This is a genomic window from Streptomyces stelliscabiei (assembly GCF_014873495.1).
In the GTDB taxonomy this organism is placed as follows: Bacteria; Actinomycetota; Actinomycetes; order Streptomycetales; family Streptomycetaceae; genus Streptomyces; species Streptomyces bottropensis.
Map to the genome: position 1 here is coordinate 2,695,899 of NZ_JADBGF010000001.1, position 112,929 is coordinate 2,808,827.

General features: G+C 71.7%; 103 protein-coding genes, 1 tRNA gene and 1 pseudogene (1 of these 105 cut by a window edge). 43 read left to right on the plus strand and 62 right to left on the minus strand.

Going from position 1 to position 112,929, the window contains the following annotated elements; genetic code table 11:
• Positions 1 to 1,011, plus strand: the 3' portion of a protein-coding gene (locus tag H4687_RS11825) for a magnesium and cobalt transport protein CorA (protein WP_046918196.1). It extends 117 nt beyond the left edge of the window; 1,011 of the gene's 1,128 nt are visible here — the last part of the coding sequence; the start codon falls outside the window, past its left edge; the stop codon is at positions 1,009 to 1,011.
• Positions 1,012 to 1,119: 108 nt separating this feature from the next.
• On the opposite strand, the gene H4687_RS11830 is transcribed toward H4687_RS11825, so the two are convergent.
• Complete coding sequence (locus H4687_RS11830; RefSeq protein ID WP_046918197.1) at positions 1,120 to 1,548, minus strand: CBS domain-containing protein; 429 nt, start codon at positions 1,546 to 1,548, stop codon at positions 1,120 to 1,122.
• 297 nt (positions 1,549 to 1,845) lie between these two features.
• A complete protein-coding gene (locus tag H4687_RS11835; protein ID WP_050399028.1) occupies positions 1,846 to 2,487 on the minus strand; it encodes a nucleoside/nucleotide kinase family protein in 642 nt (213 codons plus the stop codon).
• 92 nt (positions 2,488 to 2,579) lie between these two features.
• Here H4687_RS11835 and H4687_RS11840 point away from each other — a divergent pair, with 92 nt between their 5' ends.
• The 3 genes from H4687_RS11840 (at position 2,580) to H4687_RS11850 (ending at position 5,671) form a co-directional block, all read left to right on the plus strand.
• Entirely contained in the window at positions 2,580 to 3,263 is a 684-nt protein-coding gene (locus H4687_RS11840) for a DUF2293 domain-containing protein (RefSeq protein WP_078907410.1), read from the plus strand.
• 181 nt (positions 3,264 to 3,444) lie between these two features.
• Complete coding sequence (locus H4687_RS11845; protein WP_050399032.1) at positions 3,445 to 3,924, plus strand: anthrone oxygenase family protein; 480 nt, start codon at positions 3,445 to 3,447, stop codon at positions 3,922 to 3,924.
• Between the two features lie 259 nt (positions 3,925 to 4,183).
• Positions 4,184 to 5,671 carry a glutamate synthase subunit beta gene (locus H4687_RS11850; RefSeq protein WP_046919747.1) on the plus strand — a complete coding sequence of 496 codons (1,488 nt, stop codon included), beginning with the start codon at positions 4,184 to 4,186 and terminating at the stop codon, positions 5,669 to 5,671.
• A 194-nt stretch (positions 5,672 to 5,865) separates the two neighbouring features.
• Here the strand turns inward: H4687_RS11850 and H4687_RS11855 are convergent, their stop codons facing one another.
• Complete coding sequence (locus tag H4687_RS11855) at positions 5,866 to 6,417, minus strand: carboxymuconolactone decarboxylase family protein (protein WP_046919746.1); 552 nt, start codon at positions 6,415 to 6,417, stop codon at positions 5,866 to 5,868.
• A gap of 41 nt (positions 6,418 to 6,458) precedes the next feature.
• Between H4687_RS11855 and pdxR the strand changes: the two genes are divergently transcribed.
• Positions 6,459 to 7,871 carry a MocR-like pyridoxine biosynthesis transcription factor PdxR gene (gene pdxR, locus H4687_RS11860; RefSeq protein WP_046919745.1) on the plus strand — a complete coding sequence of 471 codons (1,413 nt, stop codon included), beginning with the start codon at positions 6,459 to 6,461 and terminating at the stop codon, positions 7,869 to 7,871.
• Between the two features lie 180 nt (positions 7,872 to 8,051).
• Here pdxR and H4687_RS11865 read toward each other — a convergent pair whose 3' ends face one another.
• From H4687_RS11865 to H4687_RS11875, 3 genes are all read right to left on the minus strand, one after another.
• On the minus strand, positions 8,052 to 8,867 hold the full coding sequence (locus tag H4687_RS11865) for an SAM-dependent methyltransferase (RefSeq protein ID WP_078907411.1): 816 nt from the start codon (positions 8,865 to 8,867) through the stop codon (positions 8,052 to 8,054).
• Positions 8,868 to 8,946: 79 nt separating this feature from the next.
• Positions 8,947 to 9,225, minus strand: coding sequence for a DUF397 domain-containing protein (locus H4687_RS11870; protein WP_046919744.1), 279 nt, complete (start codon positions 9,223 to 9,225; stop codon positions 8,947 to 8,949).
• A 9-nt stretch (positions 9,226 to 9,234) separates the two neighbouring features.
• Entirely contained in the window at positions 9,235 to 10,095 is an 861-nt protein-coding gene (locus H4687_RS11875; RefSeq protein ID WP_046919743.1) for a helix-turn-helix domain-containing protein, read from the minus strand.
• A 437-nt stretch (positions 10,096 to 10,532) separates the two neighbouring features.
• On the opposite strand from H4687_RS11875, the gene H4687_RS11880 reads away from it, so the two are divergent.
• The 3 genes from H4687_RS11880 to H4687_RS11890 all read left to right on the plus strand — a co-directional run bounded on the left by H4687_RS11880 (position 10,533) and on the right by H4687_RS11890 (position 14,017).
• Positions 10,533 to 11,216, plus strand: a complete 684-nt coding sequence (locus H4687_RS11880) for an ATP-binding protein (RefSeq protein WP_046919749.1) — start codon at positions 10,533 to 10,535, stop codon at positions 11,214 to 11,216.
• Entirely contained in the window at positions 11,207 to 11,677 is a 471-nt protein-coding gene (locus H4687_RS11885) for a hypothetical protein (protein WP_046919742.1), read from the plus strand. Before H4687_RS11880 ends, H4687_RS11885 begins: the two co-directional genes overlap by 10 nt.
• A 315-nt stretch (positions 11,678 to 11,992) precedes the next feature.
• Positions 11,993 to 14,017, plus strand: a complete 2,025-nt coding sequence (locus H4687_RS11890) for an ABC transporter ATP-binding protein (RefSeq protein WP_046919741.1) — start codon at positions 11,993 to 11,995, stop codon at positions 14,015 to 14,017.
• Between the two features lie 2 nt (positions 14,018 to 14,019).
• Here the strand turns inward: H4687_RS11890 and H4687_RS11895 are convergent, their stop codons facing one another.
• From H4687_RS11895 to H4687_RS11915, 5 genes and pseudogenes are all read right to left on the minus strand, one after another.
• Positions 14,020 to 14,205 (minus strand): hypothetical protein, encoded by a 186-nt coding sequence (locus H4687_RS11895; protein WP_005478010.1) that lies wholly within the window; start codon positions 14,203 to 14,205, stop codon positions 14,020 to 14,022.
• A gap of 203 nt (positions 14,206 to 14,408) precedes the next feature.
• Positions 14,409 to 14,816 (minus strand): annotated as a pseudogene (locus H4687_RS11900) (DUF899 family protein); the annotation flags it as partial.
• A 106-nt stretch (positions 14,817 to 14,922) separates the two neighbouring features.
• Positions 14,923 to 15,108: a hypothetical protein gene (locus tag H4687_RS11905; protein WP_046919740.1), complete on the minus strand. Its 186-nt coding sequence runs from the start codon at positions 15,106 to 15,108 to the stop codon at positions 14,923 to 14,925.
• Between the two features lie 112 nt (positions 15,109 to 15,220).
• Positions 15,221 to 17,314, minus strand: a complete 2,094-nt coding sequence (locus tag H4687_RS11910; RefSeq protein WP_046919739.1) for an FUSC family protein — start codon at positions 17,312 to 17,314, stop codon at positions 15,221 to 15,223.
• 674 nt (positions 17,315 to 17,988) lie between these two features.
• Positions 17,989 to 18,720, minus strand: a complete 732-nt coding sequence (locus tag H4687_RS11915; RefSeq protein ID WP_046919738.1) for a DUF7873 family protein — start codon at positions 18,718 to 18,720, stop codon at positions 17,989 to 17,991.
• A 353-nt stretch (positions 18,721 to 19,073) separates the two neighbouring features.
• Here H4687_RS11915 and H4687_RS11920 point away from each other — a divergent pair, with 353 nt between their 5' ends.
• Positions 19,074 to 19,487, plus strand: coding sequence for a RidA family protein (locus tag H4687_RS11920; protein ID WP_046919737.1), 414 nt, complete (start codon positions 19,074 to 19,076; stop codon positions 19,485 to 19,487).
• Positions 19,488 to 19,524: 37 nt separating this feature from the next.
• Here H4687_RS11920 and H4687_RS11925 read toward each other — a convergent pair whose 3' ends face one another.
• Together H4687_RS11925 and H4687_RS11930 are read right to left on the minus strand one after the other, a co-directional pair.
• Complete coding sequence (locus H4687_RS11925; RefSeq protein ID WP_046919736.1) at positions 19,525 to 20,262, minus strand: aspartate/glutamate racemase family protein; 738 nt, start codon at positions 20,260 to 20,262, stop codon at positions 19,525 to 19,527.
• Between the two features lie 2 nt (positions 20,263 to 20,264).
• Complete coding sequence (locus H4687_RS11930) at positions 20,265 to 21,743, minus strand: NCS1 family nucleobase:cation symporter-1 (RefSeq protein WP_046919735.1); 1,479 nt, start codon at positions 21,741 to 21,743, stop codon at positions 20,265 to 20,267.
• A 194-nt stretch (positions 21,744 to 21,937) separates the two neighbouring features.
• On the opposite strand from H4687_RS11930, the gene H4687_RS11935 reads away from it, so the two are divergent.
• Positions 21,938 to 22,654, plus strand: a complete 717-nt coding sequence (locus H4687_RS11935; protein ID WP_046919734.1) for a GntR family transcriptional regulator — start codon at positions 21,938 to 21,940, stop codon at positions 22,652 to 22,654.
• Between the two features lie 9 nt (positions 22,655 to 22,663).
• Here H4687_RS11935 and pip read toward each other — a convergent pair whose 3' ends face one another.
• On the minus strand, positions 22,664 to 23,623 hold the full coding sequence (pip, locus tag H4687_RS11940; protein WP_046919733.1) for a prolyl aminopeptidase: 960 nt from the start codon (positions 23,621 to 23,623) through the stop codon (positions 22,664 to 22,666).
• Positions 23,624 to 23,689: 66 nt separating this feature from the next.
• Positions 23,690 to 24,427, minus strand: coding sequence for a uracil-DNA glycosylase (locus H4687_RS11945; protein WP_046919732.1), 738 nt, complete (start codon positions 24,425 to 24,427; stop codon positions 23,690 to 23,692).
• A gap of 75 nt (positions 24,428 to 24,502) precedes the next feature.
• Here H4687_RS11945 and H4687_RS11950 point away from each other — a divergent pair, with 75 nt between their 5' ends.
• Positions 24,503 to 25,027 carry an RNA-binding S4 domain-containing protein gene (locus tag H4687_RS11950; protein ID WP_046919731.1) on the plus strand — a complete coding sequence of 175 codons (525 nt, stop codon included), beginning with the start codon at positions 24,503 to 24,505 and terminating at the stop codon, positions 25,025 to 25,027.
• Positions 25,028 to 25,243: 216 nt separating this feature from the next.
• Here H4687_RS11950 and H4687_RS11955 read toward each other — a convergent pair whose 3' ends face one another.
• The 3 genes from H4687_RS11955 to H4687_RS11965 all read right to left on the minus strand — a co-directional run bounded on the left by H4687_RS11955 (position 25,244) and on the right by H4687_RS11965 (position 27,580).
• Entirely contained in the window at positions 25,244 to 25,684 is a 441-nt protein-coding gene (locus H4687_RS11955; RefSeq protein ID WP_046919730.1) for a DoxX family protein, read from the minus strand.
• Between the two features lie 97 nt (positions 25,685 to 25,781).
• Entirely contained in the window at positions 25,782 to 26,471 is a 690-nt protein-coding gene (locus H4687_RS11960; RefSeq protein ID WP_097251439.1) for a class I SAM-dependent methyltransferase, read from the minus strand.
• Between the two features lie 119 nt (positions 26,472 to 26,590).
• Positions 26,591 to 27,580, minus strand: coding sequence for an acyltransferase domain-containing protein (locus H4687_RS11965; RefSeq protein ID WP_046919728.1), 990 nt, complete (start codon positions 27,578 to 27,580; stop codon positions 26,591 to 26,593).
• Positions 27,581 to 27,690: 110 nt separating this feature from the next.
• On the opposite strand from H4687_RS11965, the gene H4687_RS11970 reads away from it, so the two are divergent.
• On the plus strand, positions 27,691 to 27,957 hold the full coding sequence (locus H4687_RS11970; RefSeq protein WP_046919727.1) for a DUF6343 family protein: 267 nt from the start codon (positions 27,691 to 27,693) through the stop codon (positions 27,955 to 27,957).
• A gap of 35 nt (positions 27,958 to 27,992) precedes the next feature.
• Here the strand turns inward: H4687_RS11970 and H4687_RS11975 are convergent, their stop codons facing one another.
• The 4 genes from H4687_RS11975 to rpsA all read right to left on the minus strand — a co-directional run bounded on the left by H4687_RS11975 (position 27,993) and on the right by rpsA (position 31,869).
• A complete protein-coding gene (locus H4687_RS11975) occupies positions 27,993 to 28,373 on the minus strand; it encodes a tetratricopeptide repeat protein (RefSeq protein WP_046919726.1) in 381 nt (126 codons plus the stop codon).
• Positions 28,374 to 28,422: 49 nt separating this feature from the next.
• A complete protein-coding gene (gene coaE, locus H4687_RS11980; protein ID WP_046919725.1) occupies positions 28,423 to 29,052 on the minus strand; it encodes a dephospho-CoA kinase in 630 nt (209 codons plus the stop codon).
• A gap of 44 nt (positions 29,053 to 29,096) precedes the next feature.
• Entirely contained in the window at positions 29,097 to 30,035 is a 939-nt protein-coding gene (locus H4687_RS11985) for a PAC2 family protein (RefSeq protein ID WP_046919724.1), read from the minus strand.
• A gap of 337 nt (positions 30,036 to 30,372) precedes the next feature.
• Positions 30,373 to 31,869, minus strand: a complete 1,497-nt coding sequence (gene rpsA, locus H4687_RS11990; protein ID WP_013004451.1) for a 30S ribosomal protein S1 — start codon at positions 31,867 to 31,869, stop codon at positions 30,373 to 30,375.
• Between the two features lie 315 nt (positions 31,870 to 32,184).
• On the opposite strand from rpsA, the gene H4687_RS11995 reads away from it, so the two are divergent.
• Together H4687_RS11995 and hrpB are read left to right on the plus strand one after the other, a co-directional pair.
• On the plus strand, positions 32,185 to 33,111 hold the full coding sequence (locus H4687_RS11995; protein WP_192781667.1) for a class I SAM-dependent methyltransferase: 927 nt from the start codon (positions 32,185 to 32,187) through the stop codon (positions 33,109 to 33,111).
• Positions 33,112 to 33,217: 106 nt separating this feature from the next.
• Complete coding sequence (hrpB, locus tag H4687_RS12000) at positions 33,218 to 35,746, plus strand: ATP-dependent helicase HrpB (RefSeq protein WP_050399039.1); 2,529 nt, start codon at positions 33,218 to 33,220, stop codon at positions 35,744 to 35,746.
• Here hrpB and H4687_RS12005 read toward each other — a convergent pair.
• The 3 genes from H4687_RS12005 to H4687_RS12015 form a co-directional block, all read right to left on the minus strand.
• Positions 35,736 to 36,728, minus strand: a complete 993-nt coding sequence (locus H4687_RS12005; protein ID WP_046918981.1) for a DUF3068 domain-containing protein — start codon at positions 36,726 to 36,728, stop codon at positions 35,736 to 35,738. The genes hrpB and H4687_RS12005 overlap by 11 nt on opposite strands.
• 56 nt (positions 36,729 to 36,784) lie before the next feature.
• Positions 36,785 to 36,919, minus strand: coding sequence for an SPW_0924 family protein (locus H4687_RS12010; protein ID WP_005478043.1), 135 nt, complete (start codon positions 36,917 to 36,919; stop codon positions 36,785 to 36,787).
• A 165-nt stretch (positions 36,920 to 37,084) separates the two neighbouring features.
• Positions 37,085 to 38,851 carry a lytic transglycosylase domain-containing protein gene (locus H4687_RS12015; RefSeq protein WP_050399040.1) on the minus strand — a complete coding sequence of 589 codons (1,767 nt, stop codon included), beginning with the start codon at positions 38,849 to 38,851 and terminating at the stop codon, positions 37,085 to 37,087.
• Between the two features lie 399 nt (positions 38,852 to 39,250).
• Here H4687_RS12015 and H4687_RS12020 point away from each other — a divergent pair, with 399 nt between their 5' ends.
• Positions 39,251 to 40,111: a DUF4184 family protein gene (locus tag H4687_RS12020; protein ID WP_046919055.1), complete on the plus strand. Its 861-nt coding sequence runs from the start codon at positions 39,251 to 39,253 to the stop codon at positions 40,109 to 40,111.
• A gap of 467 nt (positions 40,112 to 40,578) precedes the next feature.
• On the opposite strand, the gene polA is transcribed toward H4687_RS12020, so the two are convergent.
• Positions 40,579 to 43,305, minus strand: a complete 2,727-nt coding sequence (gene polA, locus H4687_RS12025) for a DNA polymerase I (RefSeq protein ID WP_046919158.1) — start codon at positions 43,303 to 43,305, stop codon at positions 40,579 to 40,581.
• A gap of 654 nt (positions 43,306 to 43,959) precedes the next feature.
• On the opposite strand from polA, the gene H4687_RS12030 reads away from it, so the two are divergent.
• The 9 genes from H4687_RS12030 to H4687_RS12070 all read left to right on the plus strand — a co-directional run bounded on the left by H4687_RS12030 (position 43,960) and on the right by H4687_RS12070 (position 53,923).
• Positions 43,960 to 46,239 (plus strand): FdhF/YdeP family oxidoreductase, encoded by a 2,280-nt coding sequence (locus tag H4687_RS12030; RefSeq protein ID WP_046919159.1) that lies wholly within the window; start codon positions 43,960 to 43,962, stop codon positions 46,237 to 46,239.
• Between the two features lie 62 nt (positions 46,240 to 46,301).
• Positions 46,302 to 46,790: a PaaI family thioesterase gene (locus H4687_RS12035; protein ID WP_046919160.1), complete on the plus strand. Its 489-nt coding sequence runs from the start codon at positions 46,302 to 46,304 to the stop codon at positions 46,788 to 46,790.
• 81 nt (positions 46,791 to 46,871) lie between these two features.
• On the plus strand, positions 46,872 to 47,276 hold the full coding sequence (locus H4687_RS12040; RefSeq protein WP_179860148.1) for a hypothetical protein: 405 nt from the start codon (positions 46,872 to 46,874) through the stop codon (positions 47,274 to 47,276).
• Positions 47,273 to 47,902 (plus strand): hypothetical protein, encoded by a 630-nt coding sequence (locus H4687_RS12045; RefSeq protein ID WP_050399150.1) that lies wholly within the window; start codon positions 47,273 to 47,275, stop codon positions 47,900 to 47,902. Before H4687_RS12040 ends, H4687_RS12045 begins: the two co-directional genes overlap by 4 nt.
• 280 nt (positions 47,903 to 48,182) lie before the next feature.
• Positions 48,183 to 49,412 (plus strand): branched-chain amino acid ABC transporter substrate-binding protein, encoded by a 1,230-nt coding sequence (locus tag H4687_RS12050; protein ID WP_046917441.1) that lies wholly within the window; start codon positions 48,183 to 48,185, stop codon positions 49,410 to 49,412.
• Between the two features lie 113 nt (positions 49,413 to 49,525).
• Positions 49,526 to 50,458, plus strand: a complete 933-nt coding sequence (locus H4687_RS12055) for a branched-chain amino acid ABC transporter permease (RefSeq protein ID WP_046917442.1) — start codon at positions 49,526 to 49,528, stop codon at positions 50,456 to 50,458.
• Positions 50,459 to 50,463: 5 nt separating this feature from the next.
• Complete coding sequence (locus H4687_RS12060; RefSeq protein ID WP_046917443.1) at positions 50,464 to 52,293, plus strand: branched-chain amino acid ABC transporter permease; 1,830 nt, start codon at positions 50,464 to 50,466, stop codon at positions 52,291 to 52,293.
• 5 nt (positions 52,294 to 52,298) lie between these two features.
• Positions 52,299 to 53,210, plus strand: coding sequence for an ABC transporter ATP-binding protein (locus H4687_RS12065; protein WP_046917444.1), 912 nt, complete (start codon positions 52,299 to 52,301; stop codon positions 53,208 to 53,210).
• Positions 53,207 to 53,923, plus strand: a complete 717-nt coding sequence (locus H4687_RS12070) for an ABC transporter ATP-binding protein (RefSeq protein WP_046917445.1) — start codon at positions 53,207 to 53,209, stop codon at positions 53,921 to 53,923. The genes H4687_RS12065 and H4687_RS12070 overlap by 4 nt, the downstream gene beginning before the upstream one ends.
• A gap of 86 nt (positions 53,924 to 54,009) precedes the next feature.
• Here H4687_RS12070 and H4687_RS12075 read toward each other — a convergent pair whose 3' ends face one another.
• On the minus strand, positions 54,010 to 54,663 hold the full coding sequence (locus H4687_RS12075) for an ANTAR domain-containing response regulator (RefSeq protein WP_013004434.1): 654 nt from the start codon (positions 54,661 to 54,663) through the stop codon (positions 54,010 to 54,012).
• A gap of 91 nt (positions 54,664 to 54,754) precedes the next feature.
• Here H4687_RS12075 and H4687_RS12080 point away from each other — a divergent pair.
• Together H4687_RS12080 and H4687_RS12085 are read left to right on the plus strand one after the other, a co-directional pair.
• Positions 54,755 to 54,840 (plus strand) — tRNA-Leu (locus tag H4687_RS12080).
• A gap of 81 nt (positions 54,841 to 54,921) precedes the next feature.
• The gene (locus H4687_RS12085; protein ID WP_046917446.1) at positions 54,922 to 55,710 is read left to right on the plus strand and encodes a hypothetical protein; all 789 of its coding nucleotides are present in this window, start codon (positions 54,922 to 54,924) and stop codon (positions 55,708 to 55,710) included.
• Between the two features lie 7 nt (positions 55,711 to 55,717).
• Here the strand turns inward: H4687_RS12085 and pyk are convergent, their stop codons facing one another.
• Both pyk and H4687_RS12095 read right to left on the minus strand, forming a co-directional pair.
• Positions 55,718 to 57,154 (minus strand): pyruvate kinase, encoded by a 1,437-nt coding sequence (pyk, locus tag H4687_RS12090; RefSeq protein ID WP_046917447.1) that lies wholly within the window; start codon positions 57,152 to 57,154, stop codon positions 55,718 to 55,720.
• A gap of 145 nt (positions 57,155 to 57,299) precedes the next feature.
• Positions 57,300 to 58,019: an SIMPL domain-containing protein gene (locus tag H4687_RS12095; protein ID WP_050399045.1), complete on the minus strand. Its 720-nt coding sequence runs from the start codon at positions 58,017 to 58,019 to the stop codon at positions 57,300 to 57,302.
• Between the two features lie 188 nt (positions 58,020 to 58,207).
• Between H4687_RS12095 and H4687_RS12100 the strand changes: the two genes are divergently transcribed.
• Entirely contained in the window at positions 58,208 to 60,019 is a 1,812-nt protein-coding gene (locus H4687_RS12100) for a 5'-nucleotidase C-terminal domain-containing protein (RefSeq protein ID WP_046918674.1), read from the plus strand.
• 115 nt (positions 60,020 to 60,134) lie between these two features.
• On the opposite strand, the gene H4687_RS12105 is transcribed toward H4687_RS12100, so the two are convergent.
• The 5 genes from H4687_RS12105 to H4687_RS12125 form a co-directional block, all read right to left on the minus strand.
• A complete protein-coding gene (locus H4687_RS12105; protein WP_050399047.1) occupies positions 60,135 to 61,571 on the minus strand; it encodes a lysine N(6)-hydroxylase/L-ornithine N(5)-oxygenase family protein in 1,437 nt (478 codons plus the stop codon).
• Positions 61,568 to 63,004 (minus strand): pyridoxal phosphate-dependent decarboxylase family protein, encoded by a 1,437-nt coding sequence (locus H4687_RS12110; RefSeq protein WP_050399049.1) that lies wholly within the window; start codon positions 63,002 to 63,004, stop codon positions 61,568 to 61,570. Before H4687_RS12110 ends, H4687_RS12105 begins: the two co-directional genes overlap by 4 nt.
• Positions 63,005 to 63,211: 207 nt before the next feature.
• Positions 63,212 to 65,716, minus strand: a complete 2,505-nt coding sequence (gene pepN / locus H4687_RS12115; protein WP_050399051.1) for an aminopeptidase N — start codon at positions 65,714 to 65,716, stop codon at positions 63,212 to 63,214.
• 90 nt (positions 65,717 to 65,806) lie between these two features.
• On the minus strand, positions 65,807 to 66,328 hold the full coding sequence (locus H4687_RS12120) for a response regulator (RefSeq protein WP_050399054.1): 522 nt from the start codon (positions 66,326 to 66,328) through the stop codon (positions 65,807 to 65,809).
• A 72-nt stretch (positions 66,329 to 66,400) separates the two neighbouring features.
• Entirely contained in the window at positions 66,401 to 66,835 is a 435-nt protein-coding gene (locus H4687_RS12125; protein ID WP_050399056.1) for a chorismate mutase, read from the minus strand.
• A gap of 82 nt (positions 66,836 to 66,917) precedes the next feature.
• On the opposite strand from H4687_RS12125, the gene H4687_RS12130 reads away from it, so the two are divergent.
• Positions 66,918 to 67,817: a hypothetical protein gene (locus H4687_RS12130; protein ID WP_050399058.1), complete on the plus strand. Its 900-nt coding sequence runs from the start codon at positions 66,918 to 66,920 to the stop codon at positions 67,815 to 67,817.
• 105 nt (positions 67,818 to 67,922) lie between these two features.
• Here H4687_RS12130 and H4687_RS12135 read toward each other — a convergent pair whose 3' ends face one another.
• Positions 67,923 to 68,849 carry an SDR family oxidoreductase gene (locus H4687_RS12135; RefSeq protein WP_179860146.1) on the minus strand — a complete coding sequence of 309 codons (927 nt, stop codon included), beginning with the start codon at positions 68,847 to 68,849 and terminating at the stop codon, positions 67,923 to 67,925.
• A complete protein-coding gene (locus H4687_RS12140) occupies positions 68,849 to 69,676 on the minus strand; it encodes an SDR family oxidoreductase (protein ID WP_050399062.1) in 828 nt (275 codons plus the stop codon). The genes H4687_RS12135 and H4687_RS12140 overlap by 1 nt, the downstream gene beginning before the upstream one ends.
• A 66-nt stretch (positions 69,677 to 69,742) precedes the next feature.
• On the opposite strand from H4687_RS12140, the gene H4687_RS12145 reads away from it, so the two are divergent.
• Genes H4687_RS12145 through H4687_RS12160 form a run of 4 tightly spaced genes read left to right on the plus strand, consistent with a single transcriptional unit; the run spans position 69,743 to position 73,266 of the window.
• The gene (locus tag H4687_RS12145) at positions 69,743 to 70,621 is read left to right on the plus strand and encodes an enoyl-CoA hydratase family protein (RefSeq protein WP_050399065.1); all 879 of its coding nucleotides are present in this window, start codon (positions 69,743 to 69,745) and stop codon (positions 70,619 to 70,621) included.
• Positions 70,614 to 71,462, plus strand: a complete 849-nt coding sequence (locus H4687_RS12150; RefSeq protein WP_046918328.1) for a CoA transferase subunit A — start codon at positions 70,614 to 70,616, stop codon at positions 71,460 to 71,462. Before H4687_RS12145 ends, H4687_RS12150 begins: the two co-directional genes overlap by 8 nt.
• The gene (locus H4687_RS12155; RefSeq protein WP_046918327.1) at positions 71,459 to 72,205 is read left to right on the plus strand and encodes a CoA-transferase subunit beta; all 747 of its coding nucleotides are present in this window, start codon (positions 71,459 to 71,461) and stop codon (positions 72,203 to 72,205) included. Before H4687_RS12150 ends, H4687_RS12155 begins: the two co-directional genes overlap by 4 nt.
• A complete protein-coding gene (locus H4687_RS12160; protein WP_046918326.1) occupies positions 72,205 to 73,266 on the plus strand; it encodes an NAD(P)H-dependent flavin oxidoreductase in 1,062 nt (353 codons plus the stop codon). Before H4687_RS12155 ends, H4687_RS12160 begins: the two co-directional genes overlap by 1 nt.
• A 69-nt stretch (positions 73,267 to 73,335) precedes the next feature.
• On the opposite strand, the gene H4687_RS12165 is transcribed toward H4687_RS12160, so the two are convergent.
• The 3 genes from H4687_RS12165 to H4687_RS12175 are packed head-to-tail and all read right to left on the minus strand — an operon-like array spanning position 73,336 to position 75,970.
• Positions 73,336 to 74,493: an acetyl-CoA C-acetyltransferase gene (locus H4687_RS12165; protein ID WP_046918325.1), complete on the minus strand. Its 1,158-nt coding sequence runs from the start codon at positions 74,491 to 74,493 to the stop codon at positions 73,336 to 73,338.
• 41 nt (positions 74,494 to 74,534) lie between these two features.
• Complete coding sequence (locus tag H4687_RS12170; protein WP_046918324.1) at positions 74,535 to 75,158, minus strand: TetR/AcrR family transcriptional regulator; 624 nt, start codon at positions 75,156 to 75,158, stop codon at positions 74,535 to 74,537.
• A 14-nt stretch (positions 75,159 to 75,172) separates the two neighbouring features.
• Positions 75,173 to 75,970, minus strand: a complete 798-nt coding sequence (locus H4687_RS12175; RefSeq protein ID WP_046918323.1) for an SDR family oxidoreductase — start codon at positions 75,968 to 75,970, stop codon at positions 75,173 to 75,175.
• A gap of 146 nt (positions 75,971 to 76,116) precedes the next feature.
• Between H4687_RS12175 and H4687_RS12180 the strand changes: the two genes are divergently transcribed.
• Positions 76,117 to 77,256 (plus strand): acyl-CoA dehydrogenase family protein, encoded by a 1,140-nt coding sequence (locus H4687_RS12180; RefSeq protein ID WP_046918322.1) that lies wholly within the window; start codon positions 76,117 to 76,119, stop codon positions 77,254 to 77,256.
• Between the two features lie 31 nt (positions 77,257 to 77,287).
• Positions 77,288 to 78,265 carry an acyl-CoA dehydrogenase family protein gene (locus H4687_RS12185; RefSeq protein ID WP_050399066.1) on the plus strand — a complete coding sequence of 326 codons (978 nt, stop codon included), beginning with the start codon at positions 77,288 to 77,290 and terminating at the stop codon, positions 78,263 to 78,265.
• A gap of 15 nt (positions 78,266 to 78,280) precedes the next feature.
• Here H4687_RS12185 and H4687_RS12190 read toward each other — a convergent pair whose 3' ends face one another.
• Positions 78,281 to 79,000 carry a vWA domain-containing protein gene (locus H4687_RS12190; protein ID WP_046917130.1) on the minus strand — a complete coding sequence of 240 codons (720 nt, stop codon included), beginning with the start codon at positions 78,998 to 79,000 and terminating at the stop codon, positions 78,281 to 78,283.
• 145 nt (positions 79,001 to 79,145) lie between these two features.
• Here H4687_RS12190 and H4687_RS12195 point away from each other — a divergent pair, with 145 nt between their 5' ends.
• Positions 79,146 to 80,075: a rhomboid family intramembrane serine protease gene (locus H4687_RS12195; RefSeq protein WP_046917131.1), complete on the plus strand. Its 930-nt coding sequence runs from the start codon at positions 79,146 to 79,148 to the stop codon at positions 80,073 to 80,075.
• A 185-nt stretch (positions 80,076 to 80,260) separates the two neighbouring features.
• Here the strand turns inward: H4687_RS12195 and H4687_RS12200 are convergent, their stop codons facing one another.
• From H4687_RS12200 to H4687_RS12210, 3 genes are all read right to left on the minus strand, one after another.
• The gene (locus H4687_RS12200; protein WP_046917132.1) at positions 80,261 to 81,721 is read right to left on the minus strand and encodes a glutamate synthase subunit beta; all 1,461 of its coding nucleotides are present in this window, start codon (positions 81,719 to 81,721) and stop codon (positions 80,261 to 80,263) included.
• Positions 81,714 to 86,324 (minus strand): glutamate synthase large subunit, encoded by a 4,611-nt coding sequence (gene gltB / locus H4687_RS12205; protein WP_046917133.1) that lies wholly within the window; start codon positions 86,322 to 86,324, stop codon positions 81,714 to 81,716. The genes H4687_RS12200 and gltB overlap by 8 nt, the downstream gene beginning before the upstream one ends.
• Positions 86,325 to 86,714: 390 nt before the next feature.
• Entirely contained in the window at positions 86,715 to 87,443 is a 729-nt protein-coding gene (locus H4687_RS12210) for a VIT1/CCC1 transporter family protein (RefSeq protein ID WP_046917136.1), read from the minus strand.
• Positions 87,444 to 87,798: 355 nt separating this feature from the next.
• Here H4687_RS12210 and H4687_RS12215 point away from each other — a divergent pair, with 355 nt between their 5' ends.
• From H4687_RS12215 to H4687_RS12240, 6 genes are read left to right on the plus strand one after another with little or no spacing between them, the layout of a single operon-like run.
• The gene (locus tag H4687_RS12215) at positions 87,799 to 88,899 is read left to right on the plus strand and encodes an ADP-ribosylglycohydrolase family protein (protein WP_050399069.1); all 1,101 of its coding nucleotides are present in this window, start codon (positions 87,799 to 87,801) and stop codon (positions 88,897 to 88,899) included.
• Entirely contained in the window at positions 88,896 to 90,365 is a 1,470-nt protein-coding gene (locus H4687_RS12220) for an ADP-ribosylglycohydrolase family protein (protein ID WP_046920218.1), read from the plus strand. The genes H4687_RS12215 and H4687_RS12220 overlap by 4 nt, the downstream gene beginning before the upstream one ends.
• Positions 90,366 to 90,372: 7 nt before the next feature.
• Entirely contained in the window at positions 90,373 to 91,539 is a 1,167-nt protein-coding gene (locus H4687_RS12225) for an ADP-ribosylglycohydrolase family protein (protein WP_046920216.1), read from the plus strand.
• Complete coding sequence (locus H4687_RS12230) at positions 91,536 to 92,942, plus strand: ADP-ribosylglycohydrolase family protein (RefSeq protein WP_050399071.1); 1,407 nt, start codon at positions 91,536 to 91,538, stop codon at positions 92,940 to 92,942. The genes H4687_RS12225 and H4687_RS12230 overlap by 4 nt, the downstream gene beginning before the upstream one ends.
• On the plus strand, positions 92,939 to 94,138 hold the full coding sequence (locus H4687_RS12235; protein ID WP_046915156.1) for a CaiB/BaiF CoA transferase family protein: 1,200 nt from the start codon (positions 92,939 to 92,941) through the stop codon (positions 94,136 to 94,138). The genes H4687_RS12230 and H4687_RS12235 overlap by 4 nt, the downstream gene beginning before the upstream one ends.
• Positions 94,135 to 94,974 (plus strand): HpcH/HpaI aldolase/citrate lyase family protein, encoded by an 840-nt coding sequence (locus H4687_RS12240; RefSeq protein WP_050399072.1) that lies wholly within the window; start codon positions 94,135 to 94,137, stop codon positions 94,972 to 94,974. The genes H4687_RS12235 and H4687_RS12240 overlap by 4 nt, the downstream gene beginning before the upstream one ends.
• A gap of 176 nt (positions 94,975 to 95,150) precedes the next feature.
• Here H4687_RS12240 and lgt read toward each other — a convergent pair whose 3' ends face one another.
• The 11 genes from lgt to hisI form a co-directional block, all read right to left on the minus strand.
• A complete protein-coding gene (lgt, locus tag H4687_RS12245; protein ID WP_046916379.1) occupies positions 95,151 to 96,191 on the minus strand; it encodes a prolipoprotein diacylglyceryl transferase in 1,041 nt (346 codons plus the stop codon).
• A 126-nt stretch (positions 96,192 to 96,317) separates the two neighbouring features.
• Positions 96,318 to 97,091, minus strand: coding sequence for a DsbA family protein (locus tag H4687_RS12250; RefSeq protein ID WP_046916380.1), 774 nt, complete (start codon positions 97,089 to 97,091; stop codon positions 96,318 to 96,320).
• Positions 97,092 to 97,207: 116 nt separating this feature from the next.
• The gene (trpA, locus tag H4687_RS12255) at positions 97,208 to 98,026 is read right to left on the minus strand and encodes a tryptophan synthase subunit alpha (RefSeq protein ID WP_046916381.1); all 819 of its coding nucleotides are present in this window, start codon (positions 98,024 to 98,026) and stop codon (positions 97,208 to 97,210) included.
• Positions 98,023 to 99,306, minus strand: a complete 1,284-nt coding sequence (gene trpB, locus H4687_RS12260) for a tryptophan synthase subunit beta (protein ID WP_046916382.1) — start codon at positions 99,304 to 99,306, stop codon at positions 98,023 to 98,025. Before trpB ends, trpA begins: the two co-directional genes overlap by 4 nt.
• A gap of 235 nt (positions 99,307 to 99,541) precedes the next feature.
• On the minus strand, positions 99,542 to 99,865 hold the full coding sequence (trpM, locus tag H4687_RS48455) for a tryptophan biosynthesis modulator TrpM (RefSeq protein ID WP_404819273.1): 324 nt from the start codon (positions 99,863 to 99,865) through the stop codon (positions 99,542 to 99,544).
• Between the two features lie 7 nt (positions 99,866 to 99,872).
• Positions 99,873 to 100,682 (minus strand): indole-3-glycerol phosphate synthase TrpC, encoded by an 810-nt coding sequence (trpC, locus tag H4687_RS12265; protein WP_020665626.1) that lies wholly within the window; start codon positions 100,680 to 100,682, stop codon positions 99,873 to 99,875.
• A 173-nt stretch (positions 100,683 to 100,855) separates the two neighbouring features.
• Complete coding sequence (locus tag H4687_RS12270; protein ID WP_046916383.1) at positions 100,856 to 101,362, minus strand: DUF2752 domain-containing protein; 507 nt, start codon at positions 101,360 to 101,362, stop codon at positions 100,856 to 100,858.
• 73 nt (positions 101,363 to 101,435) lie between these two features.
• Positions 101,436 to 101,708, minus strand: coding sequence for an HGxxPAAW family protein (locus H4687_RS12275; RefSeq protein ID WP_046916388.1), 273 nt, complete (start codon positions 101,706 to 101,708; stop codon positions 101,436 to 101,438).
• 155 nt (positions 101,709 to 101,863) lie between these two features.
• Positions 101,864 to 102,511 carry a TIGR02234 family membrane protein gene (locus H4687_RS12280; protein ID WP_046916384.1) on the minus strand — a complete coding sequence of 216 codons (648 nt, stop codon included), beginning with the start codon at positions 102,509 to 102,511 and terminating at the stop codon, positions 101,864 to 101,866.
• Between the two features lie 52 nt (positions 102,512 to 102,563).
• Complete coding sequence (locus H4687_RS12285; protein WP_046916385.1) at positions 102,564 to 104,042, minus strand: anthranilate synthase component I; 1,479 nt, start codon at positions 104,040 to 104,042, stop codon at positions 102,564 to 102,566.
• Positions 104,043 to 104,053: 11 nt separating this feature from the next.
• Entirely contained in the window at positions 104,054 to 104,509 is a 456-nt protein-coding gene (gene hisI / locus H4687_RS12290; RefSeq protein WP_097250407.1) for a phosphoribosyl-AMP cyclohydrolase, read from the minus strand.
• 169 nt (positions 104,510 to 104,678) lie between these two features.
• Between hisI and H4687_RS12295 the strand changes: the two genes are divergently transcribed.
• Entirely contained in the window at positions 104,679 to 105,314 is a 636-nt protein-coding gene (locus H4687_RS12295) for a TIGR03085 family metal-binding protein (RefSeq protein WP_020115242.1), read from the plus strand.
• Between the two features lie 72 nt (positions 105,315 to 105,386).
• On the opposite strand, the gene hisF is transcribed toward H4687_RS12295, so the two are convergent.
• The 8 genes from hisF to hisD are packed head-to-tail and all read right to left on the minus strand — an operon-like array spanning position 105,387 to position 111,137.
• Positions 105,387 to 106,142 (minus strand): imidazole glycerol phosphate synthase subunit HisF, encoded by a 756-nt coding sequence (hisF, locus tag H4687_RS12300; RefSeq protein WP_005478147.1) that lies wholly within the window; start codon positions 106,140 to 106,142, stop codon positions 105,387 to 105,389.
• 34 nt (positions 106,143 to 106,176) lie between these two features.
• Complete coding sequence (locus tag H4687_RS12305) at positions 106,177 to 106,569, minus strand: RidA family protein (protein WP_005478148.1); 393 nt, start codon at positions 106,567 to 106,569, stop codon at positions 106,177 to 106,179.
• Positions 106,570 to 106,585: 16 nt separating this feature from the next.
• On the minus strand, positions 106,586 to 107,308 hold the full coding sequence (priA, locus tag H4687_RS12310; protein WP_046916386.1) for a bifunctional 1-(5-phosphoribosyl)-5-((5-phosphoribosylamino)methylideneamino)imidazole-4-carboxamide isomerase/phosphoribosylanthranilate isomerase PriA: 723 nt from the start codon (positions 107,306 to 107,308) through the stop codon (positions 106,586 to 106,588).
• Between the two features lie 2 nt (positions 107,309 to 107,310).
• Positions 107,311 to 107,958: an imidazole glycerol phosphate synthase subunit HisH gene (gene hisH, locus H4687_RS12315; protein WP_097250406.1), complete on the minus strand. Its 648-nt coding sequence runs from the start codon at positions 107,956 to 107,958 to the stop codon at positions 107,311 to 107,313.
• On the minus strand, positions 107,949 to 108,113 hold the full coding sequence (locus H4687_RS12320) for a hypothetical protein (protein ID WP_005478154.1): 165 nt from the start codon (positions 108,111 to 108,113) through the stop codon (positions 107,949 to 107,951). Before H4687_RS12320 ends, hisH begins: the two co-directional genes overlap by 10 nt.
• A complete protein-coding gene (gene hisB / locus H4687_RS12325) occupies positions 108,110 to 108,712 on the minus strand; it encodes an imidazoleglycerol-phosphate dehydratase HisB (protein ID WP_005478155.1) in 603 nt (200 codons plus the stop codon). Before hisB ends, H4687_RS12320 begins: the two co-directional genes overlap by 4 nt.
• The gene (locus tag H4687_RS12330; RefSeq protein WP_050399076.1) at positions 108,709 to 109,818 is read right to left on the minus strand and encodes a histidinol-phosphate transaminase; all 1,110 of its coding nucleotides are present in this window, start codon (positions 109,816 to 109,818) and stop codon (positions 108,709 to 108,711) included. The genes hisB and H4687_RS12330 overlap by 4 nt, the downstream gene beginning before the upstream one ends.
• Positions 109,815 to 111,137, minus strand: coding sequence for a histidinol dehydrogenase (gene hisD, locus H4687_RS12335; protein WP_046912717.1), 1,323 nt, complete (start codon positions 111,135 to 111,137; stop codon positions 109,815 to 109,817). The genes H4687_RS12330 and hisD overlap by 4 nt, the downstream gene beginning before the upstream one ends.
• 204 nt (positions 111,138 to 111,341) lie before the next feature.
• On the opposite strand from hisD, the gene H4687_RS12340 reads away from it, so the two are divergent.
• Positions 111,342 to 112,925: a hypothetical protein gene (locus tag H4687_RS12340; RefSeq protein WP_046912716.1), complete on the plus strand. Its 1,584-nt coding sequence runs from the start codon at positions 111,342 to 111,344 to the stop codon at positions 112,923 to 112,925.
• Positions 112,926 to 112,929: the final 4 nt, after the last annotated feature.

The window sequence follows — 112,929 nt, forward strand, 5'->3', positions numbered from 1 at the left end:
TCCCCGCTGGGCACCTCGGTGGTGAACTGCGTGACGTACCACAAGGGCGTCCGCTCCCCCGGTGGCCGCGATGTCGTCGAGGCCGTCAAGCAGGTCCGCAAGCACGACCACGGCTTCGTCTGGCTGGGGCTGCACGAGCCGACACAGCGGGAGTTCGCCGGCATCGCCGAACTCTTCGACCTTCACCCGCTGGCGGTCGAGGACGCGGTCGAGGCCCATCAGCGCCCCAAGCTGGAGCGTTACGGCGACACGCTGTTCGCGGTGTTCAAGACGGTCTGCTACGTCGAGCACGCCGAACTGACCGCGACGAGCGAGGTGGTGCACACCGGCGAGATCATGGTGTTCGTCGGCGCCGACTTCGTGATCACGGTCCGGCACGGGCGGCACGGCTCGCTCGGTCCACTGCGCGAGGAGCTGGAGGCGAACACGGAGCAGCTGTCCAAGGGACCGGCCGCGGTACTGCACGCGATCGCGGACCACGTGGTCGACGACTATCTGAACGTCACGGACTCGGTGCAGACGGACATCGACCAGGTCGAGACGGATGTGTTCGCCGCGAACGGCGCGCGCGTCGACCCCGGGCGCATCTACCAGCTCAAGCGCGAACTGCTCGAACTCAAGCGGGCGGTGGCCCCGCTCGCCCGCCCCCTCCTGGAACTGACCTCGCGGCCGATCCGGGTGGTCGACCCGGAGATACAGGCCTATTTCCGGGACGTCTCCGACCACCTGCTGCGGGCCACCGAGCAGATCGCCGCGTTCGACGAACTGCTCAACTCGATCCTCCAGGCGCACCTGGCGCAGGTCAGCGTCGCGCAGAACGAGGACATGCGGCGGATCACGGCGTGGGCGGCGCTGATCGCCGTGCCGACCATGGTGTGCGGGGTCTACGGCATGAACTTCGAGCACATGCCCGAGCTGCACTGGAGGTTCGGCTACCCGCTCGTCCTGGGAGTCATAGCCACCGCCTGCGTCACCCTCTACCGGGGCTTCAAGCGCAACGGGTGGCTGTGACTCCCGGAGGAGAAACGGGGACGGGAACGGCGCGGGAGCGGAGTGGTGTGGTCGGTCGGTCGGTCGGTCGGTCGGTCGGTCGGTCGGTCGGTCGGTCGGTCGGTCGGGTCAGTGTGTCGTGCTCTTGGCATAGACGCTTTCGACCCAGGCGGCGATCTGGTCGTCCGACAGGTGATGGGCCAGGTCGGCCTCGCTGATCATGCCGACGAGCCGCTTGTTCTCGATCACCGGGAGACGGCGGATCTGGTGCCCCTTCATCTCCTCCAGTACCTCACCGATGTCCGCGTTCGCGTCGATCCAGCGCGGGGTTCCCCTGGCCATCTCGCCCGCCGTGATCGTCGACGGGTCATGGCCCAGGGCGACACAGCCGACGACGATGTCGCGGTCGGTGAGGATGCCGCAGAGCCGTTCGTTCTGGTCGCTGATGGGGAGTGCCCCGACGTTCAGCTGGCGCATCAGCTGCGCGGCGCGGTCCAGGGTCTCGTGGGCGGGGATCCACTGGGCTCCGCGGTGCATGATGTCTCCGGCGGTGGTCATGTAGTACCTCCCGGTGCCGGACGGCCGGCGCGGCGCAGGACACACCGCTAGTCCCGGCGCCCTACATTCTTGCCGCGATCGGAGTGAAGCGCACTCGGGGGCGTACTCGGGCGGGCCCGCGCCGCCCTCGTGGGATGCGGATGTGACCCCGGACGGCGAAGTGGACGGTACGCCCCCAAGGGCCCGCCGACGAGCCGGATGCTCACGCGGTGCCCACCACTCCGAGGGCAAGGCCGGCGCATGGGACCCACCGGACCGCCGGACGTGGCGGAGCTTCCGGAGTTCGCTGCGTGTCTGTCAGCCGTTCCAGGCCGGGTGTCGGGGGTCGTCGGCGCGCACCAGGACGTCGGCGGTGGCGGCCGGGTCCGTCTCGGCCTCGTAGCGCTCGAAGGCAGGGAGGGTCCAGTGCTCGCCCTCAGGGGTGCGGCGGCGCAGGGCGCCCGGGGAGAGGAGGACATGGACCGTCAGGTCGAAGGGGAACCAGTGCTTGAGGAGGAGGGGGCCGTGCGTCAACAGAAGCGCACCGGGTGGGAGTTGGACGTAGGGGCTGCGGGTCGCGCGGTCGGTGGTGGGGTCCCAGAGGTCGGGCAGGATCCGGCCCGTGCCGCCGGGGTCGAGGGGGCCGAAGACCTCGCGCCACAGGGCGGCGGTGTCGAACCAGCCGTCGTAGTACGCCTCCACGTCCTCGTGGCCGTACTCGAACCGGAGCGACGCGGGCCGGAGGAACCCCTCGGTGCCCACGACGAGCGAGGGCCGGCCGCGCATGCGCAGCGCCTCCGCCACCCGGTCGGCCAGGTCTCCCGGGCGGGCGGTCGGGGCACCGTCGAAGGCGATGCGAGGCCAGGGCGATCCGTCGTCCGGCTTCAGGTCGGCGATGCGGTCGGCGAGGAGGTCGCCGAGCCGTTCCCAGGTGATCGCTTCGAATCGCACACGGCCCATGATGCCGCGCGCGGCCTACCGCGCCGGCGCCGGTCGGGACGCCGGTGCGACGACGACGTGACCACACGGCCACCAGCGGGAAAGTACCGCGTATGGCAGCGCTCGCTACTCCCCCGCCCCGTACCGGGCTTGTCGTCGTGCAGGCGCTCAGGAAGAAGCACTGCGCCGAGTGCCGGAGCGGTCCGGTGGCGCTGTTGGTGCTGGAGGAGGGAGCGCCGCGCTGCCTGGACTGCGCGGATCTCGGGCACCTGGTGTTCCTGCCCCGGGGCGACACCGCGCTCACGCGGCGCGCCCGGGAGGAGAGTGCGCTGTCGGCGGTGGTCGTACGGTTCAACCGGCGCCGAAGTCGTCACGAGCGGCAGGGTGTCCTGGTGGAGGAGGCGGCGCTGGTCCGCGCGGAGGAGCGATGCCTGGCGGACGCCGAGGCGCGACGCCGACGCCGACTGCGGGACGCACGGCGGCGGGCGGTGGAGGACGTCCGTTTCACGGACGCGTTCGCGGCGGAGGTACGACGGCTGTTCCCCGCGTGCCCGGCCGAGCGGGCCCGGGAGATCGCCGCCCACGCGTCGTTGCGCGGCAGCGGCCGCGTGGGCCGCAGCGCGGCCGGACGCGCGCTGACGCAGGTCGCGGTGACCTCCGCCGTCATCGCGTCCGTCCGGCACGTGGACACGCCGTACGACCGATTGCTGATGACCGGCGTGCCCCGGCACGAGGCGAGACGACGGATCGCGGGGGCGGTGGAGGCGAGACTGCGGGAGTGGCGGGGGGTGGGGTGAGGGGAGGGGGGTGGGGGGGGGAGGCCCCCCAAAGGGGTACGTCAGGTTCGAAAGCCCGGACGCTCGCGCATGGGCCGGCGTACGGGCGCGAGGGTGACCCTGGCTGTACAGCTGTTCACTTGTGGTGACGGTGGGTGCGGGGCAGGATCTTGGGGATTCGGGGATCGAGGTGGGAGCGGACATGATCGATGGGCCGTACTTCGTGCTGACGGTGCTGGGGCTGCTCGGGACGGCGATCGTGGCGGGCGTGTTCTGCGGGTTCTCGACGTTCGTGATGAAGGGGCTGGCGTCGTTGCCGCCCGCGCAGGGTGTGGCGGCGATGCAGGCGATCAACGTGAGCGCGTTGACGCCGGCGTTCATGCTCGTGTTCGTGGGTACGGCGGTGTTGTGTGCGGTGCTGGCCGTCGTGACGTTCGTGTTGTGGCCGGACGAGGGCAGGGTGGAACTGCTGCTGGGCAGTGCGCTGTATCTGTTCGGTTCTTTCGGGGTCACGATGGTGGCGAACGTGCCGCGCAACGAGACGCTCGCCAAGCTGGACGCGGGTACGGCGGAGGCCGCCACGTACTGGCGTGAGTACGTGGGCCGGTGGACGGCCTGGAACACCGTCCGGGCTGTCGCGTCGGCCGCGGCCGCCCTGTCGTATCTGCTCCCGCTGGCCTGAGGCGGGGGCGGCGGGCGCGTCGTATCGTGGCGGGAAGAGAGCCGCCCGACGGCGTACAGCCTCGCGCTTCGCGCCCCCGTCCTCATGCCCCTCAGCCCCTCGTGTTTCTCATGCCTCTCGCACCTCTCGTACCTCTCGTACCTCTCGTACCTCTCGTACCTCTCGTACCTCTCATGCCTCTCATGCCGATCCAGTCCGCCGGAGTACGGCCCTGTGCGGCCGTGTCCGTCCGCGTACGCCATACGTGAGGGAGACGGCCATGGCCGATCCCAAAGGTTTTCTGACCACGCCGCGCGAGGAGTGGCGCCGTCGGCCCGTGGAGGAGCGGGTGCGGGACTGGGACGAGGTGTATGTCCCGGGGGCGCTCCTCCCGATCGTCAGCAGACAGGCCGACCGGTGCATGGACTGCGGGGTCCCCTTCTGCCACGACGCCTGTCCGCTGGGCAATCTGATCCCCGAGTGGAACGACCTCGTGTCGCGGGAGGACTGGCGGGCGGCGAGCGACCGGCTGCACGCCACGAACAACTTCCCCGAGTTCACCGGACGGCTGTGTCCCGCGCCCTGCGAGGCGGGGTGCGTGCTGGCGATCAACCAGCCCGCGGTGACCATCAAGAACGTGGAGGTCGCCATCGCGGACCGGGCCTGGGAGGACGGTTTCACACCCCCGCGCCCACCGGACCGGCTGTCCGGGAGGACGGTCGCCGTCGTCGGCTCCGGGCCCACCGGGCTGGCGGCGGCACAGCAGCTGACGCGGGCCGGGCACACGGTAGCCGTGTACGAACGGGCCGACCGGATCGGGGGGTTGCTGCGGTACGGGATCCCGGCGTTCAAGATGGAGAAGCGGCATCTGGACCGGCGGCTGGAGCAGATGCGGGCGGAGGGAACGAAGTTCCGTACGTCGACCGCCGTGGGGAGGGACGTCGGCGCGGCCGAGCTACGGGCCCGGTACGACGCGGTGGTGATCGCCACGGGGGCCACGGCCTGGCGCGAACTGGACGTACCTGGACGGGAGTTGAGTGGGATTCATCAGGCGATGGAGTACCTGCCGCTGGCCGACCGGGTGTGCGAGGGGGACCTGGAGGTGTCGCCGCTGTCCGCGGCCGGGAAGCATGTGGTGATCGTCGGAGGTGGTGACACGGGGGCGGACTGTCTGGGGACGGCGGTGCGGGAAGGGGCCGCGTCCGTGACGCAGCTGGACATCTATCCGCTGCCGGAGGCGGAGCGTGACGAGGACCTCGATCCGTGGCCGACGTATCCGAAGGTCTACCGGCTCTCGGCGGCGCACGAGGAGGCGCGCGAGCTTCGGTCGGCGCCGGCGGCGGACGCGGACGCGCGGCTCTTCGCGGCGTCCACGCTCCGCTTCACCGGAGACGGGGCGGGGCATGTACGGGCCCTGCACCTGGTCGAGGTCGATGGACGGCGGCAGGTCCGGCCCGGAACCGGGCGGTCGCTGCCCGTCGATCTGGTCCTGCTGGCCCTCGGGTTCTCCGGGCCGGACCGTCACGACGGGCTCGTCGAGCAGCTCGGGCTGGCGCTTGATCCGCGTGGGACGATCACGCGGGGACCGGACTTCGCGACCACGGTGCCCGGTGTGTATGCCGCTGGGGACGCCGCGCGCGGGCAGTCCCTCGTCGTCTGGGCGATCGCCGAGGGCCGCGCGGTGGCCGCCGCGGTCGACCGGCGACTGACCGGCACGGGACGCCTGCCGGCACCGATCGGACCGTACGACCGGCCCATGACGGCGTGACCGGCCGGGGGCGGCATCGCAGCGCCGGGCCGCATGGCCAGGCCACGTCGCCAGGCCACGTCGCCAGGCCACGTCGCCAGGCCGCGTCGCCATGCCGCGTCGGCGTCGTCGGCGTGACCTGGCGCGGTGACCCGGCGCAGTGACCTGGCGGGGTGACCTGGCGGGGTGACCTGCCGGGGGCGGACCCGGGTGGGTCAGCGGGTGTCCGTGCCGGCTCGCTTGGCGGTGGAGAGGGCGATGCGGTTCCACGTGTTGATGGCGAAGATCAGGGCGAGGACGTGAGCCAGTTCGGTGTCGTCGAAGTGGGTCGCGGCTTCCGCGTAGACGTCGTCGGGGACGCCGGCGTCGGCGACGAGCGTGACCGCTTCGGTGAGGGCCAGCGCGGCCTGTTCGCGGGGGGTGAAGAAGTGCCGGGCCTCCCGCCAGACCGGGATCATGTGCAGCCGGTCCTCGCTCTCGCCGGCCTTGCGGGCGTCGTTGGTGTGCATGTGGAGGCAGTAGGCGCAGTGGTTGAGGTGGGAGGCGCGGATCTGGATCAGTTCCACCAGGGTCGGGTCGAGGCCCTCGCGAGCCGCCGCGTCGAAGCCGATGAGGGCCCGGAAGACGTTCCGGGCGGACTTCGCGAAATCGAGGCGGGGCGTGTTCACCGCGCCCGTCGCGCCCGTCGCGTGTGTCGCGTCCGTCGCGCCCGTCGAGTTCTGCACCGTGTCCGTAGCGTTCTGCACCGTGTTCGTCGTCATGACCATGAATCTATGACAGAGAAAGACCTGCCATAGGGTGCATTCTCATGGTGGATTCGTGGGTCAATTCCGCGGAGCGGATCGGAGCCGATCTGCATCTCGAACTGTCCGGTCGGGGTGGGCGGCGGGCGGCGCTGATCGGGGCGTTGCGGGAAGCGGTGCGCGGTGGGCGGCTCCCTCCCGGGACCCGGCTGCCCCCGTACCGCTCGCTCGCCGCCGACCTGGGGATCGCCCGGAACACGGTCGCCGACGCGTACGCGGAGTTGGTCGCGGAGGGTTGGCTGACGGCGCGGCAGGGGTCGGGGACGCGGGTCGCCGAGCGGGCCGAGCCGTTGGACGTCCCCGCGCGCAGGTCCCGGGAGGCACATCCACGCGTGCGTGGGCCTCGGCACGATCTGCGGCAGGGCACGCCTGACGCGTCGGCGTTTCCGAGGACGGCCTGGTCGGCGTCGTATCGCAGGGCGCTGGCGCAGGCGCCCAACGAGGTGTTCGGGCCCGGTGATCCGGCCGGCCGGATCGAGCTGAGGGAGGCGCTCACCGAGTACCTGGCACGCGCGCGGGGCGTGCGGGCCGAGCCCTCGCGGATCGTGATCTGCTCCGGCTTCGCGCACGCGCTGCGGCTGCTCTTCCACGGCCGGGTGCTGCGGGGGCCGCTGGCCGTGGAGTCGTACGGGCTGGGTTTCCATCGTGAGCTGCTGTCGGCGGCCTCCGTACGGACGGTTCCGTTGCCGCTCGACGAGGACGGTGCCCGGGTGGACGGGCTGGGCCGGGAGCGGGCCGTGCTGCTCACGCCGGCGCATCAGTTCCCCACCGGCGGTCCGCTGCATCCCGTCCGGCGGGCCGCTGTCGTGGACTGGGCACGCGCGCGTGGGGGGCTGATTCTGGAGGACGACTACGACGGGGAGTTCCGCTACGACCGTAAGCCCGTCGGGGCCCTGCAGGGTCTGGATCCCGAACGGGTCGTGCACATCGGTTCGGTGAGCAAGAGTTTGTCGCCGGCGTTGCGGCTGGGGTGGATGGTGCTGCCGGAGCGGTACGTGGGCGCCGTGCTGGAGGCCAAGGGCGAGCGGGAGGCGTGGGCGAGTGTGCCGGAGCAGCTGGCGCTCGCGGACTTCGTGGTCTCCGGGGCGTACGACCGTCATGTGCGGCGTATGCGGCAGCGGTACCGGGCGCGGCGGGACCGCCTCGTCGCGGCCCTCGCCGCGCACGCGCCGCATGTCGAGGTCACCGGGATCGCCGCCGGACTGCATGCTGTGCTGCGGTTGCCGCCCGGTAGCGAGCGCTCCGCGGTGAAGGCGGCGGTCTGGCGGGGCGTCGCGCTCGACGGTCTGGCGGAGTTCCGGCATCCGGAGGCCGTGGGGGACGCGCCGGACGGGCTCGTCGTGGGGTACGCGACGCCCCCGGAGCACGCGTACGGCGCGGCGGTCGAGGCGCTGTGCGGGGTGCTGCCGCCCGGGTGAGGGGTGCTGCCCTCCGGGTGATCCGCTCCCCCGCACCCGAGTGCGCCCTCACACCCGAGCGCGCCCCCGCGCGCGACCGCATACGTGCGCCGCGACCGCATACGTGCGCCGCGACGACATGCGTGCGCGGCGCGTGCCGGGAGGCTCGCGCCGCGCTCGTGCGTGACCGTCCGCGAAGCCCTACGGCTTGCGCGCCACCGCCCCGTATCCCGGGATGATCCCGTCGTCCTGTCCGGGGACGGGTTCGCCGAGTTCGGGGTGCCAGTGCTGGGGCACCTCGACGCCGGGGTCGACCAGTTCGAGGCCGTCGAAGAAGCGGGTGAACTCCTCGCGGGAGCGCAGGGCCAGGGTGACGCCCGCGGCCTTGAGCTTCTCGGTCGCGGCCCTGGACTCCTCGGGGGTGAAGTCGGCGGTGGCGTGCGAGATGACGAGGTAGCTGCCGGAGGGCAGTTCGGACATCAGCCGCTGGACCAGGGCGTGCGCGCCGTCCTCGTCGGAGACGAAGTGCAGCAGCGCGATCAGCGAGAGCGCCACGGGCCGGTCGAAGTCCAGGATCTTCCTGGCGCCTTCGACGACGGCGTGCGGGTCGCGCACGTCGGCCTGCAGATACTCGGTGCGCCCCTCGGGCGTACCGCGCAGCAGGGCGGCCGCGTGGGCCAGCACGATGGGATCGTTGTCGCAGTAGACGACGTGCGCGTCGGGGGCGACGCGCTGGGCGATCTGGTGCAGGTTCGGCTCGGTGGGGATGCCGGTGCCGATGTCGAGGAACTGCCGTACGCCGTTCTCCGTGAGCCAGCGTGTGGAGCGGTGCATGAAGGCGCGGTTGACCTGTGCCATCACCGGCACCCGGGGATCGAGGGCCAGCATCTGCCTGCCCATGGCCTCGTCGACGGGGTAGTTGTCCTTGCCGCCGAGGTACCAGTCGTACATGCGCGCGGGGTGGGGTCTGCTCGTGTCGATCTCGACGGGGGGACTCCCGTTCATGACGAACTCCATGGGAACGTGCGGCGGCAGGTGATCAACTCAAGGCCAACATAGGGAAAGCGGCTGAACAACAGGGAGGGCGCAACAGGCCTCAGGACAGGAGGAAGTCGGCCACCCCCGCCTTGGCGCCCTGGATGAAGGCGTTCATCTCGTCGGGTGTGTAGATCAGTGCCGGTCCGTCGGGGTCGGTGGACTGCCGTACGGCGATGCGGCCGTCGGCGAGCTTCATGGCCTCCAGGCAGTTGCCGCCGTTGCCTCCGCTCCAGGGCTTGTGCCAGCCCTCGCTGCCGAGTTCCCGGGCGGGCATGCCGTTGTAGACGCGTGTGTGCGGCTGCTTGCGCGTGCGCGACTGCGACTTGACGAGTTCCATTCGGTGTCTTCAGAGCTCCTTGCGGAGATCCCTGAGGATCTCCTTCGTGCGTTGTGCCGTGGCGGCCTGCGCCGCCATGCGGTCCATGACCTCGAGGTGGGTCGCCACCTCGGAGCGGTCGTCCAGATAGACGGCGCCGGTCAGGTACTCGCTGTAGACCATGTCCGGAAGTTCGGGCATGGCGAAACGGAACAGGACGAACGGCCCGTAGGTGCCGGGGTGCGGTCCTGTGGCGAAGGGGGCGACCTGGAGCGTGACATGGGTCAGCTCCATGGCGTCCAGCAGTCGGTCGATCTGGGCGCGCATGACCGCCGGTCCTCCGACGGGGCGGCGCAGGACGGTCTCGTCCATCACGCACCACAGCCGGGGCGCGTCCTCACGGGTGAGCAGTTCCTGCCGTTGCATGCGCAAGGCGACATGGCGCTCGATGTCCTCGGGCTTGGTCTGGCCGATGGCGCCGGAGGTCATGACGCCGCGCGCGTAGTCCTCGGTCTGCAGCAGGCCGGGGACGAAGTGGGGGTCGTAGCCGCGGATCAGGCCGGCCGCGCCCTCCAGGCTGACGTACATGGAGAACCAGCCCGGCAGGATGTCGTGGTAGCGCTGCCACCAGCCGGGCTTGTTGGCGTCCTCGGCGAGCCGGACGAAGGTCTCGGCCTCTTCGTCGCCGACCCCGTACGCCTTCAACAGGAGCTGGAGGTAGGGGATTTTGAGGGCGACCTCGGCGGTCTCCATGCGGCGGACGGTGGCGGCGGCGACGTGCAGGATGCGTCCGGCCTCCTCGCGCCGGATGCCCGCACGCTCGCGCAGGTCCAGCAGCCGCCGGCCCAGCACGACCTGGCCGACCGTCGGCGCGGACCGCGGCTCGCTCATCTCGCCCCTCTCTTCTCTGACTCTGCGCTGACCTGCGTCGATTCCCGGCCTGTCGGGTTGCGGCAGCCGGGCGGCGCTGTTTCGGGCCTTGCGCGCCGCGTGTGGCCGTGTACGCAAACGAACACTGTGCGTGCTTAAGAACGTTGTGCGAGGGATTTCCAACTGGCGCCGCTACACGTGCTGTTGCGTGCAGTGTGCCATGACCGTTCAGAGAGTCATACGGCACTCTGCAATTTTCAGAGTGACACTTGCCAAGTGTTCACGGCGGGGCGATAGTGGCAAGCGTGATTCCGCCCCCTGCGCCGTTAGGAACAGACGCCGCCGGAGACCGTGTCGGTCCCGGTCCGGCCGCCGGGGCGCGCCCCGAGACAATCGCCGAGCGCCGGTTTCGATTCGAGCTGGCCGCGCACCCGGGTGCCGTGGCCCAGGCCCGGCGTGTGACCCGTACCCAGCTCACCGGCTGGGCCGTCTGCGAGGACACCTGCGACACGGCCGCCCTGGTCGTGTCCGAGCTGGTGACCAACGCGATCGTGCACACCGCGAGCACCCAGATCGTCTGCGAGCTGCTGGACGGCGACGAGCTGGTGCGCATAGTGGTACGGGACGAGGGCTGTGCGCCCGGTGAACCGCACCCCTCGCCGCAGCGGCCGGAGGAGGAACACGGCAGAGGGCTGCTCCTCATAGAGTCGCTCTGTCGTTCCTGGGGGGCGCAGCCGGTCGGTCTGGGGCTCCTGGTGTGGGCGGACGTGCCGCGCGGGCTCCTCGCCGACACGGTCTGCCCCGACCTGGGCGCGAGCGCGGTGACCGTCACGAGCCTGACCCCGGCCGCGGACACGGCGGCCCGGTCCGATCTGGGCTGGGGCGCGAAGAAGCCGCCGCCGGAGGGCCGGGAGGCCGAGCCGGAGGCCTTCCGCCTCACGGGCGCCGACGGTCTCGGCGGTGGTGCCGGAGCCCGCAGGGACACCGCGACCCGCCGGAGTGGCGAGACCCGTGGAGGAACCGAGGTCCGCAGGGGCATCGCCGGCCTCGCGGTGGCCGGGGGTCGCCCGGGTACGGAGAGTCGTCGGGAAGTCGAGGTCCGGCCCGAAGTCGGACGCTGGTCGGGGGCCGAATGGGTGTGAGCGCGTCGATCGGTCCCGCTCGGCCCCCCGGTGGGGGCAGAGTGGCTCGCGTGGTGAGCCTCGACACCCTGACCCGTCTGCGCCGCGCCCAGCGCCCCGCCGCGACGCCCCGCCCCGTCCCCCTGCCCGAGGGCATGACCGCGCCCATGGGCTGCGACGCGGTGACCGTACCGGCCCGCTTCGGGCCGCTGGTCCTGCCCCGCCTGCCCCGTGTGGGGTGCGTCTACGCCGACAGGGCGCACTGGTGGTGGATCGTGCCCGCCGACTCCGACTACGCGCTGGAGTGGCCCGCCCCGGTGCGCTACACCACCGGCGCGCTGGTCGCCGACGGTGCGGACGTGCCCGCGCTGATCCTCCGGCCGGAGGGGGCCATCGCCTACACCCCGCCGATACCGCTGTACCTGGCGCTGTGCCGGGTCACGGGGACCACACCGTCCTGGTCCCGGACGATGACCGCGTAGGACTCCGCGGCCCTCTGTTGCCTCCGCGGCGCGCACTGCCTCCGCGTCCTCCGCTGCCTCCGCGTCCTCCGCTGCCTACCGCGTCTTCCGCGGCCTCCGCGCCCTCTGCTGCCTACCGCGTCCCCAGCAACCCCTGCCGCCTCCACCACCCGAGCGGTGTGCGGCCCCTTCACCCGCCTCGCGACGTACTCCTCCCTGCCTCTTCGCGCCCCGGCGTGCTCCGGGCGGACGAGGGTCCGGTCGTCGTGCGCCCTGGTCGGGGGCGGGGTGCGCCGGGATAGTGGCCTGTCGGCGACGACTCGGGGGAGGCCGTGGGTGGGCAAGGCGCGTGACGGGGACAAGCCGGAGACCTCGGAGTCGGAGCTGCTGCTGTTCGGGGGGCCGCTGCGGTACGACATGGGCTGGTCGCAGCATGCGAACGCGTTTCTGGAGCTGAACTTCCGCGCGATGGTGCGACGGCTGCCGTCACTGCTCGCGTCGAGTTTCCGGCTGGCCTGGCAGGCGGACCGCTGGGCGGCCCGGACCGTGCTGGCGTCCGAGACGGGCCGCGGTCTCGCCCAGGCGGTGAGCCTGCTCGCGATGAACTCGATCCTGGCCCGGCTGATCGCGGACGGTACGGTCGAGCAGCGCCTCCGGGGCGCCGCCCCCGCGCTCGTCGCCATCGCCGCCGTGATGCTGGTCTCGACCCTGCTGCGGGCCGCGTCGACGTACGCCACGGGCCGGCTGGAGCCGAAGGTGGAGCGCGTCGCGACCGAGCTGTATCTGGAGCGGGCGGCGGCCGTGGAGCTGTCCGCGATCGAGGACGACGGCTTCCACAAGCTGCTGGACACCGCGAAGTACGGCGCCCAGTCCGCCCGCCGGATGATCAGCTACTCGGCGCACGTGGTGAACGCGTTGATCTCGCTGATCGCGGCGGCCGGTGTGCTGACCGTGCTGCACCCGGCCCTGCTGCCGCTGCTCGTCACGATGACGCTGCCGAGCGCCTGGAGCGCGCTGACGATCGCCCGTCGCCGGTACACGTCCTTCCACGCCTGGGTGCAGCACGCGCGCGCGGGTTATCTGATCGGCTCCCTGCTGATCGAGCCGGAGGCCGCGCCGGAGATCCGGGTGCACGGTGTCGGCCCGTTCCTGCTGCGTCACTTCCGCTCCATGTCGGAGACGGCCGAGGCGGAACAGGCCCGCCTGGCCCGGCTGGCGGCCCGTACGGGCCTGTACGCGGCGCTGTGGACCGGGCTGGCCACCGTGGCGACGTACGCGACGCTGGGCGGTCTGCTGCTCGCCGGCGCGATGGCCCTGTCCGTGGCCGGGACGGCCGTCATCGCGATCCGCACCGGCTCCGCCAGCCTCGACACCCTGGTGCTGGAGGTGAACTCCCTGCACGAGGAGGCCCTCTTCGTGGGCGACATGCAGCGCCTGTACGTGGAGGCCGCCAAGCGCGCGATCCCGGAGGGCGGTGACGCGCTGCCCGAGGACCCGCGGGAGATCCGGCTGGAGAACGTGACCTTCACCTACCCGGGCAAGGCCGCCCGGCCCGCGCTGAGCGATGTCACCCTGACCGTGCCGCTGGGCAAGATCGTGGCGCTCGTCGGGGAGAACGGCTCGGGCAAGACCACCCTGGTCAAGCTGCTCGCCGGGCTGTACGCCCCCGACCAGGGCAAGATCATGTGGGACGGCGTGGACGCGGCGGGCGCCGACCGGCGCCGGCTCGCCGAGCGCATCGCGATGGTCGCGCAGGACTTCAAGCGGTGGCCGTTCACGGCCCGCGTCAATCTGGCGATCGGACGCCCCTCGGCGCCGCTGACCGAGGAGCGGCTCGCCGCGGCCGTCGCCGAGGCCGGGGCACAGGACGTGCTGGAGGATCTGCCGCGCGGCCTGGACACGTTGCTGGGCAGGGGGTTCAGCGGCGGGCACGAACTGTCGGGCGGGCAGTGGCAGCGACTCGGGATCGCACGGGCCGCGTACCGGCGCGGGCGCATCCTGATCGTCGACGAGCCGACGGCGGCCCTGGACGCCCGCGCCGAGCTGGAGGTCTTCGAGAAGATCCGCGCCCTGGCGGGCACCGGTCAGACGGTCGTCCTGATCACGCACCGGCTGGCGTCGGTGCGCCACGCCGACCTCGTGCACGTCCTCGACCAGGGCCGTCTCGTGGAATCCGGCACCCCGGAGGAGCTGCTGGCCACGGGCGGGGTGTACGCGGAGCTGTACTCGTTGCAGGCGGAGCAGTTCGCGGCGAAGGTGCCGGCGCCCGCGCGGGTCCCCACGACGGCGCCGGCCACGGCTCCCGAGCCGGCGCCGACCGGGGCCTCCTCGGCGAAGGCTGCCTCGCCGGAGCCGGGGTGAGGTCAGGCCGACGCGGTCACGGCGGTGTCGGCGCCGCGCACGATGACCAGGAACATGTCGGTCGCGATGTCCATCACGACCTCCGCCTGCAGCCCGTCGAGGCGGGCCGCGTGCGCCAGTTCCTCCGCCGGCCACGAGCCACGCGGCCCGCCGGCGGGAAAGCGCCCCAGCACCGTTCTCCCGTTCATGCTGCACCTCCATGTCGCGCCGTGCCCGTGGCCGGTGATCCGCGGCCGGGCAGCTTGTAGATTTAAACGCCAACCACGGGGTGAACGGCTCGGGAAGTGACGGTACTGAGACGTAGTTGACACGAGGTCAACGGTGGATCGTGAGGTACCTCTCAGAAACCACACATTCCGGTGACGCTACGTGCCGAATCTTGCGCTAATAGTTACTCCTCGTACTCGTCGCACTCGTCGTGGAAGCGGATCCGCTCGTCGCCCACTGCTCCCAGTGCCGTGAGGGCCAGCAGTCCGGCCGTGGAGCCGAGCCCCTCCAGGCCGCGCCCGTACGCCGAGTACGTGTGGAAGACCCGCTCGCGCTCCCGCAGGAAACAGCTCACGCCCGGTCGCTCGACGACGCCGAAATCATGATCGAACGCGTTGCCGAACGACGAGTGCCAGGGCACCGTCCAGCCCATGCGCGCCTTGAACGGGAGGATGCGCGTGTACGGCGCCCGCGACACGACGGCGAACTCGGTGCCCCGCGCGCGCAGATGCGCGAGGTGCCCGATCTGGTCGAGGAAGGCCGAGCAGTCCCGGGAGCCCGCGTCCCACTCCGGGGCGAACACGAAGTGGTGCGTCCGCGGAAGCGCCATGTGTTCCTCCTCCGGTGCGGTACGTCATGTCGGGGTGGACCGGAGGGGGAGGCGGAACTCATCGGTCGGGCGGGACTTTCCGCCGCGTCTACTCGGGCGGCCTCTCGTAGTCCTGGATGCGCCTGCCGTGACCGCGGCCGGTGAGCGCGGTCAGCCGACCCGTCAGTTCCGCCGCGGTCGCGGGCACGTCGACGGTGAGCGGCTCGCGGTCGCGCATCACGACGTGGCCGTCGACGATCGTGGCGCGGGCCTCGGCGGAGCGGGCGCTGTGCACGGGGGCGGGCCGATGGGGCGGACCCGCGGGCGCAGGCTCATGTGCGCCGGCTCACGTGGGCACGCCCACCGGCTCGTGCGCGCGCTCGGACGCGCCGGCCCGTGCCTACCGCTCACGCGCTCAGGCCCTGCCTCCCCGGCGGTGCGTCGACCTCGTCCGCTGCTTCGGTCTCGTCCGGTGCGTCGGTCACGTCCGGTGGCTCGGGGAGGGTGGTGCCGGTGTGCCTCTGGTGGCGGGCGAGTTCGTCGAGGAGTGCGGTGAGGCGGTCGGTGTGGTGGCGGCTGAGCCGTCCGGTGTCGTCGAGGTGCACGGCGCAGGCGGTGGTGGTGTCGACCAGTCGTTCGAGGAGCGCGGCGACCTCGTCGGTGCCCTCGGTGTGCCGGGCCAGGGCGGGCAGTTCGGCCTCGGAGAGGGCGATCGCGGAGCGGGCCTTGGCGAGCGCGCGGTAGGCCTCGCGGCGCAGGGCCCAGCGGGCCGCCCGCGCGTCGGCCGTACCCGGCAGGGCGGACCCGACGGACACGGTGACGCCGTTGGGCGTGGCCGAACCGCCCGGCGACGAGGTCCCGCCGGTCTCACCCGTCCCGCCCGTCGCGTCACTCCCGCCCGCCCCGGAGCGTGCGTCCGGCGTGCGCGGCTCGTCGAGGACGTGCGCGAGGTAGGCGTACGCCGCGGTGCCCGCTTCCGTGAGCCGGGCGCGTACGCCGCCGCCCCGCTGCCCCCTCGGCATCGGCAGATGGCCGACGATCAGGACGATGGCGCAGGCCAGCAGCGTTTCGCCGATACGGCTCCAGGAGGCCTGGGGGTCGCCGCCGACCATGACGAGGGCGAGGACGAGGACGGTGACGACGGCGGTCTGGGCGGCGAAGTGCCGGGTGGCCACGGGTATCAGCGCCCCGCTGACCGCGACGAGCGCGATGAGCCCTTCCGGCCTGGGCAGTACGGCGGCGAAGGCGGCGAAGAGCACCGCGCCGAGCACGGTCCCGGCGGCCCGGCACAGCACGCGGGACACCAGCGGCCCCAGGTCGGGCTTGACGAGGAAGACGGCGGTAGCGGGCAGCCAGTACCAGTGCTCGTGGTGCAGAGCCTGGGCGACGGCCGCGGCGGCCCCGAAGGACAGGGCGACCCGCAGCCCGTACTCGCGTCCGCCGGACCCGAGGCCGAGCCGGAGGAGGGAGCCGAGGGTACGGCGGCGGGTGTGCAGGGCGCGGGCGTCGCCGCCCCGGTCGAAGGTCTCGGCGGCGCGCAGGAGCGCGTCGTCGAGGGCGCGCAGCGCGGGCGCGGAGGCGGTGTCCGCCGCCGTGCGATGCCGGGCGCCGGGGAGGACGGGCGCGGGCAGTGGCCCGGTCGCGGTGTTGCCGCGCACGGCCGCGGCGAGCCGCCGGGGCCCTTCGGAAGCCCGCCCGACGACGGCGTCCCCGTCCCAGGCCAGCGCGGTCGCCGCCTCCGCCAGGGGCAGCGCGGCGGCGTACTGGGCGTGCAGCCGCCGCTCGGCCGACGAGCTGGCGTACCGCCGCAGCCGGGGTCCGGCGAGCGCGTCCTGGGCGTGATCGAGGGCGGCGGTCAGCGCGGAGCGCCGGGCGAGCGCGTCGGGGGTGCCGACGGCGTCCAGCAGCCCGGCGATCGCGTCGTAGACGGCGGCGACGGCGTCCCGTTCCCCGTCGAAGCGGTAGTCACCGGCGGTGAGGACCGCGGGCGTGGGCAGGGCGAGGCGCAGGACGAGCAGCCATCCCGCACCGGCCAGGTAGGCGAGCGCCCGCTCCCAGCCCGGTTCGGGCAAGGGCATGCCGGCTCCGATGGCGGCCGCGACCAGCAGTTGCGTGCCCGCTCCGGACGCCACGAGCCCGACCGCGCTCATTCCGCCGGCGAGCAGTCCGAGTGCGGTGAGCAGCAGGGTGAGGACGACCGCGCCGGTGTACTGCCCCGCGTAGGTGCCGACGAGCAGCCCCACGGCTCCCGCGAGCGCGGGCACTCCGAGCCGCTGTACGGCCACGCGCCTGCTTCCGGGGCGGTCGTTGATCCCGGCGAGCATGGCGCCGAGCGCGGCGAGGACCCCGACCGAGGGCCGCCCGAGCCCGACGGCCACCAGGAGCAACGGCCCACCGGCCAGTGCCCCGCGCACCACCGCGTTCCAGGGCACCGGACCCCTCTGGGCGCGCAGGGCATGGGCGAGCCAGGGCGGCAGGGGCAGGGCGGCGGGGCGGGACACGGGGCTCCTGTCGTCGGGTGAGGGCGGGGTGTGCCTTCGGGCGACGGTGGCCGGGGCGTGGGCGGTCCGGCGACGACAGGTGAGGCGCCGCCGAGGGCTTCGGTGCTCGTGCTCTCCACCGTAGGTGCCCGGCCTGGAGGATATGGAACGCTCGCATTACCGCGATGTGACGATCCCTGTAGATGCCATGTTCTTTATGAACGCAATCAGGGCGTGCACGCGTACGCCGAGACGAAAAGGGGTGTGAGCCGAGGCGGAAAGGGGTGTGGGCCGAGGCGGAACGGTGTCGCGGGTCATGACGGCGAAAAAGGTGGGCCCGAGGGCGTAGCCGGCCCCCGGGCCCTGTGATGCCGCCCATAGGGCACGCCGCCACGGTAAAGAACCCAGGTCAGTCGTCATGTCGCCGCGTCCTGCCTTTGGACCACCACGCATCGAGCTGCGCGGGCTGGACTTGAACCAGCATTTCGACGTCCCGGGGCCTGGGCCCGGTCGTTGCGACGATCGGCGGCGAATACTGAGTCTGGAGCAAGAGTCTGAGATTGATGACGGCCCGCCCCTGAACTCTTCGGCGGGTACGGACCGCTCCTTCACGACAAGCCTCAGCTTCAGCCTGCGCTCCTCGCGCACCCCGTCCGGCCTCGGGGCCGGTCGGGGAATCAATGAGGCTACCCGAACTATCCGAACAGGTAGCCGAACACGGCGTCACCGACGCGCTGGTCGACGACGTCCACGCCGTTCGCTTCCTCCCGTGCGAACTTCACGGCCTGCTGCAGCTTCTCGACGCGGTCGAGGATCTCGTTCACGCGCCGGGCGGGCAGGGCTCCGGAGAACTTCACGGTGGTCCAGTAACCGACCGGGATGTCCTCGTAGTACACCTCCACCTGAGCGGGGTGCTTGTCGGTCGCCTCGGCCTTCACGTGGTTGCGCGGGACCTTCTTCGTCCGCACCGTGCGTACGGGCTCGGTCTTCCAGTCGTCGGTCGACGGATCCTGGGCCCACGCCTCGGAGGCGTCGAGCACGGGCAGCTTCCGCACCAGCGTGTTGATCTCCCCGAGCTGCTTCTCCAGGAAGAGCAGGTAGGCCACGGGAACGTCGGCGACGAGCACGCGCCCCTCGACCTTCACGTCCGCCCGTGCCGTGCAGTTGGCCCAGTCCTTGGTGGCGGTCACATCGAACAGCCGCGTGAGGATCCCCGCGGTCTCCCGCAGCACGTCCTCCGCCCGCACCTGCACCCGGGTCGACTCGGGCGGCAGCTGCTCGCCCTCCTCGTCCTTCGGCTGGTAGGTGCGTGCGATACCGGCCAGCAACGCCGGTTTCTGCAGCCCATGGTGAGAGGCCGTCAGGTCCTGATGCGACTTGGCCTTGACGCCCTTCTCCACTGCGATGATCTGATTGAGTTTCGCCACGCGAGAGACGGTAACAGCGTCAGCGCGCTCCCTTCGAAGGATTATTCGCGGGCGGGAGCCCGGCAGGAGACGCAGGGGCGCCGGACGCGGGAGAAGACCCGGCGTGCGGACGGGGCGACGGTTCGGCGGCACCACGGCGCCGGGCGGACGGCGGGGTGGCCGCGTGCCGTTCACCGCGCCGCGCACGCTCGACGCCGCGGACGCTCGGTCACCGCGCCGCGGACGCACGGCCGCATGCGGCACGTGCGACATTCGTGGCGTCCGCCGAAATGGGGATGCGTCGGCGGCGAGGCGTCCGCATCATCGTCGGATTGTCCACCACACCGACCGGTTGACCACCACGAGGAGCCTTCATGATCCGGCGCACCACCGTCCCCGCCCTCTTCGCACCGCCCATGTACGCGCACGCGTCCGTCGTCGAGGCCGGGACGAAGCTCGCCTTCCTGGCCGGTTCCGTTCCGTTGGACGCCGACGGGAAGCTGGTCGGGGAGGGTGACCCCGTGCGGCAGGCCGAGCAGGTGCTGGCGAACCTCGGGGAGCAACTGCGGGCGGTGGGCAGCGACTTCGCGCATGTCGCCTCCACCGACGTGTACGTCGTCAGCGGCGAGCCCGCGGTCCTCTCGGCGGTCTGGGACGTCGTCGAGGCGTCCGGCCTCAGCACGGGCCCGCACTCCTCGACCCTCCTCGGCGTGGCCTGCCTCGGCTACACGGGCCAGCTGGTGGAGATCACGGCGACGGCGGTGGTCCCGGAGCCCCCGGCCGAGTGAGGGCTCCGGCCGTACGGGGAGGAACCCCGCCGCGCCCTCACCCCCCGCTCCCCGGCGCGGCCGGTCCGGCGGCCCCCCAGCTCCTCCTCTTCGGCAGCGGCTTCGCGTACCCGCCCACACGGCTGGTGGTCAGCCCCAGCTCCACCAGCGACTCGGCGAGCTTGACGGCCGCGCCCACCCCGTCGACGACCGGCACCCCCAGCTTCTCCCCCACCGTCCGCTGCAATCCGGTCATCCCGGCGCACCCGAGGACGAGCACCTCCGCTCCGGCGTCCCGGGCCCGCTGCCCGGCCGCGAGGAAGGCCCGGGTGGTGCGGTCGGCGTCGGCGAGGTCGAGGACGCCCAGCCCGGTGCCGACGATCGCCGCGCAGTTGCGGCCCACGCCGGCGGCGTCGAGGCTGTCCTGGATCTGCCCGCGGGAGCGTTCGAGCGTGGTGACGACGCCGTAGCGACGGCCGAGCAGACAGGCGAGGTGGGCGGCGGCCTCGGTGATGTCGACGACGGGGACGTCCACCAGTTCGCGGGCGCCCTCGCGCCCGTGCTCCCCGAACCCGGCCATCACGACGGCGTCGTACGGCTCCCCGTAGGTGCGCAGGGTGTCGAGGACGGCGGCGGCGGAGAGATAGCTGTCGAGCCAGCCCTCCGCGGACTCGGGACCCCAGGCGGGGGTCAGTCCGGTCACGGTGGTGCCCGGGCCTGCTGCGGCCCGGGCACCTCGCACGATCTCCTCGGTCATCCCCTGCGTCGTGTTGCAGTTCGTGACGACGATGCGCACGCTCAGCCCTCCACGGCTGCCGGTTCGGCGACGGCCGGCTCCGAGGCCCGCTCGTCCCGGCACAGCACCGCGTACAGGCTCGCGGCCAGGGCCGTACCGATGAACCAGGAGTACGGGGCGACCTCGCCGAAGGTCGGCACCAGGGCGAGGACCGCGGAGACGGCCGCGGCCGGCAGGAACGCCCACAGGGCCTTGGGGTTGACGCCCTTGCGGTAGTAGTAGCGCGAACCGGGCTCGGCGTCGAAGAGTGCGTCGACGTCGATGCGGCCGCGCTTGACCCAGAAGTAGTCGAGCATGATCACGCCGAACAGCGGGCCGAGGAAGGCACCCAGGCCGCCGAGGAAGTACTGGACGACGGTGGGGTTGGAGAAGAGGTTCCACGGGGTCACGACCAGGGCCGCGACCGTGCTGATCATGCCGCCGACCTTGAAGGTGATCTTCTGCGGCCAGACGTTGGCGAGGTCGTACGCCGGTGAGACGAAGTTGGCGACGATGTTGACGCCCATGGTGGCGACGGCGAAGGTCAGGGCGCCCAGCACGAGGACCCAGGTGTTGCCGACCTTGGCGACGAGTTCCGCCGGGTCGGTGATGGCCTCGCCGAACACCTCCAGCGAGCCGGCGGTGACGATGACCGACACGACCACGAAGGCGGTCGAGTTGATCGGCAGGCCCCAGAAGTTGCCTCGCTTGACCGTCCGGTAGTCGGGCGCGAACCGGGAGAAGTCGCAGAAGTTGAGCATCAGCGTGCCGTAGGTGGCGAGGACCAGTCCGATCGCGCCGAACCACTGCCGCCACTGCTCGCCCACGGAGACCGGGTGGGGGGTCGAGGTCAGCGAGATGGTCCAGCCGGCCTTGGCGAGGACCCACACGGCCAGCGCGATCATGACGAGCCAGATCGCGGGGCCGCAGAAGTCCTGGAACTTGCGGACCGACTCCATGCCCTGGCTGATGATCAGCGCCTGGATGAGCCAGAGGGCGACGAAGGTGCACCAGCCGAGCTGGTGCAGGCCGAGGAAGGAGTGGTGCGTCCAGGACTCCAGGCCCGGCCAGGCGGCCATCAGCATGATGTTGACCGCGACGGACGCGAGGTAGGTCTGGATGCCGTACCACATGATGGCGATCACGGCCCGGATGAGGGCCGGGATGTTGGCGCCCCAGACGCCGAAACTGATGCGGCTGACCACGGGGAAGGGCACGCCGTGGCGCTGCCCGATCCTCCCCATCCAGTTCATCCCGATGTAGATGATCACGAAGCCGACGAGCAGCGAGGTGAACACCTGCCAGACGTTCATACCGAGGACCAGCAGGCCCGCGGCGAACGTGTAGTTGCCGAGGTTGTGGACGTCGGACATCCACAGGGCGAAGAGGTCGAAGACCTTCCAGTTCCGCTTCTCGGCGGGTGCGAGGTCTTCGTTGGTGAGGCGGGGGTCGGGGACGAACGCGGGGGTGCCGGTGACTTCGGCACGGTCGGCGAGGGACACGGGGCCTCCGGGAGCGAGAGGAGACGGGGTCGGGTGGTGGGGAGGGGCGCGGCACCTGCGTGGGGGACCAGGGGAACACCTCGCGCCGTTTGGTATACCAAACTGCGCTCATCGTCCTCCCGTCAACGGTTCTGACCGATGTCGTTGTCGTTAACGGTCGGTAAAAGCCCCCCGGAGTCGGCGAAGATTGCCCCATGAGCTCCCTGGCTCCGGAAGGAGCGAAGATCGAACCCCTGGGCGCGGTACGGGAACGTGTCCTCGGCACCCTGCGGCAGGACATCATCGCCGGACGCCTCCGTCCGGGCGACCGGCTCGTCGAGCGCGAGCTGGCCGACCGCTTCGGGGTCTCGCGGGTCCCGGTCCGGGAGGCGATCCGCGCGCTGGTCGCCGAGGGCTTCGTCCACTTCGAGACCCCGCGCCGCACGGTCGTCCGCCGCCTCACCCCGGCGGACGTGGCGGAACTCTTCGAACTGCGCGAAGCGCTGGAGGTCTACGCCGCCGGGCTCGCCGCCTCCCGCGCCACCCCGGAGTCCCTCGCGGAGCTGTCGGCGCTGCTGGACCGGGCGGCGGAGGCGACCCGCGCCGACGACGCCGAGACGATCACCGACATCAACACCCTCTTCCACGACCGCGTCCTCGCCATGGCCGGCAACAGTCTGCTCATCTCCGTGATGGAGCCGGTCGACGGCCGCCTGCGCTGGCTGACCAGCCAGAACACCGAGTGGCCCCAACTCCTCACCGAGCACCGGGAGCTGTACGACGCCATCGCCTCCGGTGACCCCGCCCGCGCCCGCGCCCACGCCCTCACCCACGTGCGCACCAACTACCGGTCGACGGTGCGGCATCTGTTCGACGGCGACGGCGACGGCGACGGCGACGAGGTGTGCGGCGGCCCGCACGGCAGCCCCTGAAGCGGAGGCTCAGCCCCTGGCGTACCTGTCCGTCGCCGCCACCAGCGCCTCGGCCACGTCCGGAGCGCCCGCGTCGTGCCCCACGTCGTCGACGAGCACCAGCTCGCTGCCGGGCCAGGCGTGGTGCAGGCGCCAGACGATGCCGAGCAGGTTGCCGGGGTCCAGGCTGCCCTGGACGAGGGTGCCGGGGATGCCCTTGAGCAGCGGCGCGTCCCGCAGGACCACACCGTCGCCGCTCCCGTCGAGGAAGTGGCCGTTGCCCCAGTAGTGGGTGACGGTACGGGCGAAGGCGTAGCGGAAGACCGGGTCCTCGTAGCGCGGCACGGAGCGGGGCGGCTGTCCGGCGATGGCCGTCTCCCAGTCGGTCCAGGCCCGCGCGGCCCGTGCCCGCACCGCCTCGTCGGGCGACTCGATCAGCCGGTTGTACGCGGCCGCGAGATTCCCGCCCCGCTCGTCCACGGGCAGTTCGGCGAGGAACCGTTCGAAGGCCTCCGGGAAGTACTGTCCGAGTCCCCTGGTCAGCAGGGCGACTTCGGCGTCGGAGGCCGAGGTGACCCCGGTCAGCACCAGCTCCGTCACGGCCTGTGGATGCGTCTGCGCGTAGCGCAGGCCGAGCGCCGACCCCCACGACACGCCCCATACCAGCCATCGGCCGATCCCCAGATGCCGCCGCAGCAGTTCCAGGTCGGCGATCAGGTGATCGGTCGTGTTGACGGCCATGTCGGTCTCGTACGCGCTCGCCGGCGGCGTCGAACGCCCGCAGCCGCGCTGGTCCAGCAGCACGATCCGGTACGCCTCGGGGTCGAAGAGCCTCGGGAACCAGGCGTTGGCCCGGGATCCCGGCCCGCCGTGCAGCACGACGGCGGGCCTGCCGCGCGGATTCCCGCAGACCTCCCAGTACACGCGGTTGCCGTCGCCGACATCGAGCAGGCCGTGGTCGTACGGTTCGATCTCAGGGTAGAGGGGCATCGCGCGACCCTAACCGGCCCGGGGCACGGTCGGCAGCCGGTTATCTCCCGGCCCCCGACACCGCCGCTACGCCGTGACGGCCAGCCCCGCGGACCTCGCCCCCGTACGCAGGACCTCGCGCAGCATCGCCGGGGTCAGCCGGCCGGTGAAGGTGTTGCGCTGGCTCACATGGAAGCAGCCGTGGAGGTCGAGCCCGTCGAGCGGTACGTGGGTGCCGTGCCCGAAGACGGGTCGCGGCCGGGGTATGTCCCAGCCGGCCTCGGCGAGCGCGGGCAGCGCGGCCTGCCAGCCGAACGCCCCGAGTACGACCACGGCCCGCAGCGTCGGCCGCAGCAGTTCCAACTCCCGCACCAGCCATGGCCGGCACGTGTTCCGCTCCTCGGGAGTCGGCTTGTTCGCGGGCGGCGCGCAGTGCACGGGCGAGGTGATCCGTACGCCGTACAGCTCCAGACCGTCGTCCGCGCCGACCGCCGTACCGCGCGAGGCGAGGCCGAGGTCGTGCAGGGCCGCGTACAGCACGTCGCCCGAGCGGTCGCCGGTGAACATCCGCCCCGTCCGGTTCGCCCCGTGCGCGGCCGGGGCGAGTCCGACGATCAGCAGCGCGGCGTCGGGCGGCCCGAAGCCCGGCACCGGCCGCCCCCAGTACTCCTGGTCGGCGAACGCGGCCCGCTTGGTGCGCGCCACCTCCTCCCGCCACTCGACCAGCCGGGGACAGGCCCGGCACCCGCTGATCCGTGAGTCCAGCGCGGCCAGCCCCACCGCCCCACCACCACCGCTGCCGCCACTGCCACTGCCGCCGCCCATGTCTCCACGGTACGTCCGGTGATCGCCTCCGCTGTGCGGCCTGATCGGGGAGCCACGGGGAGCTAAGGTCGAGGCATGGCTGCTGAAGGTACGCAGGAGCGGACGAGCGGTCCGGACGCCGCGGACAGGGGTGCCCGCGAGTCGGGGACGGCGTCACCGGCGGTCGAGGCCGCCGAGGCCGCCCGTCCGGCGAGCGGTGAGACCGTGCGCGTGGACAGCTGGATCTGGTCCGTCCGCCTGGTCAAGACCCGCTCGATGGGCGCCACCGCCTGCCGGGGCGGGCACGTCCGTGTCAACGACGAACGCGTCAAGCCCGCCCATGCGCTGCGCGTCGGCGACGAGGTGCGGCTGCGCCAGGCCGGGGGCCACGAGCGGATCGTCGTCGTCAAACGGCTGATCCGCAAGCGGGTCGGGGCGCCCGTCGCCGCCGAGTGTTACGTCGACAACTCCCCGCCGCCCCCGCCCCGCGAGGCCACCGCTCCGGCGGGCATCCGTGACCGAGGCACCGGCCGCCCCACCAAACGCGACCGCCGTGACCTGGAGCGCCTCCGGGGCCTGGCCGAGGCCGCGAACGCCGAGCGCCACCGCCGCCCCACGTAGCGCGGACCGGGCCCCCGCGAGCGGCCGTGCGCGCCAACACACCGACAGCGGCACCTGCACCTGCACCTGCACCGGACTGGCACTGGCACTGGCACTGGCAGCCCACGCCATGATGCCCCGGCGCCCCACCCCTGCCGCGGGCATCGCCGAGGGGCTTCCCGACGACCACCGGGAAGCCCCTCGGCGATGCCCGCCGCACAAGCGGGGCCGCGACGCTCACGCCTCCCGTCGCACCCGGCGCACCCACTGCGCCGGCCCGGCCAGGTCCTGACGGCGCGTCCAGGCGATCAGGCCGAGCGGAACCACCAGGATGAGCGGGGTCGCCGCGTACTCCCCGTCGAAGGCGGTGATCTGAGTGATGAACGCCCCCACCATCAGCGCGCCCAGCGACACCGCCGCGACCGAGGCCAACGCAGGGATCAACAGCCCGATGGCACCCGCCAGTTCGAGCGCGCCGATGGTGTACATCCCCGCGCTGCCCCAGCCGAGCGTGTCGAAGGACTCGACGGCCGACGGGTGCGCGATCAGCTTGGGCAGCGCGCTCGCGAACGCGTAGAACAGCGCGAGCACGATCTGCAGAGCGCGCAGCGAGATCCGTGCGCCCTTGCTGCGTGCGGTGCTGGTCGTGCGGGCGGCGGAAGCGGTGGTCTCGGACATGGGATCTCCTGTGTGAAGCGGTTCCGATCGCTGTCACAGAGGTAGACCGGTCCCCTCCCCCGAACTCATCGCCGTCCGCCGGGATTTCCGGCCCGCCTCATCCCGCGGGCACGGCCGGCACCGCCCTCACCCACATCCGGTCCTCCGTCAGATACCGATCGACCGCGAGCCCCGCCTCCCCCAGCGCCTCCTCGAACTGCTCCCTGGTCAGTGGTCGCGCCCGGAACGTCTGGGTCCACTCGCCGTCCGGGAAGAGATACTCCACGAACACCGAGTCGACGCCGTCCCCGACCGGTTCGGCCGAGACCACGCGGACGGTGAAGCCTCGGGGGTCGACCCGCTCCCGGGGCACGTTCGTGTGGTAGTCCTCCCCCTCGCGCTGGATCAGCACGAAGCCGTCGTCCGCGACATGCCGCAGACAGGTCCGGAGGATCCCGCGCCGCACCTCGGGGTCGCCGGTGTGGACGAGGAACGACGCGAGCAGCACGACGTCGAACCTCTCCCCCAGGTCGAGTTCTTCGATCGGGCCGCATATCGTGCGGGCCCCGCGCACCCGCTCCAGCATCGCCGCCGACTCGTCGACGGCAGTGACGGTGAACCCCCGCTCGATCAGGGGGTGGGTCATGCGGCCCACACCGCTGCCCAGTTCGAGAATGCGCGCGCCCGCGGGCGCGACACCCGCGATCACCTCCGGCTCGTCGCCCACCGGCAGGCGCGTGTACAGCTCGACCGCGCAGCCGTCCGGGGTGATCGCGCCGGGTCCGGTCCCCTCGTGTCCTTCACGCATCTGGATGCTCATAACCGTCCAACGGCCGGGCTGACACGGGCCGTTCCGGTCACTCGTCACCCGATGGGGTGAATGTGGGGCCCCGCGTCGGTCGTCGTGCCCGTCCGGCCGGCCGGGTCTCACCAGGCGAACCAGCCGTGCCCGCTGTACCAGTGCCCGCCCGCGCGCAGGTGATCGGCCACGGCCCGTTCGAGGCGCGTCCGGCGGGGCAGTGTCTCCACCGGCAGGTCCGGGTCCCCGAAGACGAAGCGGACCGGCAGGTCGTCCTCGGGTTCGCCGGTGCCGCAGGAGACCCGGAACCGCTCCTGGAAGCGGACGATGTTGGCGTCCGCCGGCAGGTACCGCTTCAGCTGGGGATCCAGCAGCCAGGAGTGGCAGCAGCCCGCCGTGTAGCGCTCCTGGGGGAAGTGCCGGGCGAAGAAGTCGTGGGCGGACCCCAGCGAGCGGTCGCACGCCTGGGGTGTCAGGGGTCCCGCGTAGTCGGGTATGTGCAGGTCGAGGCAGGGCTCCCCGGGCCCCAGCGGCAGGCCCGCCGCCGCCAGGGCGACACCCTCCCGTCCGCTCACGCGGGAGCGCTGGAACTGCAGCCGGCCGAGCTGGAACAGCTCCCCGTGGAAGTGCAGCGCGTACCAGCCCGGCGCGACGAGCCCGCCCACGCCGTAGCGCCGGCGGTGCAGCACCAGCCCGCGGCCGAGGTCCGCGAGGGTGCGCCGGGAGATGTCGTCGGGGATGCCGCGCTCGCGATGGTGGGCGCGCACGTACGGCAGGGCCGCGACGAAGACGAAGACGTGGAAGTAGCGGCCGAGCGGGCCGGACTCCAGGGGCAGCGGGAGGAGTCTCGGGCCCTTGCCGATCTTCCCCATGTCGCGCACGAGACCATCGGCGCACCGTTCGAGCAGCCAGGCCGCCCCCTCGTCGGCGGCCAGTGCGCGGCGGAGCGCGACGAGCTCGTTGATGTCCTCGTAGGGCACGGCGAGGTCCACCAGCACGTCCGGCAGTTCGTCGGCCTCCGGCAGCCGGGCCCGTGTCGCCGGGGGGCTCCCGTCCTCCTCCAGGTCCTTCAGCCAGTCGGCGAGCCTCTCGTCCGCCCGCACCGCGTCCAGCAACACCGTCGTCTCCCCGTTCGCACCGCATCGGTCTCCTGGAGAACGTACGGGGCGGGGAGTACGTTTCCGAGTAGGACGAGGCAGGAGACGACAGGGAACGGAGGGGCGATCCGATGCGTACCGGCAGTGAACCGACGACCGCGCGCAGTCCCCTGCGGATGCGGCTCTGGCTGAGTGTGTGGGGGCTGATCTGGGCGATCGCCGGGACGATGGCCTTCGCTCTGGCCGGCCGTCCCGGCTGGGCGGCCGCCTGCGGGGTGTTGTGGCTGATCGTCACCGTCGACCTGACCATGGTCCTGCGCCACATCCGCCAGGGCCCGCACTACCAGCCGGGCCGGGACGTCCCGCCGTACGAACCTCCGCGCACGCCCCGCCCGTAGGTGTGCGCCCCGGAGAGCGCGGGCGCGCGCGGCCGTCAGGAGTCGAAGCGTGCCGCTTCCAGGTACTGCGGGTTGGGATCGAGGGCCGCGGCGAGCCGGAAGTGACGCTTGGCCTCGTCGTCGCGGGACTGGCGCTGATAGGTGCGGGCGAGGGCGAAGTGCGCGAACGCGTTGTCCGGCTCGCGCTCCAGGACGATGGTGAACTCCAGCTCGGCGGGCCGCAGTTGGGCCGCCGCGAAGAAGGCGCGGGCGCGCAGCAGCCGGGCCGCCGTGTTCTCGGGGTGCTGGGCTATGACGTTGTCGAGCAGCTTGACCGCACCCCGCGGATCGCGCGCGGCGAGCAGTTGCTCGGCGGCGCGGAAGTCGATGACGTGCGTCTCCGGGGTACGTCCGGTGGAACCGCTGGTCTCGGGCACGGCTGAGTCCTTCCCTTGCTGCACGGGTTCAACGCGCCCCCGGACCCGGCTATTCCTGTGTGTGTTCGGATCGTTGCCGGGCCGCGTGGGCCCGCCGGGTGAGATCCGCCCAGACCTCCCGCACCCGCTGCCGGAGGTCCTCCAGCGGTACGTCGTTGTCGATGACGATGTCCGCGATCTCCAGCCGCTTCTCGCGGGTCGCCTGGGCGGCCATACGCGCGCGTGCGTCCTCCTGCGTCATGCCGCGCAGGCGCAGCAGACGGTCGAGCTGGGTCTCGGGGGCCACGTCCACGACGACGACCAGGTCGTACAGCGGGGCGAGGCCGTTCTCGGTGAGCAGGGGGACGTCGTGGACGACGACGGAGTCCTCGGCGGCGGACTCCTCCAGCTCTCTGGAGCGGGCGCCCACCAGGGGGTGCACGATCGTGTTCAGCGCGGCGAGCTTCTCAGGGTCGGCGAAGACGAGGGAGCCCAGCCTGGGCCGGTCGAGGCCGCCGTCCGGCGCGAGCACGCCCTCGCCGAAGGTCTCGACGACCGCCGCGAGTCCGGCGGTGCCCGGGGCGACGACCTCGCGCGCGATGCGGTCCGCGTCGATCAGCACGGCGCCGTGCTCCACGAGCAGCCGCGACACCTCGCTCTTGCCGGCGCCGATACCGCCGGTGAGACCCACTTTCAGCATGCCCGGCAGCTTAGGCCCTGCCGCGGCGGGCGGGCGGGGCGGGCTCAGCCCTCGCCCTCCCGTTCGGCCAGGAACTTCTCGAACTCGCGCCCGATCTCGTCGGCGGAGGGGATGTCGACGGGCTCGGCGAGCATGTTGCCCCGTGTCTCGGCGCCCGCGGCCGCGTCGTACTGGTGCTCCAGGCCCTGGACGAGGGCGACCAGTTCCTCGTCGCCCTCCCGGATCTGCCGGTCGATCTCCGTCTGGGTGCGGTGGGCCTCCGTGCGCAGGGCGTGGGCGACCGAGGGCAGCACCAGGCCGGTGGCGGCCGTGACGGCCTCCAGGACGGTCAGGGCCGCGTCCGGGTAGGGCGAGCGGGCGATGTAGTGCGGTACGTGCGCGGCGACACCCAGCACGTCGTGTCCGGCCTCCATGAGGCGGTACTCGACGAGGGCCTCGGCGCTGCCGGGCACCTGGGCCTCCTCGAAGGGGCTGCGGTGGCCGGGGACCAGCTCCGCCCGGTTGCCGTGCGGGGTGAGGCCGACCGGGCGGGTGTGCGGCACGCCCATGGGGATGCCGTGGAAGTTCACCGAGAGGCGTACGCCGAGGCGCTCCACGATCTGCCGGACGGCGGCCGCGAAGCGCTCCCACTCCACGTCGGGCTCGGGCCCGGACAGCAGCAGGAAGGGGGCTCCGGTGGCGTCCTGGGCGAGCCGCACCTCCAGCGCCGGCTCCTCGTACTCGGTCCAGCGGTCGCGCTTGAACGTCAGCAGCGGGCGGCGGGCCCGGTAGTCCACGAGCCGGTCGTGGTCGAAGCGCGCCACCACCTGGTGGGGAGCCGAGCCAAGGAGCCGTTCGACGATCTGGTCGCCCGTCTCACCCGCGTCGATATATCCGTCGAAGTGGTAGAGCATGACAAGTCCCGCCGATTCCTGGGCGAGTGCCATGTCGACGACGGCCAGGCCCTTCGGCTCCCATGCGTACAAACCCTGCGGATCAAGCACTGTGACCGCTCCTCCTCGTGTTCCTACTCCACAACGCGGATCGGGGGCGGGGCATTCCCGTCGACCCTTCCACGTGTGCGGGGCGCGCCGCTACGGCCGTGGCACGCGCGCGCCGTGGGGCACGGTCCCGCCCGCGCCCCGGAGTTGAGCACGCGCAAGGCGCGGCCGCGGGGCTCGCTCCCCCGCCGTCGACTCCGCGTCCCGGGCACCCGTCGCGGTGTCCGGGCGGGCAACTCCCGGACGGGGCGGTGCACATACACCCCCGGACGCACTTCGGGCCCGCATCCTGGTGGATGCGGGCCCGAGGTGTTATCGGCTAGTGCTCAGCCGTCCGCGTTCAGCTCTGGCCTCCGGCCAGCTTCTCGCGCAGGGCGGCCAGGGCCTCGTCCGAAGCGAGGGCACCGGAGGTGTCCGCACCCTCGGAGGAGTACGAGCCACCACCCGCGGCCGGAGCCGCACCCGCGGCGTCGCCGCCCTCGGCGGCAGCGGCCTCGTCGGCCTCGCGGGACTTGATGACCTGGGCCTGGTGCTGCTCGAAGCGCTGCTGCGCCTCGGCGTACTGGCCCTCCCACACCTCACGCTGGGACTCGAAGCCCTCGAGCCAGTCGTTGGTCTCGGGGTCGAAGCCCTCGGGGTAGATGTAGTTGCCCTGGTCGTCGTAGGACGCGGCCATGCCGTACAGGGTCGGGTCGAACTCGACCGAGGCCGGGTCGGAACCGAAGGACTCGTTGGCCTGCTTCAGCGAGAGGCTGATGCGACGGCGCTCGAGGTCGATGTCGATGACCTTGACGAAGATCTCGTCGTTGACCTGGACGACCTGCTCCGGGATCTCCACGTGGCGCTCGGCCAGCTCGGAGATGTGGACCAGACCCTCGATGCCCTCGTCCACGCGGACGAACGCACCGAACGGAACCAGCTTCGTGACCTTTCCGGGCACGACCTGGCCGATCTGGTGGGTGCGGGCGAACTGCTGCCACGGGTCTTCCTGGGTCGCCTTCAGCGACAGGGAGACGCGCTCGCGGTCCATGTCGACGTCGAGGACCTCGACCGTGACCTCCTGGCCGACCTCGACGACCTCGGAGGGGTGGTCGATGTGCTTCCAGGACAGCTCGGAGACGTGGACCAGACCGTCGACGCCACCCAGGTCCACGAAGGCACCGAAGTTGACGATCGAGGAGACCACGCCGGAGCGGACCTGACCCTTCTGGAGGGTCGTGAGGAACGTCTGACGGACCTCGGACTGGGTCTGCTCCAGCCAGGCACGGCGGGACAGGACCACGTTGTTGCGGTTCTTGTCCAGCTCGATGATCTTCGCCTCGAGCTCCTTGCCCACGTAGGGCTGGAGGTCGCGGACACGGCGCATCTCGACGAGGGAGGCCGGCAGGAAGCCACGGAGGCCGATGTCGAGGATGAGACCACCCTTGACGACCTCGATGACGGTACCGGTGACGATGCCGTCCTCTTCCTTGATCTTCTCGATGGTGCCCCAGGCGCGCTCGTACTGGGCGCGCTTCTTCGAGAGGATCAGGCGGCCTTCCTTGTCCTCCTTCTGGAGAACAAGGGCTTCGATCTCGTCGCCGACCTTGACGACCTCGTTCGGGTCGACGTCGTGCTTGATCGAGAGCTCGCGGCTCGGGATGACACCTTCGGTCTTGTAACCGATGTCGAGCAGGACCTCGTCCCGGTCGACCTTCACGATGACGCCGTCGACGATGTCGCCGTCGTTGAAGTACTTGATCGTCTCGTCGATCGCGGCGAGGAAGGCTTCCTCGTTACCGATGTCGTTGACCGCTACCTGCGGGGTGGTAGAGGTGGTCTCGGTGCTGCTCGTCATGTGGGAAAGGGCTCCGGTACGGACAGTGAGTCGTAGGTACTGCTACGCCGGGAGCCCGTATCGCTCTGAAGAAGCCGGACAGCCTAGGAAGCGCCACTTGAGAAATCCGGTGGCGCCTCGACAACCGAGGGGACATACGACAGATGCGAGCGCAGCCTGCTACGTCTGAGGTGCGCAGGCCCGCAGCGCAACTTGTAGCATACGGGGGCAGCCAGGCAGGGTCAATGCGCGAAGGCGCACACCCGGGGCGGAACGCCGCATACCCGGCACAAAACCTGTCCCGTGAGGCCACGCAGGCCATGGCAGACCCCATTCGTGACACCACCGCAGGGGGTCGCGCCACGCAGGTTACGGAAGAGTACGACGAGGGAGCCGATCATCCAAGAGCCTGAAGTCCACGAGCCCGACGAGGTACGCGGGGCCCACGGGGCCCCCGGCGCGCCGGAGGCCGACGAAGCGGAGGCCACCCGGCGCGAGGCCGGTGTGACGGAGAGTTCCCGGGCCAACCGGGGCTGGTGGGACCGCAACGCCGACGAGTACCAGATCGAGCACGGCACCTTCCTCGGCGACGACCGTTTCGTGTGGGGTCCGGAAGGGCTCGACGAGGTGGAGGCGGAGCTGCTGGGGCCGTCCGAGGAGCTGAAGGGCAAGGACGTCCTGGAGATCGGGGCCGGCGCCGCGCAGTGCGCGCGCTGGCTGGCCGCCCAGGGCGCCCGTCCGGTGGCCCTGGACCTCTCCCACCGCCAGCTCCAGCACGCCCTGCGCATCGGCGGATCGTTCCCGCTGGTGTGCGCCGACGCCGGCGACCTGCCCTTCGCGGACGGTTCCTTCGACCTGGCGTGCTCGGCGTACGGGGCGCTGCCCTTCGTCGCCGACCCGGTGCGGGTGCTGCGGGAGGTCCGTCGTGTCCTGCGTCCCGGCGGCCGTTTCGTCTTCTCGGTGACCCATCCGATCCGCTGGGCGTTCCCCGACGAGCCCGGCCCGGAGGGCCTGTCCGTCTCCGGCTCCTACTTCGACCGCACTCCGTACGTGGAGCAGGACGAGGAGGGCCGGGCCGTGTACGTCGAGCACCACCGCACGATCGGCGACCGCGTCCGGGACGTCGTGGCGGCGGACTTCCGGCTGGTGGACCTGGTCGAGCCGGAGTGGCCCGCCTGGAACACCTCCGAGTGGGGCGGCTGGTCCCCGCTGCGCGGCAACCTGATCCCGGGGTCGGCGATCTTCGTGTGCGAGCGGGACTGAGCGGGGGCGGGTCCGGCGGGTTCCGCGTACCTCTTCCCGCGCGTGCGAGCGGTAGAGAGGCACGCGCGCGTGGAGGGCGTCTCCGGGGGCGTACGACACTGGGGGCGTGATCCGTTACGACGCCCTGGACGCACTGCCCGTGCGCACCGCCCTGCCCGCGCTGGACGACGCCCTGGAGGGGCACGGCGCGGCCGTCCTCGTCGCGCCGCCCGGGACCGGCAAGACGACGCTGGTGCCCCTGGCGCTGGCGGGGCTGCTGGACGGCGGCCCGGCGCGGCGGGTGGTCGTCGCCGAGCCGCGGCGGATCGCGGCGCGGGCGGCGGCGCGGCGGATGGCGTGGCTGCTCGGCGAGAAGGTCGGCGCGAGCGTCGGCTACACCGTGCGCGGCGAGCGGGTCGTCGGGCCACACGCGCGCGTGGAGGTCGTCACGACGGGTGTCCTGCTGCAACGGCTGCAGCGGGACCAGGAGCTGCCGGGCGTCGACGTCGTGGTGCTCGACGAGTGCCATGAGCGGCATCTGGACGCGGACACGGCGGCGGCGTTCCTGCTCGACGTGCGCGAGGCGCTGCGGCCCGGGCTGCGGCTGGTGGCGGCGTCGGCGACGACGGACGCGCAGGGCTGGGCACGGCTGCTGGGCGGGGCGCCGGTGGTCGCGGCGCAGGGCGTCTCGTACCCGGTCGAGGTGGTGTGGGCGCCGCCGCCGCGTCCGGTGCGGCCGCCGCACGGGATGCGGGTGGACCCGGCGGCGCTGACGCATGTGGCGTCGGTGGTGCGGCGGGCGCTGGCCGAGCGGGCGGGGGACGTGCTCTGTTTCCTGCCGGGGGTGGGTGAGATCGCGCGGGTGGCCGGGCAGTTGGCGGGTCTCGGTGACGTGGAGGTGCTCCAGGTGCACGGGCGGGCGCCGGCGGCCGTGCAGGACGCGGTGCTGACGGGCGGGGAGGGGCGCCGGGTGGTCCTCGCGACCTCGGTGGCCGAGTCCTCGCTGACGGTGCCCGGGGTGCGGGTGGTCGTCGACTCCGGGCTCGCGCGGGAGCCGCGTGTCGACCACGCGCGCGGGATCGGCACGCTGACGACGGTGCGGGCCTCGCGGGCGGCCGGACGGCAGCGGGCCGGACGGGCCGGGCGTGAGGCCCCCGGCGCGGTCTACCGGTGCTGGGCCGAGGCCGAGGACGGCCGTCTGCCGGGTTTCCCGTCGCCGGAGATCAAGGTGGCCGACCTGACCGCGTTCGCCCTGCAGGCGGCCTGCTGGGGCGACCCGGACGCCTCCGGGCTCGCGCTCCTGGACCCGCCTCCGAGCGGGGCGATGGCTGCGGCCCGCGACGTCCTCTCCGCGATCGGCGCGGTCTCCCCCACCGGGCACGCCACGGACCGGGGCGCGCGCATGGCCCGGCTCGGCCTGCACCCCCGGCTGGCCCGTGCGCTCCTGGACGCGACGCCGCTGGTGGGGGCGGAGCGGGCCGCCGAGGTCGTCGCGCTGCTGAGCGAGGAGCCCCCGCGGGAGTACGGCGACGATCTCACCGCCGCGCTGCGGACCGCCCGGCGCGGGGGTGACGCCTACGCGGCTCGCTGGCGCACGGAGGTGCGGCGGCTGCGCACCTCGTCGAAGCCCGCGTCGAAGCAGGCGTCGAAGCAGGCGTCCGCGACGTGGGACGCCGGTGCCGGGGAGGAGCGGGGAGTGGGCGTCGTGGCGGCACTGGCGTTTCCGGAGCGGGTGGCGCGGGAGGACAGGGGCGGCTATCTGATGGTCTCCGGGACCCGGGCAGAGGTGGGCGAGGGGTCCGGGTTGCGCGGGGCGCCCTGGATCGCCGTGGCCGTCGCAGACCGGGCGACGGGTGCGGGGCACGCGCGCGTGCGGCTCGGGGCGGCCGTCGACGAGCAGATCGCCCGGGAGGCGGCCGGGAGTCTGTACGGCCGGGGCGAGGAGGTGGCGTGGCGGGGCGGGGATGTCGTCGCCCGGACGGTGGAGCGGCTGGGGGCCGTGGAGCTGGTGGTGCGGCCGTTGCGGGAGGCGGCCCCCGGGCTCGTACGGGAGGCGTTGCTGGAAGGGCTGCGGGCCGAGGGGTTCGGGCTGCTGCGGTGGTCGCAGGACGGCACCCGGTTGCGGGAGCGGCTGGCCTTTCTGCACGGGCGGCTCGGCGCGCCCTGGCCGGATGTCTGCGACGACGCTCTCCACGCGCGCGTGGAGGAGTGGCTGGAGCCCGAGCTGGGGCGGGCCCGGCGGCGGGCGGACCTCGGGCGGATCGACGCCGGGGAGGCGCTGAAGCGGTTGCTGCCGTGGGCCACGGGGGACGCGGTACGGCTGGAGGAGCTGGCGCCCGAGCGGATCGAGGTGCCGAGCGGGTCCCGGATCCGGGTCGACTACGCGCGGCCCGAGCAGCCGGTGCTGGCGGTGAAGCTGCAGGAGATGTTCGGGCTGCGGGAGTCGCCCGTCCTGGCCGGGGTGCCCGTGCTGGTGCATCTGCTGTCCCCCGCCGGGCGGCCCGCCGCCGTCACCGCCGATCTCGCCTCCTTCTGGAAGGACGGGTACCGGGCCGTGCGGGCGGAGTTGCGGGGCCGCTACCCCAGGCATCCGTGGCCGGAGGACCCGGCGACGGCCGAGCCCACCCGGTACACCAACGCGCGGCTCAGGCGTTGACCGGCTCGGACGCCGGGGGCCTGCTGGACGCGGCCGCGCCGGGCCGCCGGCCGCGGGCCTCGACCCACAGGGAGAGGGCGAGGAGCCCGATGCCGAGGGCGAGGAAGCCCCAGGGCAGGTAGGACGTCATGAGCAGGACGAGCAGGCGCTGGGACTTCACCAGGTCGACGGTGTGCTCGATGTAGTCCTCGCGCATCTTCACGTGCCCGGCGAAGGCGGTCACCTTCTCGCGGTCGCCCAGGAGGGTGCCGCCGCGGAGTTCCTCCTTGTGGATCTCCTCGCCGTAGACGGGGGCGCCGGTCACGGGTTCGACCCAGAACTTGCGGACCGTGGTGTACCAGCGGGTCGTGCCCGTCCCGGCGACCGTCTCGCGGGTGATGCCCTTCACGGGCATGACGCGCGGGAAGGGCACCTCGGTCCAGGGGATGGTCTGCTCGAAGTAGTAGACCTCGACGCCCCGGAAGTCCCGGGTGCCCTTGTAGTGGATGGGGGCGGTGATCCGGGCCTGGGCGTCGAAGTACTCGTAGTCCCTCTTCTCCGTGAGGAAGGGCCATTTGAATTCCAGACCCTCCCGTTTCACGGGGTCGCCGTCGACCATCTCGCCCTTGGCGTGCACGGGTTCCTGGGTGTGGGCGTCGAAGATGTAGCGCTCGGGGATCCGGGAGACCATCTCCCCGTCCGGGCCCTGGACATAGGACAGGCCGTCCCAGACGACGACGTCCCGGCCGGTGTTCTTCTCGATGGCCTCGGACGCCTCCACGTCGCCCTTGAGGGTCTGCACGATGGTGACCTTCGGGACCGTGCGGGCGGTCATCGTGGCGTAGTCGAGGAGGGTGGCGTCCTTCGCCTCCAGGACCATGTCCTGGTACTGGTTCGCCGGGATCTTGGCCAGGTGCGGGAAGACGTACCAGCGCACCAGTGGGGACAGGGCGGTGAAGAACACGGCGAGCGCGAGCAGGATCAGGCCGGCCCTACGGCGCATCTCGGCCTCCCTCCCGGACGGTTGTGTGGGCGTGCGGCCACCCTCGGCCGGTGCGGCTACGGATGTGCGGGGACCGTCGTCAGCAACGGCTTCGGTGAGGTCTCGCCCGTCGGTGAGCCGAGCACCGTGATCGTGAACACCAGGGCGAAGGCGAGGGCGAGACCGGTCGCGGCGGCGATCAGGGCGCGCATACGGACCTCCCGACTACGAGCCTCACGACAGAAACTGATAGTTCGTCAGATCCGGCACGGTAGCAACGGCCGGCCGAGATGAGAACACGTCGCGCACACAAACGACGGCGGCGGCGCCCCTCCGGAGAGGGACGCCGCCGCGGCCGTACACGCGGTGGGTGCCGGTCAGGACGCGCCGGGGCTCGGCGTCGCGGCCTCGTCCGATCCGGTCGGCTCGGCCGTGGCGGCGGGCGCCTCCACCTTCAGTTCGAGGGTGAGGGTCGCGCCGCCCTCGGTCTGGATGCGGAGCAGGAACGTGCCGGTGGCGTCGTCCGCGTACAGCTTCGGGAGCTTGAGGGCGCCGCCCGCGTCGGTCTCCAGGGCGAAGGTGCGCACGGGCTCGCCGTCCGCGTCCTCGAAGTAGGGGCCCTTGTCGTTCTCGGTGGCGTCGAGGAGCGAGGTGACGAGGGTCGCCGTGGCGGCGACCCTGTCCGCGATCTCGCCCCGGTAGGTGGCCTTCACCTCGATCTGTTCCGCGAACTCGCCGCCCGCGACGCAGGTCAGCGCGGTGGTGCCGACGCGGGTGAGGGTGTCGGCCCGACGGGCGGTGACGGTCGCCTTGTGGTCCAGGGCGGCCACGGCGCGGCCCACGACGGTGGTGCGGATCGTGAGGTCGCCGGTCTTCTCACCGGCCACGAGCGCGGGAGCGGTGGCCTTGCCCGTGCTGTCGGTGAGGACGGTCGCGACCTTCTCGCCGCCGGTGAAGGTGGTGTCCGTGCCGCCGACGACGGTGAAGCGGACCCGCACCTTCGCCACGGCCTTGCCCGCCTTGGTCTCCGTGCGGGCGGCGAGCTTGCCGGTGAAGGTGTCGCCGGCCATCGCGGTGAGGCTCGCCGCGCCCGCGTTCTCCAGGTGGTGCACCGAGTCGGTGGGCGTCCCCGGCGGCGTGGGCGGGTTGGTGGTGGGCGGGGGCGGGGTGGTGCCGCTGCCCGGCTCGCTCGGGTTCGGCTCGGGCGTCTTCGGCGGCGTGGGCCTGGGCCTCGGCGTGGAGCCACCGTTGTTGTTGCCGTTGCCGGTGTTGTTGCCGGTCCCCGTGCCCGTGTTGCCGCCGGTGCCTGTGTCGTTGCCGGGGCCGCTCGGCGTCTGGGGCAGGGAGCCGGTGCCGTCCGGGATCTCGTGGGTGCCCTTGCGGTAGTGCGCCAGCCACGACATGACGGTGTTGTAGTACTCCGTCGAGTTGTTGTAGCTGAGGATCGCGCTGCGCAGGTTCGCGTCGTTCGACAGGTCCCAGTCGAAGCGGCACAGGTAGTGGCCGGCGGCGAGGGCGGCGTCGTAGACGTTGTTGGGGTCCTCGGCGCCGTCGGCGTTGCCGTCGCGGCCCGCCCACTTCCAGGTGGACGGGATGAACTGCATGGGGCCGACCGCGCGGTCGTGCGTGCTGTCGTCGTCGTACACGCCGTTGTCGGTGTCGCTGATGTTGGCGAAGCCGTTGCCGTTGAGCGGGGGGCCGAGGATCTTCTTGCCGATCGTGGTGCCCTCGGCGTCGACACGGCCGCCACTGGCCTGGCCGGACTCCACCTTGCCGATGGCGGCGAGGAGTTGCCAGGGCAGGTTGCAGCCGGGCTTGGACTCGCGCAGGGAGGCCTCGGCCTTCTTGTACGCGTCGAGGACGGTCGCGGGTATGCCGCTCTCGGAGGCGCCGGTCGTGCCCGGACCCGTGGTCGGGGTGGGGCTGTTGAGGGGCGGCAGGTCCGTGTAGTACCGCGAGTTGCCCGAAGCGGTCTCGTCGGCCTGGGTGCTCATCTCCGGCGAGGGCGAGCCCGCGGTCTGTCTGCCCGCACCGTCGGTGGTCACGCCCGGGGCCTGGGAGGCGGCGAGCGCCGCCACCGTGGCCGCGGCCAGGGCGGTCGTGGCCGCCCCCTTGCGGAGCCTCAAACCGAACTGCGCCGCCATTGAGCGAACCCCTCCCCGGTGGTCGAACGCGTCAACGTTCATTCCGCTTACTGCCGTGTACTACCGCTTCTTGACGTCTCGGGCGTTATTTCCGGTTTCGGCGAACCGGCTTTCCCGCACAGGTACACCGACTCCGGAGTTCCGGTCTTGGTTGCCCTGTCCCGGCATTCCTTTTCCAGAACTCCGGCGGCCAACCCACCGACCGGGGCGACGACCCAGGCGACCCTACGACAACTCGCGTCGCCCGGACACCCGTTCGCGCCCGATATTCACCGATTGGCCATATCGATTCACTGTCACGCGGGCGCCCTTCGGACGGGCGGGGACAGGTCACGCATACTGGCCACCGGTCATCGCCGGGCCGACACGTCCGGCCAAAGTCCGTCACAGGGGGACGACTTGCCCTTCACGCTCAGCCACGCGGCCGCCGTGCTGCCCGCCCTGCGGGCGAACGGGACCGGGCGCGGGCCCCTGGTGCCGTCGGTCCTCGTCGCCGGTTCGCTCGCGCCCGACATGACCTACTACGTGGCGAGCGTGCTGCCGGAGGCCATGGAGTTCGGCGACGTCACGCACTCATTCACCGGGGTGTTCACCGTCGACGTCCTCGTCACCTGGGCGCTGGTCGGACTGTGGCTGCTGCTCCGCGAGCCGCTGGTCGCGCTGCTGCCGAGGGGACGGCAGGGGCGGGTGGCCGCGCTGGTGCGCTGCGGGGCGGGAACGCGGCCGTTCAGCCTCTCGTCGGCCCTGTGGTGGTACGTCTGCGCCGCCCTCGGCTCGCTGACCCATGTCGTGTGGGACGCGTTCACCCACCTCGACCGGTGGGGGATGCGGCTGCTGCCCGTCCTCGGCGAGGAGATCGCGGGCTCGCCGCTCTACTGGTACCTCCAGTACGGCGGCTCCGCGGTCGCGGCGGTCGTGATCGCTCTCTTCGTCGTGGTGGCCCTGCGCCGGCAGCCCTCGGTCGAACCCGTGGGCGTGCCCGTGCTCTCCGCGGCCGACCGGTGGGTGGCGGGCGCCGTCATCGGGGGCTGCGCGCTGGTCGCGGCCGTGCAGCGGGTGGCCCGCTGGTGGGCGCACTGGGGGTCGGTCGCCAAGCCGTACGAGGTGATCCCGACCGTGTGCTTCGGGGCGGGCGCCGGGCTCGTGGCCGGCGTACTCCTCTACGGCGTCGGCGTCAGGGCGCGGCGCCCGGCTCCCGCCGCTGCGGCGCCCGCGGTGGACGCGGAGGACGCGGAGGCGGACAGCTCGGTCCGCCGCTGACCGCCGGACGCCGAGCCGGGGTGCCGCTGGGGAAGCGGGGCCTGGCGGCGCGGGCGGCGTACGGGGGGACGTGCCCGAGGAGGGCCGCCAGGGGGTGGGTCAGCGGCCAGGGGTAGAGGCTGTGCGGCCGCCGGACGCGTGGGCGGGCCCAGGGGGCCCGGGTGAGGCGGGTTCGCACCCCTGACAGGCGGGTGGCAGCTGTCGCTGTACGGCGGCGGAGCGTGCGTATGCCCATGCGGGCATCCTTACGGCTGGGCGCTGCCGGGGGCGTCCTGGTGTGGGCCGGACGGGTGATCACCGGGGCGGTTCTCGGGGGCGGGTTCCGTCGCCGGGCGCGGGCCCATCGGTGCGGTTCCGTCGACGAGTGCGGGGCCGGTGGGGGCTTGTCGCGCAGTTCCCCGCGCCCCTGGAAGGCAGGGGCTGCGCCCCGTGCCTTCCAGAGGGGGCGCGAAGCCCGGCCGTGGCCGCTAGTGGGCCGCCGACTCCCAGTCCGGGCCGTGGCCCACCGAGACGTCCAGCGGGGCCCTCAGGTGGACCGCGTCGGCCATCTCGTGGCGCAGGAGCTGCTCGACGCGGTCGCGTTCGCCGGGGGCGATCTCCAGGACGATTTCGTCGTGGACCTGCAGGAGCATGCGGGAGGCGAGACCGGCCTCGTCCAGGGCGCGGCCGACGTTCAGCATGGCGATCTTGACGATGTCGGCGGCGGTGCCCTGGATCGGGGCGTTGAGGGCCATCCGCTCGGCGGCCTCGCGACGCTGCCGGTTGTCGCTGTTGAGGTCGGGCAGATACCGCCGGCGCCCGAACAGCGTCGCCGTGTAGCCCGTCGCCCGCGCCTCGTCCACGACCCTGCGCAGATAGTCCCGTACGCCGCCGAAGCGCTCGAAGTACGCGTCGATCAGGGCGCGCGCCTCACCCGCCTCGATGTTCAGCTGCTGGGAGAGGCCGAACGCGGACAGCCCGTAGGCCAGGCCGTACGACATCGCCTTGATCTTGCGGCGCATCTCCGCGTCCACCGCCGACTGCTCCACCCCGAAGACCTGCGCGGCCGCCGTGGTGTGCAGGTCCTCGCCGGAGGTGAACGCCTCGATCAGGCCCTCATCCTCGGACAGGTGTGCCATTACCCGCAGTTCGATCTGGCTGTAGTCCGCCGTCATCAGGGACTCGAAGCCCTCGCCCACGACGAAGCCGCGCCGGATGGCCCGGCCCTCGTCGGTGCGGACCGGGATGTTCTGGAGGTTCGGGTCCACGGACGACAGGCGGCCCGTGGCGGCGACCGTCTGGTTGAACGTGGTGTGGATGCGGCCGTCCGCCGCGACGGTCTTGATCAGACCCTCGACCGTGACGCGCAGCTTCGCCTGCTCACGGTGGCGGAGCATGATCACCGGCAGTTCGTTGTCCGTCTGGCCGGCGAGCCACGCCAGGGCGTCCGCGTCCGTGGTGTAGCCCGTCTTCGTCCGCTTGGTCCTGGGCAGGCCCAGCTCGCCGAAGAGGACTTCCTGGAGCTGCTTGGGCGAGCCCAGGTTGAACTCGTGCCCCGCCGCCGCGTGCGCCTCCTTCACCGCCTGTTGCACGGCGCCCGCGAACATCTGCTCCATGGCCTCCAGGTGGGCCCGGTCCGCCGCGATGCCGTGGCGTTCCATCCGGGCCAGGAGCGCGGAGGTGGGCAGCTCCACGTCCCGCAGGAGGTCGGCCGCGCCGACCTCCTCCAGACGCTCGCCGAACGCCACGCCGAGGTCGAGGATCGCGCGGGCCTGCACCATCAGCGCGTCGGCCTCGGCGCCCTCGTCCGCCCCGAAGGCCAGCTGACCGTCGGCCGTGGCGGCGGGGGCCAGCTCGCGGCCCAGGTACTCCAGGGTGAGCGCGTCCAGGTCGAAGGAGCGGCGGCCCGGCTTGACGAGGTACGCGGCGAGGGCGGTGTCCATGCCGACGCCCTCGACGGTCCAGCCGTGCTCGGCGAAGACCCGCATCGCGGCCTTGGCGTTGTGGAACACCTTCGGCTTGGCGGTGTCGGCGAGCCAGGCCGCCCACGCGGTCTCGTCCGCCTCGTCCAGCTCGGTCGGGTCGAACCAGGCGGCCGCTCCCCCGGCCACGGCGAGCGCGATCTCGGCCACCGAGCCCGCGCCGAGCGCCCAGGTGTCGACGGTGGCGACGCCGAGGATCTCCGTGCCGTGCTCGGCGAGCCAGGGGGCCACCTCGCCGGAGCCGAGGACCGTGCCGTCCACCTCGACGCCGGGGGCGGCCGGCTGACCGGCGTCCGCCTCCTCGGCACCCGGGTCGACGGCCAGCAGACGCTCGCGCAGCGACGGGTTGCGGATCTCCAGGGTGTCCAGGACCATCGCGACGGCCTTGCGGTCGTACGCGGCGCGCTCCAGGTCGGCGACGCCCTTGGGCAGTTCGACGGTGCGCACCATCTCGGTGAGGCGGCGGTTGAGCTTGACGGCCTCCAGGTGGTCGCGGAGGTTCTGCCCGGCCTTGCCCTTGACCTCCTCCACGCGCTCGACGAGATCCGCGAACGAACCGAACTGGTTGATCCACTTCGCGGCGGTCTTCTCGCCGACGCCGGGGATGCCGGGGAGGTTGTCGGACGGGTCGCCGCGCAGGGCCGCGAAGTCCGGGTACTGGGCCGGGGTGAGGCCGTACTTCTCGAACACCTTCTCCGGGGTGAACCGGGTCAGCTCCGAGACACCCTTCGTCGGGTAGAGCACGGTGGTGTGCTCGCTGACGAGCTGGAAGGAGTCGCGGTCGCCGGTGACGATGAGGACCTCGAAGCCCTCCGCCTCGGCCTGGGTGGCGAGGGTGGCGATGATGTCGTCGGCCTCGAAGCCGTCGACGGCGAAGCGGACGGCGTGCATCGCGTCGAGCAGCTCACCGAGCAGTTCGACCTGGCCCTTGAACTCGTCGGGTGTCTTCGAGCGGTTCGCCTTGTACTCGGTGAACTCCTCGGAGCGCCAGGTCTTGCGGGAGACGTCGAACGCGACCGCGAAGTGGGTGGGGGCCTCGTCGCGCAGCGTGTTCGCCAGCATCGACGCGAAGCCGTAGATGGCGTTGGTCGGCTGGCCCGTCGCCGTCGTGAAGTTCTCCGCGGGCAGCGCGAAGAACGCGCGATAGGCCAGCGAGTGCCCGTCCATGAGCATGAGCCGCGGACGGCTGCCGCCGGGGGTGCTGTCGGTCTTCTTCGATCCAGTCTCTGCCACGAACCCGATCCTGCCATGTACCACTGACAGCCGGACCCCAGGGACGTGACGGGGGGGCCGCTCCGGGCGAGGACGACCGGTTCGGCACGGGGGGATGTGGCCGGTCGCGCACTGCCGGCCCGGCGGCCGGCCCCCGCCCTCGGCGGTGCCGAGGGCGGGGGCCGGGGCGACCCGGTGCGCCGCGTGCTCGCAGCCGTACGCCCTTACGCCCTCACACCCTTACGCCGAGGACACCTTGAGCACCCTCGGGCGCCGCCCGAAGCCGGAGCGAAGCCGGAGCGGAGTCGGAGCGAAGCCGGAGCGGAGTCGGAGCGAAGCCGGAGCGAAGCCGGGAGGAGTCGGGTCCTGCTCGCCACCACCGGGACGGCGCGGGACGGTCCCACGCGCCGCACCCTCGCAGTCGTACGGGGTGACGCGCCGGGTCTGTCCTCATCGGCGCCGACGCCGACGGCAGCGTGGCCCCACGTGCCCCGAAGCCGGGGAGCCAGCCCACTCCTGTTCGCCACCGGAGGGGCAGGGACCGGAGAAGGCAGCCGTCAGCCGCGCCCCCGCCACCGGCCACCCCACCACCCCTTTCACCGGCGCTGACACGTGCGAGGATCGAAGGCGTAGCCTCACGCCCGAACAGCACGCGTATGCGAATGGGGAGCAGCCATGGCCGGCAAGGCGCCGAAGAGTGATCCGGTTCAGGACGCGCCGCAGGTCGCGGAGCCCAAGCATGCCGCGGCGGGCCTGCCGGCGATCGGGCACACGTTGCGGATCGCGCAACGGCAGATGGGTGTGAAGCGGACCGCGCTGACGCTGCTGCGGGTCAACCAGAAGGACGGCTTCGACTGCCCCGGCTGCGCCTGGCCGGAGCCGGAGCACCGGCACGCCGCGGAGTTCTGCGAGAACGGCGCCAAGGCGGTCGCCGAGGAGGCGACGCTGCGCCGGGTCACCCCCGAGTTCTTCGCCGCCCACGGCGTGGCCGACCTCGCCACGCGCAGTGGCTACTGGCTCGGCCAGCAGGGGCGGCTCACCCACCCCATGTACCTGCCCGAGGGCGGCGACCGGTACGAGCCGGTGCCCTGGGAGCGCGCCTTCGACATCGTCGCCGAGGAACTGAAGGCACTCGCCTCTCCCGACGAGGCCCTCTTCTACACCTCGGGCCGCACGAGCAACGAGGCCGCGTTCCTGTACCAGCTCTTCGCCCGCGAGTTCGGCACGAACAACCTGCCGGACTGCTCCAACATGTGCCACGAGTCGTCGGGCTCCGCGCTGTCCGAGACCATCGGCATCGGCAAGGGCAGCGTCCTGCTGGAGGACCTCTACAAGGCCGACCTGATCGTCGTCGCCGGGCAGAACCCGGGGACGAACCACCCCCGGATGCTCTCCGCGCTGGAGAAGGCCAAGGCCAACGGCGCGAAGATCATCACCGTCAACCCGCTGCCCGAGGCCGGCCTGGAGCGGTTCAAGAACCCGCAGACCCCCCAGGGCATGCTCAAGGGCGCCGCCCTCACCGACCTGTTCCTGCAGATCCGCATCGGCGGGGACCAGGCCCTGTTCCGCCTCCTCAACAAACTGATCCTGGAGACCGAGGGCGCGGTCGACGAGGAGTTCGTCGCCGGGCACACCCACGGCTTCGAGGAGTTCGCCGAGGCCGCCCGCGCCGCCGACTGGGACGAGACGCTCACCGCGACCGGCCTCACGCGCGAGAAGATCGACGAGGCGCTGGGCATGGTCCTCGCCTCGAAGCGGACCATCGTCTGCTGGGCCATGGGCCTCACCCAGCACAAGCACTCGGTGCCTACCATCCGCGAGGTGGTCAACTTCCTTCTGCTGCGCGGCAACATCGGCCGCCCCGGCGCGGGCGTCTGCCCGGTGCGCGGCCACTCCAACGTGCAGGGCGACCGCACGATGGGCATCTTCGAACGGCCCGCCCCGGCCTTCCTGGACGCCCTGGAGAGGGAGTTCGGCTTCGCCCCGCCCCGGGAGCACGGCTACGACGTCGTACGGGCCATCAGGGCCATGCGCGACGACAAGGCGAAGGTCTTCTTCGCCATGGGCGGCAACTTCGTGTCGGCCTCCCCCGACACCGAGGTCACCGAGGCGGCCATGCGCCGCGCCCGGCTCACCGTGCACGTGTCGACGAAGCTGAACCGCTCGCACGCGGTCACGGGCGCGCGGGCCCTGATCCTGCCCACCCTCGGCCGCACCGAGCGCGACCTCCAGGGCGGCGGCGAGCAGTTCGTGACCGTGGAGGACTCCATGGGCATGGTGCACGCCTCACGCGGCCGCCTGGAGCCCGCGAGCGGGCAGCTGCTGTCCGAGACGGCCATCGTGTGCCGGCTGGCCCGCCGGGTCCTCGGCGAGGACAGCCGTACGCCGTGGGAGGAGTTCGAGAAGGACTACGCGACGATCCGCGACCGTATCGCGCGCGTGGTGCCCGGTTTCGAGGACTTCAACGCGCGCGTGGCCGACCCCGCCGGCTTCGCCCTCCCGCACGCCCCGCGCGACGAGCGGCGCTTCCCCACCGCCACCGGCAAGGCCAACTTCACGGCCGCGCCCGTCGAGTACCCGCGGCTGCCCGAGGGCCGCCTCCTGCTGCAGACACTGCGCTCGCACGACCAGTACAACACCACCATCTACGGCCTGGACGACCGCTACCGGGGGATCAGGAACGGTCGCCGGGTCGTCCTGGTCAACCCCGAGGACGCGCGCGCGCTGAAGCTCGCGGACGGCTCGTACGTGGACCTGGTGAGCGAGTGGCGGGACGGCGTGGAGCGCCGGGCCGACGGCTTCCGGGTGGTGCACTATCCGACGGCCCGCGGCTGCGCGGCCGCCTACTACCCGGAGACCAACGTCCTGGTACCGCTGGACGCCACCGCCGACACCAGCAACACCCCGGCCAGCAAGTCCGTCGTGATCCGTCTGGAACAATCGTCGACCGACTGAGCGTTTGCTCAGGCGCCGGCACCCGACCGCCGGCACTTTCGATCGAGGACGGACGGAGCCCCATGGGCGAGCAGCACCACGCGAAGTTCCCGCAAGAGGTCATCGACGAGTACGCGGCCCTCGGCATCGACCTGGTGGCGATGTTCTCCGCGGGACATCTGGGCACGCGGATGGGCGTGCGGATCGTGGAGGCCTCCGCGGACCGGGTCGTCGGCACGATGCCCGTGGAGGGCAACACCCAGCCGTACGGCCTGCTGCACGGAGGCGCGTCCGCCGTGCTGGCGGAGACGCTCGGGTCGGTCGGCTCCATGCTGCACGCCGGCAGCTCCAAGATCGCCGTGGGCGTCGACCTGAACTGCACCCACCACCGGGGCGTGCGGTCCGGGCTGGTGACCGGCGTCGCCACCCCGCTGCACCGGGGGCGCTCGACGGCCACGTACGAGATCGTCGTCAGCGACGAGGACGGCAAGCGGGTCTGCACGGCCCGCCTGACCTGCCTGCTGCGCGACGCCCCGGCGGCCCCGGGCGAGCGGACGGGGACGTCCGGCTGATGCGTGCGGGCGGGGGCCGGGCCGGGACGGGGGCGTTATCGCCTCTGGTCCCGCACGGCGCACAGGCCCTAGCGTCGGGGCATGGCAACGGCAAGAGCATCCTGGCCGCGCGTGGCGCTCGGGCTCGCGGTGCTGACCGGCGTCCTGGCCACCGGGTGCGCGGCGCCGGACACGACGGGCGGACCGGCGTCCGCGCGGAGCGGCGGCTCGCCGTCCCCGTCGACCACCCCGCGCGAGGAGCTGTGCGCGAAGATCGTGTCGTACTGGTCGCGGCAGGTGCTCGACAGCGGCACCTACGGGGACTACCAGTCCATGGGGCTCTCGAACGGGCAGTACGAGATCCTGCGGGCGGTCGTGGACGCGGCACGGGCCGAGCGGCGGCGCACGGGCCCGAGGGCCGCCGACCGGCTGATCGGCCGACGGGCCCGGACGGACTGCGAGACGTGGTACCGCTCGGGCGGGCCGGGCGGGGGACCCTGGCGGTGAGCGGGATCGGTCCCGTGGAGCCGGGCGAGGGCACCTGGGACGGCTCCGAGGCGGACGTCGCGCCCGATCCTCCCCGCGGACGGTACGCGCAGGCGTACGCCCGTCATCGCCGTGCCGTGCTCACGGTGGCGACGGCCCTCACCCTGCTCACGGGCAGCGGCTACCTGTACGCCACCCGCCCCGAGCCCGCCCCGCCGCCCGAGCCCACGGCCCCGCCCTACCCCTCCCAGGCGGTCGGCGTCAGCTATCTGGGCCGGGTCACCCCGCCCGCCGGATCCCCGCGCACGAGCTTCGGCTTCGAGGTGGAACTGCGCGTGCTGTCGGGCCCCCCGGTCACCGTCGAGCGGATGACCCAGCCCTACGCGGGTCTCTCCCTGCGAACGGATCCGCGCCCTCCGGTACGGATCGGGACGGACCGGCCCCGAAGGATCGTCGTCACCATGCGCGTCACCGAATGCCGGAAAGCGCCCGAGAACCCGGGGCTCCCTTTCCTGGACGTAACTCTACGTAATACGCGCGCAATAGAAGCGCACAGTTTCATGCTGGGCGAGCGCTACGCGCGGGACCTCTCCGACGCCCTCCAAGTCGCCTGTAGCAACGATTCCGCGTCAGCACCAAAAACTTGAACACTCCTGAACCTACCCGCGTCGACCCTGCACGTTCTCACTATGCGGACAGGGCGAATCGGCCTGAATTCCGCGCATCCACCCACTGAGTACCGCTCTGCATTACCTCGTGTCATAACAAGAGCGTCACAGCCTTGGTCAGACTCTCCTACACATTCCCTACACCCGCTTAGAGTCACGCCCAGTCACCGCGCCACCGGAATCGAAGTCACGTCTTCGGCCCAGCGCTCGACTCGGCCCCTTTCAAACAGGAAGGGCCGTGCCAGGGAAAGGACTGATCGTGCGTCAACGTTCGCTCATAGCCATCACCGCCGCGCTGGCGGCGGGAGCACTCACTCTCACCGCCTGTGGTTCGCGCGACGAGGACAAGGGCGGCTCGGACACCGGCAGTGGCACCACTGTCGTCATCGGCGTCGACGCCCCGCTGACCGGTGACCTGTCCGCGCTGGGCCTCGGCATCAAGAACTCCGTGGACCTCGCCGCCAAGACGGCCAACAAGGACAAGTACGTCGAGGGCGTCACCTTCAAGATCGAGGCGCTCGACGACCAGGCGCAGCCCTCCTCGGGCCAGCAGAACGCCACCAAGCTCGTCGCCGACAAGAACGTCCTCGGTGTCGTCGGCCCGCTGAACTCGTCCGTCGCCGAGTCCATGCAGAAGGTCTTCGACGACGCCAAGCTCGTCGAGGTCTCCCCGGCCAACACCAACCCGGCGCTGACCCAGGGCCCGGACTGGCAGAAGAGCAAGGTCCGCCCGTACAAGTCGTACTTCCGCACCGCGACCACGGACGCCATCCAGGGCCCGTTCGCCGCGCAGTACGTCTTCAACGACGCGAAGAAGAAGAAGGTCTTCGTCATCGACGACAAGAAGACCTACGGCGCCGGCCTGGCCGCCACCTTCTCCGCGGAGTTCAAGAAGCTCGGCGGCAAGGTCGTCGGCACCGAGCACATCGACCCCGAGACCAAGGACTTCTCCGCGGTCGCCACCAAGGTCAAGTCCTCCGGCGCCGACGTCGTCTACTACGGCGGCGAGTACCCCCAGGCCGGCCCGCTCAGCAAGCAGATCAAGGCCGCGGGCGCCAAGGTCCCCGTCGTCGGCGGTGACGGCATCTACAGCGCCGACTTCATCAAGCTGGCCGGCGCCAGCGGCACCGGCGACCTCGCCACCTCCGTCGGCGCCCCCGTCGAGGAACTCGCCTCCGCCAAGGAGTTCGTCGCCAACTACAAGACCGCCGGATACAAGGAGGCCTACGAGGCCTACGGCGGCTACTCCTACGACTCGGCCTGGGCCATCATCGAGGCCGTCAAGAAGGTCGTCGAGGACAACAACGGCAAGCTCCCGAGCGACGCCCGCGCCAAGGTCACCGAGGCCGTGCAGAACGTCTCCTTCGACGGTGTGACCGGCAAGGTCTCCTTCGACGAGTACGGCGACGCCACCAACAAGCAGCTCACCGTCTACGCCGTCGAGGGCGGCGAGTGGAAGGCCGTCAAGTCCGGCACCTACTCCGGCTGACCCTCACCCACACCCATCCCTGAGCCGCGCGGGGCGCCGCACCACTGGCGCCCCGCGCGGACTCGCATCCGGTCAACATCCCTCGATATATCCGAAGTCTCGGAGGACATGCGGTGAACGAACTGCCGCAGCAGCTGGTCAACGGCCTGCTACTGGGATCCATGTACGGGCTGGTCGCCATCGGCTACACGATGGTCTATGGCATCGTCCAGCTCATCAACTTCGCCCACGGTGAGATCTTCATGGTGGGCGGATTCGGCGCCCTCACCATGTACCTGTACGTGCTGCCCGACGGCACGTCCATGTGGGTGGCGCTGCCCCTCATGCTCATAGGCGGCGTACTCGTCGCCGTACTCGTCGCGGTCGGCGCCGAACGATTCGCCTACCGCCCCCTGCGCACAGCACCACGCCTCGCGCCCCTCATCACCGCCATCGGCCTCTCCCTCGCCCTCCAGCAGGCGGTATGGGCCTGGTACCCCAACGCCCGGTCCGCGATCACCTTCCCCCAGATCGAGGGCGGCCCCTTCCAGATCGGCAGCGTCACCATCCAGACCGGTGACATCTTCCTGCTGCTCGCCGCCCCCATCAGCATGGCGATCCTCGCCTACTTCGTGATGAAGACCCGCACCGGCCGCGGCATGCAGGCCACCGCGCAGGACCCCGACACCGCCAAGCTCATGGGCATCAACACCGACCGCATCATCGTGGTCGCCTTCGCCCTCGGCGCCGCCTTCGCCGCCGTCGGCTCCGTCGCCTACGGCCTCAAGTACGGCGAGGTCCAGTTCCGCATGGGCTTCATCCTCGGCCTCAAGGCGTTCACCGCAGCCGTCCTCGGCGGCATCGGCAACATCTACGGCGCCATGCTCGGCGGCCTGGTCCTCGGCGTCGCCGAAGCCCTCTCCACCGCCTACATCTCCGACATCCCCGGCATGGAGCAGTTCGGCAGCCAGTCCTGGGCCAACGTCTGGGCGTTCGTACTCCTCATCCTCGTCCTCCTCGTCAGGCCACAGGGCCTGCTCGGCGAGCGCGTGTCGGACAGGGCGTGACACCGATGACCACACAGACCACCGCACCCCTGACCACCGGCGACACCACCGCCGCCGGCACCCCGACCCGCCTCGTGGGCATCCCCCCGCACCTCGGCCGCGCCCTCGCCACCGGCGGCGGAGCCCTCGCCATCGTCTCCACCTTCATGGCCTGGACGTGGACCTCCGCCTTCCCCGGCGACCTCACCGTCTACGGCTACCCCGGCGGCCTCCAGGTCCTCGTCCTCATCGGCGGCGCCCTCACCACCCTCCTCGGCCTGTCCTCCTACGGCCTCAAGGGCCTGCGCTGGCTGACCCCCGCAGGCGCCGACAGCGCCCTCAAGCTGGCCGCACTCGGCACCTTCGCCACCGCCTGGTACACGATCATCGCGATCAGCGCCAAGCTCGGCGGCGTCGTCAACCTGGAACCCGGCGGCTGGATCGCGGGCATCGCGACCCTCCTGGCCCTCCTCGGCGCCCTCTCCCTGCCCTACGCACGACCGGAGACCGAGCCCGGCGACCCCGACGACACCGGCTGGGACCAGTTCCGCCACAAGGCCCGCCAACAGCGGACCGTCGTCAAGGGGGCCTTCGCCTCCGGCACCGCCACCCCCGCGCGCCAGCTGCCCGCGTACGCCGAAATCCTGATCATCGTCGCCGCACTCGCCCTCGGCCTCACCGTCTTCACCTACGGCATCGGCACCGAGTACGACGAACTGTTCATCGGCTTCCTCATCACCGCCGGCTTCGGCTTCGGCGCAGCCGCCAAGGCCGGCCTCGTGGGCCGGATCTCGGCGCTCACCGCCAAGCACCGCAACGTGACGATGATCGGCGCGTTCGTCGCGGCCGCCGCCTTCCCCTTCACCCAGTCCGACGACCAGTACGCGACGATCGGCGTCTACATCCTGATCTTCGCCACCGTCGCCCTCGGCCTCAACATCGTCGTCGGCCTCGCCGGCCTCCTCGACCTCGGATACGTCGCCTTCCTCGGCGTCGGCGCCTACACCGCGGCCATGGTCTCCGGCTCCCCCTCCTCCCCCTTCGACATCCACCTGCCGTTCTGGGCCTCCGCCATCCTCGGCGCCGCCGTCGCCATGATCTTCGGCGTCATCATCGGCGCCCCCACCCTGCGCCTGCGCGGCGACTACCTCGCCATCGTGACGCTCGGCTTCGGTGAGATCTTCCGGATCACCGTCCTCAACATGGACGGCACCTCCGGCCCCGACATCACCAACGGCTCCAACGGCATCTCCTCGATCCCGAACCTCAACATCCTCGGGTTCGACTTCGGCCAGGAACACACCTTCCTCGGCTTCACCATCGCCCGCTTCGCCAACTACTTCCTGCTGATGCTCCTCATCACGCTGGTCGTCGTCGTCGTCTTCCGGCGCAGCAGCGACTCCCGCATCGGCCGCGCCTGGATCGCCATCCGCGAGGACGAGACCGCCGCCCTCGCCATGGGCATCAACGGCTTCCGCGTCAAGCTCATCGCCTTCGCCCTCGGCGCCGCCCTCGCCGGCCTCGCCGGCACGGTCCAGGCCCACGTCACCTACACCGTGACACCCGAGCAGTACCAGTTCGCCGCCGTCGTCCCGCCCAACTCGGCCTTCCTCCTCGCCGCGGTCGTCCTCGGCGGCATGGGCACCATCAGCGGCCCCCTCGTCGGCGCCGCACTGCTCTACCTCATCCCGTCCAAGCTCCAGTTCCTGGACGACTACCAGCTCTTCGCCTTCGGACTCGCGCTCGTCCTCCTGATGCGCTTCCGCCCGGAGGGCCTCATCCCCAACCGGCGCCGCCAGCTCGAATTCCACGAAGAGGCCGAAGCGCCCGCAGTGCTCAGCAAGGCAGGGGCCTGACCACCATGACTACCGACACCACCACCAAGGACACCGCCCCCGGCTCCAGCGCCGCCGGCGAGACCGTCCTCGACGCCCGCGGCGTCACCATGCGCTTCGGCGGCCTCACCGCCGTACGCAACGTCAACCTGACCGTCAACAGCGGCGAGATCGTCGGACTGATCGGCCCCAACGGCGCTGGCAAGACGACCTTCTTCAACTGCCTCACCGGCCTCTACATCCCCACCGAGGGCGAAGTCCGCTACAAGGGCCAGGTCCTGCCGCCCAAGTCCTTCAAGGTCACCGCGGCCGGCATCGCCCGCACCTTCCAGAACATCCGCCTGTTCGCCAACATGACGGTCCTGGAGAACGTCCTCGTAGGACGCCACACCCGCACCAAGGAAGGCCTCTGGTCCGCCCTCCTGCGCGGCCCCGGCTTCCACAAGGCCGAGAAGGCCTCCCGCGAACGCGCCATGGAACTCCTGGAGTTCGTCGGCCTCGACGCCAAGGCCGAACACCTCGCCCGCAACCTCCCCTACGGCGAACAGCGCAAGCTCGAAATCGCGCGCGCCCTCGCCAGCGAGCCCGGCCTGCTCCTCCTCGACGAACCCACCGCGGGCATGAACCCCCAGGAGACGCGAACCACCGAAGAACTGGTGTTCGCCATCCGCGACAAGGGCATCGCCGTCCTCGTCATCGAGCACGACATGCGGTTCATCTTCAACCTCTGCGACCGCGTCGCCGTCCTCGTCCAGGGCGAGAAACTCGTCGAAGGCGACAGCGCCACCGTCCAGGGCGACGAACGCGTCGTCGCCGCCTACCTCGGCGAACCCTTCGAGGACGCACCCGGCCAGGACGAGGTCGCCGAGGTCGAAGCCGCCGAAGCGAACGCCGAGCCCACCACGGACACCGTGCCCGGCAAGGAGAACGACCGATGACCGCACTGCTCGAAGTAGAGGACCTCCGGGTCGCCTACGGCAAGATCGAAGCCGTCAAGGGCATCTCCTTCAAGGTCAACGCCGGCGAGGTCGTCACCCTCATCGGCACCAACGGCGCCGGCAAGACCACCACCCTGCGCACCCTCTCGGGCCTCCTCAAGCCCGTCGGCGGCCAGATCAAGTTCAACGGCAAATCGCTCAAGAAGGTCCCCGCGCACGACATCGTCGCGCTCGGACTCGCCCACTCCCCCGAGGGGCGGCACATCTTCCCGCGCATGACCATCGAGGACAACCTCCGCCTCGGCGCCTTCCTGCGCAGCGACAAGCCCGGCATCGAGAAGGACATCCAGCGCGCCTACGACCTCTTCCCCATCCTGGGAGAGCGCCGCAAGCAGGCCGCCGGAACCCTCTCCGGCGGCGAGCAGCAGATGCTGGCCATGGGCCGCGCGCTCATGTCCCAGCCCAAGCTGCTCATGCTCGACGAGCCCTCCATGGGCCTCTCGCCGATCATGATGCAGAAGATCATGGCGACCATCGCCGAACTGAAGTCCCAGGGCACCACGATCCTGCTCGTCGAACAGAACGCGCAGGCCGCGCTCTCCCTCGCCGACGAGGGCCACGTCATGGAGATCGGCAAGGTCGTCCTCTCCGGCACGGGCTCCGACCTGCTGCACGACGAGTCGGTCCGCAAGGCCTACCTCGGCGAGGACTGACCCCGCCCCGGTACGACGACGAGGCCCGCACCCCCTGCGCGTTCCGGGGGGTGCGGGCCTCGTCGTAGACATACGTACCGGGTCGGTCAGCCCTTCGCGGCCTTCTTCTCGTCCGCGTCCTGGATCACGGCCTCCGCCACCTGCTGCATCGACATCCGCCGGTCCATCGACGTCTTCTGGATCCACCGGAACGCCGCCGGTTCCGTCAGCCCGTACTCCGTCTGCAGAATCGACTTCGCCCGGTCCACCAGCTTGCGGGTCTCCAGGCGGAGCGTGAGGTCGGCGACCTCGTTCTCCAGCTCCTTCAGCTCCGTGAACCGCGACACCGCCATCTCGATCGCCGGCACCACATCACTCTTGCTGAACGGCTTCACCAGATACGCCATCGCGCCCGCGTCCCGGGCACGCTCGACGAGGTCGCGCTGCGAGAACGCGGTCAGCATCAGCACGGGCGCGATACGCTCCTCGGCGATCTTCTCCGCCGCCGAGATCCCGTCCATCTTCGGCATCTTCACATCGAGGATCACGAGGTCGGGCCGGTGCTCCCGGGCCAGCTCGATGGCCTGCTCCCCGTCACCGGCCTCCCCCACGACGGAGTAGCCCTCCTCTTCGAGCATCTCCTTGAGATCGAGACGGATCAGGGCCTCGTCCTCGGCGATGACGACACGGGTCGTCAGCGGAGGCACGTGCGACTTGTCATCGTCGTCGGCAACGGGCTGGGGCGACTCGGGGGCGGTCACGGGGGCTCCTTGTTCGGGCAGGGGTACTGCTGACATGAGGGTACCTAGCTGCGATGCAGCACGGTGACCCGGTAGACTCTCCGAAGCGCCGGCCGGGTTGGTGGAACGGTATACACGGAGGTCTCAAACACCTCTGCCCGTGAGGGCTTGCGGGTTCGAGTCCCGCACCCGGTACCAGCCGAAAAGCGGATGTCCACGTTCTCGTGAACATCCGCTTTTTGCTGCACACGGTCGCGACTGGTGACACAGAGTTGCCGCATGAACTTCCATGGCACTGAGGTGCGACAGAAGGCCCTCACGCTGCTGCGTGGCGGCGCCAAGAACGCGGACGTGGCCCGCAGGCTCGATGTTCCACTGGGGACAGTCGGCTACTGGAAGCATGTGGACCGGGCTAAGCGAGGCGAATGCCCCGGACGTCACAGCCCACCCTGCCCGCGCTGCGGCACACGAGAACTCGACGAATCGGCCTACAGCTACCTGCTAGGGCTCTACCTCGGTGACGGTCACATCAGCCACTACTCCGAGCATCGCGTGCCCAACCTCATGATCACTTGCGCCGACTCGTGGCCCGGACTTCTCGACGACTGCGAGCGGGCCATGCGTGCCGTGTTTCCCGGCAACTCAGTGTGCCGCGTTCGCAAGACCGGCTGCCGCAACGTGAAAGTCTACTCGAAGCACCTGTACTGCCTGTTTCCCCAGCACGGCCCCGGAAAGAAGCACGACCGCCTCATCTCCCTCGAACCCTGGCAGCAAGCCATCGTCGACGCCCACCCATGGGACTTCATCCGCGGCCTCATCCACTCCGACGGATGCCGCATCACCCACTGGACGACCCGCCTCGTCGCCGGTGAGCGCAAGCGCTACGAGTATCCCCGGTACTTCTTCACCAACAAGTCCGACGACATCCGGAAGCTCTTCACGGACACCCTCGACAAGGTCGGCGTCGGGTGGACGACTCTCGCTCGCGGCAGCGACCCGTTCAACGTCTCCATCGCCCGCAAAGCCTCCGTCGCCCTCATGGACACCCACGTGGGCCCCAAGTACTGACCCGCCCCTACCTCGAACCGCCGCCCTCCCCGATGCGATGCACCCGCACCATGTTCGTCGTGCCCGCCACCCCGGGCGGTGAGCCCGCCGTGATCACGACCACGTCTCCCTTCCTGCAGCGGCCGTACCTGAGCAGCAGTTCGTCCACCTGGTCGACCATCGCGTCCGTGGAGTCGACGCGTGGCCCCAGGAACGTCTCCACGCCCCACGTGAGGCTCAGCTGCGAGCGCGTCGCCGGGTCCGGGGTGAAGGCCAGGAGCGGGATCGGGGAGCGGTAGCGGGAGAGGCGGCGGGCGGTGTCGCCGGACTGGCTGAAGGCGACGAGGAACCTGGCGTCGAGGAAGTCGCCGAGTTCGGCGGCGGCGCGGGCCATGGCGCCGCCCTGGGTGCGGGGTTTGTTGTGCTCGGTCAGGGGCGGTAGGCCCTTCGCCGGCAGTTCCGACTCGGCCGCCACGACGATGCGGCTCATCGTGCGGACCGTCTCCGTCGCGTACTTGCCGACGCTGGTCTCGCCGGAGAGCATCACCGCGTCGGTGCCGTCGAGGACGGCGTTGGCGACGTCGCTGACCTCGGCGCGGGTGGGCCGGGAGTGGCGGATCATCGAGTCGAGCATCTGGGTGGCGACGATGACGGGCTTGGCGTTGCGCTGTGCCAGTTTGATCACGCGTTTCTGGATCAGGGGGACCTGTTCCAGGGGCATTTCGACGCCGAGGTCGCCGCGCGCGACCATGATGCCGTCGAAGGCCGCCACGATCTCCTCGATGGCGGCCACCGCCTGTGGTTTCTCGATCTTGGCGATGACGGGGAGGCGGCGGCCCTCCTCGTCCATGATCTGGTGGACGCGTTCGATGTCCCGGCCGGAGCGTACGAACGACAGGGCGATGATGTCGAAGCCGGTGCGCAGGGCCCAGCGGAGGTCTTCCTCGTCCTTGTCCGACAGGGCGGGGACGGAGACGGCGACGCCGGGCAGGTTGAGGCCCTTGTGGTCGGAGACGATTCCGCCTTCGACGACCCGGGTGTGGACGCGGGGGCCGTCGACCGCGGTGACTTCGAGGGTGACTTTGCCGTCGTCGACGAGGATGTGTTCGCCGGGGGTGACGTCGGTGGCGAGGCCGGCGTGGGTGGTGCCGCAGCCTTCGCTGTTTCCGGTCGTGCCGTCCTCGACGCTGATGGTGAAGGTGTCGCCGCGTTCGAGGAGTACGGGGCCTTCGGTGAAGCGGCCGAGGCGGATCTTCGGGCCTTGAAGGTCGGCGAGGGTGCCGACGCTGCGGCCGGTCTCGTCGGCGGCCTTGCGGACGTGCTGGTAGCGCTCGTCGTGTTCGGCGTGGTCGCCGTGGCTGAGGTTGAAGCGGGCGATGTCCATGCCGGCCTGGACCAGTGCCTTGATCTGGTCGTACGAGTCGGTGGCGGGCCCGAGGGTGCAGACGATCTTTGCTCGGCGCATGGTGCGAGCCTAGGGCTTACCGGCCGGTAGTGATGTGGTGGGGGGCGACTACTCAACGGCCTGTGGATGAAGGGTATTTGACAAGTAGTCACCAGAACCTGAAGGGGCCCCGGCCGGGTGGGGCCGGGGTGTCCCGGGCGTCAGGTCACAGGCGCGGGGGCAGCATGGTGAAGCGTGCGTTGACCTGTGCGTAGACGTGTTGTCGTTGGGGTTCGAGGTCGAGGGGCGGAGCGTCGGTGTCGTCGGCGCTCTTGGCGCGGGCGGAGCGCATGAGGCCGCCGGGGGCCGCGGGGCGGAGGGGCTGGGGGGCTTCGGCGCCGATGTCGGCGAGTTCGACGAGGGCGGCGAGGGTGGTGCCGAGGGCTTCGGCGTATTCGCGGGCGCGTTGGACGGCTTCCTTGACGGCCTGCTGTCTGGCCTGCCTGTGGGCGGGTGAGGCGGGGCGCAGGGACCACCAGGGGCCGTCGACGCGGGTGAGGTCGAGGTCGGCGAGGCGGGTGGTGAGTTCGCCGAGGGCGGTGAAGTCGGTGAGGTCGGCGGTGATGTGGACGCGGCCGTGGTAGGCCTGGATGCGTTCGCCGCGGCCTTTCTCCTTGAGTTCGGGGGTGAGGGAGAAGGCGCCGGTCTCCAGTCGTTCGACGGCTTGGCCGTAGGTCTTGAGGAGGTCGAGGACGGTGGTGTTGCGGCGGGTGAGGTCGTCGAGGGCGGCGCGCCGGTCCTTGCCGCGGGCGAGGACGGTGACGGTGATGCGGGCTATCTCGGGGTCGACTTCGAGGCGGGCTTCGCCGCGGACGGCGATGCGGGGTGCGTCGGGGGTGCCGTAGGGGACGGCTGCGGGTGCGGCTTCCTCTGCACTGGTGGTCATACGCCCCACTCTGTCACCGATGGCCTGGTGGCAGGGGTGTGCAGGTCACCAGATCGCAACCTGTGGGGTCTGTTGCGTGGGGGGTGGTACGGGTCAGAATCTACGCGCGTCGTCACCTTTGGGTTGTGTTTCGTCGTCCATGGTCTACGCGCGTCGAGATCCGCCCGTTCCTCCGAGGAGTACCCGAGATGCCCTTGAACCGCCGGAAGTTTCTGAAGAAGTCGGCCGTGACCGGTGCGGGCGTGGCCATCGCCGGTTCGGCCATGGCTCCGAGCGCGCAGGCGGCGGAGGCGAAGGCCACCGGCCGGAAGAAGGACACGGACCGGTACAGCTTCACCGTGATGGGGACGACCGACCTGCACGGCAACGTCTTCAACTGGGACTACTTCACGGACAAGGAGTTCGACGACAAGGCGCACAACGACGTCGGTCTGGCGAAGATCTCCACGCTGGTGAACCGGATCCGTGGGGAGAAGGGCCGTCGGAACACGCTGCTCATCGACGCGGGTGACACGATCCAGGGCACGCAGCTGTCGTACTACTACGCGAAGGTGGACCCGATCACCGCCAAGGGCGGTCCGGTGCATCCGATGGCGCAGGCGATGAACGCGATGGACTACGACGCGGCGGCGCTGGGCAACCACGAGTTCAACTACGGCATCCCGGTGCTGCGGAAGTTCCAGAAGCAGTGTCGTTTCCCGCTGCTGGGTGCGAACGCGCTGGACGCCAAGACCCTGCTGCCGGCGTTCCCGCCGTACAGCATGCACCGGATGCGTACGCCGCACGGGCCGGATGTGAAGGTGGCGGTGCTGGGGCTGACGAACCCGGGTATCGCGATCTGGGACAAGGCCAACGTGCAGGGGAAGATGACGTTCCCGGGGCTGGAGGAGCAGGCGGCGAAGTGGGTGCCGAAGCTGCGGTCGATGGGTGCGGACGTCGTCATCGTGTCGGCGCACAGCGGGTCGTCGGGGACGTCCTCGTACGGTGATCAGCTGCCGTACATCGAGAACGCGGCCGGGCTGGTGGCCGAGCAGGTGCCGGGGATCGACGCGATCCTGGTGGGGCACGCGCACACGGAGATCCCGGAGTACTTCGTCACCAACAAGGAGACCGGCAAGCAGGTCGTGCTGTCGGAGCCGTTGAAGTGGGGGCAGCGGCTGACGCTGTTCGACTTCGAGATGGTGTGGAGCAAGGGCTCCTGGAAGCTGGAGAAGGTCGGCGCGCAGGTGCTCAACTCCAACACGGTGGAGGAGGACCCGAAGATCGTGTCGATGCTCGTGGACGAGCACAAGAAGGTCGTGGCGTACGTCAACCAGATCATCGGGACGAACGCGGCGGAGATGACGTCGGTGGAGGCGCCGTACAAGGATGTGGCGATCATCGATCTGATCAACCACATCCAGGCGGACACGGTGAAGCAGGCGCTCGCCTCGACCGAGTACGCGTCGCTGCCGGTGCTGTCGCAGGCGGCGGCGTTCTCGCGGAGTGCGGTGATTCCGGCGGGGAACGTCACGATCCGGGATGTGGCGGGTCTGTACGTCTTCGAGAACACGCTGGAGGCGCGTCTGATGACGGGTGCGCAGATGAAGGCGTATCTGGAGTTCTCGGCGAACTACTTCGTGCAGACGGCGGCGGACGCGGTGATCGATCCGGCGAAGCTGACGAACGCGAACGGGACGCCGGACTACAACTACGACGCGGTGAGCGGTCTGTCGTACGAGATCGACATCGCGAAGCCGGCGGGGTCACGTGTGTCGAACGTGCGGTTCGAGGGTGCGGCGCTGGCGGACGACCGGCAGTTCGTGTTCGCGGTGAACAACTACCGGGCCAACGGCGGCGGGAACTTCCCGCATGTCGCCGCGGCGAAGATGGTGTGGTCGAACTCGGACGAGATCCGTAACACGATGATCGCGTGGGTGAAGGCGAAGGGGTCGATCGACCCGGCGGCGTTCGCGTCGGTGGACTGGAAGCTGACGCGGAACGGTACGCCGGTCTTCTAGTACGGGAAGTACGGGACGGTGGGTGTCGCCGTCGTCGAGGTCGTCGCGGGTGCGGATGCGGGGTGGGTGCTCCGGGTCCGGGACGGCTGCGGCGGCGGCGATGCCTCGTTGTCGGCTAGCGCACGTCGACGAGCGGTGTGAGTGGGGTGTGGGTGGTCGCCTGCCGGGCGGCCGGGATCCGGGGCCCGGGTTCGAGGCCGAAGGTGGTGAAGGCGGTGCGGCTCGGCAGGGGGTAGGGCTCCTTGCCGGTGAGGGTGTTGAGGATGGTGGCGCTGCGCCAGGCGGCGAGGCCGAGGTCGGGGGCGCCGACGCCGTGGGTGTGCAGTTCGGCGTTCTGGACGTAGACGTGGCGGTCGGCGGCGGTGACGGACGGGTCGAGGACCATCCGGAAGTTCTCGTCGACGCGGGAGCGTTCGCGGCTGTCGCGCCGCATGTAGGGGTCGAGGCCGGCGAGGACGCGGTCGAGGGGGCGTTCGCGGTAGCCGGTGGCGAGGACGACGGCGTCGGTGGTGAGGCGGGAGCGGGTGCCCTGTTCGCCGTGTTCGAGGTGGAGTTCGACCTTGGTGGTGGCGAGTCGGCCGGCTGTGCGGACGTGGACGCCGGGGGTGAGGACGGCGTCGGGCCAGCCGCCGTCGAGGGTGCGGCGGTACAGCTCGTCGTGGATGGCGGCGATGGTGTCGGCACCGATGCCCTTGTGGAGCTGCCACTGGGCGGCGACGAGCCGGTCCCGGGTGGGTTCGGTGAGGGCGTGGAAGTAGCGGGTGTAGTCGGGTGTGAAGTGTTCCAGGCCCAGTTTGGAGTACTCCATGGGGGCGAACGCCTCGGTGCGGCCGAGCCAGTGGAGCCGTTCCCGGCCGGGGGGCCGGTGGCGCAGGAGGTCGAGGAAGACCTCTGCTCCGGACTGTCCCGCGCCGATGACGGTGATGTGTCCGGCGGTGAGGAGGCGGTCGCGTTCGTCGAGGTAGTCGGCGGCGTGGATGACGGGCACGCCGGCCGCTTCGACGAGTGGTTTGAGGGGTTCGGGGACGTGGGGTTCGGTGCCGACGCCGAGGACGATGTTGCGGGCGTAGGTGCGGCCGAGTGCCGCGGTCTGTCCGTCGGCGTCCAGTCGGGTGTGGTCGACCTCGAACAGGTCGCGTTCGGGGTTCCAGCGCACCGAGTCGACCTGGTGTCCGAACCGTAGTCCGGGCAGGTTCTCGGCGACCCAGCGGCAGTAGGCGTCGTACTCGGCGCGTGGGATGTGGAAGCGCTCGGCGAAGTAGAACGGGAAGAGCCGTTCGCGGGTTCTGAGGTAGTTCAGGAACGACCAGGGGCTCTGGGGGTCGGCGAGGGTGACCAGGTCGGCCAGGAAGGGGACCTGGACCGTGGCGCCTTCGATGAGCAGTCCGGGGTGCCAGTCGAAGCCGGGGCGCTGTTCGTAGAAGACGGTGTCGAGTTCGGTGAGGGGGTGGGCGAGGGCGGCGAGGGAGAGGTTGGCGGGGCCGATGCCGATGCCGACGAGGTCGCGGGGGGCTTCGGGGTCGGGCTGGTCGTGGCGTGGGGGCGTGCTCATGCGGGGGTGTGTCCTTCGGGGAGGTCTGCGCGAGTCGCGGGTGTCGCTGGTGCTGTGGGTGCCGTGGGTGCCGTGGCTTCGGTGGCCGTGGCGGCTTCCACGAGCTTCAGCAGGGTGGTGAGGTCGACCGGCCGGGTGTGGGGGTTGAGCAGGGTGACCTTGAGCCAGAGGCGGCCGTCGAGTGCGGCGCGGCCTATGACGGCCCGGCCGTCGTGGAGGAGTCGGCGGCGTACGGCGGCCACGGCGTCGTCGCCGGCGCCGGTGGGCCGGAAGAGGACCGTGCTGATGGTGGGCCGGTCGTGGAGTTCGAAGGCGGGGTGGGCCTCGACGGTGGCGGCGAAGTCCTGGGCGAGTGCGCAGACCTGGTCGACGAGCCGGCCGATGCCGTGGCGGCCCAGGGTCTTGAGAGTGACGGCGATCTTGAGGATGTCGGGGCGTCGGGTGGTGCGCAGGGACCGGCCGAGGAGGTCGGGCAGGCCGGCCTCGGTGTCGTCGTCGGCGTTGAGGTAGTCGGCCCGGTGGCCGAGGACGGCGAGGTCGGGTGCGTCGCGTACGGCGAGGAGTCCGGCGGCGACGGGCTGCCAGCCGAGTTTGTGCAGGTCGAGGGTGACGGTGTGGGCGCGGGTGAGGCCGTCGAGGAGGGGCCGGTGCCGGTCGCTGAAAAGGAGGCCGCCGCCGTAGGCCGCGTCGACGTGGAGCCGGGCGCCGTGGGCGGCGCAGAGGTCGGCGATCTCGGGGAGCGGGTCGATGAGTCCGGCGTCGGTGGTGCCTGCGGTGGCGGCGACGAGGAGGGGGCCCGGGAGGTGGGTGAGGGCGTCGTCCAGGGTGGTGGGGTCCAGGGTGCCGGCCGGGGTGGGCAGGACGACGGGCTCGGGGAGGCCGAGGAGCCAGGCGGCGCGGGGCAGGGAGTGGTGGGCGCCCGCCGCGGTGACGAGCCGTACTCCCGGGTGGGCCTCGCGGGCCAGCAGGACGGCGAGGTGGTTGGACTCGGTGCCGCCGGTGGTGACCAGGGCGTCGGCGGCGCCGATCTCCTGGGCGAGTGCCCGGGTGACCAGCGCTTCGAGCGCGGAGGCGGCCGGGGCCTGGTCCCAGGAGTCGAGGGACGGGTTCAGCACAGTGGCGGCGAGGTCCGCGGCGGCGGCCACGGCCAGGGGTGGTGTGTGGAGGTGGGCCGCGCACAGGGGGTCGGCGGGGTCGGCGGTGCCTGCCGCGAGGGCCCGGACCAGCCGGTGGAGTGCGTCCGGCTCGCCCGCGGCGGGCAGCGCCTCGCCGAGGGCCTGCCGCATCCGCGCGGCGACCGCTTCCGGGCCGCCGGCGGGGAGGGGGCCGCCGCGCGCCTGGGTCCCTTCCCGCAGCGCGTCGAGCACGGTGTCGAGCAACGGCCGGAGCGCGTCGGGACCTTGGGGTCCCGAGGCGAGGGGCGCAGCGGTCATGGATTCCTCCGAGCACGGGGAATCCCATCTTGTACGCCGATCGGGTGCCGGGACCGAAAAGGCCGTTCATTACAGCCGAAAGAGGGTATGCGAGGACACCCTTCACGGCAGCGCGCCCTGAAGGGGCGCGGGGAACTGCGCGACCAGCCACGCACAACCGCAAGCCCGCAGAATCCCCGAGCCCCCACGCCGCACCCCGGTGAGGGCCTACACTTCGCGCACCCGCAGGGCTCGCGCGAGGTCGTCGAGTTGATCCACCAGCTTCCGTCGGAGCGCCGGGATCACCTCCCCGTCCTGCAGACAGCGCTCCCCCAGTTCCAGCGTCCCCGGATCCACCGCGTACACGGGGAACGCCCAGCGTCCCGCGGCCTCCGCGATCGCCGGTCCACGCCGAGCGGCCAGCGACACCGCGTCGGCCCAGTACCGCTCGACGTACTCCGTCAGCAGGTCCGCCTGTTCGGGTTGCCAGAACCCCTGGGCGGTGGCGGTGAACAGGTAGTTGGAGAGGTCGTCTCCGGTGAACATCGCCTCCCATGCGGCCTGTTTGGCCTCGGGTTCGGGCAGCGCGGCCCGGCAGCGGGCGGCGCCTTCCCGGCCGCTGGCGCTGGGGTCGCGTTCCAGTTCTTCCGCGATGGCGGCGGCGTCGACCGCGCCGAGGACGGCGAGGCGGCCGAGGACGCGCCAGCGCAGTTCGGGGTCGAGTTCGGGTCCGCCGGGGACGGTGCCGTCGGCGAGCCAGGCGGCGATGGTCTCGGGGTGGGCGGCGACGTCGATGAAGTGCCGTACGGCGGTGAGGCGCAGGCCGGGGTTGTCGCCGTCCTCGGTGCGGCGGATGAGGTCGCGGCACAGGGAGCCGAGGGTGGACAGGCCGGCGGCGCGCTGCTCGGGGGCGAGGTAGCGGTCGGCGACCTGGGTGGTGGCGAAGGAGAGGACGCCCTGGACGATGGCGAGGTCGGTCTCGCGCGGGAGGTGGGTGCGGGCGGCCTCCAGGTAGGCGGTGGGCGGGAGTTCGGCGTCGCGTACGGCGTCGCGCAGGGCGTTCCAGACGACGGCGCGGGTGAGCGGGTCGGGGAGGCCGCTGAGGTGGCCGGTGACGGCGGTGAAGGATTCGGGGTCGAAGCGGATCTTGGCGTAGGTGAGGTCGCCGTCGTTGAGGAGGAGGAGCGCGGGCCGCTTGCCGATGGGCTGGTCGGCGGTCTGGGGGAGGTCGAGTGCGACGCGGTCGCGGAGGGTGAGGTGGCCGTGGTCGTCGCCGGGGTCCCGGTCGTAGAGGCCGACGGCGATGTGGTGGGGGCGGCTGCCGGCGCGGTCGACGGTGAGGGTGTGGGTGCCGTCGGCGGCGCGGGTGATCTTCGGGGTGAGGGTGTCGACGCCGGTGGTGCGGAGCCAGGCGTCGGCCCAGGCGTGGACGTCGCGTTCGGTGGCGCCGGCGAGGTTGTCGATGAAGTCGGCGAGGGTGGCGTTGCCGAAGCGGTGGCGGGTGAAGTGGGCGTTGATGCCGGCGAGGAAGTCCTTCTCGCCCAGCCAGGCGACGAGCTGGCGCAGGGCGGAGGCGCCCTTGGCGTAGGAGATGCCGTCGAAGTTGAGGAGGGCGGCGGCGGTGTCGTCGACGGCTTCGGGGGCGACGGGGTGGGTGGAGGGGCGCTGGTCGGCGTCGTAGCCCCAGGCCTTGCGGGCGACGCCGAAGTCGACCCAGGTGTCGGCGAAGCGGCTGGCTTCGGTGAGGGTCTGGTAGCCCATGTACTCGGCGAAGGACTCGTTGAGCCAGATGTCGTCCCACCAGCGGAGGGTGACGAGGTCGCCGAACCACATGTGGGCCATCTCGTGGGCGATGACCATGGCGCGGGTCTGGCGTTCGGTGTCGGTGACGGCGGAGCGGTAGATGAACTCGTCGCGGAAGGTGACGAGGCCGGGGTTCTCCATGGCGCCGGCGTTGAACTCGGGGACGAAGGCCTGGTCGTAGGAGTCGAAGGGGTACGGCTCCTCGAACTTCTCGTGGTAGCGGTCGTAGAGGGCGCGGGTGATGTCGAGGATCTCGTCGGCGTCGGTGTCGAGGTGGGGGGCGAGGGAGCGTCGGCAGTGGATGCCGAAGGGCAGGCCGCGGTGTTCGGTGCGTACGGAGTGCCAGGGGCCGGCGGCGACGGCGACGAGGTAGGTGGAGATGGGCGGGGTGGTCGCGGCCCGGTGGCTGCCGTCGTCCTGTCGCTCGGTGATGCCGTTGGCGAGGACGGTCCAGGCCTCGGGGGCGGTGACGGTGAGGTCGAAGACGGCCTTGAGGTCGGGTTGGTCGAAGGCGGCGAAGACACGCTGCACGTCGTCCATGAAGAGCTGGGTGTAGACGTAGGTCTCGCCGTCGGTGGGGTCGGTGAAGCGGTGCATGCCCTCGCCGGTGCGGGAGTAGCGCATGGCGGCGTCGACGCGCAGTTCGTGGGTGCCCGCGGTGAGGCCCTTGAGGGGGAGGCGGTTGCCGTCGAGGGTCCCGGGGTCGAGGGGTTCTCCGTCGAGGGTGACCGAGCGCAGTTCGGCGGGCTTCAGCTCAACGAAGGTGTCCGCGGCCTTTTTCTTCCCCCGTACGGTGAAGTGGATGACGGTACGGGAGTCGAAGGTCTCGTCGCCACGCGTGAGGTCGAGTGCGATCTCGTAGCGGTGGACGTCGAGGAGCCGAGCACGGGCTTGCGCTTCGTCGCGCGTCAGTACGGACATGAGGGACATGCTGCCTGATGCCTCAGGCCCAGGACAGGGGCGGGCCTGGTACGCGACCTATGTCCGGTCGTGTGCGCCGTGCGTCCGGTCGTTTGCGGCCTATGCCCGGTCGTTCGCGCCGTCGTGCTGTGCGGGGACGCGCCCCCGTTCGCGGTGGTGGTCGGCGGCGGACTTCAGGTTCTCGTGTTCCTTGAGGCGGGCGCGGAGGTCGCGGACCTCGCGTTCGAGGGTGTGGGAGCGGGCGTGGGCGTCGTAGAGGTAGCGGACCTTGGTGCGCAGGGCCCACGGGTCGACGGGTTTCATGACGAGGTCGGCGACGCCGAGGCGGAAGGCGGCGGCGGTGAGGTCGGCGTCGGGGCCGAAGCCGGTGAGGAGGATGACGGGGATGTGCTGGGTCTGTTCGACGCCGCGCATGTAGTGGACGACGTCGAGACCGCTGACGCCGGGCATGCGGACGTCGAGGAGGAGCAGGCCGACCTGGCCGCGGAGGACTTCCTTGAGTGCCGCGTCGCCGCTGGTGGCGCGTGTGAGGCGGTGGCCCAGCGGAGCGAGGGCGCTCTCCAGGGCGTACAGCGTGTCCTCGTGGTCGTCGACGATGAGGATCCTGGCTTCGGACGGCATGACCTCTCACCGCGTGTAGTCGTTCCCTGACAAGGAGTGCTCACGCAGGATGCCCCGTCGGCGGGCCGGTTGTCACTCCCCCGCGTCCGGCGCTGCGCCGGTGGTGTCCGTCGTGCTCACTGTTTCCGCCGTGCCGCTCGTGTCCGCGATGCCGCCGTTCAGGGCGTCGTCCGCGATGCGTTCGTGGTGCCGGATGACCTCGGCGATGATGAAGTTCAGCAGCTTCTCCGCGAACGCCGGGTCCAGCTTGGCACTTTCGGCGAGTCCGCGCAGCCGGTTGATCTGTTGTGCCTCGCGGCCGGGGTCGGCGGGCGGCAGGTGGTGCGCGGCCTTGAGGTGGCCGACCCGTTGGGTGCACTTGAAGCGCTCGGCGAGCATGTGGACGACGGCGGCGTCGATGTTGTCGATGCTGTCGCGCAGCCGGGTGAGTTCCGCCCGGACGTCCGCGTCGACCTCGGCGGCCGGCGCGGTCGCGGTCTTCGCGTCATCGGTGTGGCTGGTGGTCATGGTCGTCACCCTACGACGCCGTGGTGCGGCTCCCGCACCGGCTTAGAGTGGAACGTATCGAGGCGTCTTTGGGGGTACGGACGTGGCGGACGGCGGACCTGTCGAGCACGGCTTCCCGCATCTGGACACCGTGCGGGCGTCGATCACCGCGCTGTACAAGCGTCTGTCCTACGACACGATCCAGCAGTTCGCCACCAGTGTGGCCCCGGTCGACGTGGCGTTCTGCGACAGCGACGATCTGCATCTGGGTGCGCAGCGGGTGGCGCGGGAGCTGGTGCGGCACTATCGGCTGCCGGAGGCCCGGATGGTCGTCGGCTTCCGGGAGATGACGCATGCGGCGAGTGTCGAGCTGGCGGCGGGGCCCGAGTACTTCGTCGAACTCAACGACCGCTTCCGGACACATCGGCGGGACATCGGGGCGGCTCTCGCGCACGAGGTGATGCATGTCTATCTGCACCGGCTCGGGCTGTCCTTCCCCGGCACCCGGGAGAACGAGATCCTCACGGACACGGCGGCGACGTATCTGGGGGCGGGGTGGCTGCTGTTGGACGCGTACCGGGAGGATGCCGCGTCGTCGCAGAAGCTGGGGTATCTGACGCCGGAGGAGTTCGGGTACGTGCTGGCCAAGCGGGCGCAGGTGTTCGGGGAGGACCCTTCGGTGTGGTTCACCAGCGCGCAGGCGTACTCCGCGTTCGCGCGGGGCCGGGTGCGGGCTCTCCGGGACGGGCAGCAGCCGCCGCTGACGGCGGCGGGGTGGGCGTGGCGGCGGCGGTACGCGCGCGACCGGCGCCATGCGCGGGACGAGCTGCGGTGGGCCTCGCCGCCCGAGGGGGTGCCGTATGTGTTCTCGCCCGAGGGGCGGGGGGCGATGCGGGTGTCGTTTCCCTGTCCGACGTGTCATCAGCGGATTCGGGTGCCGGTGCGGGGGCGGGTGCGGGCGCGGTGTGGGTTGTGCCGGACGGTGCTGGAGTGCGACACGTAGGTGTGGGGCCGCGGGAGGGGCAGGTTGGTCCGGTGCGTCGGCGGGTGCGGGTAGGTGGGGACTTGTCGCGCGGTTGGCCGCACCCCTGGAAGGCCTCGGCCCTGGTCAAGAGGCGCCGTACACCGGGCGTGGCCTCTCCGCCTCCGCCAGGAGTTTTCGTACGGCCTCTCCCGCTTCCTCGGGGGTTCGGCGGCCGCCCTTGTCCTCGGTCGGGCCCGGGTGCCAGCCCTCCATGACGGTGATGCGGCCGCCTTCCGTCTCGAAGACCCGGCCGGTGACGCCCTCGCTCGCGGCGGAGCCGAGCCACACCACGAGCGGGGAGACGTTCTCCGGGGCCATGGCGTCGAAGGCGGTGCCGGGGGCGGGGGCGGCCATGGCTTCGGCGAAGGCGCCCTCGGTCATCCTGGTGCGGGCGGCGGGGGCGATGGCGTTGACCTGGACGCCGTAGCGGGCGAGTTCGGCGGCGGCGACGAGGGTGAGGCCGACGATGCCGGCCTTCGCGGCGCTGTAGTTGCCCTGGCCGAGTGAGCCCAGCAGGCCCGCGCCGCTGCTGGTGTTGATGATCCTGGCGGCGGGGGTGCGGCCGGCCTTGGCCTCGGCGCGCCAGTGGGCGGCGGCGTGCCTCAGGGGGAGGAAGTGGCCCTTGAGGTGGACGCGGAGCACGGCGTCCCAGTCGTCCTCGTCGAGGTTGACGAGCATGCGGTCGCGCAGGAAGCCGGCGTTGTTGACGAGGGTGTCGAGTCGGCCGAAGGTGTCCAGGGCGGTACGGACGAGACCGGCGGCGCCGTCGGTGGTGGCGATGTCCCCGCCGTGCGCGACCGCCTCCCCTCCCCGCTCCCGGATCTCCGCGACGACCCGGGCGGCCGGGCTGTCGGGGTCCGGCGTGCCGTCGAGTCCGACGCCGAGGTCGTTGACGACCACCTGGGCGCCCTCGGCGGCGTACGCGAGCGCGTGCGCCCGCCCGAGCCCCCGTCCGGCGCCGGTCACGACCACGGCACGCCCTTCGCAGAGCCGGTGCGCGCTGTTGCTCATCACGGGTTCCCTCTCTCTGTGTGCTGGTCCTGCGGGTCCTGGTCTCCTGGGTCCTGGGCGACTGTCGGGGGTCCCTGGTCGGCAGTCGGGTGTCCCCGGTCGGCCGTCGACGCGTCCAGGAAGGCCGGGCGTTCGCCGCCGCCGTGGACGTGGAGGGAGGCTCCGGTGATGTAGGCGGCCCCGTCGGAGGCGAGGAAGACCGCCGCGTCGCCGATGTCGGAGGGGGCGGCGAGGCGGCCGAGCGGGACCGTGCCGGCCACGGCGGCGACGCCCTGCTCGTCGCCGTAGTGGAGGTGGGAGAGTTCCGTGCGGACCATGCCGAGGACGAGGGTGTTGACGCGTATCTCCGGGGCCCACTCCACCGCCATGGAGCGGGCCAGGTGTTCCAGGCCGGCCTTGGCCGCGCCGTAGGCCGCCGAGCCGGGCGAGGGGCGGTCGCCGCTCACGCTGCCGATCATGACGATGGTGCCCCGGGCCCGCCGGAGGTGTCCGTGGGCGGCGAGGGAGACGGTCAGCGGGGCGACGAGGTTGAGTTCGACGACGCGCGCGTGGCGGCGGGCGTCGGCCTCGGCGAGGGGTCGGTAGGGGGTGCCGCCGGCGTTGTTGACGAGGACGTCCACGCGGGGCAGCTCGGCGAAGAAGCGGTGCACCGCGTCGGGGTCCCGGACGTCCAGGGGCATGAACTCGGCTCCCTTGAGCGGCACTTCGGGCGGGCGTCGGGCGCAGGTCACGACCTCGGCGCCGGCTTCGGCGAAGGCCCGGGCGATGCCCGCCCCGACACCGCGCGTGCCTCCGGTGACGACCGCGAGCTTCCCGCTGAGCCGCATCCGCTGCTACCTTCCACTCAAGAGATGTACCTAACAAACGTTAGGTGGAAGGTAACTGATGCGCCGATGAGTGTCTCCACCTCGTCCCCGGAAAAGGGGATTTCCGTCGTCACGGTCGACCACCCGCCGGTGAACGCGCTGCCGGTACGAGGCTGGTACGCACTGGCCGACGCCGTGCGCGGCGCGGGCCGCGATCCAGGGGTCCGGTGTGTGGTGCTGGCGGCGGAGGGGCGCGGGTTCAACGCCGGGGTCGACATCAAGGAGATCCGGGCGGCGGGCCCGGACGCGTTGATCGGCGCCAATCACGGCTGCGCGGAGGCCTTCGCCGCCGTGTACGAGTGCGAGGTGCCGGTGGTCGCGGCCGTGCAGGGCTTCTGCCTGGGCGGCGGAATCGGGCTGGTGGGCAACGCGGACGCGATCGTGGCCAGCGAGGACGCCACCTTCGGGCTGCCCGAGCTGGACCGGGGCGCGCTGGGCGCGGCGACGCATCTGGCCCGGCTCGTGCCCCAGCATCTGATGCGCGCGCTGTACTACACCTCGCGCACGGCGACGGCCGCCGAGCTGCGGGCGCACGGGTCGGTGTGGCGGGTCGTCCCCCGCCCCGAACTGCTCGCCGGGGCACTGGAGTTGGCGCGGGAGATCGCCGCGAAGGACGGTCGGCTGCTCCGGCTGGCCAAGGCCGCCATCAACGGCATCGACCCGGTCGACGTCCGCCGCAGCTACCGCTTCGAGCAGGGCTTCACCTTCGAGGCGAACCTCAGCGGGGTGGCCGACGAGGTCCGCGACACGTTCGGGACGTCGGGGAGGGGCGGGAGCGGCGGGAGGGGCGCAGGTGGGAGAGCCGGGGCGGCCGAGAATCCCGGACCGACCGGGCCGGCCGGGGCGGCCGGGGCACGTGGGCAGGTCGCGGGGAGTGCGGACGGGGAGGAGGAGCCGGGTGAGTGACAAGACGATGACCGCCGACGAGGCCGTCTCGCGGCTGGCGAGCGGAATGACCCTCGGCATCGGCGGCTGGGGGTCGCGCCGCAAGCCGATGGCCCTGGTGAGAGCACTGCTCCGGTCCGAGATCACCGATCTCACCGTCGTCTCGTACGGCGGACCGGACGTCGGCATGCTCGCCGCCGCCGGACGTGTCCGGAAACTGGTCGCCGCCTTCGCCACCCTCGACTCCATCCCCCTCGAACCGCACTTCCGCGCGGCGCGCGAGCGGGGCGCGTTCGAGCTGATGGAGGTCGACGAGGCGATGTTCATGTGGGGGCTGCGGGCCGCCGCGCACCGGCTGCCCTTCCTGCCGGTACGGGCGGGCATCGGCTCGGACGTGATGCGGGTCAACCCCGGTCTGGAGACGGTCACGTCGCCGTACGACGACGGCGAGACCTTCGTCGCCATGCCCGCACTGCGCCTCGACGCCGCGTTCGTGCACGTCAACCGGGCCGACCGGCAGGGCAACGGCCAGTACCTGGGCCCGGACCCCTACTTCGACGACCTCTTCTGCGAGGCCGCCGACACGGCGTACGTCTCCTGCGAACGGATCGTGGACACGGCCGAGTTGACGAAGGACGCCCCACCCCAGTCACTGCTGGTCGGCCGCCATGTGGTGACCGGCGTGATCGAGGCCCCGGGCGGCGCGCACTTCACGTCCTGCGCCCCCGACTACGGCCGGGACGAGGCCTTCCAGAAGGCGTACGCGAGCACACCCTGGGCGGACTTCGCCGAGCGGTTCCTGACAGGGGACGAGCCCGCCTACCGGTCGGCCGTGCGGGCGTGGCACCAGGAGGACTCATGAGCAGAGCAGCCGTCAGCGGTGCCACCCGCGCCGAGTACTGCGTGATCGCCTGTGCCGAGGCCTGGCGCGGCGCCGGGGAGATCCTCGCCAGTCCCATGGGGCTCGTCCCGTCCCTGGGCGCGCGCCTGGCCAAGCGGACGTTCTCGCCGGATCTGCTGCTGACCGACGGTGAGGCGCTGCTCGTCGGACTCGACGGCACCGTCGAGGGATGGCTGCCCTACCGGCGGCACCTGGCCCTGGTCACCGGCGGCCGTCGGCACGTGATGATGGGCGCGAGCCAGATCGACCGGTACGGCAATCAGAACATCTCGTGCGTGGGCGACTGGGCACAGCCGAGGCGACAGCTCCTCGGGGTGCGGGGCGCGCCGGTCAACACCCTGAACAACCCGACCAGTTACTGGATCCCGAAGCACTCCCGGCGGGTCTTCGTGGAGAAGGTCGACATGGTGTGCGGGGTCGGCTACGACCGCGTGGCCGAGCATCCGGCCGCCGCCCGCTACCACCACCTCCCGAGGGTCGTGTCCGACCTCGGGGTCTTCGACTTCGCGACCCCCGACCACGCCATGCGGCTGGTCTCGCTGCATCCGGGCGTCACGGTCGAGCAGGTCGAGGCGGCGACGGGCTTCGCGCTCGCCGTCCCGGACGAGGTGCCGTACACCCGTGCACCGACCGAGGACGAGCTGAGGCTGATCCGTGAGGTGATCGACCCGGAGAACACACGCGCGCGGGAGGTGAACGGCTGATGCAGACGCCTCTGACCCGGCTTGTCGGCGTCCGGCACCCGATCGTGCAGACCGGCATGGGCTGGGTGGCCGGCCCCCGGCTGGTCTCCGCGTCGGCGAACGCGGGAGCCCTCGGCATCCTGGCCTCGGCGACGATGACGCCCCCGCAACTCCGGTCCGCCGTACGGGAGGTGAAGTCCCGTACGGACGGCGCGCCCTTCGGGGTGAATCTGCGGGCCGACGCGGGGGACGCGCGGGAGCGGGTGCGGATCATCGTCGAGGAGGGCGTCCGCGTGGCGTCGTTCGCGCTCGCGCCGTCGAGGGAGCTGATCGCCGAGCTGAAGGACGCGGGTGTGGTCGTGATCCCGTCCGTCGGTGCCCGGCGGCACGCCGAGAAGGTGGCGGCGTGGGGCGCGGACGCCGTGGTCGTGCAGGGCGGCGAGGGCGGCGGGCACACCGGGGAGGTGGCGACGACCGTACTGCTGCCGCAGGTCGCGGACGCCGTGGACATCCCCGTCGTCGCCGCCGGCGGCTTCCACGACGGGCGCGGGCTGGTGGCCGCGCTGGCGTTCGGGGCGGCCGGGGTGGCGATGGGCACCCGGTTCCTGCTCACCTCGGACTCGACGGTGCCCGACGCGGTGAAGGCCCGCTATCTGGCCGCGACGGTAAGGGACGTCACCGTCACCAGGGCCGTGGACGGGCTGCCGCACCGCATGCTCCGCACGGAGTTCGTGAGCGCGCTGGAGGCGTCCGGCCGGGCGCGCGCCCTGGTGCGCGCCGTGCACCACGCGGCCGGGTTCCGGCGGCTCTCCGGGCTGACCTGGCGCCGTATGGTCCGCGACGGGCGCGCGCTGCGGCACGGCAAGGACCTCACCTGGAGTCAGGTCCTGCTCGCCGCCAACACGCCCATGCTGCTCAGGTCCGCGATGGTGGACGGCCGTGCGGACCTGGGGGTGATGGCGGCCGGGCAGGTCGCCGGGGTGATCGACGACCTGCCGTCGTGCGCGGAGCTGGTGGAACGGATCATGAAGGAGGCGGAGGAGGCGCTGACGTCCCTGGGGCGACTCGACGCCCCTCGGTGACGGTCACGGACACGGACGCTCGGTGACCGTCAGGGCTCCTCGCCGACCGTCGCGGTCGTTCGAGGCTCGTCACAGCCGTTCGATGATCGTCGCGTTCGCCTGCCCGCCTCCCTCGCACATCGTCTGGAGCCCGTACCGGCCGCCTGTGCGCTCCAGTTCGTGCAGGAGGGTCGTCATGAGTTTGGCGCCGGTCGCGCCCAGTGGGTGGCCGAGGGCGATCGCGCCGCCGTTGACGTTGACCTTCTCCGGGTCGGCGCCCGTCTCCTTCAGCCAGGCCAGGACGACCGGCGCGAAGGCCTCGTTGATCTCGACGAGGTCGATGGCGTCGAGGGTGAGGCCGGTCTTCTTCAGGGCGTACGCCGTCGCCGGTATCGGCGCGGTGAGCATACGGATGGGGTCCTCGCCGCGTACGGAGAGGTGGTGCACGCGGGCGCGCGGGGTCAGCCCGTGCTCCCGTACGGCGCGCTCGGAGGCGAGGAGGAGCGCGGCGGCTCCGTCCGAGACCTGGGAGGAGCAGGCGGCGGTGACGGTGCCGCCGTCGATGACGGGTTTCAGGGCGGCCATCTTCTCCAGGGAGGTGTCACGGCGCGGCCCCTCGTCGACGGTGACGTCGCCGTACGGCACGGTCTCGCGCGCGAAGCGGCCCTCGTCGACGGCCCGCACCGCACGCCGGTGGGAGCGCAGCGCGTACTCCTCCTGGTCGCGGCGGCCGATGCCCCACTTCGCGGCGATCATCTCGGCGCCCGCGAACTGGTTCACCGGCCGGTCCCCGTACCGTGCCCGCCACCCCTCGCTGCCCGCGAAGGGCCCCTCCGTGAGTCCGAGGGGGACGGCGGCCTGGCGGGAGGCGAAGGCGATGGGGATCATCGTCATGTTCTGGACGCCGCCCGCGACCACCAGGTCCTGGGTGCCGGAGAGCACGGCCTGGGCGGCGAAGTGGACGGCCTGCTGCGAGGATCCGCACTGCCGGTCGACGGTCGTGCCCGGTACCTCCTCGGGCAGCCCGGCCGCCAGCCAGCTCGTACGCGCGATGTCACCTGCCTGCGGTCCGACGGTGTCCAGGCAGCCGAAGACGACGTCCTCCACGGCGGCCGGGTCCACGCCCGCGCGCGCGACGAGCGCTTTGAGGGCGTGCGCGCCGAGGTCGGCCGGATGGACCCGGCCGAGCCCTCCCCCGCGCCTCCCGACGGGCGTCCGGACCGCTTCGACGATGTAGGCCTCGGCCATGGCAACTCCCTTGTTGTCAAAGGTTGTTCACCGAATATGTGTCAGGGCCCGGTGCGTACGGCGATCCCGTCCAGGACCATCGACAGGTACTGCCGGGCGATCTCCTCCGGGCTGTACTTTCCGCTGGGCTGGTACCAGGACGCGGCGACCCAGACCGTGTCGCGCACGAACCGGTAGGTGACCCTCGTGTCCAGGTCGGCCCGGAACTCTTCGCGCGCGACCCCGTTCTCCAGCGCGGTCAGCCACACCTTCTCGAACTTGGTCTGCGACTGCTCCAGGAAGGAGAACCGCCGTTCCTGGGCGATCAGCTGCTTCGACTCGTTCTGGTAGATCCGGACGGCGTCACAATGCCGCCCGATCGCCCGGAAGGACTCGGTGACCAGCGCCTCGAAGGTCTCCCGGGGGCCCGTGCCGGCGTCCAGGACGGCGTCGTACCGCTCCCAGAGTTCGTCGAGGAAGGTCCGCAGGATCTCCTCCAGCATCGCGTCCTTGGACTCGAAGTAGTAGTAGAGACTTCCCGCGAGCATGCCCGCGTCGTCCGCGATCCGGCGCATGGTGGTGGCGTTGTACCCCTGGTCGGCGAAGACGCGGGCGGCCTTGTCGAGGAGTTCACGGCGGCGGGCGGGCGCGGCGCCGGGCGCCTGGGGGGTCTTCTTGGTCGGCACGCTGTTCGTTGTCCTTAGGGGTGCTGGTTGCTGACGGAGACGATCTCGCCCGTCATGTACGAGGAGTAGCCGGACGCGAGGAACACGATCACGTTGGCGACCTCCCAGGGTTCGGCGTACCGCCCGAAGGCCTCCCGCGCGGTCAGTTCGGCCAGCAGCTCGGGGGTCGTGACCTTCACCAGGTGCGGGTGCATGGCGAGGCTCGGCGACACGGCGTTGACCCGGACCCCGTACGCGGCCGCCTCGACCGCCGCGCACCTGGTCAGCGCCATCACGCCCGCCTTCGCCGCAGCGTAGTGCGCCTGTCCGGCCTGGGCGCGCCAGCCGACGACGGAGGCGTTGTTGACGATCACGCCTCCCCCGCCCCGACCGCCCTCCCGCATCAGCCGCAGAGCGGCCCTGGTGCACCGGAACGTGCCGTTCAGCGTCACGTCCAGCACCTTGGACCACTGCTCGTCCGTCATGTCGACGACATCCGAGGTACCGCCGAGGCCCGCGTTGTTGACGACGATGTCCAGCCCACCGTGCAGCCGGGCCCCCGCCTCGAACAGCGCCCGCACCTGATCGTCGTCGGTCACGTCGCACGGCACCGCGTGGACGGACCGCGCCCCGAACTCGGCGATCAGCTCGTTCCCGTACTGCTTGAGCCGGCGCGTGTGGGCGTCGCTGATCAGTACGCGCGCGCCCTCCTCCAGGAAGCGCCGTGCCGTCGCTCCCCCGATACCGGCGCCGGCGGCCGCGGTGATGACGGCGGTGCGGCCGGCGAGGAGGCCGTGGGCGCGAGGGTACGTCGGGGGGTCGACGTTGTTCATGGGGGCACGCTAACCTACCAAACACTTGTTAGGGAAGGCCTGACGTGTGTCAGGTACATCCACGCACCCACGCACCCACCACTCAGCCCGTCAGCGCCGACCAGGCAGCCAGGCCGCCGGCCGGCCGGGCAAAGAAGGGGCGCCCCATGGACCTGGCCCATCCCCCCGCCGACGAGGCCTTCCGCGCCGAGGCCCGCGCCTGGCTGCGCGCCCATGTCCCACCCGAGCCGCTGCCCTCCCTGGAGACGGCGGAGGGCTTCGCCGCCCACCGCCTCTGGGAGGCCGAACTGGCCGCCGACCGCTGGTCGGTGGTCGACTGGCCGGCCGCGTACGGCGGCCGTGACGCGGGCCTGCTGCGGAGGCTGGTCTTCGAGGAGGAGTACTACGCGGCGGGCGCCCCGGGCCGGGTGGGCCAGAACGGCATCAGCCTCCTCGCCCCGACCCTCTTCGACCACGGCACCCAGGAACAGCGGGCCCGCGTACTGCCCCCGATGGCCTCGGGCGAGGTGGTGTGGGCGCAGGCCTGGTCGGAGCCCGAGGCCGGGTCGGACCTCGCCTCGCTCACCTCCAGGGCCGTGCGTACGGACGGGGGCTGGCTGTTGACCGGGCAGAAGACCTGGTCGTCGCGGGCCGCCTTCGCGGACCGGGCGTTCGGCCTGTTCCGCAGTGAGCCGGGCACCCCGAAACCCCATCAGGGCCTGACGTATCTGATGTTCGACCTGCGTGCACCGGGCGTGACGGTCCGCCCGATCGGCCGTCTGGACGGCAAGCCCGCCTTCGCCGAACTCTTCCTCGACGACGTGTTCGTGCCGGACGAGGACGTGATCGGCGAGCCCGGCCGGGGCTGGCGCATCGCCATGTCCACCGCCGGCAACGAACGCGGCCTGACGCTCCGCCCCCCGGGCCGCTTCCTGGCCTCCGCGGACCGGCTGCTCGGCCTCTGGCAGGCCCAGGGAAGCCCGGCGTCCGCCCGCGACCGGGTGGCCGACGCGGTGATCGGTGCCCGCGCCTACCAGCTGTTCACCTACGCGGCCGCCTCCCGCTTCCTGGAGGGCGCGCCGGTCGGCCCGGAGTCCAGCCTGAACAAGGTCTTCTGGTCCGAGCTGGACCTGACCCTGCACGAGACGGCACTCGACCTGCTCGGCGAGGAGGGCGAGTCGAGGGACACCGACTGGTCCGAGGGCTATGTCTTCGCCCTGGCGGGCCCGATCTACGCCGGTACCAACGAGATCCAGCGCGACATCATCGCCGAACGCCTCCTCGGCCTGCCGAAGGGCCGCCGCTGATGCCTGATCCCCTCCTGAAGGGCCGCCGCTGATGCGCTTCCTCCTGGACACCGAGCAGCGGGCGTTCGCCAAGTCGCTGGACGCCATGCTGACGGCGGCCGACACCCCGTCGGTCGTACGGGCGTGGGGGCGGGGCGAGCACCGGGCCGGGCGGGCGCTGTGGTCCCGGCTCGCGGAGGCCGGGGTCTTCGCGCTGGCGGCGCCGGAGGCGTACGAGGGGGTCGGCCCCCTTCCCGTCGAACTGGCCGTCGCCTTCGTGGAGCTGGGGCGGCACGCGGTGCCGGGCCCGCTCGTGGAGACGGCCACGGCGGCGGTCCTCCTGGCCTCCCTCCAGGACCCGAACCCGGCGGAGGGCCTGCTCCCGGCGCTGCTGTCCGGCAGGGCGATGGCCACGGCGGCGCCGGCGCCCGGGTCGTACGCGCTGGACGGGGACGTGGCGACGATTCGCCTCTCGATCGACCGGAGCAGGGGCGAAGTGCGCCTCTCCCCCGGCCACGGCCCCGTCCGGACCTCCCTGGACCCGGCCCGCCGTCTGACCCCCCTCTCCCCAGGCGGCGAACTCCTCCCCACGACCCCGGCCCCCCTCACCCATGCCCTCGCCTGGGCCCGTGTGGCCGTGGCCGCGCAAGCCCTCGGCGTGGGACTCGCGCTCCTGGACAGGACGGTCGTGTACGTCCGCCGGCGCACCCAGTTCGGCGTGCCGATCGGCTCGTTCCAGGCGGTGAAGCACCGGCTGGCGGACGCGAAGGTGGCCCTGGAGTTCGCGCGTCCGCTGGTCTTCGGGGCGGCGGTCACCCTGGACCCGGCGGACGCGGCGGCGGCCAAGGTGACGGCGTGCGAGGCGGCGTACGCGACCGCGCGCACGGCGCTGCAGCTGCACGGCGCGATCGGATACACGGCGGAGTACGACCTGTCCCTCTGGCTGACCAAGGCCCGGGCGCTCCGGACGGCCTGGGGCACCCCGGCCGAGTGCCGCGCCGCCGTGCTCGACGCCGGTCGCCGCCGCTGATCCCCCGGGGCGCCCTCACGCGACGATGCCCTCGGCCCGAGCCGCCACCAGCCACTTCGGGAACTCCCCCACCAGCCGGTCGTACAACTCGCCGTCGGAGACGGCCCGCGGATCCGAGCCGGCATGGAAGAAGCCGGCGTTGTCGACGACGCGCTTCCCCGGGACGGCCAGGTCGTCGAGCCGGCGCAGGAAGTCGAACTGCCTGCTGGCGGGGTCGCCGAAGCCGATGAACTGCCAGAAGAGGGGGAGGCGGGCGGCTTTGCACATGTACCGTTCGGCGGCGAGCTTGCTGGTGGGCCCACCGTCCGTCTGGAACACCACGAAGGCCGGGTCCTCGGCGCCACAGTCGAGGTAGTGGTCGATGACGGCGTCCATGGCCAGGTGGTAGTCGGTCTTCCCCATGTGCCCGAGCCCGGCCACGATGCGATCGATCCGGCCGTGGTGATCGGCCAGGGCGATCTCCGTGACCGCGTCGACGCCGGTGGAGAAGAAGACGACGGGCACGCTGCCGTCGTCGTCGAGTTGCGCGGACAACCCGAGCACCCGGTCGGCGAGGGCCTGCACGCTGCCGTCCTTGTAGTAGGGCCGCATGGACCCGCTGTGGTCGATCACGAGATAGACGGCGGCCCGCTGCCCCCGCAGCCCGTGTCGGTCGAGGGAGGCCCCGGCCGCCTTGTAGAGGTCCACGAGGGCGGGGGCGGTCTCCAGCATCTTGGTGAGACTGATCGCGGACATACGGCGGTCCTCCTGACCTCAGGGCCCTGCGGCAGCCCCGAGATTAAGGCACTCCCCCTGCCCCCTCTGTCCTGATCGTTCGCTATTTTGTTCGCCGCCGTCCTCACCGGCTCGTCATCAGCCCCGCACCCCCAAGGAGCCGGCCGTGGAACCCGAGTCCCCGTCGTCGTCCGAGCCCGTCGTCACCACCTGCTACCGCCACCCGAAAGTGGAGTCGTACGTCCGCTGCACGCGCTGCGAACGGTTCATCTGTCCGGACTGCATGCGCGACGCGGCCGTGGGCCACCAGTGCCCGGAGTGTGTGAAGGAGGGCGCGAGAACGGTCCGGCAGGCCCGTACCGCCTTCGGTGGCCGGATCTCGGCCGTCCCGCTGGTGACGTACGTCCTGATCGGTCTGAACGTCATGGCCTACGTCGCCGAGCTGCTCCGCGAGCAGGTCGTGGACGACTTCGCGATGCTCGGCCGGGGGCTGCTCGGCCCGGACGGGCTGCACTACGTCTGGCAGGGCTCCTACCCCGCCGACTTCCGCCTCGAAGGGGTGATCGACGGCGAGTGGTACCGCCTCCTCACCGGTGCCTTCCTCCATCTCCCGCCCACCGAGGGCACGTTCGGCATCCTCCACATCGTGATGAACATGGTCACGCTGTGGAACGTCGGCAGGATCGTCGAGGCCCAGCTCGGCCGCGCCCGTTACCTCGCCCTCTATCTCCTCTCCGCTCTCGGCGGCTCCGTCCTCGTGCTCCTCCTGGCGCCCGACACCAGCACGGTCGGCGCCTCCGGCGCGATCTTCGGCGTGTGCACCGCGTACTACGTCCTGGCCCGCCGTCTGGGCGCCGACGCGGCCGGGCTCAACCGCTTCATGGCCGGTCTGCTGGTGTGGCTGGTCATCTCGGCGGTCGTGACGTCCTGGCAGGGGCACCTCGGCGGCCTGCTGACCGGCGGTCTGACCGCCCTGGCGTTCGCCTACGCGCCCCGGGACCGGCGGCGGGTGCTGGTGCAGGCGGGGGCCTGTGCGGCGATGGCGGCGTTGTTGGTGGTGGCGGCGGTCCTCAGGGTCGCGGGGATGACGGCCTGACCGAGCGGCGTCCTCCGGCGGCGGCTCCGCTCCCCGAGAGCCGGGCCGCCTCTCCTCCTCAGCCCCGCTCCCGCCGGCCCCGGACGTGCGACAGCGCCTGCCCAGTCGTCCGGTCGGGGACTGGCGGGCAGGCGCCGTCTGTGTTCCGTACGCCGTTGTACGGGACGTGTGGGGAGGTCCGGGGATCAGACCATCAGCGAGCGGTCCGTCGGCCGGATCGGTGCCGGCAGTTCGCTCGCGCCCGTCAGGAAGCGGTCGCAACCCCGGGCCGCGGAGCGGCCCTCGGCGATCGCCCAGACGATGAGGGACTGGCCGCGGCCCGCGTCACCGGCGACGAACACACCCGGCACGTTGGTCTGGAAGTCGGCGTCGCGGGCGATGTTGCCGCGCTCGTCGAGGTCCAGGCCGAACTGGTCCACGAGACCGTTCTCGCGGTCGGTGCCCGTGAAGCCCATGGCCAGCGTCACCAGCTGCGCGGGGATCCTGCGCTCCGTGCCCGGCTTGGGGGTCAGCCTGCCGTCGATGAACTCGACCTCGGTGAGGTGCAGGAACTGGACGTTGCCGTCCTCGTCGCCCTCGAAGTGGGTGGTGGAGACGGAGTAGACCCGCTCGCCGCCCTCCTCGTGCGCCGAGGTGACCTTGTAGAGCATGGGGAAGGTCGGCCACGGCTGGTGCGGGGCACGGTCCTCGCCCGGCTGCGGCATGATCTCCAGCTGCGTCACGGAGGCCGCGCCCTGCCGGTGGGCGGTGCCCACGCAGTCCGCGCCCGTGTCGCCGCCGCCGATGACCACGACGTGCTTGCCCTCGGCCGTGATGGGGGGCGTCACGAAGTCGCCCTCCTGGACCTTGTTGGCCAGCGGCAGGTACTCCATGGCCTGGTGGATGCCGGCCAGTTCGCGGCCGGGGACCGGGAGGTCACGGGCGGTGGTGGCGCCCGCGGCGATGACGACGGCGTCGTACCGCTTCTTCAGATCCGTGGCCTTGAGGTCGCGGCCGATCTCGATGCCCGTACGGAAGCGGGTGCCCTCCGCGCGCATCTGCTCGATGCGGCGGTTGATGTGCCGCTTCTCCATCTTGAACTCGGGGATGCCGTAGCGGAGCAGGCCGCCGACGCGGTCCGCGCGCTCGTACACCGCGACCGTGTGACCGGCCCGCGTCAGCTGCTGGGCGGCGGCCAGACCCGCCGGGCCCGAGCCGATGACCGCGACGGTCTTGCCGGACAGGCGCTCCGGGGCCTGGGCCGCGACGTCGCCGCTGTCCCACGCCTTGTCGATGATGGAGACCTCGACGTTCTTGATGGTGACGGCCGGCTGGTTGATGCCGAGCACGCACGCCGACTCGCACGGGGCCGGGCACAGCCGCCCGGTGAACTCCGGGAAGTTGTTCGTGGCGTGCAGCCGCTCCGACGCCGCCGCCCAGTCCTCGCGGTAGGCGTAGTCGTTCCACTCGGGGATGAGGTTCCCGAGCGGACAGCCGTTGTGACAGAACGGGATGCCGCAGTCCATGCAGCGGGACGCCTGCTCCGAGATGATCGGGAGCAGCGAACCCGGGACGTAGACCTCGTTCCAGTCCTTCAGGCGTACGTCGACGGGGCGGGACTTGGCGACCTCGCGCCCGTGGTTCAGGAAGCCCTTCGGGTCAGCCATTGATCGCCGCCTCCATCATCTTCTCGGTGATCTCGGTCTCGGAGAGACCGGCCTGCTCGGCGGCGGCCTTGGCGGCGAGCACTGCCTTGTACGTGCTGGGGATGATCTTGCTGAAGCGCGCCACGGCGACGGGCCAGTCGGCGAGCAGCTTCTCGGCGACGGTGGAGCCGGTCTCCTCGGCGTGGCGGCGCACCACGTCGTGCAGCCACTGCTTGTCGGTGTCGTCGAGGGCCTCGACGGCGCCCAGGTTGCCGACGTTGACGTTGTCGCGCTCCAGGTCGATGACGTAGGCGATGCCGCCGGACATACCGGCCGCGAAGTTGCGGCCCGTCTCGCCGAGGACGACCGCGTGGCCGCCGGTCATGTACTCGCAGCCGTGGTCGCCCACGCCCTCGGACACCACCAGGGCGCCGGAGTTGCGGACGCAGAACCGCTCACCCGAACGTCCGCGGAGGAACAGCTCACCGCCGGTCGCGCCGTAGGCGATGGTGTTGCCCGCGATGGTCGAGAACTCGGCGAGGTGGTCGGCGCCCCGGTCGGGACGGACGATCACCCGGCCGCCGGAGAGGCCCTTGCCGACGTAGTCGTTGGCGTCGCCCTCCAGGCGCAGCGTGACACCGCGCGGGAGGAAGGCGCCGAAGGACTGGCCCGCCGAGCCGGTGAAGGTGATGTCGATGGTGTCGTCGGGCAGACCCGCGCCGCCGAACTTCTTCGTCACCTCGTGGCCGAGCATGGTGCCGACCGTGCGGTTGATGTTGCGGACCTTGATCTGGGCGCGGACCGGCTGGGCGTCGGTGGCGTCCGAGGCGGCCAGCGCGTCGGCGGCGAGCTTGATCAGCTCGTTGTCGAGTGCCTTCTCCAGGCCGTGGTCCTGCTCGATCAGCTGGTGGCGCACGGCGCCCTCGGGCAGTGCGGGCACGTGGAACAGCGGTTCCAGGTCCAGGCCCTGCGCCTTCCAGTGGTCGACCGCGCGGGTCACGTCGAGCGTCTCGGCGTGGCCGACGGCCTCCTCGATGGAGCGGAAGCCCAGCTCGGCGAGGATCTCGCGGACCTCCTCGGCGATGAACTCGAAGAAGTTCACGACGTACTCGGCCTTGCCGGAGAACCGGTCGCGGAGCACCGGGTTCTGGGTGGCGATGCCGACCGGGCAGGTGTCCAGGTGGCAGACGCGCATCATGACGCAGCCGGAGACGACCAGCGGCGCGGTCGCGAAGCCGAACTCCTCGGCGCCGAGGAGCGCGGCGATGACGACGTCACGGCCGGTCTTCAGCTGGCCGTCGGTCTGGACGACGATGCGGTCGCGCAGGCCGTTGAGCAGCAGGGTCTGCTGGGTCTCGGCGAGGCCGAGCTCCCAGGGACCGCCGGCGTGCTTCAGCGAGGTCAGCGGGGAGGCGCCCGTGCCGCCGTCGTGGCCGGAGATGAGGACGACGTCCGCGTGCGCCTTGGAGACACCGGCCGCGACCGTGCCGACGCCGACCTCGGAGACCAGCTTGACGTGGATCCGCGCCCGCGGGTTCGCGTTCTTCAGGTCGTGGATCAGCTGGGCCAGATCCTCGATGGAGTAGATGTCGTGGTGCGGCGGCGGGGAGATCAGACCGACACCCGGGGTCGAGTGACGGGTCTTGGCGACCCACGGGTAGACCTTGTGGCCGGGCAGCTGGCCGCCCTCACCGGGCTTGGCGCCCTGGGCCATCTTGATCTGGATGTCGTCCGCGTTGACCAGGTACTCGGAGGTCACGCCGAAGCGGCCGGAGGCGACCTGCTTGATCGACGAGCGCCGCGCCGGGTCGTACAGACGGTCCGGGTCCTCGCCGCCCTCACCGGTGTTGGACTTGCCGCCCAGCTGGTTCATGGCGATGGCGAGGGTCTCGTGCGCCTCCTTGGAGATGGAGCCGTACGACATGGCGCCGGTCGAGAAGCGCTTGACGATCTCGGAGACCGGCTCGACCTCGTCGACGGAGATCGGGGCGCGCCCCTCCGTCGCCTTGAAACCGAACAGGCCGCGCAGCGTCATCAGGCGCTCGGACTGCTCGTTCACGCGGTCCGTGTACTTCTTGAAGATGTCGTAGCGGCGCGTGCGCGTGGAGTGCTGGAGGCGGAAGACCGTCTCCGGGTCGAACAGGTGCGGCTCGCCCTCGCGGCGCCACTGGTACTCGCCGCCTATCTCCAGGGCGCGGTGGGCCGGCGCGATGCCGCTGGCCGGGTACGCCTTGGCGTGGCGGGCGGCGACCTCCTTGGCGATGACGTCGATGCCGACGCCGCCGATCTTGGTGGCCGTGCCGTTGAAGTACTTCTCGACGAAGTCGTCCGCGAGGCCGACGGCCTCGAAGACCTGGGCGCCCCGGTAGGAGGCGACGGTGGAGATGCCCATCTTCGACATGACCTTGAGGACGCCCTTGCCGAGGGCGTAGATCAGGTTGCGGATGGCCTGCTCGGACTCGATGTCGGAGAGGAACGTTCCGGCGCGGACGAGGTCCTCGACGGTCTCCATCGCCAGGTACGGGTTGACGGCTGCGGCGCCGAACCCGATGAGCAGGGCGACGTGGTGGACCTCGCGGACGTCACCGGCCTCGACGAGCAGGCCCACCTGGGTGCGCTGCTTGGTACGGATGAGGTGGTGGTGGACGGCCGCGGTGAGCAGCAGCGACGGGATCGGCGCGTGCTCGGCGTCGGAGTGGCGGTCGGACAGGACGATGAGCCGGGCGCCGTTGGCGATGGCGGCGTCGGCCTCGGCGCAGATCTCCTCGATGCGCGCGGCGAGGGAGTCGCCGCCGCCGGAGACCCGGTAGAGACCGGAGAGCGTGGCCGCCTTCATGCCGGGCATGTCGCCGTCGGCGTTGATGTGGATGAGCTTGGCCAGCTCGTCGTTGTCGATCACCGGGAAGGGCAGGGTGACGCTGCGGCACGACGCGGCGGTCGGCTCCAGGATGTTGCCCTCGGGGCCCAGCGACGAGCGCAGCGAGGTGACGAGCTCCTCGCGGATGGCGTCCAGCGGCGGGTTGGTGACCTGCGCGAACAGCTGGGTGAAGTAGTCGAAGAGCAGCCGCGGGCGCGAGGACAGCGCGGCGATCGGCGAGTCGGTGCCCATGGAGCCGAGCGGCTCGCCGCCGGTCTTGGCCATCGGCGCGAGGATGACGCGCAGTTCTTCCTCGGTGTAGCCGAAGGTCTGCTGGCGGCGGGTGACCGAGGCGTGGGTGTGCACGATGTGCTCGCGCTCGGGCAGGTCGGACAGCTCGATCTCGCCGGCCTCCAGCCACTCCGCGTACGGGTTCTCCGCGGCGAGCTGGGCCTTGATCTCGTCGTCCTCGATGATGCGGTGCTCGACGGTGTCGACGAGGAACATCCGGCCGGGCTGCAGCCGGCCCTTGCGAACGACCTTGGCGGGGTCGATGTCGAGGACGCCGACCTCGGAGCCGAGGACGACGAGGCCGTCGTCGGTGACCCAGTAGCGGCCGGGGCGCAGGCCGTTGCGGTCCAGGACCGCGCCGACCTGACGGCCGTCGGTGAAGGTGACACAGGCCGGGCCGTCCCAGGGCTCCATCATCGTGGAGTGGAACTGGTAGAAGGCGCGGCGGGCCGGCTCCATGGAGTCGTGGTTCTCCCACGCCTCCGGGATCATCATCAGCACGGAGTGCGGCAGGGAGCGGCCACCGAGGTGGAGCAGTTCCAGGACCTCGTCGAAGGACGCCGAGTCGGAGGCGTCCGGCGTACAGATCGGGAAGATCCGGTCCAGGGTCTCCTGCGAGCCGAAGAGGTCCGAGGCGAGCTGGGACTCGCGGGCGACCATCCAGTTGCGGTTGCCCTTGACCGTGTTGATCTCGCCGTTGTGCGCGACGAAGCGGTACGGGTGGGCGAGCGGCCACGACGGGAAGGTGTTCGTGGAGAACCGGGAGTGCACGAGCGCGATCGCGGAGGCGAAGCGGCGGTCGGACAGGTCCGGGAAGAAGGGCTCCAGCTGGCCGGTGGTCAGCATGCCCTTGTAGACGATGGTCCGCGCGGACAGCGAGGGGAAGTAGACGTCGACCTCGCGCTCGGCGCGCTTGCGCAGCACGAAGCTCTTGCGGTCGAGGTCGATGCCCGTGGCGGGCGTGGCCGAGCCGTCGCTGACGAAGACCTGACGGAAGGAGGGCATCGTCGAGCGGGCCGTGGCACCGAGCAGCCCGGGAGCGACGGGCACCTCGCGCCAGCCGAGGACGGTCAGGCCCTCGTCGGCGGCGATGGCCTCGATCCGGGCCGCGGCCTCGTCAGCGCCGTGCTCGGGCAGGAAGGCGATCCCGACGGCGTAGGAGCCGGCCTCGGGCAGCTCGAAGCCGGCCACCTCGCGGAAGAAGGTGTCGGGGACCTGGGAAAGAATGCCGGCGCCGTCACCCGAATCGGGCTCCGAACCGGTCGCCCCTCGGTGCTCCAGGTTGCGAAGAACCGTGAGCGCCTGCTCGACCAGCGCATGGCTCGCCTCGCCGGTGAGGGTGGCCACGAAGCCGACGCCGCAGGCGTCGTGCTCGTTGCGGGGGTCGTACATACCCTGCGCGGCAGGGCGAGCATCCATGAAGGACCACTTCTGGCCATTCGTGGAGTGCTGGGACGGCTGGCGCGGCGTACGCATCGGCTCTCCCGTCGTCGTCATCTGGCATATGCGTGTGCCGAGGGACGACGTTGGCCCTCTGCGTAAAGTGCAAAATTTCGTGCAGGTTACATGATGGAGCGGTTCTCGGGAAGCGGATACTTCGTCCCAACATGCGGACGCCACGGGTGCGGAGGGGTGCACCGCACGCGGTGGCGTGAACAGGCTTCGACAGGCGTGACCAGGGGGTCGACCGGACAGATCGATGTCGGCAGACCGGGGGGCGCAGAAGGCGTCGTCGCCACTGCTTTCAGTTGCTAGGCAGGCGTCATTGCCTGCGGCGCTTACGGCTCATGCCCAGCGGTTAAGCATTCGAAACCGCCTGGTAACGACTATTTATGCGGTCCCTCGCATACGTAGCCATCCGATCCATCATACGGCCGCTCCGATCAGGCTGCCCAGGGCGTACGTCACACCCGCCGCGGCGCCCCCGAGCGCCAGCTGCCGCAGGCCGCTGAACCACCAGGTCCTGGCCGTGACCCTGGCCACCACCGCCCCGCACCCGAAGAGTCCCAGGAGCGCCACCAGTACGGCGGGCCACAGCGCGCCCGCGCCGAGCAGATACGGCAGTACGGGCAGCAGGGCGCCCAGCGCGAAGGAGCCGAAGCTCGACACGGCGGCGACGGCGGGCGACGGGAGGTCCCCGGGGTCGATGCCCAGTTCCTCCCGGGCGTGGATCTCCAGCGCCTGCTCGGGGTCGCGCGAGAGCTGGCGCGCGACCTCCTGGGCGAGTCCCGCCTCGACCCCACGGCTCTCGTAGAGCGCGGCCAGCTCCCGCTCCTCGTCCTGGGGATGCTTGCGCAACTCCCGCCGCTCGACGTCGAGTTCGGCCTCGACGAGTTCCCGCTGGGAGGCCACGGAGGTGTATTCGCCGGCGGCCATGGAGAAGGCCCCGGCGGCGAGCCCCGCGAGCCCGGCGACGACGACCGCCTCCCGGCCGGCCGAACCGCCCGCGACACCGGTCATCAGGGCCAGGTTGGACACGAGCCCGTCCATCGCCCCGAACACGGCGGGCCGCAGCCAGCCGCCGTTCACGTCCCGGTGGGTGTGGTTGTCACGGTGCGCCTCGTGCAGCGCGGCCTCGGTGTCGATGATCGCCACGGTCAAGCCCCTTTCTTCACGTCGAACGTACGCTCGGAAAATTGCTTCTGCCAGCAAGGAAGGCCGTACTTACCTGGGCACTCACCCGGGCCGACGACTGTTCGAGAAACCTCCGCCGCTCATTCGTACAGGGCGCTGCACAGATGTCGACCGGGTGATACGAGGGCGTTCCGGCAGCCGGTGGGGCGCCCGGTGTGGCAGAGATCTTCACAGCGGAAGTCTTCGGTCTCCACATCGTCGAATCTCCGCATCTGCAGATCTTCAGAGCGGATCGACCGCCCACCGGGCCCGAGCTGCCCACCGGGCGGGAGCGGCCCCAGGGCCAGACCTGCCCTCAGGGCCAGAGAGGCGCCATATGCCTTCCATCGCCTGCATTCCTTCGGTACCGGCGCCGGGGGACGCCGCCGATCTGCGCGAGCGCGCACGCGGGGCCATGCTCGGGCTCGCCGTCGGGGACGCGCTGGGGGCGCCCGCCGAGAACATGAAACCCTCCGAGATCCGCGCACGCTGGGGGCGCATCACGGGGTACGTGGCCGAGCACCCGTCGGGCACGGACGACACCGAGTACGCCATCTTCTCCGGGCTGCTGCTGGCCCGGCACGGCTCGGCGCTCACCGTCACGCATGTGGAGACGGCCTGGCACCAGTGGATCGCGGACCGGGACGAGGGCCCGTTCCGGGGCGCCGGCTTCAGCGAACGCGGCACCCTGGAGAACCTCCGCCGGGGCCTCGCCGCACCCATCTCCGCGCAGCACCGGCACGCCTGGAGCGACGGACTGGCCATGCGCGCGGCCCCCTTCGGCGTCTTCGCCTCGGGCCGCCCGGCGGAGGCCGCCCGTCTGGTCGCCGTCGACGGGTCGGTCAGCCACGACGGCGAGGGCATCTACGGCGGCCAGGCGGTCGCGGCCGGGGTGGCGGCGGCGATGGCGGGCGCCCCCACGATCGCCGTGGTCGCGTCGGCCCTCGCCGTGGTCCCGGACGACTCCTGGACGGCCCGGTCCCTGCGCCGGGCGGTCGCGGTCGCCCACCGCGGCGAGCGCGCGGTCCGCTCCGCCGTCGTCATCGGCGGCTATCCCTGGACCGACCTGGCCCCGGAGGCCGTCGCCCTCGCCTTCGGCGCCTACGCGGCGGCCGACGGCGACTTCACCGAGTCGGTGCTGACGGCGGTCAACATGGGCCGCGACGCCGACACGACCGCCGCCGTCGCCGGCGCGCTGGCCGGGGCGACCCGGGGCGCGTCCTCGATCCCGCCCGAGTGGGCGGCGGCCATCGGTCCGGCGCGAGGCAGCTGCCTGCCCTCCATGGCCGGCCACCACGTCCTCGACGTGGCCGAACTCCTGGTCCCCGGCGAGGGCGGCAAGTGGGCCACCGCCACCGCGAGCCCCCTCCCCCACGACGAGCGCCCCCCGACCGCCTTCACCCTGGCCCCGCCCACCCGACCGGAGACCTCCTCATGACCCCACCGACACCGTGGGACGAGACGACACCCACGGCCCCCTCGACGGAAGACGACGACACACGGCGCACGACGCCGACGGGTACGCCGACGCCGACGGCGTACGAGGAGCCCGCGCGCCCGCCCGCGCACACGCGGCACGACGAGCCCGCGCTCACGCCCGCCCACCCGCCGCACGAGCACCCTGGACCGAAGTCGCCCACCCCCGCACCCGCGGACGCGGTCGGCGAGGTCCCCGCGCAGGGGCCGCCCGCACCCGACGACGAGATCCGCACGCACCGCGCGGGCGGCCGGAACGCCCCGGCCGCAGGCACGGCCGAGGACGATACGACGCCGCGCCCCCCGCAGGGCTCCCGCATCGAGGGCCTCCTGCTCGGCCTCGCCGCGGGCGACGCCGCCGGCTGGCCCGCCGCCCGCCACCGGGCCGCCCGCATGCCGGAGTGGACCCGCCGTCTCACCCGCGAGCTGGACACCTTCGCCGAGCAGAACGCCACCACCACCCTCCCGGTCCCCATCGCCCTCAACCAGCCCCCCGAGCCCCTGCGCCTCGGCCCCTCCGACGACGCGGAATGGGCGGCCTTCGCCGCGGAGGCCCTGCTGCGCGCCGGCGACGCCGCCGCCCTCGGCGACCTCAGCCTGGAACGCCGCACCCGCGCCTCGATCGACCTCTCCTGGAACGCCGTGGCCAGCGAGGTCGCCGCAGCCGCCGAACGCGCCCCCGAGGTCGAGTCCGCCGTGCTCCCGCTGCGCGCCCGTATCTCCGTGCGCGCCGGCCTCGGCAACCTCGCCACCGGCCTGCGTCCGCCCGCCACCGGGCACGACAACCCGCACTACTTCGACGACGCGGCCTGCGTACGCGCCTGCGTGCTCGCCGCGGCCCACCCCGGCTACCCCCGACGCGCCGCCGATCTCGCCGAGTTCGACGCCCGCTACACCCAGGACGGCGACGGCGTGCACGGCGCACGCGCGATGGCCGCCGCGCTCGCGCTGGCGCTCGTCGGCGCGAACGTCGACGACTGCGCGGCGGCGGCCCTGGCCGAACTCCCCGCCGAGACGGAGATCGGCCGCAACGCCCGCCACGCCCTGGACCTCGCCCACCGCCACAGGGAAGAAGGAACATTCGCTCTGGTCCCGCTCCTGGAGCACCAGATCGTCGACCACGTCTACAGCTACGGCATCGCCGCCGCCGAGACCGTCCCCGTGGCACTCGCCCTGGCCACCGCCGCCGAGGGCCGGATCGCCGAGGCCGTCCCCGCCGCCGCCTGCCTCTCCCGCGTCGCCGACTCCGCCCCCGCCCTCGCCGGCGCCCTGACCGGCGCACTCGGCGGCGCCGCCGCCATCCCCGACTCCTGGCGGAACGCCTGCCGCACCCTCTCCGGGTGCGCCCTCCCCCGCCTCACCGGCACCGATCTCGTACACCTCGCCGAACTTCTCGCAACCACGGAACTCACCACCCCCGGAGGATGATTCGGGCATGACGCCCTCGAAGGAACCCCCCACCGCAGTGACCCTCGAAGAACGCATCACCGGCGCCCTGGTCGGCGCCGCCGTCGGCGACGCCCTCGGCGGCCCGGTCGAGGGCTACACCCCGGAGCAGATCGTCGAACGCCACGGCGGCCGCGTCCACGGCGTCGTCGGCCCCTGGAACGGCGACGACTGGCGCACCGCCCGCCCCATCGCGCCGTACCACAAGGGCGACGGCCACGTCACCGACGACACCCTGATGACCCACGCGCTGGTCCGGGTGTACGACCGCGTACGCGACCACCTGGACGCCTACGCCGTCGCCGAGCACCTGGTGCCCGACATGATGACGACCCCGCGCTGGATCCCCGAACTGGAGGCGGAGGCCCTCCCCCTGCAGCGGGTCTTCCTCGCCGAGAAGTGGCTGGTGGCCCGGATCCACTACGGCCACGTCGACCCGCGCGAGGCCGGCACCGGCAACATCGTCAACTGCGGCGCCGCGATGTACATGGCCCCCGTCGGCCTGGTCAACGCGGCCGACCCGCCCGGCGCGTACGCCGAGGCGCTCGACATCGCGGGCGCCCACCAGTCGTCGTACGGCAGGGAGGCGGCGGGCGTGTTCGCGGCGGGAGTCGCGGCGGCGTGCACGCCGGGCGCGACCGCCGAGTCGGTGATCGAGACGTGCCTGGCCCTGGCGAAGGACGGCACCCGCGCGGCGATCGAGGCCGTGTGCGAAGTGGCCGCCCGTCACAGGGACTTCGAGTCGGCGCTCCGGCCGCTCCGCGAGGCGGTGACCCCGTTCGACACGGTCGGTCCCGACTACCGCGCCCCCTCGCTGGGCGCCCGCCGCCCCTCCCGCCTGCACGCCATCGAGGAACTCCCCATCGCCCTCGGCATGTTGCTGGTGGCCCGCGGCGACTACCGCCACGCGGTCCTGGGTTCGGTGAACTACGGCCGCGACTGCGACTCGATCGCCACGATGGCGGGCGCCCTCGCGGGCGCGCTGGGCTCGGAGATCCCGTCCGACTGGGCCAAGACCGTGGCGGAGGCCAGCCGCCTGGACCTGCACGCGCCGGCCACGACCCTCGCGGAGGTCGCCCGCCGGATCCACGCGCAGGACGTACGCCGCCGCCGCGCCCACGAGTCCGCCTTCGCCGCGCTGGCCTCGCTCCGGTGACCCCCCTGGCTCCCCTCCGTCTCACCTGGGTCCAGCCGGAGGATCTCCTCGGTCACGAACTCCACCAGGCGGTACAGGACGGCCGTGCACCCTCGGCCGTCGCCGCCCGCTGGCGCGCGGCCGGCGGCCCCCCGGCGCCCCTGCGCGCCGGCGCCTCCCCCCAGCGGGTCTCCCGCTACCTGCGGCAACTCGCCGAGGACCTGCTGGACGAACTGGCGGACCTGCCGAGCGGGTTGCGGGAGGTGGAGCCCACGGACCTGAGCGGGATCAAGGCGCTCTGCCCGAACTGGCCGGCGCCCCCGTCATCCTCCGGCGCCCCGCCGGCACCACCCCGCCCCACCCCGGCCGCGTACCTCCCCCGGCTGGAAGCCGCCTGGCTCGGCCGCGCCGTCGGCTGCCTCCTCGGCAAACCCGTCGAGAAGCTTCCCCTGTCCGCGATCCGCGCGCTCGCGCGGGCCGCCGACAACTGGCCCCTCACCACCTGGTTCACCGCCCGCGGCGTCCCCGCGGAACTCCTCACCGCCCACCCCTGGAACCGTCGCTCGGCCCCCACCTCCCTCGCCGAGAACATCGACGGCATGCCCGAGGACGACGACCTCAACTACCCCCTGCTGAACCTCCTCCTGCTCAACCGCCACGGCCGCGACTTCACCACCACCGACGTGGCCACGCTCTGGCTCGACGAACTCCCCGCGGGCCGCACCTTCACCGCCGAACGCGTCGCCTACCGCAACCTCCTCAGCGGCATCGAGCCCCCGCACACCGCCCGCCACCGCAACCCGTTCCGCGAATGGATCGGCGCCCTGATCCGCGCCGACGTCCACGGCTGGACCAACCCCGGCGACCCGGCCGGCGCGGCCGAACAGGCCCACCGCGACGCCATCCTCACCCACACCGCGAACGGCGTCCACGCGGCGATGTTCGTCGCGGCCACCATCGCGGAAGCGGCCACCGGCACCCACGACATCCACCACTGCCTGCGCACCGGCCTCACGGTCGTCCCCCCGGACTCCCGCCTGGCGAAGGCGATCCGCCACGCCCTGCGACTGGCCACCGCCCACCGCGACTTCGACACGGTCGTCGACGAACTCCACGCCACCTACGCCGACCACCACTGGGTCCACGTCCTGCCCAACACGGCCCTGCTCACCGCCGCCCTCACCCACGCCGACGGCGACTTCACGGCCTCCATCTGCCGCGCGGTGTCCGGCGGTTGGGACACCGACTCCAACGGCGCGACGGCGGGCAGCATCGCCGGCCTGCTCACCGGCTCCCCGGACGCGCTCCCCGAGCGCTGGACGGCCCCCCTCAAGAACCGCCTGGCCACCTCGATCGCCGACTTCAACGGCGCCGGCTTCGACACCCTGGCCCACCTCACCCTCCGGGAGACCCCCCACCCATGACCCAGGCGTACGACCCCCCGCTCTCCCACCTCCGCGTCCTCGACCTCGCCACCCTCTTCGCCGGTCCCCTCGCCGCCACGATGCTCGGCGACTTCGGCGCGGAGGTCATCAAGGTCGAGCACCCCACGAAGCCGGACCCGTCCCGCGGCCACGGCCCCTCGAAGGACGGGGTGGGCCTGTGGTGGAAACTGCTGGGCCGCAACAAGCGCACCCTGACGCTGAACCTCTCCACCCCCGGCGGCCGGGACACCCTGCTGCGCCTGGCCGCCACCGCCGACGTGGTCATCGAGAACTTCCGCCCCGGTACCCTGGAGAAATGGGGCCTCGGCTGGAAGGAGCTGTCGGCGGCGAACCCCCGTCTGGTCCTCGCCCGGGTCACCGGCTTCGGCCAGTTCGGCCCGTACGCGCACCGCCCCGGCTTCGGCACGCTCGCCGAGGCGATGAGCGGCTTCGCCGCGATCACCGGCGAGCCGCACGCCCCACCGGTCCTGCCCCCCTTCGGCCTCGCCGACTCGATCGCGGGACTGGCGACGGCGTACGCGGTGATGACCGCCCTCGCCGCGCGTGACCGGACCGGCGAGGGGCAGACGGTCGACATGGCGATCATCGAGCCGATCCTCACCGTCCTCGGCCCCCAACCCCTCTGGTACGACCAGCTCGGCCATGTCCAGCCCCGCACCGGCAACCGCTCCGCCAACAACGCCCCCCGCAACACCTACCGCACGGCGGACGGCTCCTGGGTGGCCGTCTCCACCTCCGCCCAGTCGATCGCGGAACGGGTGATGCGCCTGGTCGGGCGCCCCGAGCTGATCGACGAGCCCTGGTTCGCGTCCGGGGCGGAGCGGGCCCGCCACGCGGACGTCCTGGACGAGGCGGTCGGCGCGTGGATCGCCCGCCACACCCGCGAGGAGGTCATCGAGGTGTTCGAGAAGGCGGAGGCGGCCGTCGCCCCCATCCAGGACATCACCGACGTGATGACCGACCCCCAGTACCGGGCCCTGGACACCGTCACCACGGTGGACGACCCCGATCTCGGACCGCTGCGCATGCAGAACGTCCTCTTCCGGCTCTCCGCCACACCCGGCGCGATCCGCTGGGCGGGCCGCGCCCACGGCGCCGACACGGACTCGGTCCTCACCGAACTGGGCCTGTCGGACACGGACATCGAGACCCTCCGCAAGGAGGGCGCCCTGTGACCCCCATCCCCCTGACCTGGCTGTACGTCCCCGGTGACCGTCCGGAGGTGGTCACCAAGGCCCTGGCCTCCGGCGCGGACGTGGTGATCGTGGACCTGGAGGACGCGGTGGCCCCGGACCGCAAGGCCTACGCCCGCGCGGCCACGGCCGACCTCCTCTCGGCCCCGCCGCCCGTGCCCGTCCACGTACGGGTGAACGCTCTGCACACCCCGGACGCCGAACAGGACCTCAAGGCCCTCTCGCTCCTGCCCGGCCTGTCGGCGCTCCGCCTCCCGAAGGTCACCTCCCCCGCCGAGGTCGCCGCCGTCGCGGAGGGGACCGCTCACGCGGAAGGGGGCGCGATCCCTCTGTACGCCCTCCTCGAATCGGCCCTGGGCGTCGAACGTGCCTACGACATCGCCACCGCGCATCCCGCGCTGCGCGGCATCGCGCTGGGCGAGGCGGACCTCCGTGCCGACCTGGCCGTCCACCACGACCGGGCCCTCGACTGGCCCCGCTCCCGAGTGGTCCTCGCCGCGCGCGCGGCCGGCCTCCCCTCGCCGGCCCAGTCGATCCACCCGGACATCAAGGACCTCGAAGGCCTGGCCGTCTCCTGCGCGCACGGCCGCGCCCTCGGCTTTTTGGGCCGCGCCGCCATCCACCCCCGCCAGCTCCCGGTCATCGAGCGCGCCTACGCGCCCACCCCGCAGGAGGTGGAATCGGCCGAGGAGACCCTCAGAGCCGCGACCACCACCCCCGGCGCCCAGGCCCTCCCCGACGGCCGCTTCGTCGACCCGGCCGTGGTGGCCGCCGCCCAGAGAACCCTGACCTTGGCCAACCGCCCCGTCGGACACTGAAGCCTGCGCCCCTCGCCGACGCCTCCGAGGGGCACGGTCTTTCAGGCCCGCAGGGCCTGGTTCTTCAGGGGCGCGGGGAACTGCGCGAGAAAGCCCCACCGGACCCGCACCAGCCCCGAACCCAAAACACCCACCCGCCCCCTAAGGGGGCAGATGGGTGCTCGAACACCTACGGGTCAGCTCTTCTCCGCGGACTCGGCCTTCTTCCCGACCACGGAGTCGGAGACTTCCGCATCCTTCTTTTCCTCGACGCCCTCGGCGCTCTTGTCCTTGGCGCTCTTGGCGTCCTCGACGTCGTCGACATCCTTCGCGTCGGCCTTCCCCGAGGCCTCCGCCGACTCCGAGTCCCCGTCGTCCTTCCGGTCCACCGCGGCGGCGCCCTCGTCCCCGTTCCCGTCGGAGACGCCCGGCTCGACGACCTCTTCCCGTCCCGGCCGCTTCCGCGCCGACAGGACCAGATAGATCACCGCGAGGACGAAGACGAGCAGCGCGGTCCAGTTGTTCAGGCGCAGCCCGAGGATGTGGTGGGCCTCGTCGACCCGCATGTACTCGATCCAGAACCGCCCGACGCAGTACGAGGCCACGTACAGCGCGAACGCCCGCCCGTGCCCGAGGGTGAAGCGACGGTCCGCCCAGATGACGAGGAGCGCGACGCCGATGCACCACAGCGACTCGTAGAGGAAGGTCGGGTGGTACGTGCCCGGCAGCCGTCCGTCCGTGGAGGACGTGATCTCCACGGCCCACGGGAGATCGGTCGGCTTGCCGTACAGCTCCTGGTTGAACCAGTTGCCCCACCGCCCGATCGCCTGTGCGAGGGCGATGCCGGGCGCGACGGCGTCGGCGTACGCGGGCAGCGGGATCCCACGCCGGCGGCAGCCGATCCACGCGCCCACCGCGCCGAGCGCGATCGCGCCCCAGATGCCGAGCCCGCCCTCCCAGACCTTGAAGGCGTCGACCCAGTCACGACCCTCGCTGAAGTACAGCTCGTAGTCCGTGATCACGTGGTAGAGCCGCCCGCCGACCAGGCCGAAGGGCACGGCCCAGACGGCGATGTCGGCGATCGTGCCGGCCTGTCCGCCCCGCGCGACCCAGCGTTTGTTGCCGAGCCAGACGGCTACGAAGACACCGATGATGATGCAGAAGGCGTAGCCGCGCAGCGGGACGGGACCGAGGTAGAGCACCCCGCGCGACGGGCTGGGAATGTAGGCAAGTTCCATGGCAGGGTCGACGCTACCCTGCCGGGCCCGGCCGACGGCGGGCGGCCCGGCAACGGGTCCATAACGCCGTGTCACCTCTGCCTCGACGCCTCACCACCCCCGCCAGCCCCAAGGCTCACACACCGCTCACCCCTTTGCCCTCGCCTCCACCATCTGCTTCAGCTTGGCGGGGGTCATGGACTGGTCCGCGTAGATGTTGGTGCCGTTGAGGAAGACGCTCGGCGTGCCGGAGAAGCCGCCCTTCTGGAACGCCTCGTTCGACTTGGCGACCCAACTGGTGTGCTTGCCGTCCTCGACGCAGGTGCGGAAGGGCGCGGTATCCAGTCCGTCCACCTTCTTCGCCAGGTCGAGGAGCTTGGTCTCGTCGGCGAAGTCGTCGTTCGTCTCGGGCGGCTGGTTCTCGTAGAGCACGTCGTGGTAGGCCGGGAAGCCGCCCTCGTTCTGTGCGCAGGCGGCGGCGTTGGCGGCCTTGCGGGAGCCGCTGCCGCCCATGTTCCCGTCGATCAGGGTGGCGAGGTGGTACTCGACCTTCAGCTTCCCGGCCTCGGTCAGCTCGTGGATCGTGGAGCGGTAGGCGTCCTCGAAGGACTTGCAGGCCGGGCAGCGGAAGTCCTCCCACACCGAGAGGGTCGACTTCGCGCCGGGGTCCCCGACGGGGATCGCGAGGCTGTCCTCGCCGTTGGCCCCCGAGGGTGCCACGACCGGGCCCGCGCTGTCGGCGTCGTCCTTGCCCGCGTTCGCCGCCACGACGCCGATCACGGCGGCCAGTCCCAGCACGCCCAGCACCGAGGCACCCACGATCAGGACCTTGCGGCGCTTCTCGGCGGTCTTCTGCTTCTCGCGCTCCTCCGCCAGCCGTTCCCGGGCGGTGCGCTTTCCCTCATGGTTCTTCTCGCTCACATCCCGCAGAACGAACCGGGGAGGCGCACCGCGCCTCCCCGGTCCCACTTCCACCCGTTCGAGTGAGCGTTCTGCCCGTTACGTCCGGTCAGCCCCGTACGACAAACGGGTGAACGTCACGCGCCCCGGCGTACGCCCTTCGCGAGGTCGCCCGCCAGCTCGCGCACGGCGACCAGACCGGCCGCCTCGTCGGGGGCGTCCAGCATCCGCTTCACGAACGCGGAGCCGACGATCACGCCGTCGGCGAACCCGGCGACCTCGGCGGCCTGCTCGGCGTCGGAGACGCCGAGCCCGACGCAGACCGGCAGGCCGGAGCCCGTGGCCCGGGTGCGTTCCACCAGGTCCTGGGCCTGCGCGCCGACCGACGCCCGGGTGCCTGTGACCCCCATGAGCGAGGCGGCGTAGACGAAGCCGCTGCCCGCCGCGGTGATCTCGGCGAGCCGCGCGTCCCTGCTGCTGGGCGCGACGACGAAGACCGTGCTGAGCCCGTGCTTCTCGGCGTGCTCCCTCCACAGCGCCGACTCCTGGACGGGCAGGTCGGGCAGGATGCAGCCCGCGCCGCCCGCCTCCGCCAGCTCGGCCGTGAAGCGCTCGACGCCGTAGCGGTCGATGGGGTTCCAGTACGTCATGACCAGGACGGGCTTCCCGGTGGCCTCGAAGGCCTCCCGGACCGTACGCATCACGTCCGCGATCTTGACGCCGCCGCGCAGGGCGATGTCGTCGGCGGTCTGGATGACGGGTCCGTCGAGAACCGGGTCGCTGTGCGGCAGCCCGACCTCGACGACGTCGGCGCCGCCCTCGAAGACGGCCTTGATCGCGGCGATGCCGCCGTCGACGGTCGGGAACCCGGCCGGCAGATAGGCGATGAGCGCGGACCGGCCCTCCGCCTTGGCGGCGGCGAGGGTGTCGCTCAACAGCTGGATGTTCCCGCTCACTTGGCGTCCCCCTCGATCTCGGCGAGATCGGCCGCGTCGGCCGCGACCTCGGCGTCGGTGTCGTACAGGCCGAAGTAGCGCGCGGCCGTGTCCATGTCCTTGTCGCCGCGCCCGGACAGGTTGACGACGATCAGCCCGTCCTTGCCCAGCTCCCTGCCGACCTCCAGGGCGCCGGCGAGCGCGTGGGCGCTCTCGATCGCCGGGATGATGCCCTCGGTGCGCGACAGCAGGCGCAGCGCCTGCATGGCGGCGTCGTCGGTGACCGCGCGGTACTCGCCCCGGCCGCTGTCCTTGAGGTACGCGTGCTCGGGGCCGATGCCCGGGTAGTCGAGGCCGGCCGAGATCGAGTACGGCTCGGTGATCTGGCCCTCCTCGTCCTGGAGGACGTACGAGCGCGAGCCGTGCAGGATGCCCGGTTCACCGGCGGTGAGCGTCGCCGCGTGCTCACCGGTCTCGATGCCGTGGCCGGCGGGCTCGCAGCCGACGAGGCGTACGCCGGTGTCGGGGATGAAGGCGTGGAAGAGTCCGATGGCGTTGGACCCGCCGCCGACGCAGGCCACGGCGGCATCCGGCAGCCGTCCGGCGCGTTCGAGGATCTGACGCCGTGCCTCGACCCCGATGACACGGTGGAAGTCGCGGACCATGGCGGGGAAGGGGTGGGGGCCGGCGACCGTTCCGAACAGGTAGTGGGTGCGGTCGACGTTGGCGACCCAGTCCCGGAACGCCTCGTTGATGGCGTCCTTGAGGGTCCGCGAGCCGGATTTCACGGCGATGACCTCGGCGCCCAGCATGCGCATGCGGGCGACGTTGAGGGCCTGCCGCTGGGTGTCGATCTCGCCCATGTAGATCGTGCAGTCGAGCCCGAAGAGCGCGCAGGCCGTGGCGGTGGCGACGCCGTGCTGGCCCGCTCCCGTCTCGGCGATGACCCGCGTCTTGCCCATGCGCCGGGTGAGCAGGGCCTGCCCGAGCACGTTGTTGATCTTGTGCGACCCGGTGTGGTTCAGGTCCTCACGCTTGAGGAACACCCGCGCCCCGCCGGCGTGCTCGGCGAACCTCGGCACCTCGGTGAGCGAGCTGGGCCGCCCGGTGTAGTGCACGAGCAGGTCGTCGAGCTCGCGCGCGAACTCGGGGTCGTGCTTGGCCTTGTCGTACTCCACGGCGACCTCGTCCACGGCGGCGACCAGCGCCTCCGGGATGAACTTGCCGCCGAACGCGCCGAAATACCCCTCGGCGCTGGGAACCTGACCCTCGGGGTCGGGAATGAAGAACTCACTGGACATGCGGATACCTCGCAGGGGCAGGGCCCCGAAGTTGGCCGGACTATGACTCGCGGTGACTCGCGGTGATCACGTACGCGCGCCGCCCTTGATGCCGTCGACCCGCCACCGCGGGTTTCACCCGCCACGAAGGCGAGCGATCACGGCGGTGTCGGTCGGCGGTGCCGAACCGACCGGAAGCGCCCTCGGTGACCGTCGAGGCGAAGAACACCCGGCGGTCAGGGAAGGCGGACGCGGCTCAGCTGCCCGCAGGGCATCGGCGCGCACGTGACCGGGGCCATCGCATGCCGTTCACCTGACCCGGCTCGTCACCGATGACGTACCGGACCCGGCGCCCGTGGACCCGGCGGGCGGGTGCGCGGCAGCCACGGGGACGGCACCCGCGCGCGAGGCGGGCGTAGGGGTCCCTGGTCGTCATGGAGATCGAGAACATCGGAGCACAGCCTACCGGCCCCGGCTCACCCGTGTGGGTGACCTCGGCCGATACGGAGGCTCCCCCGCACCCCGGCGCCCCGGCCGGGACGGATCCCGGCCGGTCGGCGGCGAAGGCGCGGTCGGTCATGGCGGGGTCAGCCCCGCCCGTGCCGCAGCGCCGGGTGCTCGCCCGCGGCGACGAGGTCGGCGACGGCGGTCTTGGGGTCCTTGCCGGTGACGAGGGACTCGCCCACGAGGACGGCGTCGGCGCCGGCGTTGGCGTAGGCGATGAGGTCGTGCGGGCCCCGGACGCCGGACTCGGCGATCTTGATGAGGGAGTCGGGGATCTCGGGGGCGACCCGCTCGAAGGTGGTGCGGTCCACCTCCAGGGTCTTGAGGTTGCGGGCGTTGACCCCGATCACCCGGGCACCGGCGTCGACCGCGCGTTCGACCTCGTCCTCGTCGTGGACCTCGACGAGCGGGGTGAGCCCGATGGACTCGGCCCGCTCGATCAGCGACTCCAGCGCCGGCTGGTCGAGGGCGGCGACGATCAGCAGCACGACATCGGCGCCGTACGCCCGCGCCTCCCACAGCTGGTACGAGGTGACGATGAAGTCCTTGCGCAGGACGGGGATGTCCACGCGCGCGCGGACGGCCTCCAGGTCGGCCAGCGAGCCGCCGAAGCGGCGCTGTTCGGTGAGGACGGAGATGATCGCCGCGCCACCCGCCTCGTAGTCGGCCGCGAGACCGGCCGGGTCGGCGATGGCGGCGAGCGCGCCCTTGGAGGGGCTGGACCGCTTGACCTCGCAGATCACCTTGACGCCGTCGCCGCGGAGCGCGGCCGCGCCGTCCTTGGCCGCAGGAGCCTTCGCCACGCGCTCCTTGAGCTCGTCGAGGCTGACGCGCGCCTGCCGTTCCGCGAGGTCGGCACGGACTCCGTCGATGATCTCGTCGAGCACACTCACGCGAGCGGCCCCCCTTTCAGACGGTGGAAATCGGTGACAACGTTTGACCGTCACGCATTGACAGTCGAGCGGTTCTCATGGTTCGGGCAGTTCACTGTGATGGTATCCGCAGGAGGGCGTAGGCCTCGCATCCGGTTGACGGCGGTCCCACCACCTGGACGTTCACCGTTTGATCAAGGATGGAGCCAGCCACCGAACGGCAGGTTCCGGACAACCGTGAAGACCAGCGCCGACGCGCCGAGCGACCACAGCTGCACGGGTCCGAGGCGCAGGCGCAGGGATCGTCCGCGCGCGGTACGGACCACCCATACGGTCCACAGCACGGCGAAGCCCAGGAAACCCACCACGGCCAGCGCGTTGTCGGTGAGGGCGGTCGCGAGGTCGCCGTGCGCGAAGGCGTGCGCGCTGCGCAGACCGCCGCAGCCGGGGCAGTACAGGCCGGTCAAGCGCCACAGCGGACACACCGGGTAGTGGCCGGGTTCGTTGGGGTCCACGGCCGCCACGTACGCGAAGGCCCCGCCGACGGCCGCGAGCACCCCGGCGGGCACCGCGAGCGCGCGGAGCGTGCGCCCGGTGGTCCGCGGGGGGCCGCCGGTCGCGACGGTCGCATCGACCGGCTCGGCGCCGTGGAGGCGCGGCGGCGGCGCGGTCGGCTGGGTGTCGGCGTTCACACACCGCATTGTGCCCCGCGCGGGCCGTACGCGCGCCGGAGGGACGGCCCGCGGTGACACGGGACCGTCCCTCGGGCGGGGGTCAGCCCTGGGCGCCGGCCGGCTCGGGAGTGGTCGCGCTCTGCGCGCGGACCGCCGCGGTCTCGTACGCGGCGTGCGCGTCCTTCGGCTGGCCCATGCCCATGGCACGCATGACCATGCCGACGACGCCGCCGAGGACGACGATGACCATGCCGGCCCAGAATCCCAGCGGCTGGGCCATCACCATGTAGGCGCCCGAGACGCAGAAACCGATGAAGGCGATGGTGACGCCGGTCCAGGCGGCCGGGGTGTGACCGTGGCTGCTGCCCGCCATGACTTGCTCCTCGTTGTTCATTGCGTCGTGCTCGATGCGTGACGCTCGATGCCTGTGCTGAGTCGGACGCTCGTCGTCCATTGTTCCGTACGGGTACGGGTGCCATGAGCGGGGGTGTCCACTCTCACGTTCCCGGCTCCGTGCGGCTCGGCGCCTCAGGCCGGGCCGGGCCCCGTGGGATCCTCGCCCCGGTCCAGGGCCTTCCACATGTCCTCGGGCCGGTCGGGGTCGACCGGCCGGACCTTGCGCGGCCGGGGTGTGCCGTCGCGTTCGTAACGGCCGGACATCGCGGGCCACTGCCGTCCGTAGCGCAGCGCGAGCAGCCCGGCGAGCAGGATGAGCGCGCCACCGGCGGCCGCGACGTACGGCCAGCCGGTGTGGCTGAGCGCGTCGACGGTCGCGGCGGTGTCACCGGAGGCCTCGGCCGCCTTGCCGTCGAGCGCGGTGCTGTCCCGGGCGCCGAGCAGCGCGGCGGCGATGATGCCCGCCCCGGAGAGGGCGAGCAGCGCGGCGACCAGGACGCGCCCGGACCGGCGTACGGCGAAGACGGCGACGAGCGCGGCGAGCCCCACCACGGCGAGCGCCGCCGGCACGCCCGTGACGTCGCTGCCCTGGGCGGTCAGCGGGAAGTCGCCGCCCGCCAGCGAGATGGTGCCCTCCGACCAGCGCTGTCGGCTGGCGAGCAGCGTGACGGCCGCGCCGAGGGCACCGCTGAGCAGCGCCAGGGCGAGACTGCGCCGGCCGGCACGGACGGACGCGGGTTCGGAACGGGGGTGGTCTGGTGCTGCGGTCACGTACTCCACTATCGCCTGCCCCCCGGGTGGATCGTCACCCGGGGCGCACGTGAGAAGCGCCCTACTCTCCCAGCCGGTTGGCCGTGTGCACCGCGCGCAGGACCGCCGCCGCCTTGTTGCGGCACTCGGTGTCCTCCGCGAGGGGGTCGGAGTCGGCGACGATGCCGGCGCCGGCCTGGACGTAGGCCGTGCCGTCGCGCAGCAGTGCCGTGCGGATGGCGATGGCGGTGTCGGAGTCGCCCGCGAAGTCGAGATAGCCGACGCAGCCGCCGTACAGGCCCCGGCGGGAGGGTTCCAGCTCGTCGATGATCTGCATCGCGCGCGGCTTGGGGGCGCCGGAGAGGGTGCCGGCGGGGAAGCATGCGGTCAGGACGTCGAAGGCGGTACGGCCCGCCGCGACCCGGCCGGTGACGGTGGACACGATGTGCATGACGTGGGAGTACCGCTCGACGGACATGAAGTCGACGACCTCGACCGAGCCCGGCTCGCAGACCCGGCCCAGGTCGTTGCGGCCCAGGTCGACGAGCATCAGGTGCTCGGCGCGCTCCTTGGGGTCGGCGAGCAGTTCGTCGGCGAGGGCCTGGTCCTCCTGCGGGGTCGCCCCGCGGTGCCGGGTGCCGGCGATGGGGTGGACCATGGCCTGCCCGTCCTCGACCTTGACCAGGGCCTCGGGGGAGGAGCCGACGACGTCGAAGCCGTCGAAGCGGAACAGGTACATGTACGGGGACGGGTTGGTCGCCCGCAGGACGCGGTAGACGTCCAACGCGCTTGCCGTGCAGGGGGTTTCGAAGCGCTGGGAGGGGACGACCTGGAAGGCCTCGCCGGCCCGGATGCGCTCCTTGATGTCCTCCACGGCCGTCTGGAAGTCGGGGCCGCCCCACAGCGCGGTGTACTCGGGCAGCTCCGAGGGCGGCAGGGCCGCCGGGGGCTGGGCGACGGGCCGCGAGAGGTCGGCCTCCATGGCGTCGAGGCGGGCGACGGCGTCGGCGTGGGCCTCGTCGACGCCCGTGTCCAGGTCGTTGTGGTTGATGGCGTTGGCGATCAGCAGGACCGAGCCCTCCCAGTGGTCCATGACCGCCAGGTCGCTCGTCAGCAGCATGGTCAGCTCGGGCAGCTTCAGGTCGTCCCGTCCGCCGGGGCCGATCTTCTCCAGGCGGCGCACGATGTCGTAGCCCAGGTAGCCGACCATGCCGCCGGTGAAGGGCGGCATGCCCTCCTCGTGGGGCGTGTGGAGGGCCTCGATGGTGGCGCGCAGCGCGGCGAGGGGGTCGCCGTCCACGGGGACGCCGACGGGCGGGGTGCCGAGCCAGTGGGCCTCGCCGTCGCGGGCGGTGAGGGTGGCGTGGCTGCGGACGCCCACGAAGGAGTAGCGGGACCACGAACGGCCGTTCTCCGCGGACTCCAGCAGGAAGGTGCCGGGGCGCTCGGCGGCGAGCTTGCGGTAGAGCCCGACCGGGGTGTCGCCGTCGGCGAGGAGCTTGCGGCTGACGGGGATGACCCGGCGGTCGCCGGCCAGTTTGCGGAACGTCTCGAGGTCCATGGCGGCTGACCTTACTGATCCAGTGACGGTACGTCGGAACCGGCGCCGCTCCCGACGCCTTCCACGGCCTTGAGGACGTCCTCGTCGAAGCAGGTGCGGGCGCCGGTGTGGCAGGCGGCGCCGACCTGGTCGACCTTGACGAGGACGGTGTCGGCGTCGCAGTCCAGGCTGACGGACTTCACCCACTGGAAGTGACCGGAGGTGTCGCCCTTCACCCAGTACTCACGGCGGCTGCGCGACCAGTACGTGCAGCGGCCGGTGGTGAGCGTGCGGTGCAGGGCCTCGTCGTCCATCCAGCCGAGCATGAGCACCTCACCGGTGTCGTACTGCTGGGCGATGGCGGGCAGGAGCCCGTCGACGCCGCGCTTGAGGCGGGCGGCGATCTCGGGGTCCAGCACGCTGGGCGTGCCGGGACCGGCGGGGGCTCCGGGACCGTGGGGGCTGCTGGAGGACGGCGTGCTGGTCATGCGTGCCATTGTGCCGCGCCGGGCCGGGCGGCCTCGCCCGTTGTCCACAGGCCGGACCCTCTTGTCGTACGAATGACCGGTCCGCCGGGCGACCGTCCGGGTATCCGTGGCCACGCATCGGCCGGACCTGCGCTGGGCGCGGGGGTGGCCCGGCCGTAGGCTGGCTGTCATGTCTACCCATGCCAAGCGTGAACGGCTTCTCTTCGCCGACCTGTTGGAGACCGCGGGCCCCGAGGCCCCCACCCTGTGCGAGGGCTGGACGACCCGTGATCTGGCCGCGCACGTGGTCGTGCGCGAGCGCCGCCCGGACGCCGCCGGAGGCATACTCATCAAGCAGCTCGCGTCGCGCCTCGACCGGGTGATGGAGGAGTTCGCCGCCAAGCCGTACGAGGAGCTGATCCAGCTCGTGCGTACCGGTCCGCCGCGTTTCTCGCCCTTCAACCTCAAGCAGATCGACGAGGCGTCGAACACGATCGAGTTCTACGTCCACACCGAGGACATCCGCCGCGCCCGTCCCGAGTGGACCCCGCGCGAGCTGGACCACGTCTTCCAGGACGCCCTGTGGTCCCGTCTGGAGCGCACGGCCCGCCTCATGGGCCGCCGCTCCCCCACCGGCCTGGTCCTGCGCCGCCCCGACGGGCGGACCGCGGTGGCCCACCGCGGCGCCCCGGTCGTCACCGTCACCGGCGAGCCCGCCGAGCTGCTGCTGTTCCTCTACGGCCGTCAGCAGGTCGCCGATGTCGAACTGGAGGGCGAGAAGGAGGCGATCGCCAAGCTGCACGAGACGAAGCAGCTGGGCATCTGACGCCCGACCGCCTGATCCCGAACGCCGGATCCCGGCCCCCCTCGGGCGGCCGGGATCCGGCGGGGCGCGAGGTCACCGCACCGGGTGACCCGCCCCCCGCAGCGCGTTCTTGACCTCGCCGATGCGCAGGTCGCCGAAGTGGAAGACGGAGGCGGCGAGGACGGCGTCGGCGCCCGCTTCGACGGCCGGGGCGAAGTCGGCGAGCCGGCCGGCGCCGCCGGAGGCGATGACGGGGACGGTGACGTGCTTGCGGACGGCCGTGATCATCTCCAGGTCGTAGCCGTCCTTGGTGCCGTCCGCGTCCATGGAGTTGAGCAGGATCTCGCCGGCGCCCAGTTCGGCGGCGCGGTGGGCCCACTCCACGGCGTCGATGCCGGTGCCCTTGCGGCCGCCGTGGGTGGTGACCTCGAAGGATCCGGCCTCGGTGCGGCGGGCGTCCACCGACAGGACCAGCACCTGGCGGCCGAAGCGCTCGGCGATCTCACGGATGAGGTCGGGGCGGGCGATCGCCGCCGTGTTGACGCCGACCTTGTCGGCGCCCGCCCGCAGCAGCTTGTCCACGTCCTCGGCGGTACGGACGCCGCCGCCGACCGTCAGCGGGATGAAGACCTGCTCGGCGGTGCGGCGCACCACGTCGTACGTCGTCTCGCGGTTGCCCGACGAGGCGGTGATGTCCAGGAACGTCAGCTCGTCGGCGCCCTCGGCGTCGTACACCTTCGCCATCTCGACGGGGTCGCCCGCGTCGCGCAGGTTCTGGAAGTTGACGCCCTTGACGACCCGGCCGTTGTCCACGTCCAGGCAGGGGATGACTCGGACCGCCAGGGTCATGAATCCACGGCTCCTAACAAGAGTTCTGGAGGGCCTAGCCTCTGAATGCTTCGATCTCTACTTCGACGAGGATGCGCGGGTCGACGAAACCCTCGACGACCAGCAGGGTCGCGGCCGGACGCACCGGGTCGAAGATCTCCTTGTGGGCCCGCCCCACGGCCTCCACGTCCCGCATGTGGGTCAGGTACATCCGCGTACGGATCACGGCCTCGGCGCCGAGGCCGAACTCGCCGAGCGCCTGGACCGCGCTGGTGAAGGCGACCTTGGCCTGTTCGTACGGGTCGCCCTCCCCGTGCAGTACCTCGCCCCTGAAGGCCGTGGTGCCCGCCACCAGGACGCGGTCGCCCGCCGCGACGGCGCGCGCGAAACCGATGGACTCCTCCCAGGGACTCCCGCTCTGCACCCGCCGCACGCCTTCGGACGTCATGACGCTGTGCCCGGTTTCACGACGTGGCCTCCAGTGCTTCTTCCAGGGTGAACGCCTTCGCGTACAGGGCCTTGCCGACGATGGAACCCTCGACACCGAGGGGCACCAGTTCGGCGATGGCCCGCAGGTCGTCGAGCGACGACACGCCGCCGGACGCCACGACCGGGCGGTCCGTCGCGGCGCACACGTTGCGCAGCAGCTCCAGGTTGGGGCCCTGCAGGGTGCCGTCCTTCGCGATGTCCGTGACGACGTACCGCGCGCAGCCCTCCTTGTCGAGGCGCTCCAGCGTCTCGTAGAGGTCGCCGCCGTCGCGGGTCCAGCCGCGGCCGCGCAGGGTGGTGCCCTTCACGTCGAGGCCGACCGCGATCCTGTCGCCGTGCTCGGCGATGACCTTGGCGACCCACTCGGGGGTCTCCAGGGCGGCCGTGCCCAGGTTGACCCGGGTGCAGCCGGTGGCCAGGGCCTTCGCCAGGGAGGCGTCGTCCCGGATGCCGCCGGACAGCTCGACCTTGATGTCCATCGCCCGGGTGACCTCGGCGACCAGGTCCCGGTTGTCGCCGGTGCCGAACGCGGCGTCCAGATCGACCAGGTGCAGCCACTCGGCGCCCGCGCCCTGCCAGGCGAGGGCGGCCTGGAGCGGGGAGCCGTAGGAGGTCTCCGTGCCGGACTCGCCGTGGACGAGCCGGACCGCCTGGCCGTCACGGACGTCGACGGCGGGAAGGAGTTCGAGCTTGGCCATGGCTACAGGGTTCCGATCCAGTTGGACAGCAGCTGCGCTCCGGCGTCGCCGGACTTCTCGGGGTGGAACTGGGTGGCCCACAGGGCGCCGTTCTCCACGGCGGCCACGAAGGGCTTGCCGTGCGTCGACCAGGTGACCCTGGGGGCGGTGAGCGCGGGGTTGTGCGTCTCCAGGGACCAGTCGTGGACGGCGTAGGAGTGCACGAAGTAGAAGCGGGCGTCGGCGTCGAGGCCGGCGAACAGCCGGCTGTCGGCCGGGGCCTCGACGGTGTTCCAGCCCATGTGCGGCACGATCTCGGCCTGGAGCGGCTCGACGGCGCCGGGCCACTCGTCGAGGCCCTCGGTCTCCACGCCGTGCTCGATGCCGCGTGCGAAGAGGATCTGCATGCCGACGCAGATGCCCATCACCGGGCGGCCGCCGGAGAGCCGGCGGTCGATGATCCAGTCGCCGCGCGCCTCCTTCAGCCCCTTCATGCAGGCGGCGAAGGCGCCGACGCCGGGCACGAGCAGCCCGTCGGCGTTCATGGCGCGGTCGAAGTCACGCGTTATCTCGACCTCGGCACCGGTGCGTGCGAGGGCGCGCTCGGCGGAGCGCACGTTGCCGAAGCCGTAGTCGAAGACGACGACCTTCTTGGGGGCGCTCAATTCCACACCTCCAGTCTCATGACACCGGCGACCAGACACATCGCGGCGCCGACGGAGAGCAGCACGACGAGCTGCTTCGGCATCCCCTGCTTGACGAAGGAGATGATCCCGCCGACCAGGAAGAGGCCGACGACGATCAGGACGGTCGACAGGCCGTTCACAGCGCGCCCTTCGTGGAGGGCAGGATGCCGGCCGCGCGCGGGTCTCGCTCGGAGGCGTAGCGCAGGGCCCGCGCCAGCGCCTTGAACTGGCACTCGACGATGTGGTGCGCGTTGCGCCCGTACGGCACGTGCACGTGCAGCGCGATCTGGGCCTGGGCGACGAAGGACTCCAGGATGTGCCGGGTCATCGTGGTGTCGTACTCGCCGATCATCGGCGCCATCTTCTCGGGCTCGGTGTGCACGAGGTACGGGCGGCCGGAGAGGTCGACGGTGACCTGGGCGAGGGACTCGTCCAGCGGGACCGTGCAGTTGCCGAAGCGGTAGATGCCGACCTTGTCGCCGAGGGCCTGCTTGAAGGCGGCGCCCAGCGCGAGGGCGGTGTCCTCGATGGTGTGGTGGGAGTCGATGTGCAGGTCGCCGTCGGTCTTCACCGTCAGGTCGAACAGACCGTGGCGGCCGAGCTGGTCGAGCATGTGGTCGTAGAAGCCGACCCCGGTGGAGATCTCCGTGCGGCCCGTGCCGTCGAGGTCTATCTCGACGAGGACCGAGGTCTCCTTGGTCGTCCGTTCGATTCTGCCGACGCGGCCTTGGCGAGTCATGCGTGCTGCTCCTTCTTCAGTTCACGTACCGCGTCGAGGAACGCGTCGTTCTCGGCGGGAGTTCCGGCGGTGACCCGCAGCCATCCCGGTACGCCGTTGTCCCGGACCAGGACGCCCCGGTCGAGGATGCTCCGCCAGACCTCGTGCGCGTCCTCGAACCTGCCGAACTGCACGAAGTTCGCGTCGGACTCGGTCACCTCGTAGCCGAGGGCGCGCAGTTCGGCGACGAGCCGGTCCCGCTCCGTCTTCAGCTGTTCGACGTAGCCGAGGAGGGTGTCGGTGTGCTCCAGGGCGGCCAGCGCGGTCGCCTGGGTGACGGCGGAGAGGTGGTACGGCAGCCGGACGAGCTGGACGGCGTCGACGACCGCCGGGTGCGCGGCGAGGTAGCCGAGGCGCAGACCGGCCGCGCCGAAGGCCTTGGACATCGTCCGCGAGACGACCAGGTGGGGCCGGCCGTCGAGCAGGGGCAGCAGCGAGTCGCCGTGGCTGAACTCGACGTAGGCCTCGTCGACCACCACCATCGACGGCTTGGCCGCCTGCGCGGCGTCGTGGAGGGCGAGGACGGTCTCGCGCGAGACCGCGTTGCCGGTGGGGTTGTTGGGGGTGGTGATGAAGACGACGTCCGGCCGGTGCTCGGCGATCGCCTTCTCGGCGGCGGCGAGGTCGATCGTGAAGTCCTCGCGGCGGGGGCCGGAGATCCAGCCGGTGCCCGTGCCGCGCGCGATCAGGCCGTGCATCGAGTACGAGGGCTCGAAGCCGATGGCTTTGCGGCCGGGTCCGCCGAAGGTCTGCAGAAGCTGCTGGATGACCTCGTTGGAGCCGTTGGCCGCCCAGACGTCCGCCGCCTCGACCCCGTACCCGGACGTCTTCGTCAGGTACTCGGCGAGCCGCGTCCGCAGCTCCACCGCGTCCCGGTCCGGGTAGCGGTTGAGCCGGCGGGCCGCCTCCCGCACCCGCTCGGCGATCCGCTCGACCAGCGCCTCGGGCAGCGGGTAGGGGTTCTCGTTGGTGTTCAGCCGTACGGGGACGTCGAGCTGCGGCGCGCCGTAGGGGCTCTTGCCGCGCAGTTCGTCCCGTACGGGAAGATCGTCGATTCCGAAGCTCACTTGCCGGGCACCTTCCAGCCGAACCTTGCCTTGATCGCCGCGCCGTGCGCGGGCAGGTCCTCCGCCTCGGCCAGCGTCACCACGTGGTGCGCGACCTCGGCCAGCGCGTCCTTGGTGTAGTCGACGACGTGGATGCCGCGCAGGAAGGACTGGACGGACAGACCGGAGGAGTGGCAGGCGCAGCCCCCGGTGGGGAGCACGTGGTTGGAGCCGGCCGCGTAGTCGCCCAGGGAGACCGGCGCCCAGGGGCCGATGAAGATCGCGCCGGCGTTGACCACCCGCTCGGCGACCGCCGCGGCGTCGGCCGTCTGGATCTCCAGGTGCTCGGCGCCGTAGGCGTTGACGACCCGCAGGCCCTCGTCGACGCCGTCGACCAGGACGATCGCGGACTGCCGGCCGGCCAGCGAGGGACGGATCCGGTCCTCGACGTGCTTGGTGGCCTCGACCTGCGGCTGAAGTTCCTTCTCCACGGCGTCGGCGAGGGAGACGGAGTCGGTGACGAGCACGGCGGCCGCGAGCGGGTCGTGCTCGGCCTGGCTGATCAGGTCGGCGGCGACGTGCACCGGGTCGGCGGTGTCGTCCGCGAGGACCGCGATCTCGGTCGGACCGGCCTCGGAGTCGATGCCGATGACACCGGTGAAGTACCGCTTGGCGGCGGCCACCCAGATGTTGCCCGGCCCGGTGACCATCGGGGCCGGCGGGCAGGACTCGGTGCCGTACGCGAACATCGCGACGGCGGTGGCGCCACCGGCCGCGTACACCTCGTCGACGCCGAGCAGCGCGCAGGCCGCGAGGATCGTGGGGTGCGGGAGCCCGTCGAACTCGGCCTGCGCCGGGGAGGCGAGGGCGATCGAGGGGACACCGGCCTCCTGCGCCGGGACCACGTTCATGATCACGGAGGAGGGGTACACCGAGCGGCCGCCGGGGGCGTACAGGCCGACGCGCTCGACGGGCACCCATTTCTCGGTCACGGTGCCGCCGGGGACGACCTGGGTGGTGTGGGTGGTGCGGCGCTGCTCGCGGTGGACGATGCGGGCGCGGCGGATCGACTCCTCCAGGGCCGCGCGGACGGCCGGGTCGAGCTGCTCCAGCGCCTGCGCGAGGGCCTCGGCCGGGACCCGGACGGACGTCAGCCGGACGCCGTCGAATTTCTCCGCGAAGTCGATCAGCGCCGCGTCGCCCCGATGATGCACGGCCTCGCAGATCGGACGCACCTTCTCCAGGGCGGCCGAGACGTCGAAGTCGGCTCGGGGCAGCAGGTCGCGCAGGGCGGGTCCCTCCGGGAGGGCGTCGCCGCGCAGGTCGATTCGGGAGATCACGTTCCCAATTCTCTCAGACCCGCGTCGGCCGTCATCCGCGCGTTCCACTGGGTGATACGGGGCGGTCGGGGAACCTGGAAGATCACCTTCACGTCTTGCGTTCAGGACGTCACCCAGCGGGCATCACCAGCGTAAACAGTTGCGCGATACACGTGGATGCGCGTGAGTGCACGCGAGGGGCGCAGGACGGGGAAGGGAACAGGCGTGAGCGAGGGGCCCGGCATCCGGGACGAGGGAGATCTGCCGGACGACCTGACCGCCGCCGAAGCGGGCATGTGGCAGGCCTTCCGCAACGGCAGCGTGTACGACCTGCGCAACGGGGACATCGCCGTGGACGACCCGCACGGCGGCCACCCCTGGGGGCCCGAGCGGAGCGTGCGGGCACGGATCGTGGCCTGGCTGCTGCTGGACGGGCCGCCCGCGCTGGCCGGGCGGGTCTCGGCGCTGAAGCTGGTCGGCGTCCAGATCAAGGGCGTCCTGGAGCTGGCGGGCGGCCAGGTGGTGCCGTACGTGGAGATGAAGGGCTGCCGGTTCGAGAAGGAGATCCTGGTGCCGGAGGCGCGGTTCACGACCGTGCGGCTGGTGGACTGCTCGGTGCCCCGGCTGGAGGCGGCCCGGCTGCACACGGAGGGCGATCTGCATCTGCCGCGCTGCCGGTTCCACAACGGGGTGCGGCTCGCGGACGCCCACATCGGCACCGATCTGCTGCTCAACCAGGCGGTCGTCTACCGCGACCGGCACGGCCGCTCGCTCTCCGCCGACGGGCTGACCGTCGCCCAGGACGTCCAGGCCGAGATGCTGGAGTCGCACGGCGAGCTGAGCCTGCGCGGCGCGACCGTCGGCGCCTCGCTCAGCCTGCGCGGCAGCCGTCTCGCCAACCCCTACGGCCGCCTCGCGCTGAACGCGCCCCAGCTGACCGTCGAGCGCACCCTGTACCTGACCCCGGCCGGCATCGGCAATCCGCTGCACACCAGCGGCAGCACGCCCGCGCGCGGCACCCGCGTGCAGCGGTTCGAGTGCGCGGGCGGGGTGCGGCTGGACGACGGGCGGTTCGGTGACTCGGTCGACCTGGAGCGGGCCCGCTTCACCTTCACGGATGAACAGGAGCTGTCGCTGCGCCGCGTGCAGGTGCCCGAGCTGCGGTTCCTCGGCGACCGGCCGGAGCGCGGCAAGGTCGTCCTGTCCGGGGCGCGCGTCGGCGTCCTGATCGACAGTTCGGGGAGCTGGCCCGGCCCCGGCAATCTCCACATGGGCGGCTTCCAGTACGAGTCGCTGGTGCCGCGCGACCGGTTCCCGCTGGCCAGACGGCTGGAGTGGGTGGCTGCGGCGACCGCCGAGTACAGCCCGGAGCCGTACGAGCGGCTGGCGAGCGTACTGCGGGCCGGCGGGGACGACGAGGGCGCCCGCGAGGTGCTCCTCGCCAAGCAGCGCCACCGGCGGGAGAACCTGCCGCTGGCGGCCAAGCTCTGGGGGTACGCACAGGACTGGACCGTCGCCTACGGGTACCGGCCCGGCCGGGCGGCGGTGTGGATGGCGGTGCTGTGGGCGCTGACCTCGCTGGCGTTCTCGCAGTCGGACCATCCGCCGATGAAGAGCGGCGAGCACCCGCACTGGAGCCCTTCCCTGTTCGCGCTGGACCTGCTGCTGCCGATCGTCGACCTCGGCCAGGTCGGCTACTGGCAGCTGCGCGGGGGCTGGCAGTGGCTGGCCGCGGTGGTGATCATCCTGGGCTGGATCCTCGCGACGACGGTGGCGGCGGGCGCCACCCGCCTCCTGAGCAGGAACTGACCGG

What these genes read in the sequence shown, in the direction of transcription:
- H4687_RS12015 (WP_050399040.1), bottom strand. Translation starts at nt 38,851, where the DNA reads ATGGCGGCGCAGTTCGGTTTGAGGCTCCGCAAGGGGGCGGCCACGACC.
- pip (WP_046919733.1), bottom strand. Translation starts at nt 23,623, where the DNA reads ATGCCCCTCTACCCTGAGATCGAACCGTACGACCACGGCCTGCTCGAT.
- H4687_RS12105 (WP_050399047.1), bottom strand. Translation starts at nt 61,571, where the DNA reads ATGAGCACGCCCCCACGCCACGACCAGCCCGACCCCGAAGCCCCCCGC.
- H4687_RS12285 (WP_046916385.1), bottom strand. Translation starts at nt 104,042, where the DNA reads ATGGACCTCGAGACGTTCCGCAAACTGGCCGGCGACCGCCGGGTCATC.
- H4687_RS12065 (WP_046917444.1), top strand. Translation starts at nt 52,299, where the DNA reads ATGACTACCGACACCACCACCAAGGACACCGCCCCCGGCTCCAGCGCC.
- H4687_RS12235 (WP_046915156.1), top strand. Translation starts at nt 92,939, where the DNA reads ATGACCCAGGCGTACGACCCCCCGCTCTCCCACCTCCGCGTCCTCGAC.
- H4687_RS12160 (WP_046918326.1), top strand. Translation starts at nt 72,205, where the DNA reads ATGCAGACGCCTCTGACCCGGCTTGTCGGCGTCCGGCACCCGATCGTG.
- H4687_RS11895 (WP_005478010.1), bottom strand. Translation starts at nt 14,205, where the DNA reads ATGAACGGGAGAACGGTGCTGGGGCGCTTTCCCGCCGGCGGGCCGCGT.
- H4687_RS12010 (WP_005478043.1), bottom strand. Translation starts at nt 36,919, where the DNA reads ATGCGCGCCCTGATCGCCGCCGCGACCGGTCTCGCCCTCGCCTTCGCC.
- H4687_RS11855 (WP_046919746.1), bottom strand. Translation starts at nt 6,417, where the DNA reads ATGGTCATGACGACGAACACGGTGCAGAACGCTACGGACACGGTGCAG.
- H4687_RS12120 (WP_050399054.1), bottom strand. Translation starts at nt 66,328, where the DNA reads ATGCCGTCCGAAGCCAGGATCCTCATCGTCGACGACCACGAGGACACG.
- H4687_RS12180 (WP_046918322.1), top strand. Translation starts at nt 76,117, where the DNA reads ATGGACCTGGCCCATCCCCCCGCCGACGAGGCCTTCCGCGCCGAGGCC.
- rpsA (WP_013004451.1), bottom strand. Translation starts at nt 31,869, where the DNA reads ATGACGAGCAGCACCGAGACCACCTCTACCACCCCGCAGGTAGCGGTC.
- H4687_RS12270 (WP_046916383.1), bottom strand. Translation starts at nt 101,362, where the DNA reads ATGCGGTGTGTGAACGCCGACACCCAGCCGACCGCGCCGCCGCCGCGC.
- H4687_RS11920 (WP_046919737.1), top strand. Translation starts at nt 19,074, where the DNA reads ATGATCCGGCGCACCACCGTCCCCGCCCTCTTCGCACCGCCCATGTAC.
- priA (WP_046916386.1), bottom strand. Translation starts at nt 107,308, where the DNA reads ATGGCCAAGCTCGAACTCCTTCCCGCCGTCGACGTCCGTGACGGCCAG.
- H4687_RS12185 (WP_050399066.1), top strand. Translation starts at nt 77,288, where the DNA reads ATGCGCTTCCTCCTGGACACCGAGCAGCGGGCGTTCGCCAAGTCGCTG.
- H4687_RS12155 (WP_046918327.1), top strand. Translation starts at nt 71,459, where the DNA reads ATGAGCAGAGCAGCCGTCAGCGGTGCCACCCGCGCCGAGTACTGCGTG.
- H4687_RS12030 (WP_046919159.1), top strand. Translation starts at nt 43,960, where the DNA reads ATGGCCGGCAAGGCGCCGAAGAGTGATCCGGTTCAGGACGCGCCGCAG.
- H4687_RS12060 (WP_046917443.1), top strand. Translation starts at nt 50,464, where the DNA reads ATGACCACACAGACCACCGCACCCCTGACCACCGGCGACACCACCGCC.
- H4687_RS12035 (WP_046919160.1), top strand. Translation starts at nt 46,302, where the DNA reads ATGGGCGAGCAGCACCACGCGAAGTTCCCGCAAGAGGTCATCGACGAG.
- H4687_RS12145 (WP_050399065.1), top strand. Translation starts at nt 69,743, where the DNA reads ATGAGTGTCTCCACCTCGTCCCCGGAAAAGGGGATTTCCGTCGTCACG.
- H4687_RS12125 (WP_050399056.1), bottom strand. Translation starts at nt 66,835, where the DNA reads ATGACCACCAGCCACACCGATGACGCGAAGACCGCGACCGCGCCGGCC.
- H4687_RS12275 (WP_046916388.1), bottom strand. Translation starts at nt 101,708, where the DNA reads ATGGCGGGCAGCAGCCACGGTCACACCCCGGCCGCCTGGACCGGCGTC.
- H4687_RS11970 (WP_046919727.1), top strand. Translation starts at nt 27,691, where the DNA reads ATGCGTACCGGCAGTGAACCGACGACCGCGCGCAGTCCCCTGCGGATG.
- H4687_RS12200 (WP_046917132.1), bottom strand. Translation starts at nt 81,721, where the DNA reads ATGGCTGACCCGAAGGGCTTCCTGAACCACGGGCGCGAGGTCGCCAAG.
- gltB (WP_046917133.1), bottom strand. Translation starts at nt 86,324, where the DNA reads ATGCGTACGCCGCGCCAGCCGTCCCAGCACTCCACGAATGGCCAGAAG.
- H4687_RS11945 (WP_046919732.1), bottom strand. Translation starts at nt 24,427, where the DNA reads ATGGGCGGCGGCAGTGGCAGTGGCGGCAGCGGTGGTGGTGGGGCGGTG.
- H4687_RS12100 (WP_046918674.1), top strand. Translation starts at nt 58,208, where the DNA reads ATGCCCTTGAACCGCCGGAAGTTTCTGAAGAAGTCGGCCGTGACCGGT.
- H4687_RS12220 (WP_046920218.1), top strand. Translation starts at nt 88,896, where the DNA reads ATGACCCCACCGACACCGTGGGACGAGACGACACCCACGGCCCCCTCG.
- H4687_RS11835 (WP_050399028.1), bottom strand. Translation starts at nt 2,487, where the DNA reads ATGGGCCGTGTGCGATTCGAAGCGATCACCTGGGAACGGCTCGGCGAC.
- H4687_RS11950 (WP_046919731.1), top strand. Translation starts at nt 24,503, where the DNA reads ATGGCTGCTGAAGGTACGCAGGAGCGGACGAGCGGTCCGGACGCCGCG.
- H4687_RS11840 (WP_078907410.1), top strand. Translation starts at nt 2,580, where the DNA reads ATGGCAGCGCTCGCTACTCCCCCGCCCCGTACCGGGCTTGTCGTCGTG.
- H4687_RS12175 (WP_046918323.1), bottom strand. Translation starts at nt 75,970, where the DNA reads ATGAACAACGTCGACCCCCCGACGTACCCTCGCGCCCACGGCCTCCTC.
- H4687_RS11850 (WP_046919747.1), top strand. Translation starts at nt 4,184, where the DNA reads ATGGCCGATCCCAAAGGTTTTCTGACCACGCCGCGCGAGGAGTGGCGC.
- H4687_RS12070 (WP_046917445.1), top strand. Translation starts at nt 53,207, where the DNA reads ATGACCGCACTGCTCGAAGTAGAGGACCTCCGGGTCGCCTACGGCAAG.
- H4687_RS12110 (WP_050399049.1), bottom strand. Translation starts at nt 63,004, where the DNA reads ATGACCGCTGCGCCCCTCGCCTCGGGACCCCAAGGTCCCGACGCGCTC.
- pyk (WP_046917447.1), bottom strand. Translation starts at nt 57,154, where the DNA reads ATGCGCCGAGCAAAGATCGTCTGCACCCTCGGGCCCGCCACCGACTCG.
- H4687_RS11955 (WP_046919730.1), bottom strand. Translation starts at nt 25,684, where the DNA reads ATGTCCGAGACCACCGCTTCCGCCGCCCGCACGACCAGCACCGCACGC.
- H4687_RS12135 (WP_179860146.1), bottom strand. Translation starts at nt 68,849, where the DNA reads ATGAGCAACAGCGCGCACCGGCTCTGCGAAGGGCGTGCCGTGGTCGTG.
- H4687_RS11935 (WP_046919734.1), top strand. Translation starts at nt 21,938, where the DNA reads ATGAGCTCCCTGGCTCCGGAAGGAGCGAAGATCGAACCCCTGGGCGCG.
- H4687_RS11885 (WP_046919742.1), top strand. Translation starts at nt 11,207, where the DNA reads ATGGGTGTGAGCGCGTCGATCGGTCCCGCTCGGCCCCCCGGTGGGGGC.
- H4687_RS12305 (WP_005478148.1), bottom strand. Translation starts at nt 106,569, where the DNA reads ATGACGTCCGAAGGCGTGCGGCGGGTGCAGAGCGGGAGTCCCTGGGAG.
- H4687_RS12140 (WP_050399062.1), bottom strand. Translation starts at nt 69,676, where the DNA reads ATGCGGCTCAGCGGGAAGCTCGCGGTCGTCACCGGAGGCACGCGCGGT.
- H4687_RS12005 (WP_046918981.1), bottom strand. Translation starts at nt 36,728, where the DNA reads ATGCGCCGTAGGGCCGGCCTGATCCTGCTCGCGCTCGCCGTGTTCTTC.
- H4687_RS11960 (WP_097251439.1), bottom strand. Translation starts at nt 26,471, where the DNA reads ATGCGTGAAGGACACGAGGGGACCGGACCCGGCGCGATCACCCCGGAC.
- H4687_RS12085 (WP_046917446.1), top strand. Translation starts at nt 54,922, where the DNA reads ATGAACTTCCATGGCACTGAGGTGCGACAGAAGGCCCTCACGCTGCTG.
- H4687_RS11865 (WP_078907411.1), bottom strand. Translation starts at nt 8,867, where the DNA reads ATGGAGTTCGTCATGAACGGGAGTCCCCCCGTCGAGATCGACACGAGC.
- H4687_RS12190 (WP_046917130.1), bottom strand. Translation starts at nt 79,000, where the DNA reads ATGTCCGCGATCAGTCTCACCAAGATGCTGGAGACCGCCCCCGCCCTC.
- H4687_RS12215 (WP_050399069.1), top strand. Translation starts at nt 87,799, where the DNA reads ATGCCTTCCATCGCCTGCATTCCTTCGGTACCGGCGCCGGGGGACGCC.
- coaE (WP_046919725.1), bottom strand. Translation starts at nt 29,052, where the DNA reads ATGCTGAAAGTGGGTCTCACCGGCGGTATCGGCGCCGGCAAGAGCGAG.
- H4687_RS12295 (WP_020115242.1), top strand. Translation starts at nt 104,679, where the DNA reads ATGTCTACCCATGCCAAGCGTGAACGGCTTCTCTTCGCCGACCTGTTG.
- trpB (WP_046916382.1), bottom strand. Translation starts at nt 99,306, where the DNA reads ATGTCCAGTGAGTTCTTCATTCCCGACCCCGAGGGTCAGGTTCCCAGC.
- hisF (WP_005478147.1), bottom strand. Translation starts at nt 106,142, where the DNA reads ATGACCCTGGCGGTCCGAGTCATCCCCTGCCTGGACGTGGACAACGGC.
- H4687_RS12040 (WP_179860148.1), top strand. Translation starts at nt 46,872, where the DNA reads ATGGCAACGGCAAGAGCATCCTGGCCGCGCGTGGCGCTCGGGCTCGCG.
- H4687_RS12165 (WP_046918325.1), bottom strand. Translation starts at nt 74,493, where the DNA reads ATGGCCGAGGCCTACATCGTCGAAGCGGTCCGGACGCCCGTCGGGAGG.
- H4687_RS11870 (WP_046919744.1), bottom strand. Translation starts at nt 9,225, where the DNA reads ATGGAACTCGTCAAGTCGCAGTCGCGCACGCGCAAGCAGCCGCACACA.
- hisB (WP_005478155.1), bottom strand. Translation starts at nt 108,712, where the DNA reads ATGACTCGCCAAGGCCGCGTCGGCAGAATCGAACGGACGACCAAGGAG.
- H4687_RS12225 (WP_046920216.1), top strand. Translation starts at nt 90,373, where the DNA reads ATGACGCCCTCGAAGGAACCCCCCACCGCAGTGACCCTCGAAGAACGC.
- H4687_RS11845 (WP_050399032.1), top strand. Translation starts at nt 3,445, where the DNA reads ATGATCGATGGGCCGTACTTCGTGCTGACGGTGCTGGGGCTGCTCGGG.
- H4687_RS11875 (WP_046919743.1), bottom strand. Translation starts at nt 10,095, where the DNA reads ATGAGCGAGCCGCGGTCCGCGCCGACGGTCGGCCAGGTCGTGCTGGGC.
- trpM (WP_404819273.1), bottom strand. Translation starts at nt 99,865, where the DNA reads ATGACCGACCGCGCCTTCGCCGCCGACCGGCCGGGATCCGTCCCGGCC.
- hisI (WP_097250407.1), bottom strand. Translation starts at nt 104,509, where the DNA reads ATGACCAGCACGCCGTCCTCCAGCAGCCCCCACGGTCCCGGAGCCCCC.
- H4687_RS11830 (WP_046918197.1), bottom strand. Translation starts at nt 1,548, where the DNA reads ATGACCACCGCCGGAGACATCATGCACCGCGGAGCCCAGTGGATCCCC.
- H4687_RS12095 (WP_050399045.1), bottom strand. Translation starts at nt 58,019, where the DNA reads ATGACCACCAGTGCAGAGGAAGCCGCACCCGCAGCCGTCCCCTACGGC.
- pepN (WP_050399051.1), bottom strand. Translation starts at nt 65,716, where the DNA reads ATGTCCCTCATGTCCGTACTGACGCGCGACGAAGCGCAAGCCCGTGCT.
- pdxR (WP_046919745.1), top strand. Translation starts at nt 6,459, where the DNA reads ATGGTGGATTCGTGGGTCAATTCCGCGGAGCGGATCGGAGCCGATCTG.
- lgt (WP_046916379.1), bottom strand. Translation starts at nt 96,191, where the DNA reads ATGGAACTTGCCTACATTCCCAGCCCGTCGCGCGGGGTGCTCTACCTC.